114 protein-coding genes, 3 tRNA genes, 1 other RNA gene and 3 pseudogenes (1 of these 121 only partly in view) are annotated in these 115,343 nt (G+C 37.9%); 33 read left to right on the plus strand and 88 right to left on the minus strand.

Going from position 1 to position 115,343, the window contains the following annotated elements:
- Window positions 1–60: 60 nt before the first annotated feature.
- From HMPREF2963_RS02470 to HMPREF2963_RS02495, 6 genes are all read right to left on the minus strand, one after another.
- Complete coding sequence (locus tag HMPREF2963_RS02470; protein WP_070668433.1) at window positions 61–918, minus strand: helix-turn-helix domain-containing protein; 858 nt, start codon at window positions 916–918, stop codon at window positions 61–63.
- A gap of 657 nt (window positions 919–1,575) precedes the next feature.
- Window positions 1,576–1,947, minus strand: a complete 372-nt coding sequence (gene trxA, locus HMPREF2963_RS02475; RefSeq protein WP_304364684.1) for a thioredoxin — start codon at window positions 1,945–1,947, stop codon at window positions 1,576–1,578.
- Between the two features lie 138 nt (window positions 1,948–2,085).
- Window positions 2,086–3,504, minus strand: coding sequence for a C69 family dipeptidase (locus HMPREF2963_RS02480; RefSeq protein WP_070668436.1), 1,419 nt, complete (start codon window positions 3,502–3,504; stop codon window positions 2,086–2,088).
- Window positions 3,505–3,571: 67 nt separating this feature from the next.
- Complete coding sequence (locus tag HMPREF2963_RS02485; protein ID WP_070668438.1) at window positions 3,572–5,902, minus strand: endonuclease MutS2; 2,331 nt, start codon at window positions 5,900–5,902, stop codon at window positions 3,572–3,574.
- A gap of 59 nt (window positions 5,903–5,961) precedes the next feature.
- The gene (locus HMPREF2963_RS02490) at window positions 5,962–6,510 is read right to left on the minus strand and encodes a CvpA family protein (RefSeq protein ID WP_037596546.1); all 549 of its coding nucleotides are present in this window, start codon (window positions 6,508–6,510) and stop codon (window positions 5,962–5,964) included.
- Entirely contained in the window at window positions 6,507–6,812 is a 306-nt protein-coding gene (locus tag HMPREF2963_RS02495; protein ID WP_003070932.1) for a hypothetical protein, read from the minus strand. The genes HMPREF2963_RS02490 and HMPREF2963_RS02495 overlap by 4 nt, the downstream gene beginning before the upstream one ends.
- 85 nt (window positions 6,813–6,897) lie before the next feature.
- On the opposite strand from HMPREF2963_RS02495, the gene rnhC reads away from it, so the two are divergent.
- The 3 genes from rnhC (at window position 6,898) to HMPREF2963_RS02510 (ending at window position 10,989) form a co-directional block, all read left to right on the plus strand.
- On the plus strand, window positions 6,898–7,788 hold the full coding sequence (gene rnhC, locus HMPREF2963_RS02500; protein WP_070668440.1) for a ribonuclease HIII: 891 nt from the start codon (window positions 6,898–6,900) through the stop codon (window positions 7,786–7,788).
- Window positions 7,789–7,791: 3 nt separating this feature from the next.
- Window positions 7,792–8,406: a signal peptidase I gene (gene lepB / locus HMPREF2963_RS02505; RefSeq protein ID WP_049492195.1), complete on the plus strand. Its 615-nt coding sequence runs from the start codon at window positions 7,792–7,794 to the stop codon at window positions 8,404–8,406.
- Between the two features lie 228 nt (window positions 8,407–8,634).
- The gene (locus tag HMPREF2963_RS02510; protein WP_070668443.1) at window positions 8,635–10,989 is read left to right on the plus strand and encodes an SF1B family DNA helicase RecD2; all 2,355 of its coding nucleotides are present in this window, start codon (window positions 8,635–8,637) and stop codon (window positions 10,987–10,989) included.
- A gap of 281 nt (window positions 10,990–11,270) precedes the next feature.
- Here HMPREF2963_RS02510 and dinB read toward each other — a convergent pair whose 3' ends face one another.
- Window positions 11,271–12,338, minus strand: coding sequence for a DNA polymerase IV (gene dinB, locus HMPREF2963_RS02515; RefSeq protein WP_070668446.1), 1,068 nt, complete (start codon window positions 12,336–12,338; stop codon window positions 11,271–11,273).
- A gap of 235 nt (window positions 12,339–12,573) precedes the next feature.
- Between dinB and pflB the strand changes: the two genes are divergently transcribed.
- From pflB to HMPREF2963_RS02540, 5 genes are all read left to right on the plus strand, one after another.
- Window positions 12,574–14,889 carry a formate C-acetyltransferase gene (gene pflB, locus HMPREF2963_RS02520; protein ID WP_070668448.1) on the plus strand — a complete coding sequence of 772 codons (2,316 nt, stop codon included), beginning with the start codon at window positions 12,574–12,576 and terminating at the stop codon, window positions 14,887–14,889.
- 100 nt (window positions 14,890–14,989) lie between these two features.
- Window positions 14,990–15,766, plus strand: a complete 777-nt coding sequence (locus tag HMPREF2963_RS02525) for a threonine/serine exporter family protein (RefSeq protein ID WP_003027066.1) — start codon at window positions 14,990–14,992, stop codon at window positions 15,764–15,766.
- Window positions 15,767–15,769: 3 nt separating this feature from the next.
- On the plus strand, window positions 15,770–16,219 hold the full coding sequence (locus HMPREF2963_RS02530; RefSeq protein ID WP_148132055.1) for a threonine/serine exporter family protein: 450 nt from the start codon (window positions 15,770–15,772) through the stop codon (window positions 16,217–16,219).
- A gap of 133 nt (window positions 16,220–16,352) precedes the next feature.
- Window positions 16,353–17,525: a hydroxymethylglutaryl-CoA synthase gene (locus HMPREF2963_RS02535; protein ID WP_048800289.1), complete on the plus strand. Its 1,173-nt coding sequence runs from the start codon at window positions 16,353–16,355 to the stop codon at window positions 17,523–17,525.
- A gap of 1 nt (window position 17,526) precedes the next feature.
- Window positions 17,527–18,807, plus strand: coding sequence for a hydroxymethylglutaryl-CoA reductase, degradative (locus HMPREF2963_RS02540; protein ID WP_070668450.1), 1,281 nt, complete (start codon window positions 17,527–17,529; stop codon window positions 18,805–18,807).
- 28 nt (window positions 18,808–18,835) lie between these two features.
- On the opposite strand, the gene fni is transcribed toward HMPREF2963_RS02540, so the two are convergent.
- The 8 genes from fni to gla all read right to left on the minus strand — a co-directional run bounded on the left by fni (window position 18,836) and on the right by gla (window position 27,019).
- Window positions 18,836–19,852: a type 2 isopentenyl-diphosphate Delta-isomerase gene (gene fni, locus HMPREF2963_RS02545; protein WP_049476317.1), complete on the minus strand. Its 1,017-nt coding sequence runs from the start codon at window positions 19,850–19,852 to the stop codon at window positions 18,836–18,838.
- Window positions 19,849–20,847 (minus strand): phosphomevalonate kinase, encoded by a 999-nt coding sequence (locus HMPREF2963_RS02550; protein WP_048800292.1) that lies wholly within the window; start codon window positions 20,845–20,847, stop codon window positions 19,849–19,851. Before HMPREF2963_RS02550 ends, fni begins: the two co-directional genes overlap by 4 nt.
- The gene (mvaD, locus tag HMPREF2963_RS02555; protein ID WP_070668452.1) at window positions 20,840–21,784 is read right to left on the minus strand and encodes a diphosphomevalonate decarboxylase; all 945 of its coding nucleotides are present in this window, start codon (window positions 21,782–21,784) and stop codon (window positions 20,840–20,842) included. Before mvaD ends, HMPREF2963_RS02550 begins: the two co-directional genes overlap by 8 nt.
- On the minus strand, window positions 21,766–22,644 hold the full coding sequence (gene mvk, locus HMPREF2963_RS02560; protein ID WP_049476314.1) for a mevalonate kinase: 879 nt from the start codon (window positions 22,642–22,644) through the stop codon (window positions 21,766–21,768). The genes mvaD and mvk overlap by 19 nt, the downstream gene beginning before the upstream one ends.
- A gap of 165 nt (window positions 22,645–22,809) precedes the next feature.
- Window positions 22,810–23,745: a serine hydrolase domain-containing protein gene (locus HMPREF2963_RS02565; RefSeq protein WP_006270629.1), complete on the minus strand. Its 936-nt coding sequence runs from the start codon at window positions 23,743–23,745 to the stop codon at window positions 22,810–22,812.
- Window positions 23,742–24,482, minus strand: a complete 741-nt coding sequence (locus tag HMPREF2963_RS02570) for a CppA N-terminal domain-containing protein (protein ID WP_006270626.1) — start codon at window positions 24,480–24,482, stop codon at window positions 23,742–23,744. The genes HMPREF2963_RS02565 and HMPREF2963_RS02570 overlap by 4 nt, the downstream gene beginning before the upstream one ends.
- An 81-nt stretch (window positions 24,483–24,563) precedes the next feature.
- Window positions 24,564–25,829 (minus strand): hypothetical protein, encoded by a 1,266-nt coding sequence (locus HMPREF2963_RS02575; RefSeq protein ID WP_070668455.1) that lies wholly within the window; start codon window positions 25,827–25,829, stop codon window positions 24,564–24,566.
- A 338-nt stretch (window positions 25,830–26,167) separates the two neighbouring features.
- Window positions 26,168–27,019: an aquaglyceroporin Gla gene (gene gla, locus HMPREF2963_RS02580; protein WP_006269234.1), complete on the minus strand. Its 852-nt coding sequence runs from the start codon at window positions 27,017–27,019 to the stop codon at window positions 26,168–26,170.
- A gap of 109 nt (window positions 27,020–27,128) precedes the next feature.
- Here gla and HMPREF2963_RS02585 point away from each other — a divergent pair, with 109 nt between their 5' ends.
- Window positions 27,129–29,408 (plus strand): Xaa-Pro dipeptidyl-peptidase, encoded by a 2,280-nt coding sequence (locus HMPREF2963_RS02585; protein WP_070668457.1) that lies wholly within the window; start codon window positions 27,129–27,131, stop codon window positions 29,406–29,408.
- A 264-nt stretch (window positions 29,409–29,672) separates the two neighbouring features.
- Here HMPREF2963_RS02585 and HMPREF2963_RS02590 read toward each other — a convergent pair whose 3' ends face one another.
- From HMPREF2963_RS02590 to HMPREF2963_RS09205, 4 genes are all read right to left on the minus strand, one after another.
- Complete coding sequence (locus tag HMPREF2963_RS02590; protein WP_070668460.1) at window positions 29,673–30,707, minus strand: hypothetical protein; 1,035 nt, start codon at window positions 30,705–30,707, stop codon at window positions 29,673–29,675.
- Window positions 30,708–30,722: 15 nt separating this feature from the next.
- The gene (locus HMPREF2963_RS02595) at window positions 30,723–31,892 is read right to left on the minus strand and encodes a helix-turn-helix domain-containing protein (protein WP_261786476.1); all 1,170 of its coding nucleotides are present in this window, start codon (window positions 31,890–31,892) and stop codon (window positions 30,723–30,725) included.
- Between the two features lie 24 nt (window positions 31,893–31,916).
- A complete protein-coding gene (locus HMPREF2963_RS02600; protein WP_070668466.1) occupies window positions 31,917–32,630 on the minus strand; it encodes a DUF5986 family protein in 714 nt (237 codons plus the stop codon).
- An 85-nt stretch (window positions 32,631–32,715) separates the two neighbouring features.
- Entirely contained in the window at window positions 32,716–32,883 is a 168-nt protein-coding gene (locus HMPREF2963_RS09205; RefSeq protein WP_148132056.1) for a YlcI/YnfO family protein, read from the minus strand.
- A gap of 126 nt (window positions 32,884–33,009) precedes the next feature.
- Here HMPREF2963_RS09205 and HMPREF2963_RS09510 point away from each other — a divergent pair, with 126 nt between their 5' ends.
- From HMPREF2963_RS09510 to HMPREF2963_RS02610, 3 genes are all read left to right on the plus strand, one after another.
- Window positions 33,010–33,177, plus strand: a complete 168-nt coding sequence (locus HMPREF2963_RS09510) for a hypothetical protein (RefSeq protein ID WP_261786477.1) — start codon at window positions 33,010–33,012, stop codon at window positions 33,175–33,177.
- Window positions 33,178–33,347: 170 nt separating this feature from the next.
- Window positions 33,348–33,986 carry a hypothetical protein gene (locus HMPREF2963_RS02605; protein ID WP_261786478.1) on the plus strand — a complete coding sequence of 213 codons (639 nt, stop codon included), beginning with the start codon at window positions 33,348–33,350 and terminating at the stop codon, window positions 33,984–33,986.
- A 41-nt stretch (window positions 33,987–34,027) separates the two neighbouring features.
- Window positions 34,028–34,423 carry a hypothetical protein gene (locus HMPREF2963_RS02610; RefSeq protein ID WP_070668469.1) on the plus strand — a complete coding sequence of 132 codons (396 nt, stop codon included), beginning with the start codon at window positions 34,028–34,030 and terminating at the stop codon, window positions 34,421–34,423.
- Between the two features lie 23 nt (window positions 34,424–34,446).
- Here HMPREF2963_RS02610 and HMPREF2963_RS02615 read toward each other — a convergent pair whose 3' ends face one another.
- On the minus strand, window positions 34,447–35,871 hold the full coding sequence (locus HMPREF2963_RS02615; protein ID WP_070668472.1) for a hypothetical protein: 1,425 nt from the start codon (window positions 35,869–35,871) through the stop codon (window positions 34,447–34,449).
- A 242-nt stretch (window positions 35,872–36,113) separates the two neighbouring features.
- Between HMPREF2963_RS02615 and HMPREF2963_RS02620 the strand changes: the two genes are divergently transcribed.
- The 6 genes from HMPREF2963_RS02620 (at window position 36,114) to HMPREF2963_RS02645 (ending at window position 40,631) form a co-directional block, all read left to right on the plus strand.
- A complete protein-coding gene (locus HMPREF2963_RS02620; RefSeq protein WP_070668476.1) occupies window positions 36,114–36,623 on the plus strand; it encodes a coiled-coil domain-containing protein in 510 nt (169 codons plus the stop codon).
- Between the two features lie 444 nt (window positions 36,624–37,067).
- Complete coding sequence (locus tag HMPREF2963_RS02625; protein WP_261786479.1) at window positions 37,068–37,397, plus strand: hypothetical protein; 330 nt, start codon at window positions 37,068–37,070, stop codon at window positions 37,395–37,397.
- A 144-nt stretch (window positions 37,398–37,541) separates the two neighbouring features.
- Window positions 37,542–38,777 (plus strand): replication initiation factor domain-containing protein, encoded by a 1,236-nt coding sequence (locus HMPREF2963_RS02630; RefSeq protein WP_070668479.1) that lies wholly within the window; start codon window positions 37,542–37,544, stop codon window positions 38,775–38,777.
- A gap of 78 nt (window positions 38,778–38,855) precedes the next feature.
- The gene (locus HMPREF2963_RS02635) at window positions 38,856–39,116 is read left to right on the plus strand and encodes a DUF3173 family protein (RefSeq protein ID WP_070668728.1); all 261 of its coding nucleotides are present in this window, start codon (window positions 38,856–38,858) and stop codon (window positions 39,114–39,116) included.
- Window positions 39,103–40,254 carry a site-specific integrase gene (locus HMPREF2963_RS02640; RefSeq protein WP_070668482.1) on the plus strand — a complete coding sequence of 384 codons (1,152 nt, stop codon included), beginning with the start codon at window positions 39,103–39,105 and terminating at the stop codon, window positions 40,252–40,254. The genes HMPREF2963_RS02635 and HMPREF2963_RS02640 overlap by 14 nt, the downstream gene beginning before the upstream one ends.
- 77 nt (window positions 40,255–40,331) lie before the next feature.
- On the plus strand, window positions 40,332–40,631 hold the full coding sequence (locus HMPREF2963_RS02645; protein WP_037596509.1) for a YbaB/EbfC family nucleoid-associated protein: 300 nt from the start codon (window positions 40,332–40,334) through the stop codon (window positions 40,629–40,631).
- 51 nt (window positions 40,632–40,682) lie between these two features.
- Here HMPREF2963_RS02645 and HMPREF2963_RS02650 read toward each other — a convergent pair whose 3' ends face one another.
- From HMPREF2963_RS02650 to HMPREF2963_RS02660, 3 genes are read right to left on the minus strand one after another with little or no spacing between them, the layout of a single operon-like run.
- Complete coding sequence (locus HMPREF2963_RS02650) at window positions 40,683–42,437, minus strand: glycerophosphoryl diester phosphodiesterase membrane domain-containing protein (protein ID WP_070668485.1); 1,755 nt, start codon at window positions 42,435–42,437, stop codon at window positions 40,683–40,685.
- Entirely contained in the window at window positions 42,434–43,252 is an 819-nt protein-coding gene (locus tag HMPREF2963_RS02655) for a hypothetical protein (protein ID WP_070668731.1), read from the minus strand. The genes HMPREF2963_RS02650 and HMPREF2963_RS02655 overlap by 4 nt, the downstream gene beginning before the upstream one ends.
- A gap of 48 nt (window positions 43,253–43,300) precedes the next feature.
- Window positions 43,301–43,795, minus strand: coding sequence for a DUF536 domain-containing protein (locus HMPREF2963_RS02660; RefSeq protein ID WP_003029403.1), 495 nt, complete (start codon window positions 43,793–43,795; stop codon window positions 43,301–43,303).
- Between the two features lie 156 nt (window positions 43,796–43,951).
- On the opposite strand from HMPREF2963_RS02660, the gene HMPREF2963_RS02665 reads away from it, so the two are divergent.
- Complete coding sequence (locus tag HMPREF2963_RS02665) at window positions 43,952–45,127, plus strand: aminoacetone oxidase (protein WP_070668489.1); 1,176 nt, start codon at window positions 43,952–43,954, stop codon at window positions 45,125–45,127.
- A 150-nt stretch (window positions 45,128–45,277) separates the two neighbouring features.
- Here the strand turns inward: HMPREF2963_RS02665 and HMPREF2963_RS02670 are convergent, their stop codons facing one another.
- The 9 genes from HMPREF2963_RS02670 to tsaB form a co-directional block, all read right to left on the minus strand.
- Complete coding sequence (locus HMPREF2963_RS02670) at window positions 45,278–46,018, minus strand: MerR family transcriptional regulator (RefSeq protein ID WP_006269961.1); 741 nt, start codon at window positions 46,016–46,018, stop codon at window positions 45,278–45,280.
- A 95-nt stretch (window positions 46,019–46,113) separates the two neighbouring features.
- Window positions 46,114–46,785 carry a CPBP family intramembrane glutamic endopeptidase gene (locus tag HMPREF2963_RS02675; protein ID WP_070668492.1) on the minus strand — a complete coding sequence of 224 codons (672 nt, stop codon included), beginning with the start codon at window positions 46,783–46,785 and terminating at the stop codon, window positions 46,114–46,116.
- Window positions 46,786–47,220: 435 nt separating this feature from the next.
- A complete protein-coding gene (locus tag HMPREF2963_RS02680; RefSeq protein WP_070668733.1) occupies window positions 47,221–48,447 on the minus strand; it encodes an MFS transporter in 1,227 nt (408 codons plus the stop codon).
- Between the two features lie 373 nt (window positions 48,448–48,820).
- A complete protein-coding gene (locus HMPREF2963_RS02685) occupies window positions 48,821–49,732 on the minus strand; it encodes a helix-turn-helix domain-containing protein (RefSeq protein ID WP_070668495.1) in 912 nt (303 codons plus the stop codon).
- Window positions 49,733–49,749: 17 nt separating this feature from the next.
- On the minus strand, window positions 49,750–50,076 hold the full coding sequence (locus HMPREF2963_RS02690) for an AzlD domain-containing protein (protein ID WP_070668497.1): 327 nt from the start codon (window positions 50,074–50,076) through the stop codon (window positions 49,750–49,752).
- Window positions 50,066–50,761, minus strand: a complete 696-nt coding sequence (locus HMPREF2963_RS02695; protein WP_070668500.1) for an AzlC family ABC transporter permease — start codon at window positions 50,759–50,761, stop codon at window positions 50,066–50,068. The genes HMPREF2963_RS02690 and HMPREF2963_RS02695 overlap by 11 nt, the downstream gene beginning before the upstream one ends.
- Before the next feature lie 2 nt (window positions 50,762–50,763).
- On the minus strand, window positions 50,764–51,777 hold the full coding sequence (gene tsaD / locus HMPREF2963_RS02700; RefSeq protein ID WP_006269960.1) for a tRNA (adenosine(37)-N6)-threonylcarbamoyltransferase complex transferase subunit TsaD: 1,014 nt from the start codon (window positions 51,775–51,777) through the stop codon (window positions 50,764–50,766).
- Window positions 51,767–52,210, minus strand: a complete 444-nt coding sequence (gene rimI, locus HMPREF2963_RS02705) for a ribosomal protein S18-alanine N-acetyltransferase (protein ID WP_003070965.1) — start codon at window positions 52,208–52,210, stop codon at window positions 51,767–51,769. The genes tsaD and rimI overlap by 11 nt, the downstream gene beginning before the upstream one ends.
- The gene (gene tsaB / locus HMPREF2963_RS02710; protein ID WP_037596492.1) at window positions 52,207–52,890 is read right to left on the minus strand and encodes a tRNA (adenosine(37)-N6)-threonylcarbamoyltransferase complex dimerization subunit type 1 TsaB; all 684 of its coding nucleotides are present in this window, start codon (window positions 52,888–52,890) and stop codon (window positions 52,207–52,209) included. The genes rimI and tsaB overlap by 4 nt, the downstream gene beginning before the upstream one ends.
- A 277-nt stretch (window positions 52,891–53,167) precedes the next feature.
- On the opposite strand from tsaB, the gene HMPREF2963_RS02715 reads away from it, so the two are divergent.
- Both HMPREF2963_RS02715 and rnjA read left to right on the plus strand, forming a co-directional pair.
- Window positions 53,168–53,398, plus strand: coding sequence for a DNA-dependent RNA polymerase subunit epsilon (locus tag HMPREF2963_RS02715; RefSeq protein ID WP_003070969.1), 231 nt, complete (start codon window positions 53,168–53,170; stop codon window positions 53,396–53,398).
- A 3-nt stretch (window positions 53,399–53,401) separates the two neighbouring features.
- The gene (rnjA, locus tag HMPREF2963_RS02720) at window positions 53,402–55,087 is read left to right on the plus strand and encodes a ribonuclease J1 (protein ID WP_070668503.1); all 1,686 of its coding nucleotides are present in this window, start codon (window positions 53,402–53,404) and stop codon (window positions 55,085–55,087) included.
- A 153-nt stretch (window positions 55,088–55,240) separates the two neighbouring features.
- Here the strand turns inward: rnjA and gap are convergent, their stop codons facing one another.
- The 11 genes from gap to rsgA form a co-directional block, all read right to left on the minus strand.
- The gene (gap, locus tag HMPREF2963_RS02725) at window positions 55,241–56,248 is read right to left on the minus strand and encodes a type I glyceraldehyde-3-phosphate dehydrogenase (protein WP_003074699.1); all 1,008 of its coding nucleotides are present in this window, start codon (window positions 56,246–56,248) and stop codon (window positions 55,241–55,243) included.
- Window positions 56,249–56,607: 359 nt separating this feature from the next.
- A complete protein-coding gene (fusA, locus tag HMPREF2963_RS02730; RefSeq protein WP_003070974.1) occupies window positions 56,608–58,689 on the minus strand; it encodes an elongation factor G in 2,082 nt (693 codons plus the stop codon).
- A gap of 148 nt (window positions 58,690–58,837) precedes the next feature.
- Window positions 58,838–59,308, minus strand: a complete 471-nt coding sequence (rpsG, locus tag HMPREF2963_RS02735; RefSeq protein ID WP_003026449.1) for a 30S ribosomal protein S7 — start codon at window positions 59,306–59,308, stop codon at window positions 58,838–58,840.
- 19 nt (window positions 59,309–59,327) lie between these two features.
- Window positions 59,328–59,741: a 30S ribosomal protein S12 gene (gene rpsL / locus HMPREF2963_RS02740; protein ID WP_003026451.1), complete on the minus strand. Its 414-nt coding sequence runs from the start codon at window positions 59,739–59,741 to the stop codon at window positions 59,328–59,330.
- Window positions 59,742–59,939: 198 nt separating this feature from the next.
- Window positions 59,940–60,506, minus strand: coding sequence for a hypothetical protein (locus HMPREF2963_RS02745; RefSeq protein ID WP_039677465.1), 567 nt, complete (start codon window positions 60,504–60,506; stop codon window positions 59,940–59,942).
- A 13-nt stretch (window positions 60,507–60,519) separates the two neighbouring features.
- Entirely contained in the window at window positions 60,520–61,338 is an 819-nt protein-coding gene (gene purR / locus HMPREF2963_RS02750) for a pur operon repressor (protein WP_020997566.1), read from the minus strand.
- 92 nt (window positions 61,339–61,430) lie between these two features.
- Window positions 61,431–62,375: a 3'-5' exoribonuclease YhaM family protein gene (locus HMPREF2963_RS02755; RefSeq protein ID WP_037596486.1), complete on the minus strand. Its 945-nt coding sequence runs from the start codon at window positions 62,373–62,375 to the stop codon at window positions 61,431–61,433.
- A complete protein-coding gene (locus HMPREF2963_RS02760; RefSeq protein WP_070668506.1) occupies window positions 62,365–63,621 on the minus strand; it encodes a DNA recombination protein RmuC in 1,257 nt (418 codons plus the stop codon). The genes HMPREF2963_RS02755 and HMPREF2963_RS02760 overlap by 11 nt, the downstream gene beginning before the upstream one ends.
- 1 nt (window position 63,622) lies before the next feature.
- The gene (locus tag HMPREF2963_RS02765; protein ID WP_058670062.1) at window positions 63,623–64,255 is read right to left on the minus strand and encodes a thiamine diphosphokinase; all 633 of its coding nucleotides are present in this window, start codon (window positions 64,253–64,255) and stop codon (window positions 63,623–63,625) included.
- Window positions 64,248–64,907, minus strand: coding sequence for a ribulose-phosphate 3-epimerase (gene rpe, locus HMPREF2963_RS02770; protein WP_003070987.1), 660 nt, complete (start codon window positions 64,905–64,907; stop codon window positions 64,248–64,250). Before rpe ends, HMPREF2963_RS02765 begins: the two co-directional genes overlap by 8 nt.
- A 12-nt stretch (window positions 64,908–64,919) precedes the next feature.
- Window positions 64,920–65,798, minus strand: a complete 879-nt coding sequence (gene rsgA / locus HMPREF2963_RS02775; RefSeq protein ID WP_070668509.1) for a ribosome small subunit-dependent GTPase A — start codon at window positions 65,796–65,798, stop codon at window positions 64,920–64,922.
- Between the two features lie 111 nt (window positions 65,799–65,909).
- Here rsgA and HMPREF2963_RS02780 point away from each other — a divergent pair.
- Both HMPREF2963_RS02780 and HMPREF2963_RS02785 read left to right on the plus strand, forming a co-directional pair.
- A tRNA-Leu gene (locus HMPREF2963_RS02780) sits at window positions 65,910–65,992 on the plus strand.
- A gap of 127 nt (window positions 65,993–66,119) precedes the next feature.
- Window positions 66,120–66,208 (plus strand) — tRNA-Ser (locus HMPREF2963_RS02785).
- A 64-nt stretch (window positions 66,209–66,272) separates the two neighbouring features.
- Here HMPREF2963_RS02785 and rsmA read toward each other — a convergent pair.
- The 9 genes from rsmA to HMPREF2963_RS02830 all read right to left on the minus strand — a co-directional run bounded on the left by rsmA (window position 66,273) and on the right by HMPREF2963_RS02830 (window position 73,647).
- On the minus strand, window positions 66,273–67,148 hold the full coding sequence (gene rsmA / locus HMPREF2963_RS02790) for a 16S rRNA (adenine(1518)-N(6)/adenine(1519)-N(6))-dimethyltransferase RsmA (RefSeq protein ID WP_070668512.1): 876 nt from the start codon (window positions 67,146–67,148) through the stop codon (window positions 66,273–66,275).
- 18 nt (window positions 67,149–67,166) lie between these two features.
- Entirely contained in the window at window positions 67,167–67,883 is a 717-nt protein-coding gene (locus HMPREF2963_RS02795; RefSeq protein WP_070668515.1) for a dimethyladenosine transferase, read from the minus strand.
- Window positions 67,873–68,451, minus strand: a complete 579-nt coding sequence (gene rnmV, locus HMPREF2963_RS02800; RefSeq protein WP_070668518.1) for a ribonuclease M5 — start codon at window positions 68,449–68,451, stop codon at window positions 67,873–67,875. The genes HMPREF2963_RS02795 and rnmV overlap by 11 nt, the downstream gene beginning before the upstream one ends.
- A complete protein-coding gene (locus HMPREF2963_RS02805) occupies window positions 68,451–69,227 on the minus strand; it encodes a TatD family hydrolase (RefSeq protein ID WP_070668520.1) in 777 nt (258 codons plus the stop codon). The genes rnmV and HMPREF2963_RS02805 overlap by 1 nt, the downstream gene beginning before the upstream one ends.
- A gap of 134 nt (window positions 69,228–69,361) precedes the next feature.
- On the minus strand, window positions 69,362–70,501 hold the full coding sequence (locus HMPREF2963_RS02810) for a tyrosine-type recombinase/integrase (protein WP_070668522.1): 1,140 nt from the start codon (window positions 70,499–70,501) through the stop codon (window positions 69,362–69,364).
- Window positions 70,502–70,568: 67 nt separating this feature from the next.
- Window positions 70,569–70,778: a hypothetical protein gene (locus tag HMPREF2963_RS02815; RefSeq protein ID WP_003032236.1), complete on the minus strand. Its 210-nt coding sequence runs from the start codon at window positions 70,776–70,778 to the stop codon at window positions 70,569–70,571.
- A gap of 50 nt (window positions 70,779–70,828) precedes the next feature.
- A complete protein-coding gene (locus tag HMPREF2963_RS02820) occupies window positions 70,829–72,202 on the minus strand; it encodes a Rep family protein (protein ID WP_070668525.1) in 1,374 nt (457 codons plus the stop codon).
- A 564-nt stretch (window positions 72,203–72,766) separates the two neighbouring features.
- Entirely contained in the window at window positions 72,767–73,309 is a 543-nt protein-coding gene (locus HMPREF2963_RS02825; RefSeq protein WP_070668528.1) for a hypothetical protein, read from the minus strand.
- Window positions 73,309–73,647, minus strand: coding sequence for a hypothetical protein (locus HMPREF2963_RS02830; protein WP_070668531.1), 339 nt, complete (start codon window positions 73,645–73,647; stop codon window positions 73,309–73,311). The genes HMPREF2963_RS02825 and HMPREF2963_RS02830 overlap by 1 nt, the downstream gene beginning before the upstream one ends.
- 234 nt (window positions 73,648–73,881) lie before the next feature.
- Here HMPREF2963_RS02830 and HMPREF2963_RS02835 point away from each other — a divergent pair, with 234 nt between their 5' ends.
- Window positions 73,882–75,309 (plus strand): hypothetical protein, encoded by a 1,428-nt coding sequence (locus HMPREF2963_RS02835; protein ID WP_070668534.1) that lies wholly within the window; start codon window positions 73,882–73,884, stop codon window positions 75,307–75,309.
- A gap of 544 nt (window positions 75,310–75,853) precedes the next feature.
- Here the strand turns inward: HMPREF2963_RS02835 and HMPREF2963_RS02845 are convergent.
- Window positions 75,854–76,792 carry a hypothetical protein gene (locus tag HMPREF2963_RS02845; RefSeq protein WP_070668540.1) on the minus strand — a complete coding sequence of 313 codons (939 nt, stop codon included), beginning with the start codon at window positions 76,790–76,792 and terminating at the stop codon, window positions 75,854–75,856.
- Window positions 76,793–76,937: 145 nt separating this feature from the next.
- Here HMPREF2963_RS02845 and HMPREF2963_RS02850 point away from each other — a divergent pair, with 145 nt between their 5' ends.
- Window positions 76,938–77,270, plus strand: coding sequence for a helix-turn-helix domain-containing protein (locus HMPREF2963_RS02850; protein ID WP_070668543.1), 333 nt, complete (start codon window positions 76,938–76,940; stop codon window positions 77,268–77,270).
- A 37-nt stretch (window positions 77,271–77,307) separates the two neighbouring features.
- Here the strand turns inward: HMPREF2963_RS02850 and HMPREF2963_RS02855 are convergent, their stop codons facing one another.
- From HMPREF2963_RS02855 to HMPREF2963_RS02940, 19 genes and pseudogenes are all read right to left on the minus strand, one after another.
- On the minus strand, window positions 77,308–78,495 hold the full coding sequence (locus HMPREF2963_RS02855; protein WP_070668546.1) for a hypothetical protein: 1,188 nt from the start codon (window positions 78,493–78,495) through the stop codon (window positions 77,308–77,310).
- Window positions 78,488–78,865, minus strand: coding sequence for a hypothetical protein (locus HMPREF2963_RS02860; protein ID WP_083312520.1), 378 nt, complete (start codon window positions 78,863–78,865; stop codon window positions 78,488–78,490). The genes HMPREF2963_RS02855 and HMPREF2963_RS02860 overlap by 8 nt, the downstream gene beginning before the upstream one ends.
- A 369-nt stretch (window positions 78,866–79,234) precedes the next feature.
- A complete protein-coding gene (rpmH, locus tag HMPREF2963_RS02865; protein ID WP_003026476.1) occupies window positions 79,235–79,369 on the minus strand; it encodes a 50S ribosomal protein L34 in 135 nt (44 codons plus the stop codon).
- A gap of 143 nt (window positions 79,370–79,512) precedes the next feature.
- Window positions 79,513–80,147, minus strand: a pseudogene (locus tag HMPREF2963_RS02870) (HI_0552 family protein).
- An 85-nt stretch (window positions 80,148–80,232) separates the two neighbouring features.
- Window positions 80,233–81,276: an RNA-binding cell elongation regulator Jag/EloR gene (gene jag, locus HMPREF2963_RS02875; protein ID WP_006269429.1), complete on the minus strand. Its 1,044-nt coding sequence runs from the start codon at window positions 81,274–81,276 to the stop codon at window positions 80,233–80,235.
- 12 nt (window positions 81,277–81,288) lie between these two features.
- Window positions 81,289–82,104: a YidC/Oxa1 family membrane protein insertase gene (locus HMPREF2963_RS02880; protein WP_037596440.1), complete on the minus strand. Its 816-nt coding sequence runs from the start codon at window positions 82,102–82,104 to the stop codon at window positions 81,289–81,291.
- Window positions 82,088–82,447 carry a ribonuclease P protein component gene (rnpA, locus tag HMPREF2963_RS02885; RefSeq protein WP_003071021.1) on the minus strand — a complete coding sequence of 120 codons (360 nt, stop codon included), beginning with the start codon at window positions 82,445–82,447 and terminating at the stop codon, window positions 82,088–82,090. Before rnpA ends, HMPREF2963_RS02880 begins: the two co-directional genes overlap by 17 nt.
- A 264-nt stretch (window positions 82,448–82,711) precedes the next feature.
- The gene (gene glpK / locus HMPREF2963_RS02890) at window positions 82,712–84,223 is read right to left on the minus strand and encodes a glycerol kinase GlpK (protein ID WP_070668551.1); all 1,512 of its coding nucleotides are present in this window, start codon (window positions 84,221–84,223) and stop codon (window positions 82,712–82,714) included.
- Between the two features lie 306 nt (window positions 84,224–84,529).
- Window positions 84,530–85,879: a glucose-6-phosphate isomerase gene (locus tag HMPREF2963_RS02895; protein WP_037597504.1), complete on the minus strand. Its 1,350-nt coding sequence runs from the start codon at window positions 85,877–85,879 to the stop codon at window positions 84,530–84,532.
- A gap of 89 nt (window positions 85,880–85,968) precedes the next feature.
- Window positions 85,969–86,730: a ferredoxin reductase domain-containing protein gene (locus tag HMPREF2963_RS02900; protein ID WP_070668554.1), complete on the minus strand. Its 762-nt coding sequence runs from the start codon at window positions 86,728–86,730 to the stop codon at window positions 85,969–85,971.
- Between the two features lie 24 nt (window positions 86,731–86,754).
- Window positions 86,755–87,102, minus strand: a complete 348-nt coding sequence (locus HMPREF2963_RS02905; RefSeq protein WP_070668558.1) for a hypothetical protein — start codon at window positions 87,100–87,102, stop codon at window positions 86,755–86,757.
- Between the two features lie 126 nt (window positions 87,103–87,228).
- Window positions 87,229–87,795: a TetR/AcrR family transcriptional regulator gene (locus HMPREF2963_RS02910; RefSeq protein WP_006269728.1), complete on the minus strand. Its 567-nt coding sequence runs from the start codon at window positions 87,793–87,795 to the stop codon at window positions 87,229–87,231.
- A gap of 284 nt (window positions 87,796–88,079) precedes the next feature.
- An RNA gene (gene ffs / locus HMPREF2963_RS02915) (signal recognition particle sRNA small type) lies at window positions 88,080–88,166 on the minus strand.
- A gap of 2 nt (window positions 88,167–88,168) precedes the next feature.
- A pseudogene (locus HMPREF2963_RS02920) lies at window positions 88,169–88,793 on the minus strand (hypothetical protein).
- Window positions 88,742–89,212, minus strand: coding sequence for a tRNA adenosine(34) deaminase TadA (gene tadA / locus HMPREF2963_RS02925; protein ID WP_006269700.1), 471 nt, complete (start codon window positions 89,210–89,212; stop codon window positions 88,742–88,744). Before tadA ends, HMPREF2963_RS02920 begins: the two are co-directional and overlap by 52 nt.
- Window positions 89,209–89,529 carry a restriction endonuclease gene (locus HMPREF2963_RS09515; protein ID WP_315968411.1) on the minus strand — a complete coding sequence of 107 codons (321 nt, stop codon included), beginning with the start codon at window positions 89,527–89,529 and terminating at the stop codon, window positions 89,209–89,211. The genes tadA and HMPREF2963_RS09515 overlap by 4 nt, the downstream gene beginning before the upstream one ends.
- Window positions 89,493–89,957: a hypothetical protein gene (locus HMPREF2963_RS09520; RefSeq protein WP_261786480.1), complete on the minus strand. Its 465-nt coding sequence runs from the start codon at window positions 89,955–89,957 to the stop codon at window positions 89,493–89,495. Before HMPREF2963_RS09520 ends, HMPREF2963_RS09515 begins: the two co-directional genes overlap by 37 nt.
- A gap of 10 nt (window positions 89,958–89,967) precedes the next feature.
- Entirely contained in the window at window positions 89,968–90,126 is a 159-nt protein-coding gene (locus HMPREF2963_RS09525; RefSeq protein WP_261786481.1) for a hypothetical protein, read from the minus strand.
- Between the two features lie 251 nt (window positions 90,127–90,377).
- Window positions 90,378–91,670 carry an adenylosuccinate synthase gene (locus HMPREF2963_RS02940; protein ID WP_070668561.1) on the minus strand — a complete coding sequence of 431 codons (1,293 nt, stop codon included), beginning with the start codon at window positions 91,668–91,670 and terminating at the stop codon, window positions 90,378–90,380.
- A 289-nt stretch (window positions 91,671–91,959) separates the two neighbouring features.
- On the opposite strand from HMPREF2963_RS02940, the gene gshAB reads away from it, so the two are divergent.
- Window positions 91,960–94,212, plus strand: a complete 2,253-nt coding sequence (gene gshAB / locus HMPREF2963_RS02945; RefSeq protein WP_006269713.1) for a bifunctional glutamate--cysteine ligase GshA/glutathione synthetase GshB — start codon at window positions 91,960–91,962, stop codon at window positions 94,210–94,212.
- Window positions 94,213–94,300: 88 nt separating this feature from the next.
- Here the strand turns inward: gshAB and HMPREF2963_RS02950 are convergent, their stop codons facing one another.
- On the minus strand, window positions 94,301–94,858 hold the full coding sequence (locus HMPREF2963_RS02950) for a GNAT family N-acetyltransferase (protein WP_006269719.1): 558 nt from the start codon (window positions 94,856–94,858) through the stop codon (window positions 94,301–94,303).
- Window positions 94,859–95,014: 156 nt separating this feature from the next.
- Window positions 95,015–95,290 (minus strand): annotated as a pseudogene (locus HMPREF2963_RS02955) (alcohol dehydrogenase); the annotation flags it as partial.
- A 262-nt stretch (window positions 95,291–95,552) separates the two neighbouring features.
- Between HMPREF2963_RS02955 and HMPREF2963_RS02960 the strand changes: the two are divergent.
- The 4 genes from HMPREF2963_RS02960 to dusB all read left to right on the plus strand — a co-directional run bounded on the left by HMPREF2963_RS02960 (window position 95,553) and on the right by dusB (window position 99,700).
- Entirely contained in the window at window positions 95,553–96,371 is an 819-nt protein-coding gene (locus HMPREF2963_RS02960; RefSeq protein ID WP_006269727.1) for a hypothetical protein, read from the plus strand.
- An 18-nt stretch (window positions 96,372–96,389) separates the two neighbouring features.
- Entirely contained in the window at window positions 96,390–97,661 is a 1,272-nt protein-coding gene (locus HMPREF2963_RS02965; protein ID WP_049493814.1) for a toxic anion resistance protein, read from the plus strand.
- 208 nt (window positions 97,662–97,869) lie between these two features.
- The gene (gene hslO, locus HMPREF2963_RS02970; protein ID WP_070668564.1) at window positions 97,870–98,742 is read left to right on the plus strand and encodes an Hsp33 family molecular chaperone HslO; all 873 of its coding nucleotides are present in this window, start codon (window positions 97,870–97,872) and stop codon (window positions 98,740–98,742) included.
- Window positions 98,729–99,700 (plus strand): tRNA dihydrouridine synthase DusB, encoded by a 972-nt coding sequence (gene dusB, locus HMPREF2963_RS02975; protein WP_070668567.1) that lies wholly within the window; start codon window positions 98,729–98,731, stop codon window positions 99,698–99,700. Before hslO ends, dusB begins: the two co-directional genes overlap by 14 nt.
- 70 nt (window positions 99,701–99,770) lie before the next feature.
- On the opposite strand, the gene HMPREF2963_RS02980 is transcribed toward dusB, so the two are convergent.
- Genes HMPREF2963_RS02980 through HMPREF2963_RS02990 form a run of 3 tightly spaced genes read right to left on the minus strand, consistent with a single transcriptional unit; the run spans window position 99,771 to window position 103,152 of the window.
- Complete coding sequence (locus tag HMPREF2963_RS02980) at window positions 99,771–100,211, minus strand: GNAT family N-acetyltransferase (RefSeq protein WP_049493818.1); 441 nt, start codon at window positions 100,209–100,211, stop codon at window positions 99,771–99,773.
- A 46-nt stretch (window positions 100,212–100,257) separates the two neighbouring features.
- Window positions 100,258–102,687 carry an ATP-dependent Clp protease ATP-binding subunit gene (locus HMPREF2963_RS02985; RefSeq protein WP_070668570.1) on the minus strand — a complete coding sequence of 810 codons (2,430 nt, stop codon included), beginning with the start codon at window positions 102,685–102,687 and terminating at the stop codon, window positions 100,258–100,260.
- 3 nt (window positions 102,688–102,690) lie between these two features.
- Window positions 102,691–103,152, minus strand: a complete 462-nt coding sequence (locus HMPREF2963_RS02990) for a CtsR family transcriptional regulator (protein ID WP_006269722.1) — start codon at window positions 103,150–103,152, stop codon at window positions 102,691–102,693.
- Window positions 103,153–103,412: 260 nt separating this feature from the next.
- Between HMPREF2963_RS02990 and HMPREF2963_RS02995 the strand changes: the two genes are divergently transcribed.
- A complete protein-coding gene (locus HMPREF2963_RS02995) occupies window positions 103,413–103,763 on the plus strand; it encodes a hypothetical protein (RefSeq protein ID WP_003071086.1) in 351 nt (116 codons plus the stop codon).
- A gap of 76 nt (window positions 103,764–103,839) precedes the next feature.
- On the opposite strand, the gene tsf is transcribed toward HMPREF2963_RS02995, so the two are convergent.
- Together tsf and rpsB are read right to left on the minus strand one after the other, a co-directional pair.
- Entirely contained in the window at window positions 103,840–104,883 is a 1,044-nt protein-coding gene (tsf, locus tag HMPREF2963_RS03000) for a translation elongation factor Ts (RefSeq protein ID WP_070668573.1), read from the minus strand.
- Between the two features lie 82 nt (window positions 104,884–104,965).
- Window positions 104,966–105,748 carry a 30S ribosomal protein S2 gene (gene rpsB, locus HMPREF2963_RS03005; RefSeq protein WP_003071092.1) on the minus strand — a complete coding sequence of 261 codons (783 nt, stop codon included), beginning with the start codon at window positions 105,746–105,748 and terminating at the stop codon, window positions 104,966–104,968.
- Between the two features lie 297 nt (window positions 105,749–106,045).
- On the opposite strand from rpsB, the gene HMPREF2963_RS03010 reads away from it, so the two are divergent.
- Window positions 106,046–106,116, plus strand: a tRNA-Cys gene (locus tag HMPREF2963_RS03010).
- A 274-nt stretch (window positions 106,117–106,390) separates the two neighbouring features.
- On the opposite strand, the gene HMPREF2963_RS03015 is transcribed toward HMPREF2963_RS03010, so the two are convergent.
- From HMPREF2963_RS03015 to pbp2a, 5 genes are all read right to left on the minus strand, one after another.
- Window positions 106,391–107,176 carry a hypothetical protein gene (locus HMPREF2963_RS03015; protein ID WP_070668576.1) on the minus strand — a complete coding sequence of 262 codons (786 nt, stop codon included), beginning with the start codon at window positions 107,174–107,176 and terminating at the stop codon, window positions 106,391–106,393.
- A 207-nt stretch (window positions 107,177–107,383) separates the two neighbouring features.
- Complete coding sequence (gene nusG / locus HMPREF2963_RS03020; RefSeq protein WP_003071098.1) at window positions 107,384–107,920, minus strand: transcription termination/antitermination protein NusG; 537 nt, start codon at window positions 107,918–107,920, stop codon at window positions 107,384–107,386.
- A 144-nt stretch (window positions 107,921–108,064) separates the two neighbouring features.
- Entirely contained in the window at window positions 108,065–108,241 is a 177-nt protein-coding gene (secE, locus tag HMPREF2963_RS03025) for a preprotein translocase subunit SecE (RefSeq protein ID WP_003071100.1), read from the minus strand.
- A gap of 9 nt (window positions 108,242–108,250) precedes the next feature.
- Window positions 108,251–108,403: a 50S ribosomal protein L33 gene (gene rpmG, locus HMPREF2963_RS09000; RefSeq protein WP_020997544.1), complete on the minus strand. Its 153-nt coding sequence runs from the start codon at window positions 108,401–108,403 to the stop codon at window positions 108,251–108,253.
- Between the two features lie 49 nt (window positions 108,404–108,452).
- Window positions 108,453–110,672, minus strand: coding sequence for a penicillin-binding protein PBP2A (gene pbp2a, locus HMPREF2963_RS03030; protein ID WP_070668578.1), 2,220 nt, complete (start codon window positions 110,670–110,672; stop codon window positions 108,453–108,455).
- Window positions 110,673–110,809: 137 nt separating this feature from the next.
- On the opposite strand from pbp2a, the gene HMPREF2963_RS03035 reads away from it, so the two are divergent.
- Window positions 110,810–111,679 carry an RluA family pseudouridine synthase gene (locus HMPREF2963_RS03035; RefSeq protein WP_070668582.1) on the plus strand — a complete coding sequence of 290 codons (870 nt, stop codon included), beginning with the start codon at window positions 110,810–110,812 and terminating at the stop codon, window positions 111,677–111,679.
- Between the two features lie 40 nt (window positions 111,680–111,719).
- Here the strand turns inward: HMPREF2963_RS03035 and HMPREF2963_RS03040 are convergent, their stop codons facing one another.
- The 4 genes from HMPREF2963_RS03040 to HMPREF2963_RS03055 all read right to left on the minus strand — a co-directional run.
- Complete coding sequence (locus HMPREF2963_RS03040) at window positions 111,720–111,929, minus strand: heavy-metal-associated domain-containing protein (RefSeq protein ID WP_006269262.1); 210 nt, start codon at window positions 111,927–111,929, stop codon at window positions 111,720–111,722.
- 14 nt (window positions 111,930–111,943) lie between these two features.
- Window positions 111,944–114,196: a heavy metal translocating P-type ATPase gene (locus HMPREF2963_RS03045; protein WP_070668585.1), complete on the minus strand. Its 2,253-nt coding sequence runs from the start codon at window positions 114,194–114,196 to the stop codon at window positions 111,944–111,946.
- A 3-nt stretch (window positions 114,197–114,199) separates the two neighbouring features.
- The gene (locus HMPREF2963_RS03050) at window positions 114,200–114,667 is read right to left on the minus strand and encodes a CopY/TcrY family copper transport repressor (RefSeq protein WP_049476222.1); all 468 of its coding nucleotides are present in this window, start codon (window positions 114,665–114,667) and stop codon (window positions 114,200–114,202) included.
- A gap of 179 nt (window positions 114,668–114,846) precedes the next feature.
- Window positions 114,847–115,343 carry the 3' portion of a zinc ABC transporter substrate-binding protein AdcA gene (locus tag HMPREF2963_RS03055; RefSeq protein ID WP_070668588.1) on the minus strand. It continues 1,006 nt past the right edge of the window, so only the last 497 of its 1,503 coding nucleotides appear in the window; its start codon lies beyond the right edge, outside the window; the stop codon is at window positions 114,847–114,849.

Here is a 115,343-nt window from a genome sequence, read left to right on the forward strand (position 1 = left end):
ATCATCTCATTTAGTATAACATGAATGGGAAATTATAGGAAATTTTCTGAAAAAGAATGATTAAAAATCCGAACGATGGAAATGACGAACTTCTTCTGTAAGGATACGATGAAATTCTAATTCCCCTGTTAATTCTAATAACTGTAGCCCTTGAGTAATTAACTGTTCGTCATGCCTACAGATACCCAACCGAACCTGCGAGAAGCCCAACTGATCATAACGTTTCAACTTCCTAGCCAACTCAAATGCACGATTTGTAATACGACAACAATCATTAAAATAATTATTCCACAAATACATACCTGCCAGGTTTGTTAAAAGCGAAAAGCTATGGTTTTCCATATCTTTGTAATGTTTATATTTATCTAAACTATATAAAATTTTATCTGTTATATTTTTAAGTGATTCCATCGGGAAATAAAATAGTATTGTTGAAAGAATCCTTAACTCACTTTCATACCATGTATCTCGTCCTTCAATTTCTTTCCATAAAATTTCTGCTAATTGTTGTACATGCTCATTTTTATTCCCCTGTCTTATTTCAATAATGATTTTTAAAATCATTTGAATGTTTTCTATAGCTAAATCATCGTTAGTAACAGTATCTAGATATTCTTCACACATTTCACCTAATTTTTTTAATTTCTTAGTATTATAAAATGATAAATAATTCGTTACATCATGAATAATTCTTTGTCTCAAATTGCTGTAATTTATCTCATAAAGATAATTAAACTCTTCAAACGTCATATCAATCTTCCGCAGTAAATGATCCATCGTCTGATAACTAGTCATACTTTGACCACTTTCAAATTTAGAAAGATTTGATCGTGACATCCAATCTCCACAAACTTCTTTTTGGGTAAATCCCTTAGATGTACGAATTTGTTTATATACTTTACCAATATCTTGATACATAGCTTTACCTCTTTGAAATATTTTAGGTGAAAAAATAAGACATTTTGAAAACGTTGTCTATTTTTATTGTATCATAATAGGCGAAAGGAGGGAATAACCATAAAACATAAAATCATAAAAACTTTATTTCGCTTATCTCTGCTTGTAATAATTCTTTCAATTATACCTGAAGGATGGTGGGGATTTTGATTTTATAAACAACAAGGGGGTGATTACCATACTTTAGGTGGTCTGCTTTTAATTATTTACGATGACAACACAACCATATCTAAATATTATCAAAATACTATTACTACTTTTTTACTTCTAATTTTAGGAAAGGATAACTATGAAACCAAGAGATGCTGTCCCAAATAATGGACGAATCAATTTTTAATATTTGATTTATGAAAAGAAATAAATACTTTAAAGAATTGTTTATGTATAACATTCTGGCTTTGATCATTATATTCGTATTAACTAGATTTTTAAAAATTCCATTTAGATGGTGGATTACTATTGCAACTACTTCTTCTGCATACATTGTTTATCGTTGGCTAGATAAAGAGAATCATTAATATCTCTGCCTTAGCAGAGAGGTAGAGGGGCAAATGCCCCTCTATTTTTATCACAAAAAGACAGCCTTACAAATTGTAAGGCTGTCTTTTGATAGGATCATTAGCTCAATTCCGCTACAATAGCTTTCAACTGATCTTTTGAATGAACGCCAACCAGTTTTTTCACTACTTGCCCATCTTTTTTAAAGAGAAGTGTTGGAATAGACATAATCCCAAATTCAGCTGGTGTGGCTGGATTTGCATCCACATCCATTTTGAAAATCTTCAATTCATCTTCATGCACTTCTTCGGCTAATTTCTCTAAAATCGGTGTTTGCATGCGGCAAGGACCACACCATGCTGCCCAAAAGTCAATGAGGACAAGTCCATCTTTTGTTTTTTCTGCAAAATTTGCATCTGTAATTGCTGTTACCATATTGTTCTCCTCTGACGATGACCGATGCCATCGCTCTATTTCATTTCTTGACAACATTCTACACTAAAAAGAGAAATTTGCAAAATATTTGCTACGGAGCAGATTAGCATTCAATAATTCCAGAAATAGTCTTTTATAAATCAGCAAGTTCTTAAGATTAACATCTATTGTGACAGAATGTGTTACGGAGCAGAGTTAGTCACTCAAAGAAAAATGATTCGTCATCAAGTTGCTAGCGTCTAAGAGGATTTTATCTAGAAGTTGGTCAGTTGCTTCTTGTACTTTATCACTTATCGCCTGGTTTTCTGCTTCAAAGTCAACTGGATCGCCATTTGCCAAAGATCGGTCAACTCGACCAATCATTTCATGCCCCAGAGCCATGGTTGTTTCTTGGTAATCATCTAAATCTCCCAGATGACTAGAAAAATGAGCATCAGCCAAAGCAGCAATTAAGCGATTGATCCAGTAGAAGGAATCCGTCGAAACCTTGTCCGTCGTGTTGGCAAAGTAGGCTGGTGTTGTAGAGACTTGGGTAAAGAAAGGCACCGCCGTATTGTAAGGCATAGAACCATAGGACAACCATTGAATGCCCGTCGTTTCCTGCGGTTTATTGGGTCTCAACTGCAAGATCGACGTTTGACTTGTACGGTTGATCCCAATCGTGCGGAAGGTCCGCTGACTGTGAGATGTACCTTCTAAGTCATAAGGATCATAAGGAGAGTCTTGGTAATGACCGCTGAGAACATACTTGATATCTTCAATCGTGATTTTACGGTATGGTTTTTGGCACCAAGGAAGGAAAAAGGAGCGTGGGTCTTGCTCAATTTCCGGATTGAGAAAACGCTGAATATCCCAAGCCCGCGGTGTATTGTAATGGCGATCCTTGTCCTTCTGGCTACCAAAAGCATAGCGCGGATTGAAGCCCTCATTCGAGTAATTAAGATTGAGATGATTTTCCTCGATAAAACTTTTAAGATTTGGATGGCAGAGGAAATGCTCTGGGTTATCAAATTCAAAATAATCAAGGCCTAGCTGGTTTGGATTGGTCACATAGGCATCGTCAGGCACGCGTCGTGCCATCCAGTGATGTCCGCCGATTGTCTCCAACCACCAGATTTCGTCCACATCAGAAAAGGCAATCCCGTTTGACTCATAAGTGCCGTATTCTTCAAGAATCTTTCCCAAGCGCAGCACGCCCTCACGCGCCGTTTTGATATAAGGCAACACCAAGGTCAGCATGTCTTCTTCTCCGATACCAGTCGCTACCAAAGGATCGGCCCCCAATACTCGACTATTCGTGGTAATCGTCTCTGTCTCGCTCATGGCTACATTGTAAACATTGATGCCTGCTTCGCCCCAAATCCCGTCCTTAGGAATGGCGTCAGGTACTGCTGTATAGCGGACTGGATTGTCCGGTAAATCTATCTCAAAGGTTGACAGCACAGATTTGTAATGCCGCGGCTGATCTTCTGGGCTAACAACAATAAATTTCTTGGGCGTAAACACACCATTTTGTGAATCTTCTGTACGTGCAACGATAGTTGAACCATCATAACTCGCTTTTTTCCCAACTAAAATCGTCGTACAAGAATCTTGCATACCTTTTTGTCTCATAAATGTTTCCTCTCTTCATTCTTTCTTTTTTATCCTGAACAGTTTTGCTTTGTTCACCAACTCTGCATTACTTAAACACCACAATCGTTGCTCCGCTGCCTCCGGCATTTTGCGGTGCATAGCCAAAACTCTTGACATGCTTGTTACGGCGGAGATATTTGGTGACGCCTTCGCGAATGACGCCTGTCCCAATTCCGTGGATAATGTCCACCTGTGCCATATTGTTGAGCAGGGCTTGGTCGATAAAGGTGTCCAGCTCTTGCATGGCTTCTTCATAACGTTTTCCTCGCAAATCCAGTCGGGCTCTTGGTCCGCTTGTGGTTGTTCGTTTCACCACATTGACCTGCTTGCGCTTAGGTTGTTCTTTTTCAGATTTGAGCAGATTAAACTCTGCTTCCTCCAAGGTCATTTTGATGAGCCCAACTTGTGCTTCCCAGCGGCCGTCCTTGAGCTGATTGACAAGTGTCCCTCTCTGACCGTAGCTAATCACCAGAATATCGTCTCCCACCTTTGGTTTCCGTGCTTTTTTAGCTTGTTTCAACACTTTATTCTGTGACAAGTCCACCGTTTCCGGAGCTAATTTTTTCAGCTGGCTTTTGGCTTCGATAATCTCATGCGGTTTAAGACTAGACTTATCATGGAGATTTTTGAGAATGCTCTCACTCTCTGACAAAGCCAGATCAACAATTTCCTGAGCTTCCAACCGTGCCTTATTGAGCTCGGTTTCTTTCTCTCGGTTAAACTCATTGTAAAGTTTTTTAAGTGCTCGGTTAAATTTGAGATTTTCCTGCTCAACCTCACGGATATTGTCTAAGCGCTTGCGGCTTTCCAGCGTTTGCTCCTCCAGTCGCTCAATGATTCGATTAACATCGCTGTCCGTATCGGTCAATTCTTGAGCATCCTTGACCACTCTATCAGATAGACCTAAACGCCTTGCGATCTCAAAGGCATTGGAGCAGCCCGGCACTCCCTGCATAAAGCGATAAGTTGGTCTTAGACTTGCCGTATCAAACTCCATGCTAGCATTTTGTACGCCAGCCATTTCAATCCCATAAGCCTTAAGCTCTGGGTAATGAGTCGTTGCCATTGTCTTAACCTGCCGCAGCCGCAAGTCCTCAAGGATGGCCATTGCAAGAGCTGCTCCTTCCTGCGGATCGGTTCCAGCTCCCAGCTCGTCCAAAAGCACCAAAGAATTTTCGTCTGACTGCTCTAAAATGGTAACAATATTGGTCATGTGGCTAGAGAAAGTCGATAAGCTCTGCTCAATAGACTGCTCATCTCCGATGTCGGCAAAAATTTGGTCAAAAATCCCCACTCGACTACCATTATCCGCCAAAATAGGCAGACCAGACTGCGCCATGAGCTGAGCCAAGCCCAAGGTCTTCAGCATAATTGTCTTCCCACCTGTATTAGGACCAGTAATGACGATTTCCGTTAAATCCGACGCAAAGTACAAATCATTAGCCACTGCATTTTCTATCAAGGGATGAGTAACATGGAGCAGTCTAATATCCTTACTATCAGACAACATCGGCACCACCGCGCCTCTCTCCTGCATAAAACACACTTTTGCCCGAACTAGATCCAAATGCCCAATAATCCAAGCGTTATTAGCAATTTCAGCAATATGAGGACGTATTCGATCGGACAACTCTTGCAAGATACGTAGAATCTCATGACGCTCGTCTGCCTGCGCATTGGTGATTTCTTCATTGAGGTTGACTACCGCCCTCGGCTCGATATATACTGTATTTCCACTAGCAGAAATATCATGTACCACGCCTGAAATCCGATTACGAAATGTATTCTTAACTGGCAAAACATTGCGACCATTTCGACTGGCTACTACTTGATCTACCAACATATCGCCCTTCGTTTTGAGAATATCTTGCAAAATATCTCTCACTTGAACTTCATTTTCTTGAATTTTCCGGCGAATGCGAGCTAAATTGTCACTCGCAAAGCTTTCGACAAATCCACCCTCATTGATGGCTTGCAGCAATCCTTGCAGGTTAGGAAAAGCCAGTAATTTTTCAAAAAGACGGTTCAAGCGTTGCAAATCAACATTTTCCAACTCATCATAGAAATCAGTCAATTCTTGCGTGACAGTTAAAACCCGCTTCAGAGCGAGAAATTCTTCAATGTTTAAGTCGCCTTCCAGCTCCAAACGCTTGGCCAGTCCAGTAATATCTTGAGTCGCAGCCAAGCTGAAATGCGGACGCTGCACAAAAATCTGCTGCATGTCCGTCATTTCTAAAAATGCTGTCTCCAACCGTTCCTGTTTATTAGATGGAAAAAGCTGTCCTAGCTCTAAACGGCCTTGTTCTGTCAGCAGATAGGGTTCAAAGAGTGCCTTGATTTTCCCAAATTCTAATGTTTCTAAAATTTTTCTATTCATATGCTTATCTTTCCCGATGAAAAAGAAACTCAGCTAGCACCACCAACTGAGTCTTTGTATTATCCAATGATTTTGGTCACCCAGAGTTGTTTTAACACTCCTGAAGTAATCGGTGTGTGACTAATAATAAAACGAGCTATACTACTTGTATTGAGATGATTTTGAACAACTGGCAAGGGAATCGTCGCCAAAACGGTTAGGAACATTTGAATCCCAAACAAGGTAACACAAAGAGCTAAAACACCACTAGCAACATTGTACCAACGCTCGTTAGCTTTTTTATTTGGAACCAAGTGGATAAAAATTCCAATAAAACGAGCTACACTATACACAATCGTATAAATGACGAGATAAGCCAGACCAGCATAAAATACCTTGTCCAACTGGAACAATTGGCTACTTGGGAAAAAATACGTAAATGTCCCTTCCTGGGCACTCGCATAAGGTACTAAAAGATTAATTTGTTTACCTAAAGATTGGTATAGTAGCCCTGCGATAATAGCTGAAACGATCGCCGAAATAGTATAATAAGTTTGTAGTACAATTCCGCGCGAGTAGCCAATGTAAAAACTCCAAGCTAAAATCAGCAAAATCACTAACGAAATCATACAGTTTCCTCTTGCTCACTAACTTTTTGCTTGTTGGCTTCTAGCACTTTCTTACGAAGTTCTTCCAGCTCTTGCTCCTTGTCATCAAACTCAATTTCACGTGACAATTGTGTCGCTAAGCTATTGACTGCCAGTAAAATAGCTAGTGTTTCATCATCAGCCATCGGCATCTTTTCTTTAATTGCGTGATATTTTTCTGTCGCAACCTTTTCGACCTCTTCCATGAATAAATTATCGTGTTCTGTTGTTAAGGTTACGCTTTTCTTTCCGAAAATAAATTTGTATCGATTTAAGTTTGCCATAAAATCACCTCAAAATATTATACCAAAAGGAAGCCATTTTGTCAGTTTTTAAAGAAATTTATCACTTTTATGGTACAATAACAATATGGAAAGTATTACCTTACAACCCAGTGAGAAACAAATTCAAAATTTTGTTGCCCAATACCAGGAACAGCTTGTTGCTAGTAAAAATCCTTATATTCGTTACCTTTTTAAGCTTGATAAGGCAACTGCCTCCATCTACACTTCAGGAAAAATCCTCTTCCAAGGAGAAAAAGCAGAGCAGGCAGCACAATTTTTTGGCTATCAGTCTTCCAGAGAAGAAACGACAGTTCCTCAGCAAAATTGTCCTCTTATCGGGACAGATGAAGTCGGCAACGGTTCTTATTTCGGCGGACTTGCTGTTGTAGCATCTTTTGTCACACCAGGACAGCATAATTTTCTACGAAAGCTGGGAGTTGATGACTCTAAAAGCCTGACAGACCAGAAAATCAGGCAAATCGTTCCTTTGTTAAAGGAAAAGATTCAGCACCAAGCTCTGTTACTGTCTCCAAAAAAATACAACCAAGTCATTGCTGCTGGCTATAATGCAGTCTCTGTCAAGGTTGCTCTCCACAATCAAGCTATTTATCTGTTACTACAAACAGGAGTACAGCCCCAAAAAATCGTTATTGATGCTTTCACCAGCGACAAAAATTATCAAAAATATCTCCAGCGAGAAAGCAATCATTTTCCAAACCCTATTACGTTAGAAGAAAAAGCCGAAGGCAAATACCTAGCGGTAGCAGTCAGTTCTATGATCGCACGCGACTTATTTTTAGAAAATCTTGAAAATTTAAGTCAAGAGCTCGGCTACGAATTACCTAGCGGAGCAGGAGTAAAGTCCGATAAAATCGCAAGTCAGCTTCTTCAAACCTACGGTATGAAGAGTTTGGAAGCAAGCGCAAAACTACATTTTAAAAATACTGAAAAAGCCAAAAAACTTCTAGAAAGGTAAGTTATGCAAGCAAAATCAACTACTTTTTCAAAATTTATGAAAGAATGGGGATTTTTTATCCTCTTTATGGCGATCCTATTCTTATCACGCGCCTTTTTTTGGGTTCCTGTCAAGGTAGATGGTCATTCAATGGATCCGACTTTAGCTAACGGAGAATATTTATTTGTGGTCAAACACCTCCCTGTGAATCGCTTTGATATTGTCGTTGCAAGCGAAAAAGACGAAGATGGAAAAACCAAGCAAATTGTCAAGCGTGTTATCGGTCTTCCCGGAGACACTATCCGTTATGAAAATGACCAACTTTATATAAATGGTAAAAAGACTAATGAACCCTACCTTAAAAACTATATAGCAAGATTCAAAGAAGATAAATTGCAGTCAACCTATTCTTATAATAGTTATTTCCAATCTTTAGCAGATAAAGCCAAGTCCTTTACGCAAGATGCCAATGGCAACACAAACTTCACCATTGAAGTTCCAAAAGGTGAGTACCTACTTCTAGGAGATGATCGTCTCGTTTCAAAAGATAGCCGTCAGGTAGGAACGTTTAAAGCTAGTCAACTTCAAGGTGAAGCAAAATTCCGCTTCTGGCCTTTGAATAGAATCGGCACTTTCTAGTCAAGGAATTTTACTTTGATTATTTGAGTCTGGAACATCCGTTTCCAGGCTTTTACCATATCTTTTTGATGACAAATCATAACGGTTGGTTAATCATTCTAGCTCCTTGTCAGGCAAGAAAGGTGGATAAGCTAGTTGCTTATATGAAGGCGGGACGACAAAAGTAACTTCTTACGAAATACTGACTTTTGTCCCATTCCCATTCTTTTAGTATTAAACAGGAAAATTATGGAATTTTACTTTTCAGGTACCATCGAACGTATTATCTTTGAAAATCCCAGCAGTTTTTTCCGGATTCTGTTGCTAAATATTGACGACACCGATGCGGATTTTGATGATTTTGAGATTATTGTCACCGGCACTATGGCAGATATTATAGAGGGGGAAGACTATACTTTCTGGGGAAATCTCGTGCAACACCCTAAATATGGTGAACAGCTCAAACTAATACGCTATGAGCGTGCTAAACCAACCAGCAAAGGCTTGGTCAAATATTTTTCAAGCGACCATTTTAAAGGAATCGGTGTAAAAACAGCACAAAAAATTGTGGATCTCTATGGCGATAACACGATTGATAAGGTCTTGGCAGAACCTGAAAAATTACATGATATTGTAGGCCTTTCTGCTAAAAATCGCGAAGCCTTTATTATGAAACTAAGACAGAACTACGGTACCGAGCGAGTCCTTGCAAAGCTATCTGAGTACGGCATTTCAAATAAACTTGCCTTTCAGATTCAAGATTTTTACAAAGAAGAGACTCTCGAAATTGTCGAACACTATCCTTATCAATTAGTGGAAGATATTCAAGGAATAGGATTTAAAATTGCCGACCAACTGGCGCAAAGCTTAGGAATTGAAAGTACTGCTCCAGAGCGCTTCCGTGCAGGATTACTCCACACACTTCTAACCCAGTCCATGGAAAAAGGCGACACCTATCTTGAAGCAAAAGAGCTTCTGGAACATACGATTGAACTTCTGGAAAGCTCCCGACAGATCGAACTAGCTCCAAATTCTGTTGCAGATGAGCTAGCTCATTTGATTGAAGAAGATAAAGTCCAAAATGTCGATACGAAGATTTTTGAAAACAGTCTCTTTTTTGCTGAAGAAGGAATCTGCAACAATCTCTTACGCATTCTGGAGAAGGAAAATCAAAATAAATATGAACCGGAAAAAATCGAAGCTGCTCTTACTCACATTGAGGAAGAATTTGCTATTTCCTATGATGCTATCCAGAAACAAGCCATTTGCAATGCTATCCAGCATAAAATTTTCATCTTAACAGGTGGTCCTGGAACTGGAAAAACGACCGTTATCAATGGAATTATTGCTGTCTACGCGCTGCTACATGGTCTGGATTTACACAAATCTCAAGATTTACCTATCCTTTTAGCCGCTCCAACTGGGCGCGCTGCTAGACGCATGAATGAATTAACAGGACTGCCAAGCGCGACAATTCATCGGCATTTAGGCATGACAGGAGACGATGACACCAGTCATTTAGACGATTATTTGGACGCAGATTTTATTATTGTGGACGAATTTTCAATGGTAGATACTTGGTTAGCCAATCAACTACTCAGCAATATCTCTTCCAATAGCAAGTTACTCATTGTCGGAGATGCCGACCAGCTACCCTCTGTCAGTCCTGGACAAGTGTTAGCAGATTTGCTGAAAATTCCCCTCCTTCCACAGACCAAATTAGAAAAAATTTATCGGCAAGGCGAAGATTCCTCGATTGTTACCTTAGCTAGTCAGATTCAAAAAGGTGTTTTACCGCCCGACTTTACTGAAAAAAAAGCAGATCGTTCTTATTTTGAAGCTCGTAGCGAGCATATCCCACAGATGATTGAGCGCATTGTAGAAGCTGCTATCCGCAGTGGTATTCCAGCTCAAGGTGTGCAGGTGCTTGCGCCTATGTACCGTGGACAAGCCGGCATTGACCACATCAATAAACTCATGCAAGATCTGATTAATCCTGCCGAAAAAGAACAACTCATCTTTGAAGCAACTGATGGTCAATATCGACAAGGCGATCGGGTTATTCATCTAGTCAACGATGCTGAAAGCAATGTGTTTAATGGTGATTTAGGCTATATCACCGATTTGCTACCAGCAAAATATACAGACTCTAAGCAGGACGAACTGACTATCAATTTCGACGGCAATGAGATTGTTTATCAACGCAGTGAATGGTACAAGATTCGTCTGGCATACGCTATGAGTATCCACAAATCTCAGGGCAGTGAATTTCCAGTCGTCATTTTACCGATTACGTCCAGCAGCCACCGCATGCTGCAACGCAATCTTATCTATACTGCTATCACCCGCGCCAAGAGAAAATTGATTCTTCTTGGGGAAAAGTCTGCCTTTGCTTTTGCTGTCCAAAATACTGGGACAACACGTAAAACCTATCTGAAAGAGCGCTTTGAAGACTTTCTCAATGTAGAAAAAGTTATACACACTTCTGTGGATAATTTGGAAACAACTGTGGAAAACTATGTCTTGACTGAGGAAAATTTCTTGAAAATCAATCCCATGATTGGAATAACGGATGAAGATATTCAGAACATTTTTGGAGAATGATATAAAATAGGAGCGAGGCAGAACTAAAACTTGAAAATTTTTAATTCCTAACCTCACCCCCATAGAATTGCTCAACAACCCGAAAACTGTTGAGTTGGTGAATGACAAAAACGAAGCGTTCATCAAAAATCCTCTTCCGATCTAAAAAAGTGAATGAAGAAGGACTTCCTTCGCAAATCCTAACTTCAACTCCAAAGCATCACTTTGAGCCATTAGCTACTACACTCTTGATTTATTGCATCATATCTTTTGAGGCTGAAGACTTTCGTTTCAGCCTCATTTTACATTCCAAATCCAGTTACTGTCACACCCAAAAGGCGTACACCTCTTGCTTGCTCATCTAAGCTATCATAAATCTCATGTGCAATGCGCTCAATCTGCTCTGCATCTTGCGTCCTGGTCACTAAACTTTGCCTCTTTGTCAACGTCGAAAAATCTGCATAACGAATCTTCAGGACAATCGTCTTTCCAGACTTTTCATGTTTTTTTAAACTACGAGCAACCTTTTGCGATAAAAGTGTCAATTCCTTTTTTATGTCGTCTTCGTCATATAGTAATTTTCCGTAAGTCCTTTCCTTACCAATAGACTTACGAATACGATTGACTTTCACTGGTGAATTGCTGATGCCTCTTGCCTTGCGATAAAGGTCAAAACCAAACCGCCCAAACAAATCAATTAAGGTCATCTCAGAAATTTTCAACAAATCTTCCCCCGTATAAACACCCATATCATGCAGCTTTGCTACTGTCTTTTTCCCAACACCGTAAAATTTGGCAACATCCATTTGAGACAGAAAAGATTCTGCTTCTCCCGGCAAAACCACGGTCAGCCCGTGAGGCTTTTCATAGTCACTAGCCATTTTTGCCAAAAATTTGTTATAGGAAACACCCGCAGAACTTGTTAAATGAAGCTCTGTCCATATATCGTGCTGGATTAACTTGGCTATCTTGACAGCAGATTTCATTCTCAGCTTATTTTTGGTCACATCTAGATAGGCTTCATCAATACTAATGGGCTCAATCACATCTGTATATCGCCTGAAAATTTCTCGAATTTGCTGGCTTACTGCCTGATATTTTTCATAATTTCCCGAAATGAAAATCGCTTGCGGACAACGTTCGTACGCTTCTTTGGAACTCATTGCTGAATGCACGCCGAACTTTCTCGCTTCATAATTACAAGTCGAGACAACGCCTCGTCCACCTGTCAAACGGGGATCAGCTCCAATGATGACTGGTTTACCTTTTAGTGCTGGATTATCTCTTTCTTCTATAGCGGCAAAAAAGGCATCCATATCAATGTGAATAATTTTCCGAGACGTATCATTGATTAGAGGAAAGATTAACATCAACACAACTCCTTTCTTGCTTCTGTTCTTTCATTATACAATTTTTATATAATATTTGAAAATAGCTTGTGCTTTTTCAAATATATAATACAATTATTTCTTGTTTTTAAATCTGTATTATAAAAGAAAGTGCTTTTATAACCGGATTCTATTTGTGGAAACGATTACTATATGATATACTTACTTTATAAATGTAACAGTTCTCTGTTGCTAGAAAGATACAAGAGGAAAAAACATGGTTGTTAAAACTGTTGTCGAAGCACAGGATATTTTTGACAAAGCCTGGGAAGGCTTCAAAGGGGAAGATTGGCGCGAAAAAGCTAGCGTATCTCGTTTTGTACAAGCAAACTACACTCCTTATGACGGAGATGAAAGTTTCTTAGCTGGTCCAACTGAACGCTCTCTTCACATTAAAAAAATTATCGAAGATACAAAAGCACACTATGAAGAAACGCGTTTCCCAATGGATACACGTGCTACTTCAATCGCTGACATCCCAGCTGGATATATTGACAAAGATAATGAATTGATTTATGGTATCCAAAATGATGAATTGTTTAAATTGAATTTCATGCCCAAAGGTGGTATCCGTATGGCGGAAACTGCTTTGAAGGAACATGGCTATGAACCAGATCCTAAAATGCATGAAATTTTTACAAAATATGTAACAACTGTAAATGACGGTATTTTCCGTGCTTACACAACAAATATCCGCCGTGCACGCCATGCGCATACTGTTACAGGTTTGCCAGATGCTTACTCACGCGGACGTATCATTGGTGTTTACGCACGTCTTGCTCTTTACGGTGCAGATTACTTGATGGCAGAAAAAGTTGAAGATTGGAATGCTTTAACTGAAATTGACGAAGAAACAATCCGTCTCCGCGAAGAAATCAACCTTCAATACCAATCATTGAAAGAAGTTGTTCGCCTGGGTGACCTTTACGGAGTAGATGTTCGCCGTCCTGCCTTTGACGTTAAAGAAGCTATCCAATGGACTAACATCGCCTTCATGGCTGTCTGCCGTGTCGTAAATGGTGCTGCTACTTCTCTTGGACGTGTGCCTATCGTTCTTGACATTTATGCAGAACGTGACTTGGCTCGTGGTACTTACACTGAATCAGAAATCCAAGAATTTGTTGATGATTTCGTCTTGAAACTTCGTACTGTAAAATTTGCTCGTACAAAAGCATACGATCAACTCTACTCAGGTGACCCAACCTTCATCACAACGTCTATGGCGGGTATGGGAAATGATGGTCGTCACCGTGTGACAAAAATGGACTACCGTTTCTTGAATACACTTGACAATATTGGTAACTCACCAGAGCCAAACTTAACAGTTCTTTGGACAGATAAATTACCATATGCATTCCGTCATTACTGCATGCACATGAGCCACAAGCACTCTTCTATTCAATACGAAGGTGTAACAACAATGGCGAAAGATGGCTATGGTGAAATGAGTTGTATTTCATGCTGTGTGTCTCCACTCGACCCAGAAAATGAAGAACAACGCCATAACATCCAATACTTTGGTGCTCGTGTAAACGTATTAAAAGCTCTTCTTACAGGTCTTAACGGTGGTTACGATGATGTTCACAAAGATTACAAAGTATTTGACATCGAACCTATTCGTGATGAAGTCCTTGACTTTGATACTGTTAAGGCAAACTTTGAAAAATCGCTCGATTGGTTGACAGATACTTACGTAGATGCATTGAATATCATTCACTACATGACAGATAAGTACAACTACGAAGCTGTTCAAATGGCCTTCTTGCCAACCCACCAACGTGCTAATATGGGATTTGGTATCTGTGGATTTGCCAATACAGTTGATACATTGTCAGCTATTAAGTATGCGACGGTCAAACCAATCCGTGACGAAAATGGTTATATCTACGACTACGAAACTACTGGCGAATACCCACGTTGGGGCGAAGACGATCCTCGCTCAAACGAATTGGCTGAATGGTTGATTGAAGCTTACACTACTCGTCTGCGCAGCCACAAACTCTACAAGAACGCAGAAGCTACTGTATCCCTTCTTACAATCACTTCGAACGTTGCCTACTCTAAACAAACTGGTAACTCACCGGTCCACAAAGGGGTATACCTCAACGAAGATGGTTCAGTGAACTTATCTAAATTGGAATTCTTCTCACCAGGTGCAAACCCATCTAACAAAGCTCGTGGTGGTTGGTTGCAAAACCTCAACTCACTAGCCAGCCTTGACTTTGGCTATGCAGCAGATGGTATCTCTCTCACTACACAAGTTTCACCTCGTGCTCTTGGTAAGACTCGTGAAGAACAAGTGGATAACTTGGTCACAATTCTTGACGGTTACTTTGAAAATGGAGGACAACACGTCAACTTGAACGTTATGGATCTTAAAGATGTCTATGATAAGATTATGAATGGTGAAGATGTTATCGTTCGTATCTCAGGTTACTGTGTCAATACCAAATACCTTACTAAAGAACAAAAAACTGAATTGACTCAACGTGTCTTCCACGAAGTGCTTTCAATGGATGACGCCCTTAGCTAATTCAATTCTATTCTCAAAAACCAGTTGGAAATTCCAGCTGGTTTTCTTCTTTTTTATGCTATAATAGAGATATTGTTAGTTAAAAGAAAAGGGTGTAAAAATGGTGGAGAAAAGAGATGTAGAAAGGGAAGACAAATTTAATCTAACTGTTGATGTCCTGATGTTAGCAGGTACGCTTCTGCTTCAAAGTGGTTCTGAAATTTATCGGGTTGAAGATACCATGATTCGGATTGCTCATTCTCAAGGAATTATGGATTGTAATGCACTCGCAATGCCAGTTGCCATTTTCTTTTCAATTGAAAACACCAATATTTCGCGTATGAAACGGATTACTCACTCAAATTATAATATTGAAAAAGTATGTGATGTCAACCAAGTATCACGCGAGCTTGTTAGTGGAGATATTACTCTTGAAGAAGCGTTTGAGAAATTAGCTCAGCTAAAAAAGAAAAAAGCGCCTTATACAAATAAACAGCTAACGCTTGCTGCTACTATTAGTGCCCCTTTTTTCTCTATAATGTTTGGTGGCAATCTCTATGATGCGCTTGGCGCTGCTCTTGCGACCTTCTTTGGCTTTGCCTTTTCTCTTTCGGTCAATAAATACGTGCGCATTCCTTTTGTCACAGCTTTTGCCGGAGCTTTTATTTTTGGTCTGCTGGCACAGATCTGGGCGCGCTATTCTGGCTTTCCTTCCAGTGCTGACTTAATCATCGCTGGTGCTGTCATGCCTTTTGTTCCCGGTATTGCTCTAACCAATGCTGTACGGGATTTGATGACCAATCATCTCAACTCTGGTATGAGCAAAATTTTTGAAACGCTGTTAATTACTCTAGCACTCGGAGCTGGCACTTCCGTAGCTCTCGTCCTAATGAAATAAAAGGTGAATCCATTGACTGTCTTACTACAAGCTGCAGCAAGTTTTCTTGCAATTGTAATGTTCTTAATCGTTTTAAATGTTCAAAAAAGCATGCTCATTCCAGGGGGAGCTCTTGGAATGTTTATCTGGCTATTATATTATGTACTAAAAGGTCCGACAAATGTCATCATTGCTACGTTCATCGCAGCTATTATTGGGTCTTGCATTAGTCAAGTGTTGAGTATTCTCTACAAAACGCCCGCAGTCGTTTTTATCTTAGCCATTTTGGCTCCTTTGGTTCCAGGTTACCTTTCCTATCGTACAACCGCTTTTTTCGTTACCGGAAATTATAGCCACGCTATGGTAAATGCCACACTAGTGGTAATTCTGGCCTTAGTGATTTCGATCGGAATGGCAAGTGGCACAGTAGTGCTCAGACTATACCATTATCTAAAAAAGCATCGCTCCTCATAATTCGACATAACTCCTGAAAATGTCCCAAGTCTTTCTTTTCGCAAGATGGCTTTTTTCTCAGTTTCCACTTGAATTATGATAAAATGGAATAGAATAAGTTTGATATCAAACCGAAAAATATATAGAGGTAATGATGAACATTGGAATTGATAAAATTGGCTTTGCAACAGCCAATTATGTATTAAAGTTAGCCGATTTAGCAGAGGCACGTAATATTGCGCCAGAAAAATTAAGTAAGGGACTTCTGGTAAAGGAATTCAGTGTCGCTCCTGTTACAGAAGATATTGTAACGATGGGAGCAAGCGCTGCAGCAGCCATTTTGACAGAAGAAGATAAAAATGAGATTGACATGGTTATCGTAGCCAGCGAATCTGGAATTGACCAAAGCAAGGCTTCCGCTGTTTTTGTTCATGGTCTACTCAGAATTCAGCCATTCGCACGCAGCTTTGAAATGAAAGAGGCTTGCTATAGCGCTACTGCTGCACTAGATTATGCGAAGCTGCATGTCGAAAAGCGTCCTAGTTCAAAAGTATTGGTCATTGCAAGTGACATTGCCAAGTACGGTATTGAAACACCGGGAGAGCCAACACAAGGGGCTGGAGCAGTAGCTATGCTCATCACAAATAACCCACGGATTCTCATTTTTAATGAAGATAATGTTGCTCAGACGCGAGATATTATGGACTTTTGGCGACCAAATTATTCTACAACGCCGTTTGTCAATGGTCTATATTCTACTCAGCAATATTTGGATAGTTTAGAAACGACTTGGATAGAATATCAAAAACGCAACCAAGTGTCCTTAAAAGATTTTGCAGCAGTTTGCTTCCATCTGCCTTATCCCAAACTAGCCTTAAAAGGGCTGAAAAAGATTATGGATAAGAGTTTGCCAATTGAGCAGCAAGAGCAACTACAAGCGAATTTCGAGCAATCCATTCTTTACAGTCAAAAAGTGGGTAACATCTACACAGGCTCTCTCTTTTTAGGTCTCCTTTCTCTACTTGAAAATAGCTCAACACTTAAAACAGGTGACCGGATTGCACTTTTTAGCTATGGGAGCGGGGCTGTGTCAGAAATCTTTAGTGGTCAGCTCGTAGCAGGCTTTAAGCAGCAACTGCAAACCAATCATATGGAAATACTCAACAATCGCACGCTGTTAAGCATTCCAGATTATGAGAAACTATTTTTTGAAGAAGCAAATCTGGATAAAAACGGATCTGCTAGCTTTACAAACTATGAAAACCAAGACTTTGCTTTAGCAGAAATTGTTGAGCACCAACGTAGATACATCAAGGTGGAAAAATAACATGAAGTTAAGTTGGACAGGTTTTTCTAAAAAATCGCTACAAGAACGATTAAAGTTCCTGCAAGATTATCACTTGCTAACCGAAAACAATCAAGCAAACCTTGAATATAATCACACACTTCCTCTTTCAACGGCTGATCAAATGAGCGAAAATGTCATCGGAACCTTTGCCCTTCCTTACGCTTTCGTTCCCGATGTCATGGTAGACGGACAAGTTTATCAAGTTCCTTTTGTAACAGAAGAACCTTCTGTCGTTGCGGCTGCCAGCTTTGCAGCAAAAATGATTAAACGTTCTGGAGGCTTCAAAACAACCATTCACAATCGCCAAATGATTGGACAAGTTGCCCTTTATCATGTGCCAGATATTAAAAATGCCATAAACAACATTCAGGAAAAGAAGCAAAAGTTACTAGAATTGGCAAATCAAGCCCATCCATCAATTGTCAAACGTGGAGGTGGAGCACGCCATTTGCATGCGGAATACCTAAATGGTGAAGCTGAATTTCTAATCGTCTACCTAACAGTTGACACCCAAGAAGCTATGGGAGCCAATATCCTCAATACCATGCTAGAAGCATTAAAATCACCATTAGAAGAGTTATCTGGTGGTAAAAGTTTGATGGCAATTTTATCAAATTATGCGACGGAAGCCTTAGTAACTGCCACCTGTGAAATTGATATCCGTTTTCTCGACCGAAATAAGTCAGAAGCCCTTGATATTGCTAAGAAAATAGTGTTAGCAAGCCAATTTGCCAAGCAAGATCCTTATCGCGCCAGCACCCACAACAAAGGAATCTTCAATGGGATTGACGCCGTCGTACTGGCAACAGGAAATGACTGGCGGGCAATTGAAGCGGGCGCACATGCCTATGCTAGCAGAAATGGAACTTATCAAGGATTGACGACTTGGTCCATCAAGGAAGCTTCTCAAACACTCTACGGAGAGATTACTCTTCCACTTCCCATCGCTACAAAAGGCGGTTCCATCGGACTCAATCCTACAGTAGAAGTTAGCTTTGACTTGCTAAACCAACCAACCGCCAAAGAGTTAGCCAGTATCATTGCGTCTATTGGTTTAGCACAAAACTTTGCGGCTTTGAAAGCACTGGTCAGTACCGGCATTCAGCAGGGTCACATGAAACTGCAAGCTAAATCTCTCGCTCTTTTAGCCGGAGCTCAAGACACAGAAATCTCTCCTTTGGTTTCTCAACTCATTTCCGAGAAAAATTTTAGTCTCAAAAGAGCACAAGAAATTTTAGAAGACTTTCGTCAAAAACCATAAGCAAAAAAGAATCCGATAAGTGAACAACTCATCGGGTTTCTTTTTTCATTTGATTTTGTGCTTCTCGCAAACGTCCATACAAAAGATAAGGTACTTGCCTTAACTCCGTCAAATTTTGACAAGCAAGTGCACACATAATCAAGCGTATATCTTCCTTCCAACTATTGATAATAGAAATGACTTCGGTTACTGAATACCTCTCGATTAATTCTAACATCGTGCGCGAAAGCCCAACAGCTTTAGCGCCTAAAACAAATGCCTTAACCATATCAAGCGGCTGACGTACTCCGCCGCTAACAAGAAGGTCCATTTTATCCATCATCGACCGAGCATTCAATAAGGCTTGGAGAGTAGACTGCCCCCAATCATTGAGATAATCTCGATTGCCGCCACGCCTGTTTTCAATATAGGCGAAGCTCGTTCCGCCACGTCCAGAAAGGTCTACTGTTCGGATACCCAAGTCATAAGCCGTTTGAATCGTCGCTAAGTCCATACCAAAACCAACTTCTTTTAGTACGATTGGGACTGTGCTTTTTTCAGCATAGTCTTTTAAATGTGCTCGCCAAGTTTTAAAGGAGCGTTCTCCTTCAGGCATTAGTAATTCTTGCATGAGGTTCACATGCACTTGTAAAAATAGAGGGTGAAGATTTGTGATAGCTTGCTGTCCCAGTGAATAGGGCTTATCCAGTCCAATATTGGTGGCAAGGAGTAGATCTGGCTTATCTTTTTTAACGGCATAAGAATCATCCGCTGGATTATTCAAAGCAGCACTGTAAGATCCTGTGACAAACAGAATACCGCACGCTTCCGCTACTTGAGCTAAGCGTTGATTGATGTCTTTCCCCTTCTCGCTTCCACCTGTCATAGCATTGATGTAAAACGGAAACTCCCAGTCTCTACCTGCAAAATGCGTTGTTACATCAATCTCGTCCAAATCATACTTAGGAAGCGAGCAATGAATGAGCTCCATGTCATCAAAACTATTATAAGGCGACTCGTACTTGAGTGCGTACTTTATGTGTTCATCTTTACGATTTCGGCTCATCTATCCCACCTCTCCTTATATAAAACCTCGATTCCTGCCGCTTGCCAACGCTCCACTAAGATTTGACTGGCTTCGGAATCAAAAGACAAGGCTATGCCACAATCACCACCGCCAGCACCGCTGCTTTTTGCCATACAGTCCAATCCTTGACTAGACCTTTTTAAAGCTCTCAATTTTTCATTATAAATAGCAGGGCTAAGTTGCAGCAGGAGGCAACTAACTTTTTCTAGACTTTGCTTCACAATTTCTTTCTCACCAACAAGCAACGCTTTCTCCAGTCGAAGGACTTCTTCTTGCGTTTGTGTTAAAAAGCTTGATGAGATTTTTGCTTTGACTTGATTGATGAGAACGCTAGAAATAGCTGGTTCTCTCGTCCAGCCCACGAGGAAATCACATGGAAGCTGTGGATGGATTGTCCGGATAATGTATCCCCAATCTTGTGTCACTATCTTTTCTAAAGGAAGCTCATTGATCTGCTCTGCTATTTTTTTTCGATTAAAAGATTGGTAATAAATCAAGTCCTCATAGGCGATACAAGCTACATCCCCCATTGAACCATTATCTCCCCGTTTAAGGAGGACATAGGCTGCCAACTTAAAGGTTTCATCCGCAGATAATGGCACATCAAACAAAGATGCTATCGCCCTTATCGTCACAACCACTACGCTACCACTAGACCCCAAACCGATTTTTTTCCCATCTCGTTCCATTTTTCCAGTAATGGTTAAAGAAAACGGGCTTAATGAAATAGATTGACTTTGTAAAAACTCATCCATGACAGCAACTGTCTCTTGAATGAGACTGTAATCATCATCAGGTGTCAGATCCACAGCATGGTCAAACATATCTGAAAATAGGCGATACTGTTCAGCAAAATGAATTTTCCCAGTCATGTAGATAGGAATATGTTTCAAAATCGCTCCTTGCCCTGCCGTCAAGACAGAATATTCTCCTGCTAAATATAATTTCCCACATGTTCTTACTGTCTTAGTCATCTGGTAATTCCTTCGTTTTAGAAACAATGAGATGATATTTTTCAGCAAATATTGGTACTAAATGTTCCAAATCTTCTTCTAAGCACAAAACTTTTACATTTGGCCCTGCATCCATGGTGAAATAGCAACGCTCTCCCTCACTTCGTAATTGCTTAACAAAATCCATCGCTTCATAAGTTTTCTCGGTCAAATAAGAAAAAGGGGGGCTTGCAGTCTGAGTGGTAGCATGCATGGCAAGTGCATTTTTTTCTGTTAGTTCTCCAATTTTAGAAAAATGATTGTTAGAAAGATAAATCAGCATAGCTTTGTAATCTTCTTCTGACTGTCTCACCCAATCATCAAATATTGTTGAAGTTTCTGCACACCGTTTCATACCTTCACGACTCGAAATAGGCTTTTTCTGATCATATAAGACCAACATAATCATGGCTAATTTCAAATCCGTCTTTACTGGATAAATTTCACCGCTATCTTTGTCCCAAGCCGAAATTGGACCATAAAAGCTCCGCGAAGACGAGCCAGAAGCTAATTTTGCTTTTTGTGCCAGTTGTTTTGTGGACAAGTATAGTCCAAAAAATTCATTGCATGCCTTAACGAGGGCAGATAAACCGCTTGAACTAGAAGATAACCCTGCTGCTGTCGGCATATTATTTTTTGTATCAATTCGCACAAACCCAGATCCTGCAGGACGGAAACGATCTATAATTTCACTCATTTTTTTGTGTTCAGTTTGATCTTGCAAAATACCATTGATGTAAAATTCATCTGACTGGGCACTGACCGGCAAACTTGATAAGCTCGTTTCTGTGTACATATTTTCCAAGGTCAAAGAAATGCTGCTCGTCGCAGGAATCATCTTAGCAGTATCTTTCTTACCCCAATATTTGATAATGGCAATATTGGCATAAGACCGCACGTTTACAGACTTTCGATCCATGTATGCACCGCTCCTTTCTCTCTCAATAACTGGGATAGCCAACTAGCTTTTTCTTTGTTAGCCACTAGAGCAATGATGCAACCGCCAAGACCACCACCGCTCATTTTCGCACCAAGTGCTCCATTTGCTTGCGCCATAGAAACCAGTTTATCTGCTTCTGAGCAACTAACACCTAAACTTTTTAGGCTTAGATGAGCTTCTGACATAGCCATACCAATTGCTTCTAAATCTTTAATTTTCAACGCCGCTTCAACTTCATTCGTCAATTTACCAAGCTGATGCAAATGTGGCAAAGCCCTTCTTCCAATACTTTCCACCTTTTGAATCGCTTCGCGTGTATGCCCATAAATCCCTGTATCTGCTATCACAAGATAAGCTCCAAGATTCGTCTCGAACTCTGAAAAACCAACATTTTTGATAAATTTAATAGCACGATCGCTCAAGCAAGTCTTCGCATCCAATCCACTCGGATTCATGTGGGCAATCATCTCCGCTCGATTCGCTAAAATCTCAAGAGTTTCTTTATCTAAATCTTGTTCATAATAGTCAAAGACAGCTCGAATCGCAGCAATGCTCACTGCCGCAGAAGAACCCATTCCCCGCTTTTCAGGTACCATTGATTCAATCTCGCACCGAATATCAGCCTCTTGTATCCCTAAAAATTCTAAAGAAGCAAAAACCGCCATAGAGAGGGTATCTTCCTCGTATAAAACCCATGTATGATTTGACGGTAGAATACGACAAGTCACTTCGATATTATTTAAAGGCAAGGCTAACGCAGGGTAACCATATACAACAGCATGTTCCCCTATCAAAATAATTTTACTGTGTGCCCGACCGACACCTACTTTTTTCGTCATAGTCTCTCTCTATATCACATACTTCATCTATTATTTTAATATAATTCAGAGAAAAAAGCGATCGTTATTTTTCAATTCCTTTTATATTACAAACTAATTTATTTCAACCCTTAAAACAGCGAAAAAGAGCAGGAAACCCAGCTCTTACTCCTACTGTCTTTATTTTTACAGTTCTTGTTTTATAAAATCCATGAGTTTATTGCGTTCTAAAATCCACTGCTCACGTTCATCCTTCTCATACGTCCGATTGGAAAGAAAAATAACTGCTTTCTGCTGCGCACGATTAAGCATAATAAACGTTCCTGTATAACCTGTGTGTTGCAACCATTCTCCATCTAAATCCCAAGCAAGACTGCGCTTTTTCCCAACTTCTCTTGAAAAATTTTGCGTCAAGATTGCTGCGAAATCATCCTGCAAATAATGTTCCAAAAATATTTCTAAATCTTGAACAGTAGAAAACAGACCCGCACTCCCTGCATGTCTGCCCAATACACGCGCTTTTGGGTCATGTACAATTCCTGCTTTTACACCACGAACAGTCGGAACTGCCTGTGCGACAGGTCCAAAGACTGTTTTTTTCATATTCCATGGTTGAAAAATCTTCTGCTTAAATATGTCAGTCAAAGATTGACCAAAGATTTCTTCCAACATAAACCCTAACAACAAGAAATTCACATCTGTATAACGAAAACTCTTGTCGTCTAGTACTGTCAAATGATTCAAGGCATCCGTTAATTCTGTGGCATTGAGTTTATTACGATTGGGAATAAAAGGATCGACCCCTGATGTGTGAGTGGCTAGCTGCCTCACCGTGACAGAATCATCCTGAAAAGCTGGGTAGTAATTCGTCAAAGGCTGATTAAGATCAACAGCTTGCTGATCCACCAAGAAAGCAAGTATCGTTCCGACACCCACAACCTTACTGACGCTTGCCAAGTCATACAATAATCCCGCCCGACTTTTCTCACCCTGTTCAGGATTGCTCTCACCAAAATAGTATTCTTGCCACTTTCCATGAGCATATAAAGCTAAGCTAGCTCCAGGATAGATTTGCTGCAATATCTGCTGTTCGACTTTTGAGAGAATCTTATTCAAACTCATACTGCTTCAATCCAAACTTCAATCTGGCTGTCATCTTTTGTTAAGAAAAATTTACCCGATTTAGGTATAAAATTTTCTCTTCCTTGAAATAAGGTTTGCAAAGCTGCTACGTCGAACTGTTCAACGGTAAATTTAAACATTGCCAAGTCCCAAGTTTGACTGCTCTCTGTCACCAAATCTGGCCCATCTGCTTGTGAGAATGCTAGAATAGACTGATTTTCTAGCCATTCCCGATAAAAAGTGACTGCCTTTTCCTCATCTAGAACGTTAATCTGAATTTGCTCTATGGTAAATTGACTAAGTCCAATAAAATCCTCTAGCGGCTCAAATGCTGGGACTATCAGCATTCTATCCAAAGTCGTCCAGTCTTCCTCACTATGCAATAAAAACTTATCTCCTTCTGGAGAGCTTGCTTCAAAGGCATAACCATTTTTCCCTTGATACAGCGTATCAATCTTATTGCCACGCGCTAAAAGTGCTTCAATTTCTCGTGGATTGGCTACTTTGATAATAATTTTAGCTAATTTCTTTGTTCCTACAACTTTGCGAGTCCGCATACTGGGTGACTCTTCTAGCTGTAATTTTTCAACCTTTGTTTGATCTCCAAGACTGACAAAAGCTCCTTCTTCTAACAGATCTTTCATCCCTAAAGTTTGACAATAAAAGGCAAGATTGTTTTTCCGATTATTGATTTTTAATACTGGTATCGTATTTACAATTTTATTTGTTGAATGCATAACTTCCTCCAAGCCTTTCTATTTTAAATAATTTTTGTATATTTTACAAATATTTATGTTCAAATAGAAAAAATTGTACTATTACTGATAAATATTTTGCGCCACTACCAAATCATTTGCTGACTCAAATTCATATTGCAGATAAGATTGATAAGTTCCTGGCGCAATAATCCCACGCATATCTAAAATAGCTGTTCCAGCCTGTCCAATAATACTGTCTGCAAGTAAGCAGCAATTAGTAGACAGGATAAAATAGGTTTTAAACTGACTCGTTTTAAACTTATATAATTGAGCTCCTAATCCATGCTTCAATTTATAAGCATATGTATGGTCATTATTTTTTAACTCAGCCGATGGATTCCACACTGCCAGTAGTTCATCAATTTCAGCCAAGCGTTTCTCCACAGCACGTTTTTGTGCATCTGTTAAAGACAAACCATAGCCAAACAAGGTTTTCTTGCTTTCTTGCTTACACAGTTCAATATAAGCATCTTTATCCACTTTAAACAAAACACCATCTCCGATCGTGCCAAATAAACGCTCTGAAAAGACATCATAACTGCCATAAGAAATAACTTTTCCTTGATAACAAATATCAACATGCCCAATCATCCCAAAAAGATTTTGATCCGATGTATGAACGAGCACTTCTAAGTCAACCGACTTTTGATCATTTTGAATACGGCTGTAAACTTTTTGGTGACCTCGTTTTTCACCCTGCAACAAATGATTGAAGCGATTCAATTGCTCTGCTGGGAAAAAGGCGGCAATAATGACAGGCAGATTAATCCGAATACGACGCCAAAGCTGTTTTTGTTCCAAATCTGTATTGAAAAAAGCACCATCACGAACATTGGAAAAGCCTAACAATATCAGGTAAATACCAACGATCAAAAATTGTAAACGCCCATCTGTACTGGGTGAAAAAATGGTTGTTAAACCAATTCCTCCATAAAGTACGGTATCAAAAAAATAGCGAAAACCACCTTTTAATTTATTTTGACGATAAAGAAGATAAGTAATGCTATAGACAGCTGCCGTACACAGTTGATAGCATCCTAATATGATAATGACAATATTGACCGGCAAATTACTGGCACGATTAAGAAAACCAACAACCAGTCCTACAAGAACATGAAAAAAAGCAGAGCTTAGACTAATACGATTCTTCTTGACTAAAAAACGAAAGAAGAGGTTGCTAACTCCGACAAATATAAAGTAGATACCTAATAAATCTAGAGCGAATTTTGTAACATCAACACCATTTGCGATAATAATGACTCCAAAAAGAATCGCCAAAATGCCGAATAACAGTGTCCGTCTGCCACTTAATCTATCTAATTCCATCTCATCTCTCCCAAATAAAAGATGGGAGCAGGACAAAATCGGTATTTCGCAAAAAACGATTTTGCCTTCTCACTCCCGCATAATGACTAACTTTGTTGTCATTTTTCATACAGCAAGAATTTAGAACTACCAGTCAACCACTGCGTTTCGTTGTAAAAATAATATATATTGTAAGAGGCTGAAACATTTTGGTCTCAAACTCATTACATTTGTTATCTCTAACCTGCCAGTATAACATTTTCACTCAGTAAGCGTCTAGTCACTTTCCCATTTTTAGCTCAATCTGTCGCTTGCCCATCAAAAAACGGCTCGCAAGAACCGTTCTTCATTTTTACGGATTATCCATAAATCAACTTGTAAAGTGCCACAGCAACAATACCGGCAAGAATCGGAGATACGACTGGTACCCAAGCATACCACCATTTTGAATCTCCTTTATGTTCACCAAGAACTGATTTCGGAAGAAGGAAGTGAAGAATACGTGGACCTAAGTCACGTGCAGGGTTCAGACCTGGACCTGTAGGACCACCGAGTGATGTTACCAATGCCATCACAAGAAAACCAAGCGCTAAATGAGCCACAGCGAGACCAGCATTGATGTGGGATCCAATGGCAACTTTTCCTTGAAGTTGTGTTGCATCAACTCCTCGAGTTGCAGCGTATTTGATAACTTCTGCACCAAAATAATTTTTGGTCATCGCCATTGCCGCAAAGAACAGCACAAACGATCCAATAAATTCATTGATAAAACCATTTATCATAGAAGCAGCATGTGATTGCTTGCTTCCATCATCTGTATTCACAATGGTTGAGAACGAACCCAAAATAGCATTTGGATTGGTTGTTTGTAAGTAATAAGGGCGGTGACTTGCTACTACTAGTGCTTGACCAAACATTGCTCCTAATAACTGTGCAATAATGTAAGGTGCGACTTGCACCCAAGGGAAGTAACCGCTAATCGCAAGTCCTAGTGTGAAAGCAGGATTGATATGGTTTCCTGATACATTTCCAAACATAAGAGCAGGAATCATAACCCCCATACCGTAACCAACTGCAATGACTAACCAGCCACTTTGATGACCTTTCGTCCCCTTTAACTCAACATTGGCAACAGCTCCGTTCCCCAGGATAATGAGAATTGCCGTTCCAAGAAATTCTGTAATATATTTCACAATCCATGTGACGTCCATTTTTGTTCTCCTCTTTCATTAAAAAATTTTAGACAAATCCTATTTTATCAGTTACAATGGATAATGTAAAGGTTATTTTTTGACAAAATGTAAAAAAAGGAGTAAAAATATGCGTTACAACCAGTATAGTTATACACCAGAAACAAGCGAAAAAATCCTAGCTGAAATGGAAAGCATTGGATTTTCTTTCCGCCAAGAGTATTCTGATAAAGAAAATTTAGAGACTTTTGTACGTAAAACTTTTTTTAATTATAAAAATACAGACTATGCCTTAAAATCTTTGGTTGCCAATTCAAAAACAGACTTACTCAGCTTTTTTACGTCCAATCAGGAATTGACAGCAAAAATTTTTTATACGATTGCTTTTCAATTGCTAGAATTTGTGCCATTTGTTGACTTTGACGATGTAGAAAAGTTCCGAAAAAACGTAAATTTCCCCATTATCTATGGAAACCTACTTGAAAATCTCTATCAGTTGCTCAATACGCGCACCAAAAATGGTAATCTTTTGATTGACAAACTCATCAGCGACGGCTTGATCCCCGAAGACAACACCTATCACTATTTCAACGGAAAGAGTTTAGCTACTTTTACTAGTCACAATGCTATCCGTGAAGTTGCCTATGTAGAATCGCGCGTGGATACTGATAAGGATAGTCTACCTGATTTGATTAAGGTCAGTATCATTCGTCCTCGTTTTGACGGACAAATTCCTGCGGTTATGACTGCTAGTCCCTATCATCAAGGAACGAATGATAAGGCTAGCGACAAAGCTCTGTATAACATGAATGTGGACTTGATTAAAAAAGAAACTGGAAAAATTACTGTTCATGACCCAGAACTGCACTTGGTTGAACCTCAAGGACAAGCTACATTAGTTGAGCAAACGGAAGAAACACTTGGGCATATCGGTACTTATACACTCAATGACTACCTTCTTCCTCGTGGTTTTGCTAATTTATATGTATCAGGTGTGGGAACAAAGGACTCTGACGGTCTCATGACGAGCGGAGATTATTATCAAATCGAGGCTTATAAAAATGTTATTGATTGGTTAAATGGTCGCTGTCGTGCTTTCACAGACCATACCAGACAACGAGAAATCAAAGCCACTTGGTCCAATGGAAAGGTTGCTACAACAGGAATCTCTTACCTCGGAACTCTGTCAAATGGGCTGGCTACAACTGGCGTAGATGGTCTTGAGGTCATTATTGCTGAAGCTGGCATTTCTTCTTGGTACAATTATTATCGTGAAAATGGTTTGGTGACAAGTCCTGGGGGCTATCCTGGTGAAGATTTTGACTCTTTGACTGAATTAACTTACTCACGCAACCTCTTAGCTGGTGAAAATCTCCGCCACAATGCAGCATACCAATCTCGTCTAACAGAATTAAAGGCAAATTTAGATCGCGAAACGGGTGATTATAATCAATTTTGGCATGACAGGAACTATCTGATTCACGCGCACAAAGTCAAAGCTGAAGTTGTCTTTACGCATGGCTCTCAAGATTGGAATGTCAAGCCGCTGAATGTCTACAATATGTTCCACGCGCTACCAGAACACATCAAAAAGCACCTCTTCTTCCACAATGGCGCCCATATCTATATGAATAACTGGCAATCCATTGACTTTCGTGAGTCCATGAATGCGCTTCTTAGCAAAAAATTGCTAGGATACGATTCTCAGTTTGAATTGCCAACTGTCATCTGGCAGGATAATCGTCAAGCACAAAGTTGGCTGTCTTTGGAAACATTTGGCGACCAAGAGCACTACACTCATTTCAATCTGGGTGAAAGCACTCAAGAAATCAAAAATCAATATACTCAAGAAGATTACGACCGCTTTAGCAAGACCTATCAAACCTTCAAAAATGAATTATTTGATGGAAAAGCCAATCAAGTAACAGTTGATATGCTACTAGAAAAGGATTTGTTCTTAAACGGTCCTGTCAAACTCAACCTTCGACTCAAATCAAGCATTGACAAAGGCTTGATTTCTGCACAACTATTAGATATTAGTTCAGCTAAGCGTCTTCTTCCTCTACCTGCTGTTCTTGCACCAAAAGCTATGGATAACGGTCGCTTTTATATGTTGGAACATTTGATGGAATTACCCTTCAAAGAAACACCACATCGCGTCATTACTAAAGGTTTCCTAAATCTTCAAAATCGCACTGATTTGCTAACAGTCAAAGAAGTCACACCAGATCAATGGATGGAAATTTCTTTTGAACTTCAACCCACTATCTATAAAATAGCAGCAGGTGATACACTCCGTCTTGTCCTTTATACTACTGACTTTGAACACACTATTCGTGATAATGCCGACTATCACTTAACAATTGATTTAGAAAAATCTAGCCTAGATATACCAGATATGGTAAAATAAAATCATAACTATTGAATATTAAGGAGAACCCAAATAATGATGAATATGCAAGACTTGCTCTATGATTTTTTAAGTCTTGTAATCGTCAGAAATGTTGATTTAAAGCCTTTCTAGACTAACTAAACTGAACTAAAAACACTTAAATTTATATCAATAAGACAAAAAATAGACAATAGCAGTATCTTCTATGTAATCTAAAAAACGTCTCACTACCCAGTGAGGCGTTTTCTACTATAAGTTATTACAACTCTAACTATGTATCTATCATCTTGAATATTCATTAAAGACATTAATTAGGTTAAAATTTTGATAATCGTTAAAATCAAATACTTCTGTGCTAGATATAAAATTTTGCAGTTGAGAAAGTTCTCCCGTTGATTCTAAATGTTTATAAAGTTTCGGTGATAACATGGTATTAGTCGACCATTTTATTGGTAAATTTTGAATCAGCCAGCAATATCCAGATAGATTCTCTATCGTAATGCCTTTTAGACTTTCAATTAATATATTTGCTTCATCAGCCTTATGAGCCACAATAAAAAACAAATTAGGCTTGTCTTTATATTGTGGTAAAACTCCCAGTGTTATTGGATAATTAGAATCACAATAATTCCTTGTTCCTAGTGTTACAAAATCAATAGATATTCCATCCAAAGGGAGAACTTTAATAAAAAAATCGTTACAGTATTCACCTATTTCTCCCTCATCGCAAATATACTGCTCATAAATTTCTTTAGATGCTTTAAATTTAGGTAACTCATCATCAATTTGTAGGAACGAATTAATTTCTGTAGGAATACCTTTAACTTGAGAAACTAAGTCAGAAATTACAGGGTTATCTAACATTTTTGAGATTTTATCGTCTTTAGAAAGTATGAGTCCTGTATTGAGCCACAAGTGATAAATTAAACTTCTATACGAATACAAAAATACATAATGATTTATAGAGGTTGCTTCAACATCCACTTCTATGCTTCTAAATAACTTTGCATCATGAGATTGACCTTTATCTCCACAAAATCCCTCAAAGATTCCCGATTTCCCTATAGACATTTTTTCGAAAAAGGTTTCTTCTCCTTGACTTATCCCTCTAGCAACATTCTGTGGTGTCCAAGCATATACAAAATTACTTTCTGCTAAACTGTTTTCTAATAACCCCCGTTGGATAACATGAGAGTCAATTGGTTTGTGTTCACAATTTTTATAAAAACATTTGTCATTTTTGAGATTTTCTTTCAACCTTTGAAATTCTAAATTATATAAGACATTTCTCCGTACTTCCTTATTATAGCCGTTCATCTTACATTCTCCACATTATTTTTTCCCTCTAAAAAATCGTTCTTTGTTTAAACTAATAATATTTGGATACTTGTCATTCAGTTCGTCAAGATAGCCTTCTTCTAGGTTGCATAATTTCTCAATTAAAAAATTTGGTAACAGTTTGTTATATATTCTATAGATGTCTGCTGAGATATCCATTACAATTCTATTTTCAACTAACAGTTCTACAGATTGTTTTAAGGTGAGGGGGTTGCTAATCAATTTTGTTGAATCTAGAGGCTCATGTTTTCTCCAACCTCTATAACTAAGTTTTTTATATAAACTTGTATACTCGTTAGAGTCTATGATATTCAACGACTTAGAACGCATTACCATCATGCTAATCGAAACTTGCCAAATTCTCTTTAGATACCTATAATACTCAATTTCATTTTCATGGCCAATAATCGACTGCTTAAACGAATTCATTGGTAATAGAAACTCAGCTGCAAACTCGTTTGCCTCATCTTCCATTTGCTTATATTCTATTGCTCCCATATCTTGGGGTGTCTTAGAATTTTCATGCATTAACCAATGTCCCAATTCGTGAGCTAGACTAAATTGCTGGCGATAGAATGAATAATCTGTTCCTTCTAACATAACAACATAGTACTCATTATTATTTACTTTAACAGCTGAACCAAAGGCATCAACTTTATCACTTTGGGTATCTATTCTAGAAATAACAAAACCTTTTTCTTCCATCAACAAAGATAAGTTGTCAATTGGCTTATCACCCAGTTGCCACTGTTTTCTAATATAGTTTGCGTACTCTCGTGGAGTCAAGTCTAAACCAGAAAGTTCCCAGTCTAGATGGGGAAAATCAATAAATTTTTCAAGATAATCTCTTATCAAAGCTACATAATTTTTATTTATTTCTGCTGGTAACTTTTCTGTTTGAGTTGCTGTGTAACGACTTCTAAAAAAAGTTCCTGTAGAGGTTAAACTAAAATTATCATTTCCAAAAAAGAAATCTCTCGGAAATTTTAGTTCCCTTGCCAAAATCTCTAATGATTCCTCACTAGGTGTTGCACGTCCTTTCTCATATTTAGAAACCATTTGTTTTGAAACATTTAAAAACTCTGCAATTTGAGTAATACTTTTTTTATTAAAAAGTCTTGCTTCCTTTAAACGTTCCCCGTTAAAACTAATTTGAAGCATCATTTACTCCTGTTTTACATAGAAATATCATAAGTTACTATTCTCTTCTTCGTTTTGTTCGGAAAGACTAACCTGTTTTTGTGAATCCGATGGTTTTTGTATGGCAGATTTTAGTGTTACAAGTAGTTTTTCTGGAGCATTTTCACGACCATCTTCTTCAAGTTTTGTAAAATCAAATTCGGTGATATTTACTACATCAACAAATTCACAAAAAGCATTTACCTGATTAACACTCACTTCTTTAGTTTTCTTATCAAATGTAACGACCCTAATCTCATCAATAAAATTATAATAGTCCCCCAATAATTTCTTCGCTTGCTCTATTTGTGATGCACTTAACTCGTCATCATCTAGGTCGTTAAATAATTCAATTGATAATTTTCCTTCTTCTTTCCCGTTTAAATGAGAATTTTTCGAACGTGCTATACAAGTAAGATAGTGATGTTTTTCGTATTTATTAATGACATCTTCGAACCTTTGCTTCATCATAAAAATATATAGAATCCCTTCAAGAATTACTCCTCTCGCAGTCCAAAGAGCTCCCATATCCATAGCAGGCGATATTAATTTATTTGATTTTGCAGTATTCGCAATATCACGATAAATAAAATCCCAATTTAAAATATGACGACTATTTTTAGTTTTGAACTCATTATCAGAAAATATTTTTTCAATATCTCTCTTTCGGCTTGCTGAAAATACTTGAGCAAATTTATAGATTTGTTGTGGCAAATTATCCATAGTGTACCTCTCTAAAATTTATAATCCTATTTTAGGATTTTTTGTAGCAAAAGTCAACCAAAAGAGTATTTTAGACAATAAAATTCTACTCATCCATATCTCTCAGCGCATACTCACATGCTTGAATGACAAAACTTGAAAAAGTTACATCCTTATTTTGTATCGCCTTCTCAATTTCTTCAATCAGTGGGAGTGGGAAGCGGATTGTTTTATTTTCAGTTTCTTTTCGATTTGATTTTAATTGGAATGCCATGCTAATTCTCCTATCATTTTTGTCTTTAGGATATAGCATTATGTATCCAAATAATGCATTGCGTTTTGCATTTCAATTTTAGAGTTTGTACGATATAATTTAAGAAATGCTACAAAGGAGATTACTATGGATAGTGTTAGTTCATTACGCCGTTACTTGAACTTAAAAAATACTCTAATTCCCTCTATACAAAAGCAAATTAGCGATATAAAAGGAAAGCTTTTTAGAGAAAATGCTGAGTTAATTAGCATTAAAGATGAGAAAGTTTTTTACAAGATTTTAAGTGGCAGATAAGGACTAGAGGTTTTACAATTTTTAACCTAATGTATTTTCCATCACTTTTAACTTTGTTTATCTACCTGATAATAGCAACACTTATAACTACTGGGATAACAATTATTTGGGTTATAGTTGAAACTTTTATTAGAAGTTTGCTTCTATCTCAAAATTATGACTTTGAGGATATGCTTATCGCTAAGGCAGTCAAAATTATCGAAGATATCATTTATAATCCTCCTACTATTCCTTTCTCAGTCATTATTATTTTTCTTGTAATTTGGTTAGCCTACAGTATTAGACAAATATCAAAAAACAAGTCATATTATGAAAATGTTGTTATCCCTGAAAATCGTAAAAAGAACGCTTTGCTTCCGACTAAACGCAGAAAGCAACAAAAAGTGGTTGATGATTTAACGGTTGCCTTAAACAGTAGCCAAGCTAATTTGAATAGTTACTCTAATGAGATAAGGAAAATTCAAAACACTTTACCTATTCCACAAAATTATTTTGGAAATGATGAAGCTTTATTGTTTTTATTAAACAAATTAGAGTATGGACAAGCTAAAACAATACCCGAAGCACTTAATCTATGGGAAAGAGAGCTTCAAACTCGAAGAGCTGAAAAAGCAGCCAAAGATATGATACGAGAAACCCGTGAAGCAGAACAACGTCTAGCTAGACAACGCCACGAACAGTATTTACAAGAACAACAGAATAAGAAACAAACTATTGAAGCACTAAATAAAATTGCTGAGGAGCGTAAGCGCGAAAATGACCGCAATGAGCTTTATGATAATATTGCCAGAAGAAACGGCTGGTTATAAAACTTGTTCAAATCACCACTATATAATATTAGGAGAATAAAATGAAATTAAAGCAATTTACACTTATTATCACTTTGTTATTTTCAATAGTCCTTGTTGCCTGTGGCTCTAAGTCGGGCAACTCATCAAATTCTACCCTCTCAGGAACATATTCATATAAGGGCGAAAGTTTTTATGATGACAGCAAAGATGAAAAATTAACATTATACTATGAATTAAAGGTGAATGATAAGAAATCAACCTATGATGTGGTCGCTATGGATGAAGACGACCAAGTTGTTCAACATTTCTACTCAGAAACTGTGACTGTAGACGATAAAAAGCAGATTATCAAAGATTACAAAGGACATGAATTCAAGTATAAAGCAACTGAAAAGACGGTAACTCTTCCAGATTTAAATGGAAAAACTGGAGATACAGTAACATTGACGAAATAATAAAAAGAGTCGAATGACTCTTTTTAGGTATTTAATTCAGCAACATATGAATACTTTTTATAACAATCTCTGTATTTATTTATCAATTCGTGACAACGATATTTTATCGAAGTGTCATAGTAGTACCTTAGCGCCTTTTCTAAAACATGATACTCCTGTTCTATCCAGTCTACACTATCTAATGAAGTTTCATACTTACCTTGCTTCAATACTGCCAATAATTCTTTTTTCACAGACTTAGCTTCTTGTAACTCCTTATTCAGTAAAAGTTCATTTGTAAGTATAGAAAATATTCTGTTTTGTCTCAATGTCCCTCGTTCAGATAACAGTGAATTAATTACAATAGAGGAGACACCAAGTTGAGTAAACAATTTATAAAATGACTGAAAATCGTGCCCATTCCTTGATTTACTTGAGCTTATCATTAATATTATGATAATGCAGTTTTTTATTGCTTGTTTCAACTCACCTATACTGATATAGGATTCCATGTTTTTGTAATTATATTGTACAAGAAGATTATCAATATAAAAATTAAAGTCATCTGCTAAAGTATCGTAACTAAGAAGATTATCAAAAATACTCTCATATAAGTTTATTCGACATTCTATTCTTTCCATTGACTGCAAATATTTTCCCACTTCTGCTTCCCAAAGTAAATTATTTACAAGATAGTTTCTCTCTATCAATCTATTCTTTTTCTTAGACCATGATTTTCTTATCAGTTGTTCATTTTTTAGAAGTTGAATAGTATTTTTCTGATTAGAAGAAGCAATTAAACTGAGCTTCCAAATTATATCTACTCCTGCTGTAGCATATAAAAATGCTCCTTTCTCTGTTCGAACTATAAAACTAGAAAGTTTATCCTTATTTCTACTAACCAAATTCTTTATACTTTTTCCCGTGATATGCTTTTTAGGAATCTTAATATCTTCATGTCTTCTTCCTATCGGAGGAAGTGAGCCGTTATTAATCTCGTAAACAACTTCATCTAAGTTAAAATAGTAAAATTTAGTAGATAATTTTAAACTAACCAAAAATAGTAGGTACTCTAAGTATATTTTATAAATATGGGGTTCTAAAATATTACGTTCAATAAATATTTTCTTATCAAGATATGCATTATATAATTCATCATAGATACTCAGTACAACATGTTCTAAATGAAGGTCGTACTGAGTATCTTTTTGAATGCCTATTAACACATACTCCAGTTCTACTAAATATTTAGTTTTTTTGATATGTCTTTCCATAATATCATAACTGGATTTCTCTATCGTATCAGCAATGTTTACTTGATAATTTTCAACATATTTATTGAATAAAAGCTTACGTTTAATATATAAATTATCAATGTTTAAAACATGTTGGTGTTTGTCTTGTTTAAAATATTGACGTGAAAATCGTGTAGGGAATTCTTTTAGTTCATTTTTAAAGTTTAAATACATTTTATTCTCCTTCTATTAGTTGCAAAATATCAGGTTTCAAATCTAAAACAAGCGATAAAACCTATTATATCAGCATCCTTAGCCATCCCTTCTCCACCTTATTTTTTGGGATTATACAACTATGCTTAGATTTGCTAAACTGTTACCGTAATTGAAATGAAGCTTCAACAATTACATTTTAACATGAAATGAATGTCAAAAACAGGGCATGCTTTTTACGAAAGAAATACGGAGGAATTTAAATGCTTATGTACCCAATGTGGGATAGCATCCCAAAAGAGTTGCAAAAAAAGATTGTACTATTTGATATTGATGAAACGAAAAAAAATAGATTCGGAATTGAAATCAAGCTGGATGATGATTATCAAATCGTTGGTTATTCAGAAGACAATCATGCACCAATTTTTGTCGGCATTGTTGTCGGTGAACACAAGAATACTTTACGCGTTGCAAGCACAGACAAAAAACTTGGCTCTTTTTTGAGGGATTATGTCTCAAAGAAAGATAAGCTGATAAAAGATATTGCATCTCTTGAGTCTGAGTTTGAACAAAAAGTTGATTTGAAAGAACGTGAGATTGATACTTTAGATGTTGAAATTGACGAACTAAACAATCAACTTAAAGAACTACAACAAACATACAAAAAACGTAAAAAATTAGTTGATACTGAACTTCGAAAAAATTTTTATACCTGGGTTGACAGCAACTGGTTTCTTAGAATCTTGTATTCGCTTTATGAAAACTTATCATAAGTTGAATACACTTTAGACTTAATCGACTAATTATATAAAATTGAAAAAAGATGACATGAACTAATGCGCAATTTAAAGAAAGCATAGATTGTGAAGCGAATGAATCTGCTTTGCAGATAGCGTTATGCATCGAGTCTGAACGATTGCGTGAAGACGCAGAAAATAACGCGTCAGAATGAGTGCAATAAGCTATGCTTTCTAGAACTCGCATTATCACTCAGTGACAATTTCAATTTTATAATTATGATTAAACAAAGTACTCAACTCATGGCGTTTTCTTAGCGTACAAGATTTTAAAACTTGCTAAAATACAGCTAAAATTTTAACTGTTCAGCAACTAATTTTATAACTTTGTATTTAGGTGTTTCTTTTGATTTTTATCGTCAATGAACATCTAAACACTATCCACAGCTGAAAAACCACTTATAATCTCATCAAGAGAAAATGTCTTTTCAGTTTAGCCAATTAAAAAATAACGAAGAAAGAATGGGGATTAATAATATGACTCAATTAGAAATTATCACAGTACTAGGTATCAGTAATAAAGAAGATAAAAAAGAAGGTTGGTTATCCTGTGTCAAAACCAATGTGCCAGCTTGGAAAACTTTGCTCTTACCTTTCAATAAGGAAATTTTTAGCTCTACCTTTACTCAATTGGGGATTTACGAAATAGCACTCAATGACCAATCAGGATTCGGTGAACGTCCAAAGTTTGAAATTTCTGAAGCTAGACTAATCGTATCGTTTGACGAAATACTTAAAGCTTACAAATAAGTTATTACTTCTAACCAGTACAACCACGGGTTGGACGATAGGTTGTACTGGTTAGAACTCCACCTGTGGTAGGCAACCACCGCTCATCTGGGTAATGTAATAACCCAGATTCCATAATAAATATTGTTACAGGAGAATAAACCAATGAAAAACGATACTATCCAAAATATAGATTTTAATAACAAACATCTTCATATCAATGTAGATGAACTAACTATAGTGATTCAACCCAATCCAGATACAATCGGTGAATGCCCAGACCATTGGAGTCAAATCGCTAACGAACTTTCTGAAATTATTGCAGAAAAACTTTCCCTTCCTTCACTGTTTGGAACAATGACCAAAGAACAAATTTCGCCACAAGGATACACCACTTCATACAGTTTTGAAAATATGCCCTATTTTTTAAGAATTGCTTTTCATGAAGGCTATTTTAAAATGGGAATCATTATTAAATTCTCTGCTTCTGCCCTAAGCTTGTATCAACAAGCCTATGAAAATTCTTATAAAGAACCTCTAGGAGTTTATGAGATACTTGATAAACTAAACGAACCCTATTGGAACATGCATCTAAGTAGAATTGACTTTTGTGCAGACTACTTCAACTTTCCTTTATCTGTCAGTGATATTTACAATAATATAAAAGGCAAGAAGTTCGAGATTATCAATTACAAAGGGAATCGTAACCATACAAAGATGTCAGCACTCGAAATAGATATGGAAGCTAAAACAGTAACTATTGGGTCACGTAAAAAAGGTTCAAATAGCTTTCTAAAAATTTATGACAAACTCACTGAACAATTAGAAAATAACGGTAGGTATGCTCAGGTCGCTCAGCAATTTCAATCTTGGGTTCGATTTGAAGTTACCTTTAGAGGACAATACGCAAAGAAACTGACTAAACTAATTCTTTCACTCCCTTCACGTGATATGCTTCAACAATTTATCGCCAACAAAATCTTAGAGAAGTACTGTTTAATTGATACGGAGACCAGACAACTAACAGAGTATAGTGAAGCATTAATTAAGTTTTCTACTGTGGCTCCTCCTTTAGTAACGACCAGCCCTAGAAATAATCAATTAATGCAAAGTATACACTATACATTAAAAGGCAGTGGCTTCTTTCCTATGTTAGAAAAGGTCAAGCAAATATGGGGCATCTCCGAAGTGGTAAAGCTTCTAAACAGATTGCTATTTGAATATGAACACAATTATAAACCCAATGAAGATGTTGAGATTTGGTTAAAGAAAAATGCTCCTGAACTACAAGTTCTGGAATTTGAAACTTACCTTGATAGTGTCATTGAAATTTTTTATTTAAAAAACGCTCCTTCTTCTCCAGAATCCGCCAAGAAACCGAAAAGAAAGAACGCTGAATAATCGTGAAGATAAGGCAAGCTTATCCCTTGCCTATTATCTCACATATTTTATTGGAAAGAAAGTATGAGAGGTATAAAAATGATTAGAATTGTAAATAAAGATGATATCATTAAGTTAACCGGATATTCTGATTCACAAGCCAAAAAACTTATCCGAGAAGCTAAACAAAGATTAGTCTCAGATGGCTTTTCTTGGTACATCAATAAACGTGTAGGCAGAGTTCCACTTAAAACAGTTGAAGATATTCTCGGTTTTGAGATATTCCCTAAAAATGGTATAATGTCTAATGTACAGGAAGATACTGCTCTTGAAAAGGGAGTTTCAAATGGCAGTAACTAGACAAAAAAATAAGAAATGGAAGGTGGATATCAGCGACGGATACGATGCTATAACTGGCGAGCAAAAACGTCACAGAAAAATAGATTTTAAAACACGTAAGGAAGCTGAGCGATATGAGGCAGACTATCGCATCAATAAGTTACATCAAGTTAGTTGCAAAGAGAAAATTTCTGTTTCTTATCTCTACTCACTCGTTAAGGAAGAAGATGAACTTCGAGGCAATAAACGAGGGACTATAGATAGTCAGGAATCTTACTATCGAGTATACATGTCCAAATACTTCAAAAATGCAGACATGCGTGCTGTTTCCGTTACGGACATCAAAGAATACAGAAATTGGCTCAAAAACCAACCTAGTGTAAAGGGTGGGACACTAACCAACTCTCACGTTAATCAACAAATGATTTTCGTTCACAAGATGTTTGATGTAGCAATACTAAATCGACTTCGTCAAGATAATCCTTGCAACGGATTGAGAAGACTTCCGCAACAGCATAAAGAAATGGCGTACTATACCCCTGAACAGTTTAAACAATTTGATTCACTTTTTGAAGAGCATGAATACCCTTTTCAACTCTTGTATCGTATACTAATGTTTACTGGTATGCGTATTGGCGAAGCGTTAGCCTTAACTTGGGAACAAGTCAATCTTGACGAAAACTATATTAATGTTAAATACTCTGCTTATTATCGCAAGGGTCAAGTTCATATTGGCACAGTTAAAACAACACAATCTAATCGGCGGATTTATATCCATCGTGCCTTCGTGGAAGAATTAAAACGGTGGAAAAATCAACAATACGAGTTGTTAAAAGACTTTGTAAGCAATCCTAATGGTTTGCAAATTTATCAAATAACACCCGAAGTGTTGACTGGTCCGAATGTCTCCAATTTCAGGGTAGTCTTCAAAAAAAGACTTCCAGCTAATTTCAAATTAATACGCAACCATGATTTCAGACATTCTCATGCTGCATTTCTAGTTTCCCAAGGCTTACGAAATGGAGAGGGTAAAGACTATATTTTCTTTACTTTGATGAAACGATTAGGTCATTCCTCAATTAATACTACAATAAATGTGTACTCGCATTTATTTCCAACTCAACAAAAAGAAATCGCCTCTGCCTTTGAAAATTTTTAACAATAAGGCAAAATAAGGCAACGAAAATTTACAAACAAGGGTTAAACCCTTGATATGAAAGGAATCTTAAAAATCTTATGATGAACATGCAATCAATGATGAAACAAGCACAAAAGCTACAAAAACAAATGGAAAAAGGACAGGCAGAACTGGCTGCGACAGAATTTATTGGCAAATCTGCCCAAGATCTCGTAGTCGCAACCCTTACAGGTGATAAAAAAATCGTCAAAATTGACTTTCAAGAAGCCGTTGTAGATCCAGAAGATTTAGAAACTTTATCTGATATGACAACCCAAGCCATCAATGCAGCTCTTGATGAGATTGATAATGCAACAAAGAAAAAATTAGGTGCATTCGCAGGGAAGTTACCATTTTAAAATACACTAAAAAACCAACCCCTCCTAGTTCATTACTAAGAGGGGCTTGTCTTATGTAAAATTAAAAAAGTCAAAAGCTTGATTGATTAGCAAGTCGGTGTATTTAGGATTATTTTGCAATTCTTTAATAGCTGTTTGTACTAACTGCACATCATCAGTGATAATGCCATCTACACCTAAACGCAACGATTTTGAAATAGCATTTTCATCATTGACCGTCCAATCATACAGTTTCTTGTCCGTTTGCCACAGCTTGAAAATAAAATTATCATCAAGTGTGGAGTACTCCATTGTATAGCCACTTGCCTTAGTGCGTGGGAAAATGGTATTGTAAGGAAGAATGAAAAAAGTTGGAATGCTGGTATCATATTCAACTACTTTATTGATGACTTTATAATCCAGTGAATGCATTTGGTGGCCATATTGTTTAATGGTGTTCCCATATTTATTCAGAAAGCGATCCATCATATCAGGTGAATCTTTCTTACTGGTTTTTATTTCAATCAGCAAGCGTTGACCCAATTCATTAGCACGTTTTAAATAAGCATCAAAACTCGAAATCTTTGTACGATAGCCATTTTCAGTAACATCCAAAGCTGTTAATTCTGTCAACGTCAAATCTTGTGGCTTCGCGTTAACTCCAGTCAAGGCAGATAAATTCGCATCATGCATCATGACAAATTGTCCATCCTTTGTTTCTTGAACGTCCATTTCAATATAGTCTGGCTTTAATAAGGCTGTCTTCTCTAACGATTGAATCGTATTTTGGACACCGTTTGCCTGTGAAACACCACGATGCGAAATCACAGCAGGATTGTTGCTCAACGGAATCTGAAGATAGCTATAACCCTCAGCTGCAAATGCTAAAAAAGCAATCGACATAACAACCCAACGATAGAGTCGATCTAACTTCCTGCGTGCACTGTGACAAAGTCTTTTCTCTGTCAAAAAAGCTACAAATTTAACTAAAAAATAGGTCAACATCAAATAGTGAGTCGTTTTCATCAGCACATAATTGACAACTCCGGTTATAAGCGCAGTTTGATTGGACTGACCGTCCGTATAAGTTTGAAGGCACAATAATGGAATCGTTATAGCGAAAAAGAGTAGAAAACTCTTGGTAACAATCCAAAATAAGTGCCAAGAATAGAACAGCAAACGCTTATGTGTTTTTTCCAAACTAAATCGAACCGCTTCTCTGACAGAGACATTTTCAATCAGAATTTTTGGCAACGCAAACATCAAACGGACAGCAATCAACAGCATCAGCAATACTAGTAAAGCAAGTCCAATTCCAGCTAAAAAGTAAGTATCTCGTAAATAAGACACGATAAAATTCGGAATTAAAATTTTATTTAAATAATAAATTTTCAAGATTTTCCGAATGAACGGAAAAAGCAAACCAATGTACAATAAAATAAATGCAACTTTGCTGGGACGAACTTGTTTTAAAAGTGAAAAACCATCAGAGACTGTTTTTTTAGTGAATGCAAAAAGTGTATTTCCCTGCTGAGTCAGCAAATTATGAGCACCTAAAAAGAGCAAACCAACCTGAAAATAAGCGACTAGCAGATTCACTAGAAATAATACAATAAATGCTAGAGTTAGCAGCAGATTGCTGGATAGTACCGCTAAGACATTATTGTACGATAAAAATTGATAACCTGTCAGCCTTAGCAAAGAATCTGCAGCCCAGGAATTAAAAGGTAACCAGAGATACTCCATTGCCATAAAAATGATAAAAAATAAAAATAAAATTTTATCAAGGTTGTAATACAGCTTATGAAAGTCTAAACGTTGTTTCATCGTTCTCCTTTAACTATCTCATCAGTAGAAGCATAGAGAGGATTTGCTATGCGAATCAAATCTCCATAACTTTTCTTTAATGTTTCAAAAGCAGTTCTAACCTCTATAGGAATTTCTACGTGCGAAATATAGCCTCTTCCCCTTGGTCCATAGCCCGATTCATCATCTGACAAACGATGAATTTCTCCCATCAACAGACTGATATAATGCTCTATTTCCCACATACCGTAAATAGACTGTTTAAATTCAAGCTTCTGATTCTTTACGGTTACATCAGCCTGATAAGTAGCAAAATTGATGATACATGTATCTGGAGAAAGATAGTTCCTGATTCCCGCTTCCATACGCGCCTGCATTGTCGCATCTTGACTAAGAATGATAGAATGAAAATCAATCTTCTCTCTTTTCAGCAAATCCAACAAATAAGTGATGTTGTTCCCACAATTAGTCGAGTGAGATTCCAAGTAATCAGCCGTTAAATTATACCTTTCTTTCAAATAAGCATTAAAAATTTCTGCCTCCGAAAAAGTTTGGGTTTCTATTTTCGGATATTCCTTTGCGACCACTTGCCGAAGAGTCTCCGTCGTATGTCCTGCCCCACCGACAATAATATAAGTCTTTGCTATCCCCTCTAACATAGCCTGCGCCAAAACGTCTCCACCTGCCAAAATACTTCCGCCAAACAGAACCATGACATCAACTTGTTTCAAGTGATATTTCTTTTTCAACGCTAACTGTGTTAATTCTGGCAAATCGCGTTTTCCACAAAAAGAGCCAAGGATATTGATATTGTTTGCTAGTTCTTCTTTTACCATACTTTTCATTCTATAAAAAAATCCCAGTTTCTTCAACCGAGATTCTCATTATCTTCCAAATAATCTTGCAAAGAAGCCTTTTTGTTCTTGTGCTTGTACTTTTTCCTTAGCTTCGTCTAATTCTAATAGCAACGTTTCACGTTCATTCATGGCCTTTGCAGTCAGTTGTTGCTGTTGATCTAATTGCTTATCCTTTTCAGCGATTTGAACATCTTTCACACGCAACTGCTCATCTTTTTTAGCCAATTGAACATCTTTTGCTTTTAGCTGATCATACAAGCGCACGATTTCAGCATTTTTCTCATCTACTAAAATTTCCATGAGTTCACGCTGTTTCACGTCCTCGCTGACTGGTTCATCTTCAAAAATCGTCTTTTTGTAGATTTCCTCCAGTTTTATCAAACCGCTACGCGTTACAACAGTGACCCCTTTTTCATTTTTGTCAGTATCTTCGGGTGCAAGAGTTTTAACTCGATTATTCATTGCCTGACGGCTAATTCCTAAAATTTCGGCTAACTCGCTGACTGTTTTTTCAATTGCCATAATTTCCTCTGAAACATTTCTAGATATAGATACCTAAATCTTATCATATCAAGGCTTAACTGTCAAATTTGCTCTGGATTTTAGGGAATTTCGCCGCATTTATGATACAATGAAATTTAAAGATTCCTTACAGATTTATCTACAGAAAGAGATACTATGAAACACTTTGATACAATCGTTATCGGAGGTGGTCCGGCCGGTATGATGGCTGCCATTTCCAGTTCTTTCTATGGACAGAAAACCCTGCTCCTTGAAAAAAACAAAAAATTAGGTAAAAAACTAGCTGGAACAGGTGGCGGTCGCTGCAATGTGACTAATAACGGTAACTTGGATGACCTCATGGCTGGCATTCCTGGCAATAGTCGCTTCCTCTTCAGCGTTTTCTCTCAATTTGACAATTATGATATCATCAACTTTTTTACAGAGAATGGTGTCAAACTCAAGGTCGAAGACCACGGTCGTGTTTTTCCAGCTACAGACAAGTCTCGGACGATTATTGAAGCCTTAGAACAAAAAATGAAAGAGCTAGGTGCTACAATTAAAACACAGACAGAAGTGGTTTCCGTAAAGAAAAATGAAGATTGCTTTATCATCAAATCAAGTAAATGCATGTGGAGCTGCGACCGCTTAATTGTCACAACAGGTGGCAAGTCCTATCCTTCAACTGGCTCTACCGGCTTTGGCTATGAGATTGCTCGCCATTTCAAACATACGATTACCGAGCTAGAAGCTGCTGAAAGCCCGCTTTTGACTGACTTCCCACACAAGGATTTACAAGGAATTTCCCTTCAAGACGTCACTCTCAGCTACGATAAACATGTCATCACTCACGACTTGCTCTTTACCCACTTTGGCCTATCCGGTCCGGCAGCTCTGCGCTTGTCTAGCTTTGTCAAAGGCGGCGAAACCATCTATCTAGATCTTCTGCCACAGATGAGTAAACAGGATTTGGCAGACTTTTTAGAAGAAAATCGGGAAAAATCCTTGAAGAATGCCTTGAAAGCCTCACTCCCTGAACGCTTGGCTGAATTTTTTGTTCAAGGCTTTCCTGAAAAAGTCAAACAGCTAACGGATAAAGAACGTAATCAACTCATCCGGTCCATCAAGGCTCTCAAAATCTCCGTGACTGGTAAAATGTCCCTTGCTAAGTCCTTTGTCACAAAAGGCGGAGTCAGTCTCAAAGAAATCAATCCAAAAACCTTAGAAAGTAAGCTCGTACCTGGTCTACATTTTGCTGGTGAAGTGTTAGATATCAATGCTCATACTGGCGGTTTTAACATCACCGTAGCTCTTTGTACCGGCTGGGTGGCAGGGAGGGTGCATTATGAGTGATTGCTCATATTTTACTATTCAGCGCAAACAAAAGGAATCATAAAATGAATCGACTCGAAAATGTAGAATTTGTCAACGCTGTTCTTGGTGAGTTTCCAGATTGGATAGACTTGAAGTAGAACAAAATAGGCTAGGAAATTCCTAGCCTATTTATTCCGCATTGGTTCGAACATAAGCCGCAATCACTTCTGCAGCGTACTGAGCTGTACCTGAACCAAATTTATCAATATTCTCTTTAAACTCAAGATTTGCCACATAGCCTTTTCCGATAGAAGCAAAAACTTCCAACGAGCAATCAAAACCATAAGTTCGGATAGCCTGTAAAAGATTAGCTGCTTGCACTTGATTTTCTGCTGCATCTACTTTCAAACCTACTTGTAGATTTTCTGCCAAATTTCGGAATACTTGATTAAAGGCTTCCGTTGCTTGCTCCTCTTGACCTGCTTGTCTGCTTGCCGCTTCATCTATAACAGCTTGCCCATATTTTTCGACAGCTTGGTCGCGATAGTTTTGATGATCTTGATAGGTAAATCCAACAAATTTTTCTTGTGTTGTCATTTTTCTTTCTCCTTTTTGCGCTTGAATTGTCTTTTGTAAGGTAGAAATCAAGGTATCTAAATGTTTCCTTTCCTGCTGCAAAAACTGCAATTGTTTGTTCAAGTGAGGCAATAATTCCTGCTCTTGCTGACTTAGCAGCTCTGCTATTTCCTTTAAAGAAAATCCAAGATATTTGTAAAATAAAATAATTTGCAACCGCTCCAAATCTGACTCACTATAAACGCGATACCCGTTTTCAGACTTTTGCGGAATCAACAGTCCAATTTTATCGTAGTGATGCAACGTTTTAACAGAAATACCAGAAAGCTGCGCAGCTTCTTTGATTTGATACATGATTTCCTCCTTACAATGATGATTATACACCCTGACCTAAGGTCATAGTCAACACATTTTTAAAATATTTATCAAAAAAAGATAGCTGGGAGAAACTATCTTTGTGAAAGAGTATATAAGAGAGCAAGAAAGCTATTCCAGGCAACATGAGTCGCCATGCTATAGTAGATCCCATTTGTTTTCCTAAAGACCCAACCTAAAATGAGCCCGGGAACAAAATATAAAATAAAATCTGTCGTTGACCAGCCAAACTGCACGATATGACCCATACTAAATAGACTAGCAGAAACGATTAAATCCAAATGGAAGCTTTGAAATTTCTTTAAAGCTGTCATGACAACACCTCGATAAATCAATTCTTCCCAAATGGGGGCCAGAATACCCAGAATAATCCACATCCCCCAAAATAAAGCAGCACCTCTTATTGATTGCAAAACTTCATTGATGGCATTTTGATTTTGTCCATGCGGAAGGATCGGTGTTGCCAATGCATTCCACAGCAAATTCATAACGAAACCTGCTACACTATAACCTAGATAAGACCATTTGAATTGCGGTTTAACGATAATCAATTTTTCTTTATGTTTATAAATGACAAAAGTCAATAAAGCCACATGGCAAGCTGTAGCAATTGCTAGCCAAAAATAATACCAAGCATCTGATAAACTTCTAACGAAGTCTAAATGAAACAGAAGCCCTAAACCAGAATAATAAGATAGGCAAATACAGCCTATGCATACATAATATCCTATTGTCTTCTTCCACATAGAGCATCCTCCCTCTATCTTTTATAACATCACATTATGGTCTTTTCTTTGAAAAAGCAGGTGCTAGCTGACCAACCCAGCCCCAAGCACCGTTACCACCAGAATTTCCCTATCCCATATAGATGCCGGGAGTTCCATAAGGGGCACCCGGACCACCGCCAGGAGTGATTTTTGCTAGATTTCCGCCCGTTATTTGTGCTAAATTTTGTTCTTCTAACAATTGAAAGGTTGTATTTAATTTTGTATCTCCTTTATTCTATCAAATCTCCATCAAAAAAATTCATCAAAATCCTGAATGGTAGTTATTTTGTCCTGAATGGTATTTTTACCAAAAAAATTCTACTTTAGTAATTGATTGCAAATCATTTCTAAAGCAGAATGTTTATTTGATAGATGAAAGTCACAGATTGTCTAAATGATGCCTCACTTTAATTTCTATTCAGCAATATTCTTTATTGAATAAACTAAAAACATTCCTAAAAATAATAGAACTCCTAATGATACAGCAACATATACTATCCCCAGACTACTTGCTATCCCAACAAGTACTATAGATAAAATTCCTGGTAAAACAATACTGAGCATACTAATCCCAGACTGTACAGCACCCATTGATTGCTCCGGTACTAATCTAAAAACAGATTGTTGAAGACGAGGGCTTAGTATCCCAATTGAAAATGTATTGCCAAAAGCAGCAAGTAAGACAACTAGAAAATTATTGTTCAAAAATCCGACTAAAATCACGAATTCCATCACTTGGCTAAGATAAACACTTGTTTTTGTTGACATTTTTTTCATCACATTGCCACTTAGGAAATTACCGCACACTATACCAATCAATTCAACTGTTGTTAAGATAGCTATGGATTGACCAGTTTCTAAGTCAGCGAAAGGATACTTTATTAACAAAAGCGTCGTCACAGGAATCGTTACATTTATGACAGCTTGGTTGATGGATAAAATCCCAATCAGTCTAATAATATTTCCAAGACTTCCTAAAATCTTTAAAGAATCCAGCAAATGTTTCCAAAAATTTTTGCTATCTAAAGCCTGCGTAATTTCAATCTGTTCTTCAAAACGAACAAGATTTGTTCTAATCAATAAGATACCAAAAAACGCAAATAAAAAAGTTAAGGCGTTCATACCAGCAAACATCCCAATATTGATAAAACCAATCAAGGCGCCTCCGCTTAGATTACCAAAGACACGAACTAAATTTGCTGTCGCTTGCTTAAAACCTAACGCAGATGTCATATCATTGTTAATAATTTTTACATAAATAGGCGTTATCATAGCACTTGAAAAATAACCAATCGTATCCGATACAAAATTGATGAGGCAAATAAGAAAAACAGAAACAAGTGAAAATTTTGTCCCGACCAGTATCAATGCTACAGTTGCGTACAGGACAAACTTAACAAACATCAAAACAGAGTACTTTCCAATCCGATTCTTTTGAAAATCCGCTACAACTCCTGTGAATATCTGCATAATTTGCGGCAATGTTTCAGATGTTGTAATCATAAGAATCGCAAGAGGTGCAAAAGCATAAGAAGATACATAATTGATAAACGCTAAGTAAAAAACTGTATCACCAAATGTAGAAATCCATTCATTTATTGAAAGTTGCCTAAAGTTTCGATTTGAAAGAAAAATATTCAATTTCATCCCTCCAAGTGTATTTCAAACGGGAATTTATTCCCCAATAATGTCCAATAAATTCCTAATGTCCCAATTCCAAAGTCAAAAACATCTCGACGATTATCCTCACTTTGAAAAACTAATAAATGATGTTTATCTCGATAAGAACGTGTTATGAATATTCTTTTGATTTTTTCTTGCAACTCTTTATTATCATTTAATGGTTTATCTGTTAGTATACCATTAAATTTCTCCAGTTCTTTAAAATCGCATATTTGACATTTTTATCCTGTAGACTTTCTAATTTGCGATTCTTGCAATTTTCTGAATTTTTAGAGTATACTACTTTTTAAAAAGGAGATCCCAAATGAGCAAACGCAAATTTATCGCCATTCTATTCACTATTATCATGGATATTATTATTTTCTGTCCTGTTATCTTCTGTTTTTAATAATTTTTCATATTGCTGTAATTTCAAAGTTAATAATGCTATTAACTGCGGATTATCCAGTACTTTCAGAGATTGAATGAAATCTTCAATCTCTTTTTGATTTTCTCCTCCTGTCTGAAGATAGATATTGATTTTTCTTAAAAATTGCAAAAGTAATTTTTCAAAGACATCGTAGGGTGTCAGCAACTTTTCTAGCTCACTTTCAAAAATGCTGATGTATTGATAGAGTTCACGTTCCATCATTTCTGAAATGACATTTAAGAAACAACTTTTCATGTAAATTTGATTATAGACTAACTCTTTAAATTCCTTAGATTTCTCCATCAAACTTGTTGAAAGAAAAATTAAATCTTGATTCTCCAAAAAGGGCATAGCATTACAGAAAAGATAGAGCTCAAACCAAGTCCATGAATCAATGGCAAAAAGATAAGCTGTTATAAATTGCTTATCTTCTTCTTTTAAAATATAACTAGAATCCAAGGAGTGCAAGGCATTTTGAATCACAATTTTATTCAGACGGATATATTGTTGAGAGGATACTTTTTCTTGAACTTTGTGAAGCAGATCCTCCAAGCCGTCTTTATCCTGATGAACAAATAAATCAACAACTTGATGTCCCAATTGAACATGTTGAGATTCTTGATAACTATTGAGTTTATATGCAAACTCTGCAAATGTCATATTGATTCCTTCAATGGCAAGAAATAATTTATCTGCCGACAGCATAGATTGCCCTAACTCAAACTTAGAAAGCTGTGAGGCTGTCAGTCCTTCACACGCAACTTCATTTTGCTTCACACCTCTTGCTATCCGTAATTCTCTATAAAATTCACCTAGTTCCATTTTATCAATCATAAAGGTTCTCCATCACATCATAAAAACATAAATCGCAGACCAGCTACCAATATCACACCAAAAATCACGGTCACCACTAAGTTACGATAGCGAAAAGCAATATAAATTGTTGGAAAAACAGCTATTAAATCTAGCCATTTGAAGGTCGGCAGCTGCCCTATCTTCCCATTTACAATGCTGGATAAAATCAAGGCAAAAATAATAGAAATTGGTAAATACTGTAAAAACCGTTCTACAATCTTAGGCAAACCACGATATTTCACCAATATAAATGGAGTAATCCGTGATAACCATGTCACCAGGGCTGAGAAAAGAATAGCGACAAAAATATAATTATTTATTATCTAGCATTACCCCCACAGCACAGCCTAATAAGGTCGACATTAAAACAGCTAAAGACGAAGACACAAGCATACTTAACGCATAAAATGATAAAGCTACTACAGCCAAAATTACGATTAGTTTTTGAAGTTTTGTTTTATGTAACATCACTAAAAATTGGGAAGAAAAAATGCCAATAAACATGGCAACTAGGGCAAAGTCTAATCCAAACACTTCTGGATTTGGCAAAAGACTTCCTAATGTCGTTCCGAACACCGTTCCTATCATCCAAGCAAGGTAGCTTGTTATATTATTTCCATACATCCATTGAAGCGAAATATCCTTTGTATGAACGTGCTCACTTAGTAAAACGCCGTATGTTTCATCTGTCAAAAGGATTCCGATACCGATATTTTGCCATAGACTTGCATGTCGAAAAAAAGTAGATGTATGAAGTCCCAGCAAAAATAGACGCAAATTGATTAAAAAGACTGTCAGAAGAATAGCTGTCACCGGTGCATGGATAGCGAGAAGCGCTAGCATAGCAAACTGAGCACTTCCTGCATAGACAAGAATACTCATCAGTGCCATTTCAAGAGGAGTGACATAAGAAGCACCAATAATGCCACAGGCTAAGCCAATACTAATATAACCCAGAGCTGTTGGCACAGCTGCCTTAACACCAGCCTTAAAATTTTTTCCTATCATTCTTATTCTTCCATTGTCTCAAACGCCAGACTTGGCTTGGCATTCAGATTTAATGTTGCAAGATTGGCGTTGTTCCACTCACTGACACTGGCATAAGCAATCATTCCTGCATTGTCCCCACAGAGACGCAAAGGCGGTATGATAACTTTAATATCTGTTATTTCAGCTGCTAAACGTTCACGTAAGCCTTGATTAGCTGCAACACCACCCGCAACCACCAAGGTCTTGACAGGATATTTATCCAAAGCCTTCTTTGTCTTTGCCATGAGAATATCTAAAACAGCAGCTTGAAAACTAGCTGCCAGATCTTCCTTGGAAAGAAACTCACCTTTTTGCTTGGCATTATGATGTAGATTAATAAAGGCTGATTTGAGACCAGAAAATGAAAATTCTAGATTGTCTTCCTTGATCATAGCCCGCGGAAAATCATAAATATCCCGTCCTTTATGGGCCAATTCATCTATCTCACGCCCTGCTGGATAAGTCAAACCCATCACACGACCAACTTTATCATAGGCTTCTCCGACCGCGTCATCACGTGTTTCCCCTACAATCTGATAATCACCGGCTTCGCTAACATAAACCAACTCTGTATGCCCTCCGCTGACTAGTAGTGCTAAAAGAGGATATTCTAAGTTCTCGACATTCTGAGCAGCCATTAGATGTCCCGCCATGTGATTGACAGGAATAAGTGGTAAATGATGTGCCCAAGCAAAGGACTTGGCAGCCGCTAATCCAACCAAAAGAGCCCCCACCAAACCAGGTCCATAGGTCACAGCTACGGCTGTCACATCTTGCTCGATAATGCCTGCTTCTGCCAAGGCTTCCTCAATGCAAGCCGTGATAGTTTCCACATGGTGGCGACTGGCCACTTCCGGTACCACGCCGCCGAAACGCTTATGACTCTCAATCTGGCTGGCAATGACATTGCTCAAAAGCTCAGTCTCATTCTTTAGAACCGCCACGCTGGTCTCATCGCAAGACGTTTCAAAAGCTAAAATATATCTATCTTCCATAGTTCTCCCTTTTCATGACGATCGCGTCTTCCACTGGCGCATGGTAATAGGCCTTCCGCCGCGCAATTTCTTCAAATCTTTCTTTTTTGTAGAATAGCAGAGCTGGCTTGTTGGACTCCCTCACTTCGAGGAAAATCTCTTTGTTAATGGGCAGATGTTCAAACAAAGCGGTCGCGATTTTCTTACCTTGATAAGCCTTCTTAACCGCAATTTGCAAAACTTCCGCTTCAAAATCTGACTCCTGAAAAGCCAGAAAACCAATTAAATTTTGACCCTCTAGAGCTAAAATATAGCTCGACAAAGGATGTTGTAAATCTTTCTCTATTTGTTCCACACTCCACGGACTGACTGCATACACGTCTTTCAATACCTGATAAATCCGCTCTGTCAAATCAACGGTCTGCTTTTTTTCATCTTTTTTAATCTCAATCATAAGCGTTTGATGTAAGAATCTTTCGTTTCTTCATGGTTTTTCAACCAATTTTCCTCCGCTTCCACTCGCTTGAGGTAGTTTGGCACAAAGTCATGAACAGAGCGAGCTGGTAATTGCAGACCGATTTTAGCAAGGAGTGCAGCGTTTGGCAGAGTTGTTTTGATAAAAGCTTCTGGCAAAACTGCTTGAATCTGCTCCGCAAAATTTTCCACTTCTCCTACAAAGGTTACTTGAGAATCAGGCTTGGCTTTTTCTAAGACCTCTTCAAAAGATAAATGAGCTTCTGGCTGAACGATCCTACCATTTTTATAAAAACCAGCATAAACATTGTTGCGTCTAGCATCCATGAGAGGAATAACCAAGCCATCAATACTTTCTGGTACCAGAATCCGTAAGCTAGAAACTCCAACCAAGCCAATCTTAAGGGTATGAGCCAGAGTTTTAGCTGTTGCTACAGCAATCCGCAAACCCGTATAACTACCCGGACCTTCTGCAACCACAATGCGTTCTAAGTCCGTTGGTTTTAAATCCAAACTTTCCATGAGAAAATCAATTGCTGGCATCAATGTAATGCTATGATTTTTTTTAATATTTATTGTCATCTCAGCAAGCAACTGTTCATCCTCTAAAATCGCAATTGCCAATGCTTTACTAGAGCTATCAAAAGCTAAAATTTTCATTTTTATATTTCCTTCGTGATAATCTAGTTTCTATTATACTACAAAAAATACGGATTTCCTCAATATGATTTCCAAAAAAATAAGACCTTGTGAAAATCATTTTCCTAGATTTTCCAACTTCTTTCTTTTACTAAATCAGCTTTTTATGATATAATGATTATAATTGTAACGTATCAAAATCAATTTATTACCCGGAAAATTAAATAGATGAAGACCGCCCTTGAAAATAAGGTGGCTATTTTCTGGTAGATTGATTATGAATGAGAAAGGAAATTAAATGATTTACAAAGTTTTTTATCAAGAAACAAAAGAGCGCAATCCACGACGCGAAAATACACAATCGCTTTACTTGGATATTGACGCTAAGGATGAATTAGAAGGACGCATTAAAGCGCGTAAACTCGTTGAAGAAAAAACGCCTTACAATGTCGAATTTATCACACGCTTGTCTGATAAACATTTAGAATATGAAAAAGAATCAGGCAACTTTACAATTACGGAGCTCTAAACCATGTCTTATACTTTAAAACCCGAAGAAGTCGGTGTATTTGCCATTGGTGGCTTAGGAGAAATTGGAAAAAATACCTACGGAATTGAATACAAAGATGAAATTATCATCGTTGACGCTGGTATCAAATTTCCTGAAGATGACCTTTTAGGGATTGATTATGTTATTCCTGATTATTCCTATATCGTAGAAAACGTTGACCGTATCAAAGGTGTTCTGATTACTCATGGACATGAAGACCATATCGGTGGGATTCCTTTCCTACTCAAACAAGCCAATATTCCGATTTATGCAGGACCACTCGCTCTAGCACTTATCCGCGGGAAACTAGAAGAACACGGGCTTTTACGTGATGCTAAGCTCTATGAGATCAATCAAAACACTGAACTTCAATTTAAACATTTAAAAGCAACTTTCTTCCGCACAACCCACTCTATTCCAGAGCCGTTAGGAATTGTCATTCACACACCTCAAGGGAAAGTTGTATGTACAGGTGACTTCAAGTTTGACCTTACACCCGTTGGAGAACCAGCGGATTTGCATCGAATGGCAGCTCTTGGCGAGGATGGGGTTCTAGTTCTTCTTTCTGACTCAACCAATGCAGAAATTCCGACTTTTACAAATTCGGAAAAAGTGGTCGGTCAGTCCATTATGAAAATCATTGAAAACATCCATGGACGGATTATTTTTGCTTCCTTTGCTTCCAATATTTTCCGCCTACAACAGGCTACTGATGCGGCTGTCAAAACAGGACGGAAAATTGCAGTCTTTGGTCGTTCAATGGAGAAAGCCATCGCCAATGGAATTGAACTTGGCTACATCAAGGCGCCTAAAGGTACTTTCATCGAGCCAAATGAGATTAAAGACTATCCTGCCGGCGAAATACTTATCATGTGTACAGGAAGCCAAGGAGAGCCAATGGCGGCTCTTTCACGCATCGCCAATGGAACACATCGTCAAGTACAGCTTCAACCAGGTGATACAGTGATTTTCTCCTCTAGTCCTATCCCAGGAAATACTACTAGTGTCAATAAGCTTATCAACACCATTTCAGAAGCTGGTGTTGATGTTATCCACGGTAAAATCAACAATATTCATACTTCCGGACACGGTGGACAGCAAGAACAAAAACTTATGCTTCGTTTGATAAAACCGAAGTATTTCATGCCAGTCCATGGTGAATACCGTATGCAAAAAGTGCATGCGGGACTTGCAATGGATACTGGAGTGCCTAAAGACAATATCTTTATCATGAGTAATGGAGACGTTTTAGCCTTAACTGCTAATTCTGCTCGCATTGTCGGAAGTTTCAATGCACAAGATATTTATGTCGATGGCAATCGTATCGGAGAAATTGGTGCTGCAGTCCTCCGTGACAGACGTGACCTTTCCGAAGATGGCGTCGTCCTTGCAGTCGCTACCGTTGACTTTAAATCGAAAATGATCTTAGCCGGTCCTGACATTCTCAGTCGCGGTTTCATCTATATGCGGGAATCAGGTGAACTGATCCGTCATAGCCAACGTATTCTTTTCAATGCGATACGTATCGCATTGAAAAATAAAGATGCCAGCATCCAGTCTGTCAATGGAGCTATTGTAAATGCTCTTCGACCATTTTTATATGAAAATACAGAGCGTGAGCCTATCATTATTCCAATGATTTTAACACCAGATGAAGATACTTTATAACAGAATTCTTACATAGATATAAAAAGAACTTAAATCTATTTAGATTCAAGTTCTTTTTTTCGTGGAGCAAATCATAATCGGAGTAATTATATATGGTTTTTAAATAACAACAAAAAAGAGAGGGCAAGCCTCTCTTCTCTATATACTAATGAATTATTTAGCGATTTTTGCAAAGTATTCAAGAGTACGTACAAGTTGTGCAGTGTATGACATTTCGTTATCATACCAAGATACAACTTTCACCAATTGTTTTCCATCAACGTCAAGAACTTTAGTTTGAGTTGCATCGAACAATGAACCGTAAGCCATACCTACGATATCTGAAGATACGATTGGATCTTCTGTGTAACCGTATGATTCGTTAGCTGCTGCTTTCATAGCTGCATTTACTTCATCAACAGTAACATTCTTTTCAAGAACAGCAACCAATTCAGTAACTGATCCAGTTGGAGTTGGAACACGTTGAGCTGAACCATCAAGTTTACCGTTCAATTCTGGAATAACAAGACCGATAGCTTTAGCAGCACCAGTTGAGTTAGGAACGATGTTTGCAGCACCAGCACGAGCACGGCGAAGATCACCTTTACGATGTGGACCGTCAAGGATCATTTGGTCACCAGTGTAAGCGTGGATAGTAGTCATCAAACCTTCAACGACACCGAAATTGTCTTGAAGTGCTTTAGCCATTGGAGCCAAACAGTTTGTAGTACATGAAGCACCAGAGATAACTGTTTCAGTACCATCAAGAACATCGTGGTTAGTGTTAAATACGACTGTTTTAACATCGCTTCCACCAGGGGCAGTGATAACAACTTTCTTAGCTCCACCTTTAAGATGTTTTTCAGCTGCATCTTTCTTAGCAAAGAAACCAGTTGCTTCCAAAACAATTTCTACACCATCAGTAGCCCAATCGATTTGTTCTGGGTCACGTTCAGCAGAAACCTTAACGAATTTACCGTTAACTTCGAATCCACCTTCTTTAACTTCCACAGTACCATCGAAACGACCTTGAGTTGTGTCATATTTCAACAAGTGTGCAAGCATTACTGGATCTGTAAGGTCGTTGATGCGAGTAACTTCAACACCTTCTACGTTTTGGATACGACGGAATGCAAGACGACCAATACGACCGAAACCGTTAATACCAACTTTAACTACCATTCGTGATTTCCTCCTTATGAAAATCAAAAAAATTTTTATGTGAAAAGAGTAACTTGAGTCGCTACAAATCACCTTTCAACATATCTATTATATACTTTCTCTCTTAAAATTGCAACTGATTTCATTGTTATTAACAAGTATTATGAGTTCTTTCACTAATTTTCATTTCGACTTTCATTGATTTGAAAAAGCAAGATAATATCTTCTGAAAACAGAAGAACACAACTTACAAAATAGACAAGAATTTATAAATTCAGATTCATTAGATTGATTATTTTTTCTTTTGATTGACAGAGAGATTATTTTCCAAAAAAAGAAAAGGCACTCGCAAATGCGAGTGCCCAGGTTTAATTCAAAGCTTAAGCTTCCCCTTTGTTTTTCTTAATGATTTCTTCTTGTACTGATTTTGGTACATCTTCGTAGTGGTCAAAGACCATCATGAAAGTACCGCGTCCTTGAGATGCTGAACGAAGAACCGTTGCATAACCGAACATTTCAGCAAGTGGTACATAAGCACGAACGATTTGGCTGTTACCATGAGCTTCCATACCATCAACACGTCCACGACGAGCTGTTACATGTCCCATAACGTCACCAAGGTTTTCTTCTGGAACAGTAATGGTAACAAGCATCATTGGTTCAAGAATAGTTGGTTGTGCAGTCTTAGCAGCTTCTTTCAACGCAAGTGAAGCTGCAACCTTGAAGGCTGTTTCAGATGAGTCAACATCGTGGTATGAACCATCATACAGTTTTGCCTTCACGTCAACGATTGGATAACCTGCAAGTACACCGTTTGCCATTGACTCAACCAAACCTTTTTCTACGGCTGGGATAAACTCACGTGGAACCACTCCACCAACGATAGCATTTTCAAACTCGAAGCCTTTTCCTTCTTCATTTGGAGTAAATTCAATCCAAACATCACCGAATTGACCTTTACCACCTGATTGACGTTTGAAGAATCCACGCGCTGATGTTTGGGCACGGAAGGTTTCACGGTAAGATACTTGAGGAGCACCTACATTTGCTTCCACTTTGAATTCACGACGCATACGGTCTACGAGGACATCCAAGTGAAGCTCACCCATACCAGAGATAACTGTTTCACCAGTTTCAACGTTTGTTTCAACACGAAATGTTGGATCTTCTTCAGCCAATTTTTGAAGAGCAATACCCATCTTGTCTTGGTCAGCTTTAGATTTTGGTTCCACCATCAATTGGATAACTGGCTCTGGGACTTCGATCGATTCAAGGATAATTTTTGCTTTTTCATCAGTCAATGAGTCACCAGTCGTGGTATCTTTCAAACCAACAGCTGCAGCGATATCACCTGCGTAAACAGTTTCGATTTCGTTACGGTGGTTTGCGTGCATTTGCAGGATACGTCCGATACGTTCGCGTTTACCTTTAGAAGTATTCAATACGTATGAACCGCTGTTCAAGACACCTGAGTAAACACGGAAGAATGTCAAACGACCTACAAATGGGTCCGTCATAATCTTGAAAGCAAGTGCTGCAAATGGTTCTTCATCAGAAGCTGGACGAGTTTCTTCTTCGTCTGTATCTGGGTTTACACCTTTAATAGCTGGAATATCAAGTGGGCTCGGAAGGTAGTCAATAACTGCATCAAGCATCATTTGAACACCTTTGTTCTTGAAGGCAGAACCAGCAAGAACTGGGAAGAATTCAACATTGATCGTTGCTTTACGGATTGCAGCTTTCAATTCTGCCTCAGTAATTTCTTCACCTTCAAGGTATTTCATCATCAAATCTTCATCAGTTTCAGCAACTGCTTCGACCAATTTTTCACGCCATTCTTGAGCTTGTTCAAGGTAATCTGCTGGAATATCTTCTTCAAGAATATCTGTTCCAAGGTCATTTGTATAGATTTCAGCTTTCATGCGAACCAAGTCAATGATTCCACGGAAGTCGTCCTCTGCACCAATTGGTAATTGAATTGGGTGAGCATTTGCTTGAAGACGATCGTGAAGAGTGCTTACTGAATAAAGGAAGTCAGCACCAATTTTATCCATTTTGTTAGCAAATACGATACGTGGAACACCATATTCAGTTGCTTGACGCCAAACTGTTTCCGTTTGAGGTTCAACACCTGATTGTGAATCAAGAACAGTTACAGCACCGTCCAATACACGAAGTGAACGTTGTACTTCGATAGTGAAGTCCACGTGCCCTGGTGTGTCGATAATATTGACACGGTAATCTTTCCATTGCGCTGTTGTTGCAGCAGATGTGATGGTGATACCACGTTCTTGTTCTTGTTCCATCCAGTCCATTTGTGAAGCACCTTCGTGTGTTTCACCAATTTTATGGATTTTACCGGTATAGTAAAGAATACGTTCAGTCGTTGTTGTTTTACCAGCATCGACGTGAGCCATGATACCGATGTTACGAGTTTTTTCAAGTGAAAATTCGCGAGCCATTTGGTTATTTCTCCTATTATTTTATTTACAGTTTATTATAACATATTTTAAGAAAAGCGAGTAGGCAAATCCTACCCGCTTGTTGATTACTCATGCTAATTAGTAAGAGTACTGAGCTTTTTGCAAGTCTCTAAAAAGAGTAGCAATCTTACCAACGGAAGTGAGCAAAAGCACGGTTAGCTTCAGCCATACGGTGAGTATCTTCACGTTTTTTAACAGCTGCACCAGTATTGTTTGCCGCATCCATAATTTCTTTCGCAAGACGATCTTGCATAGTGTGTTCTCCACGTGAACGTGAAATAGTTACCAACCAACGAAGCCCAAGAGTTGTACGACGTTCTGGACGAACTTCAACTGGGACTTGATAGTTAGACCCACCAACACGGCGAGCACGTACTTCAAGTACAGGCATGATGTTTTCCATAGCTGTTTCAAATACTTCAAGTGCATCGTTTCCAGTAGCTTCTTTGATTTGCTCAAAAGCGCCATATACAATTGAAGCGGCTGTACCACGTTTCCCATCAAGCATAACGCGGTTGATAAGACGTGTCACTAATTTTGAATTGTAGAGCGGATCTGGCAATACTTCGCGCTTAGGCGCACGGTTTTTACGACTCATTTATCTTTATCCCCTTTCCTTATGCTTTTGGTTTTTTGGTACCGTATTTAGAACGGCCTTGCTTACGATCAGTTACACCTGCTGTATCAAGTGCACCACGAACGATGTGATAACGTACCCCTGGAAGGTCTTTTACACGTCCACCACGAAGAAGCACAACACTGTGTTCTTGCAAGTTATGTCCGATACCTGGGATATAAGCGGTTACTTCAATAAGATTGCTCAATCGTACACGAGCAAATTTACGAAGAGCCGAATTCGGTTTTTTAGGTGTCATAGTACCAACACGAGTTGCTACACCACGTTTTTGTGGTGAGTTTTCACGAGTAGGCACACGTTTCAGACTATTATAACCAACGTTTAAAGCTGGTGATTTAGATTTTTCTACTTTTGATTTACGCGGTTTGCGAACCAATTGGTTAATTGTAGGCATCTACATTTCTCCTGTATTTTTAATTTTGGTGATGATACACTTGGTGACAGCTATCATCTGCGTGTACTTTTGCAACATTTGTCAGCACGTCTCTGTACACTTTTGAGAGACCAAAAGTAAAAAGTACCGTCTATTAGTATAACACGACGACACTTTCTTTGTCAATATATTTTTATAGTTTTCTTGCTAAGTTCCCATCTATTGCCCCGCAGTATTTGTGGCTGGGACACCTGCTCCGTTAGTCGTTGGAGTTTGAGCTGAATTGGTCTCAGCCTGTCCTGTGGTAGCTGAAGTTGCAGGAGCTTGATAGGTTTGTTGATAAGTTTGTCCTGCATCTGTTTGAGGCGTCACAGCGTTTTGATTTGCTGTAGCAGCTGCTTCATTGGCTTCACGCGCAGCAATCGCGTCACTAACTGCCTTAATCCGTTGTTGAAGTTGAGCTTTTTGAGCTTCGTCTTTCAACTTGTCCACTTTTTCTTGAGCAGGCGTTACATTAGCCGTCGTCTGCTCTGTCTCCAATTTTTTAACAGCATCTTCTGCCTCTTGTGCAATTTTGGCTTGCTCTTTTTTCTCTTTTTCTGCTTTCGATTCTGAAGATTTTGATGTTGAAATGGTTCGCCTTACAGTCGGAGCAGCTGCACGCGTCGCATCATCTTGCTTTTTAACGAAAAATAATCCAGCAGCAAGAATGAGTACCAAAGCTATAACAATCGAAATCCTTAGCCACAAAGAGCTTTGATCCAATTTATCCAATATATTTTTCAAATTCTCACCTCATCTATTTGTCAAAAATATTGCCAACTTCTACACTGATTTTGTTAGACTTCACATCAATATTTGTTACTTTCAACAAAGATTTGTAATCTAAGTGCTCACGCTCTGTCTGTGCATTTTCCGCAAAAACTGCTACACCAGCCAATTCCGAATCAAATTCTCGTAAAAGGCTAATCATGCCGTTGACTGTCCCACCACCTTTTAAGAAATCATCTACGATTAAAACACGGCTTCCAGCTTTTAGGCTGCGTTTCGACAAGAACATCTTTTCAATACGATCCCCACTTGAACCCGACACATAATTGACGCTAACCGTTGAACCCTCTGTAATTTTCAAATCGCGGCGCACGATGACAAATGGGACATTTAATACATTTGCCACTGCATTTGCCAAAGGTACTCCTTTTGTAGCAACGGTCATAACAGCATCAATTTTTTGTTTTCTAAATGTTTTGGCAATAATGCGTCCAATGTTATTTAAAATAGAAGGTGTACTCAACAAATCTGACAAATAAATGTAGCCACCAGGTAGAATCCGATTGCTTTCGGATAATTTCGTACAAAGTTCTTCCACCATTGCTCTAGCTTCTTTATCTGAGATAGAAGGAGTAAAAATAACACCTCCTCCTGCTCCTGTAATGGTTTCGATATATCCGATTTCCATTTCTTCAAAAGCACGTTTAATAATGACAATATCTTCGGAAATGGAGGATTTTGCGGACTCATACTTTTCAGCAAATGTATTGAGACTAGTTAGTTCATAAGGATGATTGATTAGGTAGTTAGAAATGACTACCATGCGTTCACTTCTTCTTAATTTCATTTTTTCACCAATTTTATTTTATTTTCTTCATTATATCATAATAAGACCAAAAAACGAACATTATTTTTGCAATAACATTCGTTTTTCGTTTTTTACTTATCAAAATTTGGTTTATAGAAGGAGCGGTTGTCCATAGCAAAGATTCGATTGGTCATTTCACCTTCACCAACTAAGGCTAAAGCTGAAGTCATCATCATCATTTCCGCATCTAAATTGTCAATCATGTGGATAATCTCTGCTTCCATGATTTTGGGACGAACAGGACTGCCGTATTCCAACAAACCGTGATGGCTTAGTAATACGTGACGGAGAATGATGACATCTTCTTTGGTATCTTCGATTTTTAATTCTACCAATACCTTTGTCATTTCTTCGTCAATCAAGGCAATATGCCCGATGAGATTGCCTCGAACAGTGTATTCTGTCTGTTCAGGACCCGTCAATTCCAGCACTTTTGCTAGATCATGCAACATAATCCCTGCAAACAAAAGACTTTTATTTAACTGCGGATAAATATCTCCGATGCTATCTGCCAACCGCACCATTGTAGCTGTATGAAAAGCAAGTCCTGCTTCAAAAGCATGATGATTCGTTTTAGCAGCAGGATAAGAATAAAATTCTTTATCGTATTTAGCATACAAGGCTCGCACCACACGCTGCCAAATTGGGTTTTCAATTTTGAAGATCATTTGTGACAGATATTCACGTAGTTCTTGGACATCAACTGGCGGCTTTTCTTTAAAATCAGCTGGATTGTTTGGCTCACCAACTTTTGGCAGACGTAGTGTAATTTGATTCACTTGCGGAGTATTGTTATATACTTCTCTGCGCCCTTGCATATGGATGACTTTTCCAGCAGTAAATTCTTCCACATTGTGCGGTTGTGCATCCCACAATTTCCCTTCAATCGTTCCAGTGTCATCTTGAAAGGTGAATGCCAAATAGTTTTTCCCTGCCCTTGTTTGACGAAGTTCAGCAGATTTGATGAGATAAAACCCTTCAAATAGCTCATCTTTTTTCATTTGGTTAATCTTCATATTCTTCCTCTTCATCTTGAAAATCTAATAGACCATCTAAGGCCGACTTATCCGAAATTTCAACATGACGCAAAGTCCTCTCGATAGCATTAGTTCTTCGCGTCAGCAATTCATCAATATTGCCAGATGCATGTTGCAAATGTTTTTGTGCCTTGAGCAAAATACCGCCAAATTTATTAAATTCTGATTTGACATTGCCCAGAACCTTGCTGATGTCATCTGCACTTCTTTGAATATTGAGCGTTTTAAAACCGACCGAAAGCGAATTAAGCAAAGCAGATAGCGTAGACGGCCCTGCCACCACAATCTGCTCATCCCGACGCAAATTGTCAAAGAATTCTGGATTGCGAACAATCTCTGAATAAAGCCCTTCCGTTGGCAAAAACATCACTCCAAAATTCGTGGTTGCAGGAGGTGCCAGATATTTTTTCTTAATGTCTTTAGCAAAACGTTTGACGCTAGTTAACAAAGACTTGCGGTAAAAATCAATTTCTTCTTTATCTCCTGATTCATAAGCATCCTCTAAACGATAATAGTCTGCCAGAGGAAACTTGGAATCAATTGGTAAATAGATGTAGTCTTTTTCCACTTGTCCCGGTAATTTAATTGCATACTCTACACGTTCACTAGAGCCTGGAACTGTTGCAAACTCACGCTCATACTGGCTCGGTGTCAGAATGTCTTCAATGATTTGACCAAGCTGCAATTCGCCTAAAATCCCGCGCGTTTTAGTATTGGAGAGCACCTTGTTTAGAGTGCCCACATCACGTGCCACATTTTGCATTTCTCCTAGACCGCGATTGACCGACTCCAACTGTTTAGAGACTGTTTCAAAAGAGGTTTGTAATCTCGCCTGCAACGTTTTCTCTAATTTTTCTTCCACCGTTTGGCGCATTTGTTCTAAACGGTGGTCATTTGACTCTTGAATTTGGCGCATTCGTTCATCTGTTTTATCACGATTTTTAGTTAGATTTTCGCTTATCTCTAAACGCATTTCCGTTAAATTCCGATGTAAATCCGTACGCACCTCGCCCAAACGATCTCCCAGAGCCAATTCCAGCTGTTGCTGTGATAGAAAACTTTGCTGCCTTTCTTGCTCAAAACGGTAATCCAACTGATCAGATAAGTGATCAGCTTGATCTTCCAGCAATTTCTGTACCTGATCTGCCTGCTGCTGATTCTTTTGCCATAAAAGAAAGGTCACAACAAGATTTCCCAGCAATAAGAGGATAATTATAAACTCCATACTAACTCCTGTCTTTGCTATAAATGACAATAACATAACCTGATTGGCACTCTAAAAAAACGGGCTCATCTATAAATTCGTTAGAAGCATACACTTTTTTGAAAAAATAATTGGATTCGTTTAAAGGATATTTGGCTCCTTCAATCGTTAACTGACTATTGCTCACAGACATAAAAGCTAGATAATCCATACCAACTACCGGCTTTATCTCGTGACGCCCTTGAGGACAATAGCTGAGCTCATTTTGCGCACTACAAAGCCGAATTCGTTGCATATAAGGCGTGATTTCTGGATCGCTCGGCAAGAAAATATTTGCCAAAGTATGATCCAAGCGCCCGCCAAAAGCACCAAAAATAGTCACTTGTGCCTGCGGATAACGTACAAAAACAGTCTTGACAGCTAGTTCTAAATCTGTGTCGTTTTTTTCAGGTTGTGCTTGAAGTACCTCCTTAGATTGAGAACAAACCAAAGCCAGCTCTTCCTCCGAAACAGAATCAAAGTCACCGACCGCTAAGTCTGGACAAATGCCTTGTTCAATGAGAAACAGGCTTCCTCTGTCCACTCCGATAAAAATGTCAAAATCCACTTGAAAACTATCTATCATCCCGCCAGCAAAAAGAGCAATTTTAGTCATGCAATGCTTCTTTCAATGTTTGAACCTGATGAGCTACATCTCCTTTGAAAACGTAACTGCCCGCTACAAAGACATTGGCACCGGCTTCTTTGGCAACGCGAATGGTTTCATCATCAATACCACCGTCTACTTCAATATCAAAGTCTAGTTGGTTCACTTCTCTCAAAACAACTAATTCCCGTACTTTATCCATTGTTTCTGGCAGAAAGGCTTGTCCACCGAAGCCTGGATTGACCGTCATAACCAAGACTTGATCGACTAAATTCAAAACATTTTTCACCACTTCAACAGGCGTCCCTGGATTGATAACGACACTTGCCTTGACACCTGCTGTCCGAATCTTTTGCAAAGCTCCGTGAATATGAGGGGTTGCTTCAGCGTGGATACTGATAATATCTGCACCCGCACGAGCAAATTCTTCAATATGATGTTCTGGATTAGATACCATAAGATGACAATCAAATACCAATCTACTGTGCGGTCGCATGCTCGCGACCACACCCGCACCAAAGCTGATATTGGGCACAAAATGACCATCCATAATATCAATATGAACATATTCTGCGCCAGTTGCTTCTAGCTTTTTTAGTTCCGATTCAAAATTAGCATAATCTGCACTTAAAATAGATGGTGCAATTTTATAAGGTTTCATTTGACTTCCTCCTCATTTAGGTTGCTTTTTAGCTACTTTTTTATAGGTTTCACGACGGTTTTCAATTTCACTCAGAAATTGCAAGTAATTCTCGAAACGAAAAGCTGCAATTTGTTCCTTTTCAACAGCAGGTTTTACCGCACAATTCGGTTCATGCGTATGCGTGCAGGTCCGGAATTTGCAGCCATGACTGACTTGTGCAATTTCAGGAAATGCTCGATTTAAATCCTCTGCATTGTCCACTTCATAATCCAGCGAAGAAAATCCCGGTGTGTCTGCAATTTTTCCCCCATTGAGATTGTAAAAACTAACCACTCTAGTTGTGTGGCGACCACGACCCAAACTTTCTGAAATTTTTCCGGTTTCCAACTGTAAATCTGGTACCATTTTATTGAGCAGAGTAGATTTGCCAACCCCAGTTTGTCCCATGAAAACAGTCGTCTTAGCTGTTAAAAACGGCAACAGTTCTGTTATTGTCTTGGCAGTATCATAGCCGATAGAGCGATAAATATCAAGGAAAACGTCTAACTCCTTATCGTTCGCCAACAAATCTAATTTACTGATATAGATAATCGAGTGGATAGCTTTCTGCTCCAAGAGGACTAAATAACGGTCCAAAAGATTAGGATTGAAATCTGGCTCTTTGGCACTCATTATTACAACAGCTTGATCTATATTGACAATAGGTGGTCGTACCAGACTGTTTTTTCGCTCTGCTATTTTTAAGATATAACCTTCAGAATCTTTCTCAGCAGAAAATTCGACCTCATCCCCCACATAGGGAGTTTGTCCTTTCTTGCGGAAATTTCCTCTAGCTCTAGTCTGATAAACCTTGCCTTCTGACTCTACATAATAGAAGCCGGCTAAGGCTTTCACAATTGTTCCTTTCAAATGGACTCCTTTAACGCTTAATAAGTTCATTATAACAAAAAAAGCAGTATTTTGCTTTTTAGTGCAAAAAAATGATGAAAAACGTTTCTAATATGGTATAATAGAAACCAAGCGGAAATGGCGGAACGGCAGACGCGCATGCTTCAGGCGCATGTGTCCATTCGGACGTGAGGGTTCAAATCCCTTTTTCCGCATTTTTATTTCGTTTGAGACTTCGTCAATTGTAGCGCACCTTACTCAAGTTATGCTACGCTTTGTCTTCTCGTTTGGAACGAAATAACATAGTTGGATACACCCCATTAAGTGCTTATTTTAAATTCTGGAAAGGTGGCCCAGCTTGGTACGGCACCGGACTCGAAATCCGGCAAATGGATTTTATTCATGCGCGGGTTCAAATCCCGTCCTTTCCTTATGAAGAACCTCACTAAGATGAACTTAGCGAGGTTCTTTGTTATGTGATACTTATTATTCAGTTTATCTGAATCCCTCATCATATAAGCTATCTGATAAGCGGGAAAATTCTTGCAAATCAAGTGCTTCTCCTCGAACATTTGGAGACAGATCAGCATTATTCAAAGCGATCTCCAGTCTTGTTTTAATTTCATCCGATTTGCCAAAACAACTAGTTAGATTATTCCAGAGGGTTTTCCGACGGTGAGTAAAACTAGCTTTTGAGACCTTGAAGAAGAAGGGTTCATCTTTGACCTCAACTGCCGGCTTGTCTCTACGAGTCATTTTCAGAATTGCCGAATCCACATTTGGGGCGGGAACAAAGACTGTCCGCGGTACGATAAAAGCGACTTTAGCTGTCATGTAATATTGCACAGCTATTGACAAACTACCATAAGACTTACTATTGGGCTGCGCCGAGATGCGATCAGCTACTTCTCGCTGCATCATCACAACAAATTCTGAAAAAGGAATCCGACTTTCTATCAGATGGATCAAAATCGGAGTCGTGATGTAATAAGGCAGATTAGCCACCACTTTGATAGGTAATTCTGGATTGGAAAATTCCTTAATTCGAGCCTGTAAGTCTGACTTAAGAATATCTTCATTGATAATCTTAACATTTTCAAATTCCTGCAGGGTATCTGCCAAAATCGGCATTAGACGCTCATCAATCTCAAAAGCCATGACTTCTGCTGCATTCTCCGCTAAAAACTCAGTCAGTGCCCCAATGCCCGGTCCGATTTCAATAACATTAACATGTTTATCAATCTCAGCCGTATCCACAATTTTTTGTAAAATGTTGGTATCTGTCAGGAAATTCTGACCGAATGATTTTTTAAAAGTAAAACCATGACGCTCAAGTACAGCTCGCGTCACGCTATAATCCGCAATTCTCATAGTTCTCATTTCTATCCATTAGCTAAATAAAATATATAAAATCCGCATAATTCCTAGCACAAGCAAAATCCAAAATGCTGGATGAATCCGGCGTTTGTTACCTTTTGAATCGGATTCAATCACATTATCTGCCTGCTTGCTTTCTTGATTTTGCCGTTTCTTCAACTCATCTTGGTAAGCAGCTGATTTTAGAATATTGTCTTCTGGCAACATGTCTGAAGCATAATCATCTGGAAACCCCATAGCTAACCCAAGCAAGTCCTTATCCGTTAGAGAGAAATCTAAATCTTCTGGTTGATTTTGCTGAATAGCACGGATATTTTTTAAAAGTTTATCAGAAACGATAGGCAATTCGTCCATAGAAACAATTTCTAAAACGTCAAATCCTAGCGTATCATCCTCTTTGACATTTGCAATAATATAGTGAACAAAATCATCATACAGTTGCAACACCTGTGGAGCATGTTGCTCTAAAAAAGACCGATTGTGGCGGGCATTTTGCTGGAATTTTTCAATGGAAAGAGTAACTCCCATATTCTGCTCTTGATAAAATTCTTCTGCTTTCTCTTTATCTTCTTTTTCAAGCTCTTCTACTTTTTTCCACAAATCAATAGCTGCTTGCAGATCTTCTTCATTCCAAAACAGTTGCCAGAAATAGGGAATACTATAAATTCCCTCCGCTAAAACACGTGTCTCATCTCCGTTTTTAAAATAAATATAACTTCTATTTGCCATGTCGCTTCCTTTCGTACTCTTTCATTACATTTTCAACATCTGTCAATCCAATCCCAAACAATTCTAGTCGTTTAAGCAACTGTTTTCCATTTGAATAGCCAATGCGGAGTTCTTCTCCTAAAAATTCACGACGTTTGCGGCTGTCATTGCCTGCCAGAAATCCTAAGCGAATCAAATCTGAACGTGTGATATCAAAATCAGTCTTTTTTTCAAAATGTTTAGTTACCTGAGAAAGAGCAGCTTTTAAATCTTCATAAGAAGCATGCTCGATACCCAATGACTTCCCTTTATTTTTAGACTTAGGAGCGGCTTCATCACGCCTTAAAAAAGCATGCTGAACACTAGGAATAGCAGTCATGATCATCCTACGAATCCGCTCACCATTGACATCTGGATCAGTAAAAACGATCACTCCATGCAGGTCATGAAGACGTTTGATACGCTTCATATCTTCTTGGCAAATTGCAGACCCTCTCGTTTCGTAAGTTTCGACGTCAAAATACCGTTTGAGATTGGCCGTATCATCTCGACCTTCTACAACTAGAACCTGAGAAATCTTTTCTTTCATCAATCTTCTTTCAAATTAAATATTCGCAGTGCATTTTTATACGTTACTTGTGCAACTTCTTCTGTTGTCAAGCCACGAAGCTCTGCAATCTTGTCTACAACATAGCGAGTATAAGCCGTTCGATTTTCACGACCGCGTTTGGGTACAGGGGCTAGATAAGGTGCATCTGTCTCAACTAAAATCTTATCTAAAGGCAACTTCTGCGCAGCTTCTTGCACATATACAGCCTTTTTAAACGTCACCACACCAGAAAAAGAAATCATCATACCAAGCTCAACAAAACGTTCAGCCATTTCTAAAGAGCCTGAATACGAGTGCATAATACCACCCTGTTCGCCAACACTAGCTTCCTTAATAACTTCATAAGTATCTTCCAGCGCATCACGCGTATGAACAACAAATGGCAAATCGTGGTCTTTCGACAGCTGAATCTGACGTTTGAAGACCTCAATCTGCACATCTTTCGGATCTTCCATCCAGTGATAATCCAGACCAATCTCACCGAGGGCAATAACTTTGGAATCGTGCAAATGACTGACAATCATGCTTTCAACTTCTTGCGTATAAGAGCCTGCGTCAGTTGGATGCCAACCAATCGTGCTGTATAGTTCGTCATATTGACGAGACAGCGCTAGCGACTTTTCAATGGTTTCTGTATCAAAACCCACAATATTCATCTTGGTAACACCTAACTCGCGTGCGAAAGCAATCTCTTCAGCTTCTTTTCCTGCAAAATTATCCACGTTAAGGTGTGTATGTGTATCAAAAATTTTCAAACTATATTTCCTCCTCATTCCTAAAAGTTCCCTAAACCTTGAAAATCAAGGATTTTATTTTTCTAAACTTCCTCATGTTTCCTTTATTTTCTAGTAACTTGGGTTAGTATTTGGTTAGTTTTATGGTTAGCATTTTACAGACGGATTTGATTAAGTTTTTCCTTCAATTCATCCTGTATATTTTCTGTTACGTGACTATAAATTCTCAAAGTAATAGACTCATCTCTATGGCCTACACGCTCCATAATCGCTTTGATAGGTACACCCAGCTCAGCCAATAAGCTGATGTGAGAATGCCTAAGCATGTGAATGTTATAAGCTCGTCCCTCACCTAAAACTATATCGCAAATATCTTTGATAAATTTATACAATAAAGGTTGTCTCATAATATTTCCTTGCTCTGTTACAAAGATAAAATCTTCATCAAGACAATTCCGTCGGAAGTAGTCAATAACTTCTAAACAACGTTCACTAAGAACTATCGTTCTAACAGAACCAACCGTCTTTGTTGTCTGTAAAACTCTCTCGTCATACTTATGAGCAACATAGTCGATGGTATGGTCAATCTTCAGAAGATGGTTTTCAAAGTCCACATCCTGATAACGAACCCCAATAAACTCAGCAAAGCGAAGACCTGTTAGAAAGATAAACTCCATTGCCAAAGCATAGCGCTTATCTTTGTGGTGACTTTCACAGTAAGACAAGACTAAACTCAACTCTTCTTTACTGATAAAGTGTTCCTTAGCCTTCTTTAGCTTTTCATAATCGGCTTTTTGCTTGGGAATCACTACACTTTTCACAGGAGACTCTGAGATATATCCAACCTTTTCAGCATAGCCGAAAATACCATTCAAATAAATCTTACGATTTTTCCGTGTTGAGTTTTGAATATCTAAACTCATGAGGTAGGCCTGGATTAATTGCGTAGTATAATCGGATAATCTCAAATCTCCCACTGCTTCCATGAAAAATCTCAAGCATTTCATCTCACTTTTAAAGCTAGACGGTTTAATTTCACCACCTCGAATAGTCTCCCATTCTGTCAAAAGCTGACCAAAAGACATCTCCTCGATTTTTTGCCTTTTCAATTCCTCTTTTGTAGGAGCAGTGAGAACCTTATCAATTTTCCTTGCTAAACGGCGTTTAGCCTCTGCTTGTGAAACTCGAGATTTTGATTTCAGAGTCACAGTGACCTGTTTCCACTTCTGTTCTCGCTCATCATAAAACTTCTCATAATAGCGATATTTGCCATTATCTAACTCTTTATAAAACATTTTTTCTCCTTTTACTTATCTTACTAAGCAAAGGAAAGCTATGTAGCATACCTTAATTATAACACAACTACATAGCTTCCTCATACTTCTTCTGTTTATATTGCAAAAACTGCTCGTATCCCTCAATGCTTATATATACTCTCTTATGAGATGGTTTTAAAATATAGCATTGAAATTGTTCTATCCGTCTCATTTCAGTTAAATCATTATTCAATGTCTTTAAGGGAACATCAAACAACTCTGAAATATTCTTTTTAGTTTTATATAAATTTTCCATAACACTCTCTTGTTTGATATAATGGAGATGATAAAAGACAATTTCTTTTATCACTTACTTGGCTTGTCAGTTGCTCCGCTAAAAGTGTCTGACAGGCTTTTTTCTTGCTCTAATTCCCACTTATTGTTTAGACTAACTTGGGCTAGCAAAAATTCTACTAATTCACCTTTATTCATGAAATTATTTTTTTCAAAATCATGGTTTAGAGTAACTATAGTCTCACGATTAGGAATCTTTCTTTTAACATTGCTAGTCTTTCTAGGGCTCGCTTGGAAAAACTGAATATTATCTCCTTCCTGACAATTTTGTAGGGTAATAAGTGAATCAAATCGCCGTATAAACTGAGATAAATCTTCTCGTTCATTGTCCTTACATTTATAGAAAAATTCTAGTGGATGTTTGGTACTTGTAACAATGATAATCCTCGCCGAAGGTAAGATATTCTTATACCGAGCAGAGCTAAAACTGATGTTATAATTATCAAGCAACTTTAGCCAATCACTAGCTGTTAAACTTTCTCCTCTAACATCATCAAGTAAAAGGATTTCTTCACCGTTTAGGTCATCCATGATATTTGTTCCAGCAGTAGTAGCTAAATCCCATTTTTGACCATTTCTCAATGCTAAACCCTGAATTTTTGACGCCAACTCTTTAGCAAATCTGGTCTTACCTAACCCTGACCTTCCATGAATAAATAGAACCGTTTTTTTGAACTCACCATTCTCTATTGCTTTCTTCGTCCTGTTCCCTTTTATCTCACCGAGCACAGTAAAAGCTTCATTTATCTTCGTTTTAAATGTCGTGTAAATCATGTGATACTTTTCATCCAACAGGATTTCTGATTTGCCGATTTTTTCTTGAATAATATCTAAAATAAGGTTATCAATTTCATATTCTGAAAGTTTAATATCTTTCTTTACTCTTCCTTTTTTCCAGCTACCGAATCTCTCCTTAAACACCTCCATATAGTTCTTCCCAGCAGCGCTAACGACCTCTTGAGGGGCATATTGATATTTGTTGCTTTCTTTACTGTGGATTAAATAAGAGAGTAAATTGTCGTAACCATATCTCCCACGTTTAGCTTTTTCAATATATTGTGGTTCAATTCCAATTACATCTGCCAACTTAGAGATAGACATTCCTTCTGAAAGTTTAAATAATAAGTGCCCGTGACTATCTATTGGTTTTGTATAAAACTGTTGTGTTTCAACATCATACAGTTCCTCTTCATCTTTATCATGAATAATTCCATATGCTTCAGTCACCGTGGTTATCTCACTAATACGTTTGACCATCTCATTAAGGAGGGGTGCAATATCTCCCCCTTTAGCTTCTGTAATAAAGCTAACATCCCAATCCTTCCAATATTGCTTAGAAAAATATTGAACAACCATAAAGCACTGGATTTTGGATTCTTTTGTCATTAATTTAACTCCTTTTTCTAATTATTACTTTAATTATTCAGGTTAGACTAGTTGACAAGCCCAGTCTAACCATGCGCGTTGAATAATTAAAATTAAAACTACAAGTATTGTTTTTGTTTTGAAAGATTAAAACTTCAAAAACTGAAAATCAATACAGTATCTTACAAAAACCATTTCAAATTTCCACTACTTCTACTCCAGATTGGTCGTACTCTAATTTCTATAAAAAAACTCAAGAGCTTACCTTTTCTCACTAACTTTTTGAATTATCATTACATATTTTGATGATAGCTATATCTCATATCTGTACCTTATCACAGCAGTCATAGATATTCTTACTCTGTCTACATTGTCTCACTGCATTCTGACGTGACATCTGCTCGCTTGTCTTCTCTGACTGCGTCTCACGAATGTCACTACTGTTCAAAGAACAGTTCATTTGCTCAACAATTTGACTTCGTAAAAATATCAAATCTGCTGTAGAAAGATAAAATACATCAACATCAAATAGACATCATGCAAAATATGAATTATTGCTACGTCAAAATCTCTAGCTTCAAAACGTCAAATCTGATTATGTTTTTTATAAAAATAATAGAGCTTACTAACAAACCAATTTTGATTAAGCCAGTTTTCAAATCTTTCAAGCTGAGTTTTAGTATGCTCGAACTGTTCAAGTGTTTTTTCAGCTTCTCTTTGAAGTTCGTCATAAGCTCTTTCAAATTCAATAACAATATCTTGTATCTCAAATAATTGATTATTTGAGCGCTCAAACTCTTCCTCTTTTTTATCAATCTCAGCTTTTAATTCTTCAATTTCTGTTAAGAGTTTATTTTTTTCATTTGACAATGGTTTTAATAATTTGAATACTCGATTTTCAACATTTGATACACGTACCGAACCCGTTTTCTCATCAGATTCAACCACTAATCCCAAATATATCGGTGCTTTATTGGCAGAGTAATCATATCCGATAACAGAATATTCAACATCTTTTGTAAGTTTTATTCCGAATTTAGCTTTCCTTTGCTCATCAAATGTAAAACCGACAATCTTACCTCGAACCTCTTCTTCTAAAACGTCATCAGTAAAAAATATTTGAGCCATTATTTACCTCTTTCCAAAACAATAAAATCTTCACATTTAAAATAGACATCATCTTTGATTCTCACTGCCGATAGACGTTCAAACTTTATTTCTATAATATCTTCGGGTAGGCTTTCATATCTCTTTGAAATCTTCACTTCAAAAGGTGGGAGCCCATTCCCCGGCTGGTAGAACCAATATTTAAATCCATCTATTTCCCACTTTTCTGTTTCCTTGTTTTGCTTAAACGACTCTTGAGGAAGAGACGGGAGCCAAAATACTGGCTTGTTCTTTTTAATCAACGTATTAGCAAATTCTTCGCTATGTTTATTTTGTTTTAATAATTTCGGTAGCTTCATTGCGCTCTCCTTATTTATTTAAGTACAACTTTTTTTCAAAGTTGTTCTGTGATATTCTATAATTATAGAAGTTGATATCTGAGCTCTTTATTGATATCTATCTTAATCATACTCGAAAATCATGACTTCTGCATTTGCGATTTTTTGCAAAAAAAGTCACTTTCAAATCTATAAGCAAGTTAGAAAAAATCAGTTATATCAACACTTTAAACGTTTTTAAAAAAAGGAGTTTTCATGATTACTAAAATTCAGAAGAAAATAATTAGTCTAGAATCACAAGAAATATATCTTCAATGCCAAACTTTTGAAGATTATCAGGATAAATCATCTAAATATTTTCAAAAAATTATACATAGTAATTATTTTGATAGTTCTAATAAATTTCTTCAACTCTCTTTGTCTGAATTAATAGTAGATAAAAATCCAAACGCTAGTTTGATAAAAAAGTTTTTAAAACAGTACTTGAATTCAAATATCTCTCTAACCAGGCTGTTAAAAGTTTACTATGCAATTTCAGAAGTATACAACCTGCACAAAGAAATCATTGACAAACACTCACAAATACAAACTACTTTCGACAATAATATAATAAAGATTATTAAAATTTCACAAAAATATCTTAAGAAAAACTCAATACATTTTGAAGATAAGAAAATTTTCGAGCACGAAAACGATATGCACTTGTTCGCAGAAATACTACAATTAGAAATTGTCAGAAATTGGTTCAAAGCTGACTTACTGTACTCTATGAAAGAAGTACAGCTACTTCTTAAAAATGGTTCTCTAGCTTCTACCAACCTAAAGAACTATTCCCCTTTAAATGAAATCAAAATTAACACTTTAAACAAACTAAAAAATAAGATACTATCTGAAAAATCTGACATGATGGAAGAGGCGGTTAGGTTTCAACATGAATATTATATTTCTGGAAAATTTTTGAAAGAAATAATTGCTAGTAGTCGTAACATAAAAAGGCAAGTAATAAAAGAAAACTATGGACAATCTAAAAAAACAGACATTGATTATTGGAAGTCAAGAGAAAACAGACACAAGGATAGCTTAAAAAATTTACTCTACTCTCTGTCACCTCAAGAGGAAAAGGCATGGGATAAAGAAATATCTGAAAATATTAAAAAGATTTACAGACCTTTATATATGGGTCATGTTTATCTAAACATATTTGCTAGCAAAACTTTCTCTGAACTGCAAAACTCTGATTTCGACTATAAGTATCTGCAAGAGATAACTGCCATCTCCTTTGAAGATATTTCCAAAATAGAAAGTGATATTGAAGTTTATTTAAAAATTGTAACTCTCAACTTTAAAGCGTTCATCAAAATAAAACAGTCGTTAAATGTAAACTTCTTTAACGAATTGAAAATACATACAAAAAACTTTCAAACACCTGAACTCAAAAAAATTTTATACAGGCATTTTAATGTTCCACTTGAAAGTAAGATAAAATATGGTACTGATTCGGAGAATAAAAGCATTGACATCCCAGAAATACAACGTTATTATCAAATAATGTCAAGAATGAAAAGAGACATCTTAAGCGAATTAGAACAGTTAGAGTACGATTCTACTAAGATAATCTCTAATTTATTTACATTATCTGATAAAAAAATAAAGCACTATTCTGATACATTCATTATAATTTAAAAGAACACATCGCCCGATGTGTCCTTTGGTTTCTCTATAAGAGTGGAAAAGACTAAAAACTACGCTATTTCCACTCTTATAGAGAAAAATATGTTAGCTATTTAACTTTTTTCAACTTAATCGTTCCAAATGTATGTGTTATATCTTCCAACAAAATCGTATTAGCTGACACCTTAAACGTGGTCTCGTTCCCACTATTATCTTCAATAGTGCCTTTCTTTAAGTCAATTGTCACACGTTGACCATAGATACTTTTTCTACGACTACCATTTTCAGTTACAAAATGAATATCAATTGTCCCTTGATTTCTTTCTTTTATCTGTAAAACATATCGTAAAGTAAGTTCTTCTTCGTTATCCTCATATGAATCATCTGTATAGCCTTTTTTTCATACACATAAGCACCAATCAAATCCTCATAATTGACTTCTGATTTCATTTTAGAAGTCGAAGCACATGCACCCAGACTAAACAGTATCACCCCTATAAATAATAATTTTATAAAATTCTTTCTCTTATCCAACTCTTACTTCTTTATAATTTTATTACCAAAAATGGCGCTCCCATCTTTCGGCTCGTTCATTCTGCTTCCTGAGTTCTTCTGTATTTTTCTCCATTTCCTTCATAGTCTCTGCATGTTGTCGTTCTCTACGCTCACTTGCACGTCGAGTTTCCTCAGCTGCTTTTCTCTGAGCTATTTCAATACGAATCGTTTGTTCTTCCCTCTCCAATAAATTTAATGCTTCTCCTAACGTCCGAGCCTGTCCATATTCAAACTTCTGTAAAATAAATCTGAGAAAAGCATCATCTTGAAAATATCTATCTGGTATATTAATAGAATTTCGTAAACTATGAAGTTGAGATTTATAGCGTTTTAATCTGTCTTCAGCATTTTGAAGCTTTAAATTAACTTGGTTCAGTTCCTCTTGCACCTTTTGCCTTTCAGCAGGTTTTTGTGCATTATCAAACATATTTTGAGGTATGACTACATCTTCATAATATTTTCGATTACGCTTAACCTGTGCGAAACTATAAATAACCCATAAAACAATTAGTATTAAAATAATTGGCATAGACCACATAGGAATTGGAATCAAAAGTTGCGATGGGTCTGCTATTATACCATCTAAAAATTCTATGGGTTTATAAATCATAGAATGTTCAAATTCAAAATTCTGCCTATCTAAGAGAGCTTCTACAATCAATATTACAAATGCAGAAACAAATAACACAATTGTCAAAATGATAGAAAAAATAAAAAAGACTATGTAGGATGTTAAAGAAAAAAGATTAAAAATTGTAAAGCCTCGTGTCCTTATTGCCCACTCAAAATCTTCAATATTAGTGCTAGCATTTTTTATTTTCTTTAAAGATTTTACTTTCTTTGGGATACTTCTTTTCAATGTATAAATTTCAGTTTCAGTTGAAGGTATCAGACGATTCTTTAAATTTAAATATTGCCTAACTGCGGATTCAATATCCATCTTTATACTCCTATTGTATCGTTTTTTATCTATTTTAACATAAAAATGTATATTTAGCTATACATTTGTTGGTTTTTAGATAGCCGATTGTACTTAATATTCACTAAAAAGGGTAGTAAAATAGCATAAAAGAGGAATTAGATGGATGGAAGCCAATCAACTACAAAAATATATCTCAAATAGAATAAGAGAATGTCGCAAAGAAAAAAATCTGAGTCAAGAGCAACTCTCTACCCAAGCAGGACTAGGTATTAAAGCGATACAAAATATAGAAAATCTAAAATATGATTTCAAAATACAAACACTCGAAAAGGTACTCACAGCCCTACATATGAGCGTTGAGGAGTTTTTTGATTTCCCTTTTTCGGACAACTATGTCCCCATAACTACATTAGTGGAAAATATATCCGATTTATCAGATACTAAAAAATCTAAAATCATTTCTTCCTTCAACGAGATTGTTAAAAATATAGATTAAAAGAGGAACTCACTACGAATTCCTCTTTTAATATTCACTAAGCACTTTGCTGAAATTCAACTATTTCATATTTTGTATCAATTATATTTTCATCTTCATCTAAATATGTACGCTTTATCCACTGTCCCTGAATAATACTTGAAATTGATACCGTTCTATTCAATTTTTTAATATCATTGAAAATTGCTTTAGAAAATTTTGCTTTGATACTTCCCGAAATCGTCCTAACTGTTATATGATTTCGTGCATTACTAGCACTTTCTACAGTGCCTTCAAAATTAAATGTTTCTACAATCTCTGTTGAATTGGTAAGTTTATTTGTTAAAGATTGTAAACTATTAATGAAATTATCTGTCTGTTCATTAACAGTAATCTCAGAAAGTTTATTATGATTATTTTCAATGCTTACTGAAATGTCATTAGCTTTTATAAGACTATAATACTCTCCAAGTTCTTTTACAATTTTGGCATCCTCAAATATTAAGTCTTCATAGACTTCATTAACATCTTTGCTATTTAAAGAGTCAATAAAAACAATAAAATCATCAAAGTAAATCTGAGCATCATTTTCAAAGAAACTAACTTCTGGAGACTTAACTAATTCAAAATTTATATTAAACGAACCAGGCGTAAATGGCTTTAAAACCATATTTTCATTTGTAAATATATTACTCTCATTCAAATGTAATTTTAAAGAATCCATAAATGTATTTAATAAATTTATCGTCTTGATAACTATATTGGCTGAAGCCGAGTGAGAGTTATATCTATCTACTAATTTTACAGTTAATTCTTTATTATCAAATAAATCTGAAAAAATAGAAGTATATTCTCGACATAGAGTTTCAAAATCTCTATTAGTGATGAAGTCTTGCTGAAATTTAGAATCATTCTCAGGAAAATAATCTGTCGCTCTAATATTATTCTCAATTTCAAACACAGAAATATTATTAAAGTCATATTGATTATTCTCATTCTTATATAGCACAAAGAAGTCTTCTTGATTATAAAAGTTTTCCAGAAGGCTCCGAGTCGAAATATCAGAAAAAATCAAATTTATATCTTTAATTGATAATGCTTTTACAAAATAAGTTTCAAAATCAAGATAATAAAAGAAATAGTACTTCCCATTAATTTTTTTAGTAATAAAAGAAAGCGGAAAATCATAGTAATCAAATATATAAAGATATTCTATTGATTCAATATCAAAAATAACGTTACTCATTTTCTACACCTCCTTCTTTCTGTAAAAAATTAACTCCTTGATATTCCCATAAATTTAAATGGTCACCAGACAACACTGAAACTCCATGCTCAGATGAAACTGACACTAAAACAGCAATCTTATTTTTTAATCTAGGAAACCGTTTTTGCATTCTGTCAATCGAATCTAAATTAGTAAAAAACGATAATGCTTTCGCTTCACATAATTTTGGGGATGGGAAGGGCAAGCCTAAATCTACATGTGTTTTAAAATCGTTTAATGTCGGAGGATTTGTAGCACATAGTCTGTAAAAATCTCCTTCAATAGGAGCCGCACTAGATGGTGGACAAGATTTCGGATAATCATTGCCGTATTTCAGCTCAGTAGACAATATTAAACCTCCTAAAATTAACTATCTATAGTTTACTTTATATGAATAAACTTTTCAAGTAACCAGTAAAATTTTTATCAGTATTAGAAATTAATAAAAGAGGAGACTTGCTCCTCTTTTCACTGCTACTTTTGCTTTCCTTTGGTTAGTTTCTTGGTTAATTTGTACTTAGTGATTTCTATAATCTTTTGAAATGAACTTCTCTATCCTTTAGTGTGTGTATCAAAAATATTCATCAGTTCAATCCTCTTTATATCATTTTCTATTATATCAAAATCTCGCGGTAAATGCAGTTTGTCTCGTTGTTATCCAACAAAAAAACCAGCGGTCTCGAGTTTCCGTTGGTTCTTCATCTTGTATTCGTTTGGATTATGCAGCCAAAACTTTGCGTCCTTTACGACGACGGCTAGCAAGCACGCGACGACCGTTTTTAGTTGCCATACGATGACGGAAACCGTGTTTGCGCGCACGACGGATTTTACTTGGTTGATAAGTACGTTTCACTTTGAATACCTCCTCTTAGATTCTTGTATTCGTTTAGCCGGCTATGTGATCAGTTACTAAACATACTTAACTATTCTATATGATTCTTCAACATTTGTCAATAGCCCCTTACAAGTAAACGCCTTCTTCATCATTACTATCTCTTAAAGCAATCGAGTTGCCTCATAGAAAGGAATAAGTGTTGTCATAGCAGTTTGGAGTTCATTCAGCACTTCCCCTATTGAAGTGGCTTGAGCTAAATCCACATCGTATTTCACTAAGACTTTACGAATTTGCCCTGCTTTTACTTGTCGAGTCAAATATTGCCGATTTTCTTCTGTTCCAACAAATCGTTGACTGACACCATTTATTTGAGCCAAATAATAAACTGGATCTGTGATTGATACCTGCAGCACTCGATTTTGCTTTGTCAGACTGGTCTCATCTTTCTTACGCTCAATAAAACTAACTTCTAGCGACACTCCAAATTCCTTCGGATTCCCATATAATCGCAAGGCAAACATGGGTTCTGTGATATTGCCATAACCACGCAAGTAGTTCCAAAAATGGGATCGCAAAATTTGAGCTTGATTCATCCAGTTGCTGCTGCACTCCAGAGTTAATTTTGGATAAAATGCTTGAAATTGCTTTACCAAATCGACAAATTCCTTGCGGGCAGCCTGCCCCCCTTCTGTTTAAAATCAAGCATCGTCCCTCTCAATTCTCCCGCTTTATCAGGAGAAATATATTTATTTCCTTGCAACACTAAGTAAGCTTCAATAGCTGGAAAAATAGACATGCAAGCTCCTTTCTTCTCAATCTCAAGCACATCAAATAGTGGACTAAATGGAAAGAAAAGACTGAAAAGAAATTCTTCTCAGTCCTTAATTATATTCACTATCAATATCCACTACAACATAACGGTTTGGTTCGTCACCCTCTGAATAGCTGGTAAGCCCATCCATTTTAGAAATAATTCGGTGAATAATTTTCCGCTCATTGTTAGACATAGGATCAGTCTTTTGACTATGTTGGTATTCCAACACACGATCAGCTAGCTTCTGAGCGTAGCTTTGTAGAACTTCTGCTCGATGTTCTACATAATCATTGACATTGATAGAAATGTAAAAACTCTTAGAGTAACGATTATAAAGATAATTCTGTGCCAATAATTGAAGAGCTTTCAGCACTTTTCCGTGATAGCCGATAATGCGACCAGGCTCATTAGTATCAATTTGCATATTGATTGTCCGACGATTATGAGCACTTGCAAGGCTAGCTTCTACGTCCATTTCATCCACGATGTTTTGCACATAACCCGTCACACTCGCAACAACTTCTTCAACATCATAATTTTCTTCAACTTGAATGCCCAAATCTTCAAAATCAGCCGGCTCTTCAGCTATCGGTTGACTTTCCGAGCGCTTTTCTATAGCCTGATCAAAAGAAATAATCTTATCGGTTGTCTTTTCTTCTTGAGCGACCGATTTTTGAAAATTTACGATATCACTATCTTTCAACAAGTCAATCGTTCCTGTCTCTTCAAGAATCGTGCTGGCTTCTTTTTCATGCTTCAAGATTTCAGCTTTGACATCATCTGAAATTTCTTTGCCTTCTTCTTCAACTTTTTTAATAGCTGCAACAACGTGGCCTAAGTCAACAGTTGCTTCACTGACGCTCTTGACAGGTTCATTTTGAGCATTGATTTCTTCTGGAACACCTTTGACAGCCTTTTGATTCGCCTTTACTACTGTCGTTTCGTTGATGGGTTCTACGTCAACTTGGGCTAATTTCTTGCCAAATAATCCCAAAAATCCTTTTTTCTCACGAGAAATCACTTTGATATGTGCTTTCATCCTTGGAATCTCTAACTCACGCAAGCCATTTTGAATAGCTTCTTCAACACTCGCTCCTGTAAATAATACCATACAAGCGCCTCCTTACTTTTTCTTTTTTTGTGCTTTACGATAGGCACGTTTTTTCTTTTCTTCACGTTCACGCTCGGCAGTCGCCTTTGCTTCTCTTTCTGCAATGATTTTATATGGATTGCTCAGTAAAAGCGTTTGGAACACTTGATAAGCATACGATGTACTCCAGTATAATGCAACCCCACTCGCTACGTTGACCGCAAAGAAAAAGACAAAGATTGGCATGATAAACATCATTCCTGTCATCAAACCATTACGTTCTGCCATTCCTTTATTGCTCAACCAAGTGCTCAAAAAGGTGAACGCAGCTGCTAAAACTGGCAAAATATAATAAGGGTCTGTCGCCCCAAGATTCATCCATAGGAAATGCCCAACTTTAAGAAACTCAACACGGATCAAAGCATGGTATAACGCAATCAGCACAGGCATTTGAATGAGCAAGGGCCAAAATGATGCCGAAGGCTTCACTCCTAATTCTTTATATAGTTTTTGCGTTTCTTGAGCCAGACGATTACGGCTTTCCATATCACGCCCTGGATACTTCGCCTGCAATTCTTTCACCAATGGCTGTGCTTCCTGCATTTTGCGCGAAGCATTGATCTGCAATTGGAAAACTGGCAGAAGAACAGTCCGGATAATTAAAGTGAAGAGGATAATCCCAATCCCCGTACTTCCATTAAAGGAAAGAAACCGAATCGTTACAGCGAAGAAATACACAAATCTTTCCCATAAATCTGGCGAACTCGCTGTAACCTCACTCGTTCCACATGCTGTTAGAATGAGCAAAGCCAGAGCTAAAAGCACCACCAACTTACTTTTCTTTTTCACAACTCAAACCTTCCTGATAAATTTTTGCTATTTTTAGTACATGAAGTAAATTTTGTTCCAATTCTGGATAAGTCAGAATTTCTACACCTTTCCGTGCAATGACGACAAAATCAAGCGTTGCTAACTTTAGTTTATGAGTTATCAAAACGTGTCGAATACGACGTTTAATCTTGTTGCGCATGACCGCGTTTCCTAGTTTTTTACTGACAGATATTCCTACTCGAAAGTGTTTTTGTTTCTTTTCTAATTTATAAATGACGAATTTTCTATTGGCAAAACTTTGCCCAACTTTGAAAATCGCATTAAAATCTTTCTCGCTCTTGACGCGATAGCTTTTCTTCAAAACTCAACTCCATCTACCAAAATTATATCTATTATACCATAATTTTCAAAAAAACCAATAAGAGCAGGTATATTCACCATTTTACTAATTTTCCAAGCTAAATGAGAATGAATTTTGTGAGCTGTTCTGCTTAAAATTTTATGCGAAAGCTATTTAAAATGGTAAACACGAAAAAGCGACTAAGATCTATTCCTAATCGCTTCTCTACGCCTGATACTCAATGATTGCACGTATTTATAAATTTGGGCAACACCATATTTTCAATTATTTATTAGATTCTTTTGCAAAAAATTGTGTGGCTGCAACTGCTGCTTTCCAGCCTTTGTACAATTTTTGGCGCTCTAGTTCTGACATAGTTGGACAGAATATTTCCCCAACCGCATTTAATGTTTTTAGCTCCTCCATGTCTTTCCAATAGCCAACCGCAAGTCCTGCTAGAAAAGCTGCTCCAAGAGCCGTTGTTTCCAAATTTGCCGCACGCGCTAACTCAATTCCCAGAATATCTGCTTGAAACTGCATGAGGAAATCATTCATGGCAGCACCACCATCTACCTTCAGGACTTGGATAGCTGTATCTGTGTCCATTTGCATCGTATCAATGATATCGCGCACTTGATAAGCAATGGATTGCAGAGTTGCTTTGATAAAATCTTCTTTACTCGTTCCACGTGTCAATCCAAAAATAGAACCTCTTGCTTCTGGATCCCAATAAGGCGCTCCAAGGCCTGTAAAAGCTGGAACAACATACACTTCATTTTCATTGGTGGAATTTTTTGCATATTTCTCAGATTCAGGTGAGCTAGCAATCATACGAAGGCCGTCACGAAGCCACTGAATAGCACTACCCGCAATAAAAATCGAACCTTCCAAAGCATAAGTCACTTTGCCATTTATCCCATAACCAATGGTTGTCAAAAGATTATTTTTTGATAAATTGCATTCCTGACCAGTATTCATAATGATGAAAGATCCAGTCCCATAAGTATTCTTCACCATTCCCGGTTCAAATGCTAATTGCCCAAAGAGAGCAGCTTGCTGATCGCCTGCCATTCCTGCAATCGGCACTTCTCCACCATAAAAATGATAAGGTGCTGTTTTGCCATACATTTCTGAGTTCGAGCGAACTTCTGGTAGCATAGCCTTAGGAATGTTGAGCAAGGATAAAATCTCGTCGTCCCACTTCAAATCCTTGATGTTGTATAACATGGTCCGCGCTGCATTGGAATAATCAGTCACATGAGCTGCACCATCCGTTAATTTCCAGACCAACCATGTATCAATCGTTCCAAAGAGCAATTCTCCTCGCTCTGCACGTTCCTGTGCTCCTTCCACATGATCTAAAATCCAGCGCACCTTGGTCGCAGAGAAATAAGCATCTATAATCAAACCTGTTTTTCCATGAAAGAAGTCTACATATCCATCTTGTTTGAGCTTTTCTGCTAAAGAAGCTGTTTGCCGAGACTGCCAAACAATCGCATTGTAAATGGGTAATCCGCTTTTTTTATCCCACACAACCGTTGTCTCCCGTTGATTGGTAATCCCAATCGCTTCAATCTGATTTGGCTTAATGCCACTTTCGATAAAGGCACCTGCAATGACCGACTGCACAGAATTCCAAATCTCATTTGCATTGTGCTCAACCCAGCCTGCTTGTGGAAAAATCTGAGTAAACTCTTTTTGACTCGTGGCAACTTGTTCGCCCTTTTTATTAAAAATAATCGCCCGCGAACTGGTTGTCCCTTGGTCAATCGCCATGATATAAGTTTCTTGTGACATAAAACGCCTCCATTGTATGTTCTATTTTTATTATACACAATAAAGCGTTTTCTTTCTATCTTTTTCTTCTGTTTTTGTGAAAATTTCACTTGAATCCGAGTTCAGACATATAAAAAGGAAGTGGGACAGAACTCAAAATTAAAAATTTTAAGTTCGTAGTCCCACCCCCGCAAAGATGATTAGGAACTCTTGCGAGCTTGAACAGCGAAAAAAGAGTCCAATCAGCTACTGCGTCATTTGTTTATCACGAAACTCTTTCAGAAGTTGGAAACTTTTGTCCCAGCCTCTCTGTCACTCATTTACAAATTACAAACGAGCGTTTAATTCTTTGCTCAATTCTTCAAATCCTGGTTTTCCAAGAAGAGCAAACATATTTTTCTTATAAGCTTCTACGCCCGGTTGGTCAAATGGGTTAATCGCATTCAAATAACCAGAAATCGCAATAGCAAGTTCAAAGAAATAAATGGTGTAACCAAGAGTAAAAGCATCTTGCTCAGGAAGCGTTACATACATATTTGGCACATCACCATCTGTATGAGCCAGAAGCACACCATCTGTCGCTTTCTTGTTAACGAAGTCAACGTCTTTTCCTTGCAGGTAGCCAAGTCCATCTAAGTCTTCTGCCAATTCAGGAATCGTCACGTTCTTGCGTGGTTTGTCCACACGTACAACTGTTTCAAACATAATACGCGCACCTTCTTGGATAAATTGTCCAAGAGAGTGAAGATCTGTCGAGAAGTTGGCAGATGTTGGATAAATACCTTTTTGGTCTTTCCCTTCTGACTCGCCAGCTAATTGTTTCCACCATTCTGAGAAGTATTGAAGTGATGGCTCGTAGTTAACCAAAATTTCAGTTGCATAACCTTTGCGGTAAAGGATGTTACGAAGAGCTGCGTATTGATAAGCTTCGTTTTCTGCAATCTTGTCTGAAGTGTAATCCTTACGAGCAGCATTGGCACCTTCCATAAGGGCTTTAATGTCAGCGCCTGATGCAGCGATTGGAAGCAATCCAACTGCTGTCAATACTGAGAAGCGTCCACCGATGTCATCTGGAACGACAAATGTTTCCCAACCGTTAGCATCTGCTTCAACCTTAACAGCACCTTTTTGGCGGTCAGTTGTCGCATAGATACGTTTGTTAGCTTCTTCTTGACCGTATTTATTAATCAAGAGTTCTTTGAAGACACGGAATGCGATGGCAGGTTCTGTCGTTGTCCCTGATTTAGAAATCACATTGACTGAGAAATCTTTATCCGAAACGTATTCCACCAAGTCTGCAAGATAAGTAGATGAGATAGAATTTCCTGCATATAGAATTTGAGGAGCTTTGCGTTCTTCCTTGGTTTGCAAGTTCGCAAAATGATTGTTCAAGAAATCAATCGCTGCTTTTGCTCCAAGGTATGAACCACCAATCCCAATCACCACCAAAACATCGCTGTTTGATTTGATTTGTTCTGCTGCTTTCAAAATACGAGCAAATTCTTCTTTATCATAGTTTTCTGGAAGGTCAAGCCAACCACGGAAGTCACTTCCTGCACCAGTTCCTTTGCGCAATAGTTCATCTGCTGCAGAAACTTGCGTTTGCATATAGTCCACTTCATGTGGTGCAACAAATTTTCCAAGAACGTTTGAGTAATTAAATTGAATATGTGTCATTATAGTCCTCCAATTTTTCTTCCCTACTATGATACCGCTTTACCACTTTTTTATCAAGCAATTTTCTTGACTAAAACGTTTCCAATTTGTTATTTTAATCCCCTAAAAGAATCTAACTTAATCTGTTTGCTATCAATCCCCTTGTCTTCAAGAAATTTTTTCATCGCTTCTGTATCACCAGGACGACCAGCCAAGAGATAAATTGCTTTGTTGCCATACTGTTCTGCTGCTTGCTTCAGTCTTTTTTTACTTTGAGAAAGGTTGGCACTTTTGCTATAATCCAAGTTACTATATTTTTGAGCTATTTGAGACAATTTTTTATCAAAAACCAAGACACCTTTGTCCAAGTGGCTGAGAACAATGGAACGTTTACCAGCCCACTCTTTGACAATAGGCTTCATGGCTGCAATACCGACATCAGATGCAAAGCAAACAAGGGGTTCCTTGTCGTTTGCAACTGATAAATTAGAGGTTAACCAACTCATCTCAACTTTACTACCTGCTGGCAAGCTGGTTAAGGTTTTCTTATAAAGACTGCCGTTATTGTGCGTCAGAATAAGTATCTCATTGTCATCAGGATTGGAGGCGATGGTCAGCCAGCGACTCTTTTGTCCGCTCTCTTTAATATTAGGTAAGGCAATCTTAGCATAAGAACCGGCCTTCCAAGTCATATTTTTAGATTTTGTCAGATGAATGAGGTGAATATCGTCGCTAGGATTTTCAATACATTTAACCGATAAAGATTGACTGTCCCCAAAATAGACAATCGCACCCCAAATAATGAGACATCCAAGAAGGCCCACAGCAAGGATTGATACAGTAATCATTAACATTTTAGAATGTCCTTTCATGATTTCTCCTTAAAACTTTGATTTTTATTTCCAAAATTTAAATGATATCCATAGTGCTAGCGCAATAGTCACAAGGAAGCTTATTGACATCACAATAAAATCCATATTAGGCAGACTGTAAATGTAAGCCATAACAGCTACTGCCGCCAACCAAATTCCTACAATTTGATAGATAAATGATAATCGAGGCACCATACAGAGACCTATTGCAAGCAAAATCAGACCACCAGTCGCAAATGACATAAAATCAGGTTTTGCTAGATTAACAGACACTTTGGTAGTTCCCCAAATAATCACTAAAATACCGATTACTGCTAGGCTAAGACCACTAATGGTTAATCCGTTCATTTGTTTTCCTCCGTTCGTATTCATGCTTTTCCTCCTTTTATTTTAAAATTTGAGTGACTACGTAATAATCAATTCAGAAAAAAATCTTGAATGAACAAATAATTATATTCATTCATTTTTGTTTAAAAAATAAAGAATCGCAATCCTTTATTAAAAAAGTCCTTTGACAAAGTAAGTCGCCAAGGTTTCAATGGTTTGACTGATATGAGGGAAATCCTCTTCAGTGATATGGGTATCCATATAGTAGAAAAGCTGATAAACCTGCAGCACTTCTTGGATTTTTTCTTGAGAATAGCCTTCTGCCAGCATACGATTGGTAAAGGTTTCCACTAAAAACTGATGAAATGGATTCGCGTCCTTGCCTTTTTCCGAAGAATAATAGCTATGCAGCTCATCAGAAATAGCCGGGTTATACCATTCTGCCAGAATTTTACTGGACGAAACGAGATTTCGCGACTGACTAAAAATCTGCCCGACGAGTTCGACCGCATCTCCTTGCCAATCAATATCGTCTCTCATTGCTTGACGCACACGGTTATTTTCATCAATATAAACATCCAGAAAAATGGCTTCCTTGGAGTCATAATAGTTGTAAAAAGAACCAACCGCCATGCCAGCTTGCTTGGCAATCTCAGAAATTCCTGTTGCCTTATAACCTTTTCTTGAAAAAATGACATAGGCAGCAGATTTTAATCTTTGTTTTTTGTCTTGCGACATAATGAACTCCTTCCTAAGTAGCGTACAATGGCAGGATGTGAATGAATATAAAATATAATTCATTCACATTATAGAGCACTATCAGTTTTTTGTCAATAGTGTCCTTAAAAAGAAACTTTAGAAAGATTCTAATTATTTGTTGACTCCAATCCTCAGTAATCACAGTCACATACTTGACTTATAGGCAATGGGCTATGTAAATAGCTAAAATATTAATAAGTTTGTTCCTGCTTAAACTACATCATTTGACTATACTAAACTTCGTTCTCTAATCCCATTCTTCAAAATAAAAAGAGCACACAATTCACACTCGCTTAGGGCTGCTGGATTCCTCCTCTGACCCGCTTCACGCAGAATTGTTGCTCCATAAACATTATAACATAAAATATCTGAACTGCAAAGTTAGAATTTTTTCTTTTTTTAGAAAAGAGATGGCTAACAGACAAACTACTAATCCTATCAAAGCCAGCTGAATAATTGTCAAACCAGCCTGTCCGCTGTCTACGGACCAAATGATTTTTAAAAAAGCTGTTACAACCAAAATAAGCCCCACCATTTTCCAACTATGCAACCAGGTGGCACGAATCAGCAAAATAAAAAAACTGAGTACAAGAAAAGCAAAGAATAAATTTTCCCCCGTCAAACCAGCCTGTAAAAACTCCCGTTCATAAGTTAAAAATTCTTTAACCAAGAGAAGCGTTGTCCGAGGAACAGGAAACCAAATCATACTGGTAAATAGAGCTAGAATACTGACAAATAACCAAGTATTTGTCGCCGATAAGAAAAAATAAAATTGGAAGGAGTAAAATAGGATGGGTGTGCCAGCTTAACTGGTTTTGGTGGCATTTAAAAGCCCAAGCTTGAAAATCCAAATTCAGCACTAACAAGCTGATAAAAAAGGCTACCAGTCCAAGTAAGAAAGCTGAAATAAGCCATTGCTTTTGTTTTATCTTTTTTTTCTTCTTTGTCTGAAAAATTCCTGCATGATTGCCGCACATTCGACCTCCAAAATCCCAGTTTCAAGTTCAACTCGGTGATTAAGACGTTCATCCGTTAGAATGTCATAAAGACTGCCTGCTGCGCCGAATTTTGGATTCTTTGCACCATAGATAACCTGTGGAATGCGAGCCAGACCAATAGCACCACTGCACATCACACAAGGTTCAATAGTAACAAAAAGGGTCGTATCCAGCAGACGCCAGCTATGCTCATGCTGATTGGCCTCCTCAATCGCCATCACTTCCGCATGCATAATCGCTCGCTGCAATTCCTCACGTGCATTATGTCCACGACCGATAATCTTCCCGTCCTTGACAATAACACAACCAATCGGAATTTCATCATTAGCAAGCGCAATCTCTGCTTCTTTCAAAGCCTCCCGCATGAAAAACTCTTTTTCTTCAACTGTGTAGTTCATCTTTTAACCGTATAATCCTCTGTATGATAAAAATCTCCTAATTCATAAGTCGTGACTTCTCTGACATGAAGTTTATATTTGGCAACTAGATCCGCAATATCCTCGCCATTGATTAAAGTAATGACTCTAGTCCCTTGACGAACTGCTTCAATAGCACTTCTTGAAAAATCAGAAGTTGTAATAAAAATACCATATTCTGCATTGTATTTATCCATTGCACCACGGAATTTATCAATCTCCGGAGAAGGAACATTGTTTTCCCAACGCTTTGCTTGGATAGCTACACGATTGGTTCTGAAGTCATCTGTACTAGTAATAAGCCAAAACCATCTAAACCACCATCATTAGTATAACTAACTCCAATTTTTTCATCTAGTTTGACACCCATCTCCTTGACTAGACCACGAGCAAAAGTTTCAAATTTTTGTGGTGACATAGATTTTAAAGCTCTTGTCAACTCAACTCTCCAATTTTCTTTTGAGTCATCTAGTGAATGTTTTAATTCCTTTTCAAAGGATAACTTGAAGAATTGTTTTGACTTCTTCTCATTTTTCCAAAATTGAATGGCTTTCTGTTGAATATCGCTAGCAAAATGCTCATCCAGTTTCACTTTTCTACCTAATTCTGTCAATCCAAAAGTCGATTGCTTTGATTTAGAAAGATAGCCCGTGGTAAGTAAACTTTTGGCTGAAAAATTAAAAGTGTAATCACTAGGTTTATAAATTTTTTCACTTTTTTGAGACACTTTTTCTTCCTCAAAAAAATTTCTCATCTATCGTATTTTCTCCCTTTTTAATAGCATCTAGCAACTCTCGTTTGGTTGCATAGCCACCTAGCTTTTTTAAATTCCTGATAATTTCACTTATCATTATTTTTTCCTGTTCTTTATTAGACAAATCTGTAAAGTTCATCATTTATCTCCTTTGTTCTCCATTTATTATATCATGTTATAAACCCGAAAATATAAAAAAAGCCACCTTTCGATGGCTTTCAGGAGATTATTATGAAAAAGTTTAGGATTTCTATCAAATAAAGTTAGGAGGTCTTCATCTGATGATTTTAGTATAACCCAGCCAGCTTAAAATTAACTTAAGAGAGAATCATTCTTTAAACTTTTTTATTACGTCAATAAAAAGCGAGCCGAAACCCGCTTTGTCTACTTCTATTACAAACTTGACCAAACACTTTCCAGGATGTTTGTCTGTTCACGACCAGGACCGACAGAGAAAGTAGAAATACGAACACCGACCAATTCACTGACACGGCGGACATAGTTGCGAGCATTCTCTGGCAACTCTTCTAAACTGCGAACACCTGTAATATCTTCTGACCACCCCGGCAATTCTTCATAGATTGGCTTGCACCGTTTGAGCTGATCCAAACTAGCTGGATAATGATCAATGCGCTCACCATCTAAATCATAAGCGACACAGATTTTAACCGTATCAAGTCCCGTCAAAACATCAATCGAATTGAGAGAAAGATTGGTAATTCCAGATACACGGCGGCTATGGCGCATCACAACTGAGTCAAACCAACCAACACGGCGAGGACGTCCTGTTGTAGTTCCATATTCATGGCCAACTTCACGAATGTGGCTGCCTACTTCATCAAACAATTCTGTTGGAAATGGTCCATCACCAACACGACTGGTGTAAGCTTTACAAACTCCGACAACTTTGTCGATTTTACTTGGTCCTACTCCCGAACCAATCGTCACACCACCTGCAACAGGATTGGAAGAGGTAACAAATGGATAAGTACCTTGATCGATATCTAGCATCACTCCCTGCGCCCCCTCAAAAAGGACACGTTTGCCTTGATCAAGAGCATCGTTCAAGATAACAGAAGTATCTGTCACGTATTGTTTAATTTGCTGACCATATGCATAGTATTCCTCAAACATATCGTCAAATCTGATAGCTGCGCTGTCATAGAGTTTTTCAAAAAGACGATTCTTCTCAGCCAAATTCCTTTGCAAACGCTCTCTGAAAATATCCTTATCCAAAAGATCAGCAATTCGAATTCCCACACGAGCAGCTTTGTCCATGTAAGCTGGTCCAATTCCCTTAATAGTCGTCCCGATTTTGTTATCACCTTTTGCTTCTTCTTGTAAGCGATCTAATTCAATATGATAAGGTAGGATAACATGAGCACGATCTGAAATCCGAAGATTATCCGTCGTAACACCTTCTTCGTGCAAATAAGTCAATTCATGTACCAAAGATTTTGGATTAACCACCATTCCATTCCCGATAACAGAAATTTTATCTGGGAAGAAAATACCTGAAGGAATCAAGTGCAATTTATACTTTTTACCGCCAATTACAATGGTATGACCCGCATTATCTCCGCCTTGATAACGGGCAATGACTTCGGCATTGGCTGAAAGGAAATCTGTAATCTTTCCTTTCCCTTCATCTCCCCACTGGGTCCCTACAACAACAACTGATGTCATAATCTTGTCTGAGCTAAGTGCTCGTCCTTTCTTGTCTACATGGCAGGAGTCTCACCTGCAATTATATCTTATACTTTATTATAAGAAAAATTCCTTCTTTTTTCAAGATAAGACCGCCATTGTTATTTGTAAATGACGAAGTTTGAACATCCCGCCTTTGTAAAATCTGTATCTTATCTAAAATTATGATCATTTTCTTTTAAAAAAGTTCGGAAAACGTAGTAGAAATTTGTCTTCTAAGCATTTTTATAATAGACTAAAAGTATTAGAAAACAAACAGGGATTTACCATGAACATCAATCATTTGTTAGAAAAAATAGCAGTAGATGCTCCTATTCTACAAGCCACTTTCGGATTGGAAAGAGAGGGCTTGCGTGTCAATCAAAACGGGAAATTAGCACAAACTTCTCATCCAAAAGCATTTGGCAGTCGCAATTTTCATCCAACGATTCAGACAGATTTTAGCGAGCAGCAGTTAGAACTCATCACTCCAATTGCTCCTTCTACAAAAGAAGCAAGGCGTTTTCTTGCTGCAATTACTGATGTGGCTGGACGAACCATTCCCAAAAACGAAGTGATTTGGCCACTCTCTATGCCCCCCAAATTATCGCCAGCAGAAATTCAAATCGCTCATTTAGAAAATGATTTTGAGCGCTATTATCGAGAGGGGTTGGCGAAAAAATATGGAAAAACACTACAAGCTATCTCAGGCATTCACTACAACATGGAGTTGGGACCAGACTTGATCCAAGCTCTTTTCAAGGTCAGTGATTACAAGAATATTCGTCTGTTTAAAAATGACCTCTATCTCAAATTGGCTCGAAACTTTTTACGTTTTCGCTGGTTTCTGACTTATTTATACGGGGCAGCACCAATTGCTGAGGAAGGATTCTTGACCAGGGAGATTTCTCAGCCTGTTCGCTCTATCCGCAATAGTGATCTTGGTTATGTCAATGATCAAAAGATTCATATCTCTTATGCCTCACTAGAATCTTATGTGAGCGATATAGAGAAATACGTAGCACAAGGTGATTTAATTGCTGAGAAAGAATGCTACATGCCTGTTCGTTTCCGTGGGCAAAAAGAAAATCGACTTTACTTAGAAAAAGGAATCACCTATTTAGAATTCCGCTGCTTTGACCTTGATCCTTTTGAGGTGCTGGGAATCAGTCAGGAGACAATGGACACGGTTCATCTCTTTTTGCTTGCCTTGCTCTGGCTCGATGATATAGCAGAACCTGATGAACTTCTAAATCAAGCCCATGCTCTAAATGAGCAAATCGCTCTTAGCCACCCTCTGGCTCCGCTACCAGTTGAAGCTGATACCGACTTACTTCTTGAATCCATGCAAGCTGTTATTCATCATTTTGAACTAAGTCCCTACTATCAAAACTTGCTTCAACATGCAAGAAATGCAGTAGCTGATCCCAACCTGACCCTTGCCGCTCAGCTCTTGCCTTATCTTCGAAACCAGTCCTTAGAAGCCTTTGGTTTAGAAAAAGCCAAGGAATACCACAACTACGCTTGGCATGCACATTATGCGCTGAAAGGCTATGAAAATATGGAACTCTCCACTCAAATGCTCCTCTTTGATGCTATTCAAAAAGGAGTGCAAGTAGAAATCTTAGACGAAAGTGACCAGTTTTTAAAGCTTCAACATAAAGATCATATCGAGTATGTCAAAAATGGCAATATGACTTCTAAAGATAACTACATTGTCCCTTTAGCCATGGCAAATAAGACGGTAACCAAGAAAATTTTATCTGCTGCTGGTTTTCCTGTTCCTGCTGGAGCCGAATTTTCCACTCTAGAAGAAGGTATAGCTTACTATTCTTTGATCAAGGACAAATCGATTGTCATCAAGCCTAAATCCACTAACTTCGGTTTAGGAATTTCTATTTTTCAAGAACCTACCAATCTAGATAGTTACCAAAAAGCATTGGAAATTGCCTTTTCAGAAGACAGCTCTGTTCTTGTTGAGGAATTTATCGCAGGAACCGAGTACCGCTTTTTCGTCCTAGATGGCAAATGTGAGGCGGTGCTCCTACGTTTGCCGGCAAACGTTAGAGGAGACGGTCAGCACACTATTCGAGAGTTGGTCGCTACGAAAAATACCAATCCCCTGCGCGGTCGAGATCACCGCTCTCCTTTGGAAAGAATCAAACTAGGAGAGATCGAGCTACTCATGCTAGAACAGCAAGGTTATAAAGCAGACGATATCTTACCAAAAGGAGGTCAAGTTTTTCTCCGTCGCAATTCTAATATTTCTACTGGCGGAGATTCAATAGATATGACTGAAGCTATGCATCCTTCCTACAAGAAACTAGCAGCAGAAATGGCAACTGCTATAGGAGCTTGGGTCTGCGGTGTAGATCTCATTATCCCAGATAGCACATTGCCAGCCAGCAAAAAAGAGCCCAACTGTACTTGCATTGAGCTTAATTTTAACCCATCCATGTATATGCACACCTATTGTACAGAAGGACCCGGTCAAAGCATTACGCCTAACATTTTAGCGAAACTTTTCCCAGAAATCTATTAATCTTTATACCACAAAAAACGAGCAAAACAGCTCGTTTTTATATATAACTTTCGGATAAAAATAGAACGGTTTGATAATGCTTCGCAGCTTACTCCCAGTCTCTTCCATGACCATGTTTGATTTCAAATTCAAAATAGCCATCTTCTTGAATCTTTTTGAAAATGTCCCGATAGGCTTCCTCATCAAAAAACGCTCCTTTATAAAGGATTTCAAAACTCAACCCATCGTATTCTAAATAGGCGTGCGAAGAGCAAAAACCGTTTCGCTTGTAGAAATCCATTCGAGCTTTTCGTTGTTCTAGATTATCACAAGGCTCATCCAGACGTTCTACTTCTAAAACCATGGTTCTTTGATAAAAATCCACCAACTTATCAATAATCTTCCCGCCATAACCATGACTACGCAAATGAGGCATAATCGCAAAAAAGCTGATATAAAAGGCTCTTTCATTGTAAACTGAAAAGGCAAAACCGACAAATTCATTGCCATCATAAAAGGCAAAAAAATGAGAATATTCCCCATCTCCATAGCGTAGCAACTCGGATAGCGGTGCACGCTCCTCCTCAGGAAAGGCTTCTGTATTGAGTTGTTCTACTTTTTCTAAATCCGGAAATTCGGCTGTAATAATTTGACTAGTTAAGGACATCGCTTTCCTCTTTCTAACCCATTTTTCTTTTATTTTACCAAAAATTAAGATATTTGAGAACTTTGGGGCAAAAATGCAAACGATAAAAAAGTGATCGAGACAATGTCGTCGACCGCTCATTAAATTGAGATTGAATTGCAAAAATAGGAACCGCTCTTACTCCATCACAATCATAGCTTTAATCGTTTTTCTGTCAGCCATGTCTTTGTAGGCTTGGTCAATCTCGTCCAATTTGTAAGATTGAGTGAACACTTTTCCAGGATTGATTTGACCGTCTAGAACTGCTTTTAGCAAGACTTCTTTGTCATAAGTGGTGCAAGAAGCTGGTCCGCCAGCCATTGCCAAGTTAACCATCCAATAGTCACCAATATTGATGTCTCCTGTATGAGGTACGCCGACTCGTCCGACAATAGCACCTGGACGCGCAACTTCCTATACTTCCATTCTCCCCAGCTTCACAAATACTGCTGCCTTCATCTTATTTCCCCTTTCTCTATTAAAAAGATGAAACAGTTATATTTTCGTTATATACCTTAGAGTCAACTCGAAGTCAAGAATTTTTTGAAAAATCTTGCTAGCCTCTGCTTATACTCAACTAAACTTTTTATTAAACATATCATTCAGTACCGTCTTTTATACATTTTTATGCTAAAATAGACTTAGAAATTTCAGAAGAAACAGGATTAGATAATTTATGCCCAGAAGAAATTATAACAATGTACGTTCTAGAAGATGGATCGGTATACTACTTATTCTTATCGCAGTTGGTATTATTATACAGTACCTCATTCCAATCCTTCTTTCCATCGGCATAGGCTACGGAATTTACTACTATGCAACTCATAAACCGAAAAAAATCACAGAGCCCAGCGCCAGTCAGCAAATTGAAGATTTGAAACAGGAAATCAGAGCTGCAGATAGTCGAATCAAACAGCTGGACAATTATCTGAAAGAAAAATCTTATGCAAATTACCAACAATTAGCTGATCAGCTCTTGCCTCAATTGAGTTATATTCAAGGCCGAGCTGACACCTTAAAAAAATATATCTCGCCTGAAATTTACCAGCGAATTCAACGGAAAGTGCAAAATGTAACAACCGATATCCATGAGCAACTACACAATCTTCGCGCTCAAACTTCCGAAAGTTTAAAATCAAACTTGGAGGAATTAGCACCTGAATTACTTGAAACTATTCACAATATTCAAATCGACCACGAAGCGATTCTCAAGAAAATTTCTCAGTCAGAAAGCAACAACAAGGAAGAATTAACTGCGATCCATCAGTCTCAAATGGAGCATTATGAGGATATTTTGGAAGGCTACCTAAAAATCAAGACTTCACCGAAAGATTTTTATAATGCAGAAGAACGACTTTCTAGCGCCAAAGCAGCTATTGAGCAGTTTGATTTAGACTTGGATGAAACACTCCGTCAACTCAATGAAGCAGATCTACGAGATTTTGATATCAGCTTGAGGATTTTAAGTAAAAAAGAACCCAATACCGAACTATAACCATCAAAAGGAGACCTTATGAGCCAAGAATTTAACTTTGACATCGACAAAATCGCTAATAATGCCATTTCTAAAACAGACAGAACTACTGAAATCATCGAATCAACCGAAACACAAGCAAACGGACAGATGAACTTTTTGGAGAAATTAACTCCTGAACAACAAGATGCGATCATAGCAAAAGCCCCTCAGCTGGTAGATAACTTTATTTCCGATCAAAATACTCTTTTAGATTTTGGGCAGGCTGCAGTCGAAGAAGTTAATAATACTGTTAATCGCATTTTAGCCGAACAAAAGAAACTTCAAATCCCACAAGTAGATGAATTGTTAAAAAACACCAACAAAGAGTTAAATGGTTTTGTTGCTAAATATAAGGATACTCAAATTGCAGAACTAGATAAAAAGCCAAATTTTTTAGAAAAACTCTTTAAACAAAGTAAGAACACCTTGCAAGAGTTCTATTTTGATTCACAAAATATTGAACAAAAAATGGATAGTATGGCTGCCACTGTCGTCAAGCAAGAAGATCTGCTCGCACGCAATATCGTTTCTGCCGAAATGTTAATTGAAGACAACACCAAATCCATTGAAAATCTAGTCGGTGTCATTTCCTTTATCGAAGCCACTCAAAAAGAAGCTGGTGCGCGTGCCTCGACTCTTCAAAATGAGGTGGCACAATTAGATACTGCCACTCTCGATTACCAAACCAAATCACAAGAATTGGCTCGCTTAACTGAGGTTGTTAATACATTAGAACAACAACATACAGAATACATCAGCCGTCTATATGTCGCTTGGGCCACTACCCCGCAAATGCGTAATCTCGTAAAAGTATCTTCTGATATGCGCCAAAAACTTGGCATGCTCCGTCGCAATACCATTCCGACTATGAAGCTCTCTATCGCTCAACTAGGAATCCTGCAGCAATCAATGAAATCTGGTCAAGTAGCAGACGCTATTTCTAATGCCAACAATGCAGCGCTGCAAATGCTAGCTGAAACCAGCAAAGAAGTCATTCCACAAATGGAGAGGATTTCCCAAAATCCAACAATCGCTGTCGAATCCGTCACCAAATTAGCTGAAAGCTTAGTCGCTCAAAACCAAGGAATCATCTCTGCCATTGATAAAGGACGGGAAAAACGCGCTCTCCTTGAAGCAACTGTAATCAAATCCGCTGAAACCATTAATGACTCTGTTAAACTACGCGACCAAAAAATTATCCAAGCTTTGCTAGATCAGGGAAAAGAAATCCAAAAAGAAGTGGATGAACCGACTACAAGTGAGAAATAACGGGCTGAAACATGGAAGTAAGACAAAAATAAACTCTTGTGGTATGCTGTTTCATCCAAACAAAGTAACAGTATATAGCACTAACTCTTTGCCATGTAAATAATGACCAACCTCGTCAATTATGTGGGGCAGGACAACAAAATCACTTTCTTACGAAATACTGATTTTTGTCCCGCTCCCTTTTCTTTTTTATGTTACAATAAAAGGTATGGATAAGATTATTAAAACTATTTCAGAAAACGGAGCTTTCCGAGCTTATGTACTAGATAGTACCGAAACTGTTCGAACAGCTCAGGAAAAACACCAGACCCTTGCTAGCTCAACCGTAGCGTTAGGTCGCACACTCATTGCCAGTCAAATCCTTGCCGCAAACGAAAAAGGAGATACAAAAATCACCGTTAAAGTACTAGGGACAAGCTCTCTCGGTGCGATTATCACCGTCGCAGATACAAAAGGTACTGTCAAAGGCTATGTGCAAAATTCCGGTGTGGACATTAAAAAAACTGCAACAGGTGAAGTGTTGGTTGGACCATTCGTTGGAAATGGCGAATTTCTCGTTATTACGGATTATGGAACTGGAAATCCTTATCATTCTATGACTCCACTCGTTTCTGGTGAGATTGGAGAAGACCTTGCATTCTATCTAACAGAAAGTCAACAGACTCCTTCAGCCGTTGGCTTAAACGTTCTACTAGATACCAACGACAAGGTCAAGGTTGCTGGCGGATTTCTCTTGCAAGTTCTCCCTGGTGCCAAAGAAGAAGAAATCACCCGCTTTGAAAAACGAATCCAAGAAATGCCTGCTATCTCAACACTTTTGGAATCTGAAAACCATATTGAAGCCTTGCTTTCAGCTATCTATGGCAACGATCCCTACAAACGCTTGTCAGAAGAAGAGCTCCGCTTCCAATGTGATTGCAGCAAAGAACGGTTTTTAAATGCCCTCTCAAGTCTACCTAAGTCAGATCTTGGAGAAATGCGAGATGAAGACCACGGTGCTGAAATCACTTGCCAATTCTGCCAAAGTACATATCATTTTGACGAAAAAGACTTGGAGGAACTCATTCGTGACAAATCTTAATACCACTTTTTTGATTGGTGATGTAAAAATTCCCAACCGGACTGTTCTTGCTCCCATGGCAGGCGTCACCAATTCAGCTTTTCGGACGATTGCAAAAGAGCTGGGTGCAGGTCTTGTCGTCATGGAAATGGTCTCAGACAAAGGCATTCAATACAATAACAAAAAGACACTCCATATGTTGCATATTGACGAAGAAGAACATCCCGTTTCCATTCAGTTGTTTGGGAGTGACGAAGATAGTTTGGCGCGCGCTGCCGAATTTATCCAAGAAAATACCCAAACAGATATTGTGGATATTAATATGGGCTGTCCCGTCAATAAAATTGTCAAAAACGAAGCTGGAGCAAAATGGCTCAAAGATCCAGAAAAAATCTATTCCATTATCAATAAAGTTCGTTCTGTTCTAGATATTCCGTTAACCGTGAAAATGCGTACTGGTTGGGCAGATGCCTCACTAGCTGTGGAAAATGCTCTTGCAGCTGAAGCTGCTGGTGTGGCGGCTCTTGCTATGCACGGTCGTACACGCGAACAAATGTACACTGGGCACGCTGATCTTGAAACCCTCCACAATGTTGCGCAAGCCTTAACCAAGATTCCTTTTATTGCCAATGGCGATATTCGTACTGTTCAAGATGCTCAACAGCGTATAGAAGAAGTGGGGGCAGATGCAGTCATGATCGGGCGTGCTGCTATGGGCAATCCGTATCTCTTTCATCAAATTAACCACTATTTTGAAACAGGAGAAATCCTGCCTGATCTCAGCTTTGAGGATAAAATGCAAGTCGCTTACGATCATTTGAAACGTCTAATTGACCTCAAGGGCGAGCATATCGCTGTTCGAGAATTTCGTGGCTTAGCACCTCATTACCTCCGCGGAACAGCTGGTGCTGCCAAACTCCGCAGCGCTATTTCCCAAGCCAACAGTCTTGCAGAAATTGAAGAATTGCTACAAGTTTAAACATTAAAAAAACACCAATCATCTGGGAAATTATTCCTAAATGGTTGATGTTTTTTATTAGTCATTTCTACTAGGTATCCAGCCGAACCATTTCAGTCCTTGGTTGATTGCGGTAAATGAGATCTTCTCGAACAGAGAATCCTAATTTCTCCCAAAACTTGTTTCCTTCTGCATTCCTTTTAAAGACAACCAAGGCAACCTTATGAATTTTCAACTCATCTAAGACAGTTAAAACTGTTTCAACCAACTGTCGAGCAATCCCTCTCCTACGGTAATTCGGATGAACAGCTGTATGATAGATATACGCCCTTCGACCATCAAAGCCAACTAAAATCGCTCCAATAATTATTTGATTTTCTACTGCTACCAGACAAGTTTGAGGGTTCCTTTTTAGAAACTGTGCAATCCCCTCCTTAGAATCATCCAAATGATTTAAGCCCATACCTGCACATGACAGCCATAATTGGTAAACTTGGTCGTAATCTGCTTCTACCATTTCACGAATATCCATATTAAAATACCTTATCTATTCCCTGATGAATGCTTCGAATAAAAACTCAGAGCACTTCAAACTTCAATTTTCCAGCCTTGACACCGACTTTCAAGCTTTGTCCCGTTTTTAGCTCACCTACTAAAAGTAATTCTGATAAATGGTCTTCCACCCGAGTTTGTAGAATTCGACGCAATGGACGAGCTCCCATTTCAGGATCATAGCCCTCTTGAGCTAGAAGCTTCAAAGCACTCGGCTGGAATTTGAGTTTAATTCCTTTTTCTGCAAGACTAGAAATGAGCGGTTGCACCATAATTTTCACCACTTCCTGCATGTCTTCGCTAGTCAAACTGTGAAAAACAACCTTTTCATCAATTCGGTTAATAAATTCTGGACGATAAGCTTTCTTTAGCTCTTCCATCATTCGTTTTTCCATATTTTCATGATCAAAACGAACATCTCTTGCTCCAAAACCAACCGTCTTGTCGTCCCGCAAACTTGTCGCACCAAGATTGCTGGTCATAATGATAATGGTATTGGAAAAATCCACCTTACGCCCCTTGCTGTCTGTCAGCACCCCGTCATCTAAGACTTGGAGAAGCACATTGAAAATATCAGGATGAGCTTTTTCTACCTCATCAAAGAGGAGCACAGAGTACGGACGATTGCGAACTTTTTCAGTCAATTCGCCCCCTTCTTCATAACCAACATAACCTGGAGGCGCTCCATTGAGGCGACTGGCAGCAAATTTTTCCATGTATTCACTCATATCAAAACGAATCAGTGCTGTTTCGTCATCAAAGAGAACTTCTGCCAAAGCCTTAGCTAGCTCAGTTTTTCCGACCCCGGTTGGCCCTAAGAACATAAAGGAGCCAATTGGACGCTTGCTAGTGCGGATACCGGATTGATTGCGCCGAATCGCTCGACTAATAGCAGAAATTGCTTCATTTTGCCCAATGACCCGCTTGTGCAGTTCCTTTTCTAAATTGAGGTATTTCTTCGCATCTGTTTGCGTCAACTTTTGCACGGGAATACCTGATAAACTGCTGAGCGTTGCCAAAACATCCTCGTCTTTCACCCTTAATTTATAGACAATCGGCTGACTCTCTTTCTCCAACAACGTACTAACTTTGTTCCAATTGCCTGCCATTAAAGCCTCGTCTGCTGCACTTAATTCTGCTTTTACGTGATTTTGCGGACCTTTATTTTGTACTGTTGCAGCGGCTTCATCTAGCAAATCAATGGCCGAATCCGGTAGATGTTTGCTTGTTAGATAACGATGAGCATACTTAACAGCCGTCTCAATGGCCGAATCCGTAATCACGACCTTGTGGTGATCTTCATAAGTTTTCTTTAGCCCTTGTAAAATCGCAATACTATCAGCTACTGTTGGCTCTTCAATAGCAACCTTAGCAAAGCGCCGTGAAAGAGCTGCGTCCTTTTCAATATATTTCTGGTACTCTTCTTGTGTCGTTGCGCCGACCGTTCTGAGTGTCCCTCTGGCCAAAGCTGGCTTGAGAATGTTCGCTGCATCTAATGTCGAGTCAATCCCGCTACCCGACCCCATAATAGTATGAAGCTCATCAATGAAAAGAATGACATGTCCATCTGCTTCAATATCATTGATAATATTGTTCATCCGTTCCTCAAAATCACCACGAAAACGAGTTCCAGCCACCACATTCATTAAATCTAGCTCTAAAACTCTCATCTTTGCAAGCTCATTTGGAACTTGACCAGCTGCCACACGTTGCGCCAAACCAAGGGCTAATGCTGTCTTCCCAACTCCTGCATCTCCTACCAAAACTGGATTATTTTTCGTCTTGCGACTTAAAATCTGAAGCATGCGAGAAATCTCTTTATCCCGCCCAATGACCGGTTCTAAAAGGCCCATATGAGCCATTTCAGTTAGATCACGAGTATAATCTTCTAGTCCGCCACTGGTTGCAGGAGGCATTCCCATCATATTAGCCATCGTTTGTCTTGTTGCTGCAGCATTTTTATTTAGGTGACGAATCGCCTTTAAATCCTCTTTATTCCAGCTTGCCTTATGCTCTAAATTTTTCCGAAGATCTGTCATGCGTAGAGCACCTTCTTTATCTTCGTAACTAAAACCAATAAATTCAAGAATACGCGCTGCCAAACTTCCTCGGTCAAATAACATAGCTAGCAACACATGCTCTGTCCCAAGGTTCTTGGCATGAACCGCCTCTGCAATTTGTTCAGCAGTCAAAAATAACACTTTCATGCGATAAGAAAACGGCCAAATAGTAAAAGCTCCCTCTTGTTGATAGACTTTCCCCGTGATATGAAAAGCCGCCTTTTCAAAATCATCAATTTCAAGTGGATAATCATTTAAAACTGAACCAGCAACACTATAAGGATTATTTGCCATAGCAATCAACAGCTGCCAAGACTCTAAATAATCCGTTTCAAAATGACTTGCTAATAGCTGTGCTGATTCAATACTTTCTGTCAAAGCTTTTGAATGTTTCATATATTAGTTTTTCCCTTTTCTATCAACTTGCTGTAAAATTTTCTTTAACATCCGCGCACGAATCTGTGCAGCATTTGTCCCCAATACCCTGTCTGTTGTCGTTGCTAAAAGAAGATTCCCTTCTCGTTCTGTCATGATCTGTTCATCAAATAACAGCTGAATAATATCTGTAAAGACCTGATGGCTAATCTGCTCACCAACGCTATGCAACAAATCACAAAGCAACTCATGGTGATTGGAAAATTCAATTCGACCAATCCGAATATAGCCTCCTCCACCACGCTTACTTTCAACAACATAGCCACGACTCTCCGTAAAGCGCGTCTTTATTACATAATTTATCTGGCTAGGAACAACCTGAAAAACATCTGCAATCTCACTTCGCTTCAGCTCCGCAATCCCTGCCTGTGCCAAAAGAGCTTTAATATATTCTTCAATATTATCTGATGTATTTTTATTACTCATGACAACTCCTTTCTTTTTGGTCTCAGTCTATAAACAACTACCCACAACTGACATTGACTATCTTTGACTAATATTATACCGAAATTCTTCTCTTTTTAAAAGAAAAAGAGTTAAATGAAAAACTGAAAAGTCTGATTATTCAAGCAAGTGAAAAAGCTTATCTATCAGCAACAATTCAAGTGTAAACGCTTGCCTTTTAATTTTAAAGCGTTATAATATAGATGAAAATTTGACGATATCAATAAAAGGAGGCCAAATGAATGAAAATGGATTGGTTCAAATATACACGTCATATACTGGTTTGGTTGTTTTCAACTTTATTCTTTTTTACAATTATTTCTGCTGACTATGTAGATGTTCAAGTCGCCACATTAGTCGCCTGTTTATTTGCCCCGTTTTTATTTGAACCGTCTTCAATAAAACCTAAAACAAAATGGACAATTGATTTAGCCATCGTTGTTACCAGTGTTTTTGCTATTCTTTTTACACAAACTTATCGAATTGCTTTCACCTACTCTGAAATTACTTATTTACTTATCTCCTTAGTTGTTTTAATCTTTGTAGACTTAGTCATTTCACACAAAGGATTCACGAAACGAATTGTAAAATAGTAACCGCAGCTAAAAAAGGTTAGAGAACTTCATCTGTTCTCTAACCTTTTGTTTGCCATTTACATAATTGATTAACTTAGTTTTGTCCAAGTGCAGCAGCCATTGTAGCAGCTACTTCTGATTCAAAATCATTGGCAGCTTTTTCAATACCGTCACCTACTTCAAAACGTGTAAAGCTAGCGATTGTAGCCCCTTGACTTTCAAGGAATGCTTCAACAGTTTTGCTGTCATCCATAATATAAATTTGGGCTAAGAGTGTATATTGTTGGTCAACTTTTGTGTTATCTAACATAAAGCGATCCATCTTACCAGGGATGATTTTGTCCCAGATTTTTTCTGGCTTACCTTCAGCCGCAAGACCTGCTTTAATATCTTCTTCAGCTTGTGCAATCACTTCATCTGTCAATTGAAGTTTAGAACCAAATTTGTAGTGTGGAAGTGCTGGTTTACCAACCATTGCACGGCTTTCATTGTCTTGGTCAATTTTATGGTTCATTTGAGCCAATTCATCATGGATAAATTCTTCGCTCAATTCTTTGTATGAAAGAACGGAAGGTTTCATAGCAGCAACATGCATTGCTACATGTTTTGCAAGATCTTCGTCACTACCTGAAAGAACAGTAATAACTCCGATACGTCCACCATTGTGTTGGTATGCACCAAATACTTGATCACCTGCTTTTTCAACAACTGCAAAACGACGGAATGAAATTTTTTCTCCAATTGTAGCAGTTGCACTAACATAAGCAGCTTCAAGCGTTTCTCCTGAAGGCATTATCAAAGCAAGTGCTTCTTCATTATTCGCTGGTTTGCCTTCTGCAATCACTTTAGCCGTTTCGTTTACCAATTCAACAAATTGAGCATTTTTTGCTACAAAATCTGTTTCTGAATTCACTTCAACGATAGCAGCGATATTGCCATTCACATAAACACCAGTCAATCCTTCAGCAGCAACACGATCTGCTTTTTTAGCAGCTTTTGCCATACCTTTTTCACGAAGCAATTCGATTGCTTTTTCGATATCGCCATCTACTTCTACAAGTGCTTTTTTAGCATCCATGACACCAGCACCAGATTTTTCACGCAATTCTTTTACAAGCTTAGCTGTAATTTCTGCCATTTTGATCCTCCAATTAAGATATTACGATTTGATTGAATAAAAAGGGGAGGGCTAGGCCCCGCCCCATAGGTTCGTTACTTGATTATTCGTTTGAGCCTTCAACAACTTCAACGATTTCTTCAATAGAATCAGCTTGTGTATCAGTTGCAGCTAATTCTGCTTCTACTGATTCAACGTTATCTTCACCTTGACGCCCCTCGATAATCGCATCAGCCATTTTCGCAGTGATTAATTTAACAGCGCGGATAGCATCATCATTTGCTGGAATAATCACATCAATGTCATCTGGATCTGTATTCGTGTCGACCATCGCAACCACTGGAATACCAAGCTTCTTAGCTTCTTTTACAGCGATTTGTTCTTTATGTGGATCAACAACGTACATTACGTCTGGGATGCGAGGCATTTCTTCGATACCACCCAAGAATTTTTCAAGACGAGCGCGTTGTTTATTAAGAAGAGCGACTTCTTTCTTAGGAAGCACGTCAAAAATTCCGTCTTCTTCCATGCGTTTGATTTCTTTCAAACGAGCAACACGTTTTTGGATCGTTTCCCAGTTAGTGAGAGTTCCACCCAACCAACGGTGGTTGATGTAGTATTGACCTGCACGTTCTGCTTCATCTTTTACAGCATCAGCAGCTTGCTTTTTCGTACCAACAAACAAGATAACCGCATCGTTAGCAGCAGCATCGCGCATAAAGTCGTATGCTTGATCTGCAAATTTTACAGTTTGCTGAAGGTCAATTACGTGGATACCGTTACGTTCTGTAAAGATGTATTTCGCCATCTTAGGGTTCCAGCGACGAGTTTGGTGACCAAAGTGCACACCAGCCTCAAGAAGTTGTTTCATTGAAATTACTGCCATGAGTAAGATCTCCTTTTTGTTTTTTTCCTCTTTCAGATTTCAACTTGCAAAATCACCCGTAGGCAACAATTTCACAATTCATCTGAAATGAGTATTTGCCGATTACACGACATCTACTATCATATCAAAAGTTCTTCTATTTTACAAGAGGTATTCTTCTTTTTTATAGTCTTCTCAATCTCCATCCGTTTATTCTATAGTTTAATCTTAGATGATGAAGCGCTACAATTTTACCGATAGAAACAAATCTACACTCTTGACGAAAATGATTTTTTACGATAAAATAGTAAAAGTTGTGGCGGTATAGCCAAGTGGTAAGGCACGGCTCTGCAAAAGCTTGATCGTCGGTTCAAATCCGTCTACCGCCTTTCAATACCTGACCTGTCAGGAATCAACCGAACAAAAAGCCTGATTTCACAGGCTTTTTGTTTTACTTTGAAACTAATCTGGGAATAAATTTGAGGCTATCTATTTGGTAACACTTTATTTTGTTTATACATAAAAAGCGGACATCGCTGACCGCTTCTATTTTATTCACGTAATTCTGTACGGATTGCTTACTGTAATAGCTGACTACAGTTCATTTTATTCCCTTTTTCTATCTCTACAAAGCAACTTATATGTAAAAATTATACTCTCAATCTACAATACCCATTCTAATAAAGTTGCAAGGTCATATTTGTATGCACTCATTCTATCATAGATTTGTTTTTGCCATTCTTTATCAAGAGTTCCATCACTATTGACAAAAAAGTTAGCATCCATGTAACGAATAATCATAAATTCAGAAGTCTTTTGATCAAAACCGTTTCCACGACTGAAATCTATTCCCTTCCCTGTATTTTTAGTAACAATCGCTTCAAATAAAGGTAAAGTAATTTCATTACAAGGAACCTTCATATCAGGCATATCCCAAAATGTCTTTTTATCACTTTTGTACAGTGCAAGATTTGAAATCGTACCATTTGTTACACATTGTACTCTACGAATATCTTCAATACTAATTTTATGCTTTGAGCCATAAATGATACCACTGGCAATACGGATTTCTTTTTCTTTCATGCTAAAAGCCAATGTTATATCAAGAACCCTTAGGTTATTTGGGAAATCTTTTGTAAGTTTACTTGCTGCAAAAGCCAGTAGGATTGCTTTCGTTTCTAAAATGTTATGGCCATTATTGTAAATGGTGGTATCTGTATCAAATTCAGCCATATTCTTTCCATTCTTATCTCGAAAAATGAGATTATAACTTGAATTAGAGTTACAATAACGAAGTGACAAGATAGTAGAAACTTTATCAAATGAAATATTCAGATTTTTCTTTTCACTTTTTGCATCTAGATAAGAAAAACCATCATTTCTAACAATGACCGTACTTCCATTTTTACGGTTCAATTTGACTTCTTGATTTTCAAAAATAGTCTTCATAACTTCTCCTTAAAGATGATTTTTTTGTTCTATCAATCCTTATTATAACATTTTCAAAGAATTCTGTATTCGTTTTCAACAACTAGAAATCTATCATTATCAAGAGCATAAGCTCTTAGCGAGAATATCAAAACTTGCAAGTAAGCTAAAATAGCATATAAAAAGAGCTGGAAATTTTTCCCAACCCTTTTTATGTTTTTCAAGGAATTATAGCTCTGCAATTTGATTCAGATTTACTTCTGCAACCGTGTCATTGCCAAACATAGAGATAATCATTTTAACTTTGTTGTTGTCAATTTCGGTGATTTTACCTGTATAATCTGCAAAAGCTCCATCAATGATACGCACAGTATCGCCAACTTTCACATGAATATCGAATTCTTGAACGGTTTGTCCCATTGAAATCAAAATTTGGCGGATTTCTTCTTCCAAAAGCGGAGTTGGTTTAGAGCGATTTCCGTGTGAACCGACAAAACCGGTTACGTTTGGTGTGTTCCGTACGACAAACCACGCTTCATCTGTCATCACCATTTCTACCAAGACATAACCTGGAAAACGATTTTCTTCAACTTCTTTCGTTTTTCCATTTTTCTCTACTTGTACCGTTTGTGTTGGGATTTCCACGCGCAAAATGTTTTCCAACATATTGTAGGTTTGCGCACGTTGCAAAAGATTTTCTTTTACTTTATTTTCATAACCCGAGTAGGTTTGCAGAACAAACCAGCCTTTATCAAAACTGTCCATGAGTTCTTCCTTTCCTAAATAAAAAAGCCTGTGGGCTTCGGTTTCTTTCTAGCCCTATTATACCATAAAAATAGCCAATGCAACCTTTTAACTGCTATTTTTTACAATAAAAACCTACTTGACAAATAGCAAGCAGGTTAAAAATTAAAAGATATTTAACAATCGTACTAAACCTCTTGTAACAAAGAGATCGAAAAGATAAATAATAACAACAAAGAAAGCGGTGTATTCCATGACTGAGATAAAATCTATCCAGCTTTGCTTTCTAGTTGGCCAAGTTGTATCTTTTAACACTTGAAATGTATCTCTGATGAATTTCACAACTTTCTCCTATCTAGTTTCTTTATGAATCGTATATTTACTGCAATGTTTACAATACTTATTTACTTCCAGACGTTTTGGTTTTGGCGTACTACTCAATTTAATTGAATAGTTTCTCGATCCACAAACCGTGCACGCCAGACTTGCTCTTTTTAGTGCCATAACGCCTCCATTCTATTTATTATATCAGGAAAGCCCGTTTTTGACAAGTCTATTGGAACCAACTCTTGACTGTATCCCAAAGATTTTTCGCTTTTTCAGGAATTTTAGCATCATCAATTGCTTTTTTAGCTTGGTCAACCAAGTTCTTAGCTTTATCCTGCACATCTTTCAAGACATCTGAACGATTGTCACTTTGATTCGTAGTGTTATTTGTACCACTCGTATCAACCGGTGCAATACCATTTTTTGCATAGGCATTTTCATCACCGAACTTCGTACCCTTTGTATACGGTAAGATACTATTTGCCACACTTCGGAAAATAGCTGAAGCTTCATTGGCACTTGTGCCTGTCAGATAATGATTTTCATCTGTCTTTGGAAAACCTAACCACTGACTGATAACCACATCCGGCGTGTAACCAATAACCCATTGGTCTCCTGATAAATCTGGATTAAAGTTAGTTTCTGTCGTTCCCGTCTTTCCAGCCATAGTATAGCCATAAGGTGCTGCATACACACCAGTACCATTGGTAAATGTTCCCAGCATCATACTCGTCATTTTTTCTGTTGTTGAGCGGTTGAGTACTCGAGTCGAGGTGGATTTATGAGTTTTAACGACTTGCCCACTAGCATTTTCAATTTTGGTAATCAAATGCGCATCATTCATAACCCCATTATTTGCAAAAGTAGAATAAGCTTGTGCCATTTGCAGTGGATTAGTTGTTACGCCACTACCAAGAGCTACCCCAAGGGTCTGATTCACTTTATCCATATTCAGGCCAAATTTTTTACCATATTCAAAAACCTTTTTCAGCCCCAATTCATTGGCAGCCGCAACTGCGGGAATATTTAAGGATTGTGCTAAAGCCTGATACATTGGTACAGTCGGACTGGTTTGAATCCCAGCATAGTTATTCACGGTATAATTTCCATACGTTGTTGTACTATTATCCAATTCTTTATTGATAGACCAACCTGCATCAACTGCGGGACTGTAAACTGCTAATGGCTTAATAGTGGAGCCAGGACTTCTTGCGGATTGTGTAGCATAATTAAAACTTCTGAAATTGGCACTCGTACTATTGATTTGCCCAACAAGCGCACGAACTCCTCCCGTTTTAGGGTCTAGTGCTACGCTGCCAGATTGGGCCCTCGTACCATCTGCTGCTTGTGGAAATAAATCTTTACGATCATAGATAACTTGCATGCTAGCTTGGTAATTTTGATCTAGCTCTGTGTAAATGCGATAGCCGTTATTGACAATATCAGCTTCTGTCAAGCCATAATCACGTACTGCTTCATTGATAACCGCATCAAAGTAAGACGGATAACGATAATCTGCCGATTTTCCTGTATAAGCATCTACCAATTGACTACCTAAACCATTTGCTGCTGCTTGGTTTGCAGTATTTTGATTGATATAACCTGCTGCTACCATATTTTGTAAAACGGTATTGCGTCGATTCGTTGCGTTTTTTATAGAAGCAAGCGGATTATATAGTTCCGGTCCTTTGAGCATTCCTGCTAAAGTAGCAGATTGGTCGAGGGTCAACTGACTGGCAGATACGCCGAAGTACTTTTTAGAGGCATCTTCTACACCCCAAACACCATTTCCAAAATAAGAATTATTGAGGTACATAGTGAGAATCTGCTTTTTACTATATTTTTTAGTTAATTCTAAAGCTAGGAAAAACTCTTTTGCCTTCCGCTCAATGGTCTGATCCTGAGATAAGTAAGCATTTTTAGCTAATTGTTGTGTAATGGTAGAACCACCACCAGAACGCCCAGCCGTTAAAATTGCTAGAATAAAACGACCGTAGTTAATACCACTATTTTTATAAAAGGAACGGTCTTCTGTCGCAATGACGGCATGTTGTAAGTTCGGACTAATTTTGGACAATTCTACGTAAGTTCCCTTTTGCCCTGACAAGCTGCCCGCTTTTTTTCCGTCCTTATCATAAATTGATGTCGTTGCTTTCAACGCATTCTGTAAATCATTCACATTAGTGGATTTGGCAACATAAAAGAGATAGCCCCCTGTCACCAAACCAAAACCAAGTCCCAGAATCAAAACAATCTTCGTCAGGTGATAGCGACGCCAAAATCGACGAAATGGATGCTGAGAAATTGGCTTTTTTCGGCTTTTCCCAGAACGACTCAAATGTGATTCGCTTTCTTCCACCTCTGTCACCTCTTGATGGTTGCGCTCAGGACTGTCCTTTTTAAAATGATTTACTACTATTTCAAATAATTCACTCAATTTTTTCATATCCCTATTCTATCACCTTCTCCATATCCAGACAAGAAAGGACCTCTTATCAAGCGTTTCGTTTAGAAAACTTTAAGAAATTGTTCAAGAGTTAGCTGACTATTTGCAATCATCTACTATTTTGTTACAATAAAATCATGCATTTTACAATTACGATTCCACAAGGTCTGCCAGAGATGACAGTCAAAGAACTGCTGGAAGAACAGTTTCTGATTCCACGGAAGATTCGCCATTTTTTGCGTATCAAAAAACATGTCTTCGTCAATCAAAAACAGATTACCTGGCAGAGCATTGTCCACCCACATGATAAAATTACATTGATTTTTGACGAAGAAGATTATCCGGAAAAGTCTATTTTAATGGGCAAGGCTGATCTTGTGGAAGAATTATATCAAGATGAACACATCATCATTGTCAATAAACCTGAAGGTATGAAAACACATGCCAATGAACCGACAGAGCTGGCGCTTTTAAATCATGTCTCTGCTTATGTTGGAAGTACGTGCTATGTCGTTCATCGCTTGGACAAGGAAACTAGTGGGGCTGTCCTTTTTGCTAAAAATCCATTTATCCTGCCAATCTTAAATCGATTGCTAGAAAACAAAGAAATTTCTCGCGAATATTGGGCTTTGGTACAAGGAACTTTCCAAAAAAAACATCAAATCTATACGGATAAAATCGGGCGCAATCGTCATGATCGCAGAAAACGTCTGGTGGATCACAAGAACGGTCAATACGCTGAAACACAGGTCACCAAGCTCAAAGAGATTGGAAACAATACCCTCATCAAGTGCCAGCTTAAAACTGGACGAACTCATCAAATTCGGGTACATCTAGCTCATCACGGATATCCTATCATTGGTGATCCACTGTACAATTCGCAAAATACAGAGCGTCTCATGCTCCATGCTCATCGCTTAACGTTCACACATCCTTTTACACTTGAAAAACTAAGTATTGAAGCCTTTTCCGAAAGTTTTGAAGAGGGATTAAAGAAAGAAAACTAAAAACGGACAGGCGTCAGTATATTTGCCTGTCCGTTTTTAATTATGCAACATCAACAACTTTATAAATTGTTTTAGCAAGTGCTGCTTGGTAGTCTTCTGCGCTGTAAATGTGATCCGTGGTTACAGTAGCAACCTTTGTGTCTAAATCAATTTGAACATCCGATACACCTTCCATTTTCAGAAAGTGCTCAGTGACGTGTTTTACGCAATTTTGACAAGATATATTTTCTAAAGTGATGATTTGTTTCATGATGAATTCTCCTTTTATGATTTTATTTTAAAACGCCGCAAACGTAGCGCATTGGTGACGACAGAAACCGAGCTAAAGCTCATGGCAAGACCAGCTAACATAGGATTAAGCAGCGGACCGCCAAATACATGCAAGAGTCCCATTGAGACCGGTATTCCTAGAGTATTGTAGGCAAAGGCCCAGAAAAGATTTTCTTTGATATTTTTAATCGTGGCTTGACTAAGTCGAATGGCTGTCACCACGTCTAAAAGGTCGCTATGCATCAAGACAATGTCGGCTGAATCAATAGCCACATCGGTTCCAGAACCAATGGCAATCCCAACTTCGGCCTGTACAAGAGCAGGTGCATCATTAATCCCGTCACCCACCATAGCAACTTTCTTTCCTTGAGTTTGCAAAGTTCTTACGACATCTGCTTTGCCGTCTGGAAATACTTCTGCAATCACTTGATCGACACCAGCTTCTCTTGCAATGGCTTGAGCTGTTTCCTCACGATCCCCTGTCAACATCACCACTTCTAAGCCCATTTTTTGCAATTTTGCAATAGCTTCACGACTATTTTTTTTGATTTGGTCAGCGACTGCTACCAGCCCAACCAATTGCCTATCCAAAGCGACAAACATAGCTGTCTTTCCTTGATGTGATAAGAAAATCAAATCAGAAATATGTTCTCCAAGCTCAATTTGGTATTGTCTCATCAGACTTTCATTCCCAATCAACACTTCTTGCGCTTCTACTTGGGCTATAATTCCTTTACCTGAAATCGCTTGAAAATCTGTTACCGGCGCCAAAGATAAGTCTTCTGCTTGAGCTGCTTGCAAAACGGCAATTGCTAGCGGATGCTCTGAATGTTGCTCACTACTTGCTACCAAACTAAGTAAAGCCTCTCGCGAAATAGTGCTAAAAGTCAGTACATCAGTCAAACTGGGCTTTCCTTCTGTAATCGTACCTGTTTTATCTAGAACAATAACATCTACCAAATGAGCCGCTTCAAGAGCTTCCCCAGACTTAATCAAGACACCATTTTCAGCTCCTTTTCCCGTACCTACCATAATAGCCGTCGGAGTAGCTAAGCCAAGCGCACAAGGACAAGCAATGACCAACACCGCAATAAAGATAGAAAGTGAGAATTGCAAACTCTCTCCCGCCAGAAAGTACCACAACAGAGCTGCTAAAACTGCCAAGCCTAAGACAAGTGGCACAAAGTAAAGCGAGATTTTATCTGCCATAGCCGCAATAGGCGCTTTTGACCCTTGCGCTTCCTCTACCAAATGAACAATCTGAGCTAAAGTCGTGTCTGAACTGACTTTGGTTGCTTTATAATCAATAGAACCCGTTTGATTTATAGTGGCACTCGTAATCACATCTCCGGCATTTTTTTCAACAGGAACACTTTCACCTGTCATCATAGACTCATCTACATAGGTTTGTCCAGATATAACCACACCGTCAACCGGCATGCGTTCTCCCGGCTTAATTCGCACAATGTCTCCCACCTTGATGTCTTCCGTATCAATTGTTACGACTTCGCCATAACGGATCACAGTTGCCTGATTGGGTACTAAGCTCATCAAACTTTGAATCGCTTGTGAGGTTCGTCCTTTGGCATTGTCTTCCAGATATTTCCCCAGTAAAACAAGAGTGATAATCACACCAACTGATTCAAAATACAATTGGTGTACAAAAGTATGATGCCCAAATAACACTTGAACGACCGAGTACAAACTATAAAGAAAGGCTGCACTCGTTCCTACAGCAATCAAACTATCCATATTCGGATGCCGTTTCGCCAAATTCCGAAAGCCACGCACATAAAAGCCCCAGCCTACCCAAATAGCCGGTAAAGTAAGGAAAAGCTGCGCCGATACAAAAGCAATGGGATGCACCGTGTGATCCAAAAAGGAAGGAAACGGCAAACCAATCATGCTCCCCATTGAAATATAAAGAAGTGGCACAGTTGCTCCTACCGCAAACCAAATCCGGCGTGCCATATGACGTACATTTTCTTTCTTTTCTGCGACCTGTTTTGCATAATCAGACTGCTTTTGTTCTCCTTTTTCTGCCGCTTGGTAGCCAGCTTCTTTCACAGCCTCTAAGACTTGCTCACTTGCAAATCCTTCTTTTGGAAAAACTGTCAATTTTTCCGTTGCCAAGTTCACAGTAGCTTCTTTTACTGTTGGAAGTTCTTTGACTACCATTTCAATAGTCATCGCGCAGGCTGCACAAGTCATTCCAGACAATTTATACTCTTTTTTATCATTTTCCATTTCTTACTCCGCCATTTTGGATTTATTCGTTTCATCTTGACAATGCACGCCGCAAGTACATTGACCCAGCGGACAATTGCATTCAACCTTTTTAGGAGCTTGGATCTGCTTTTCTTTTACAATATCTAGGATTCGAGACAAATCCGTTTGACTAAATTGATTACTTTCTAGTATAGAAACCACTAAATCGCCATACTTGGTGTTACACATATTGTCAAGCAAGGTACGCCAACTATTTTCCAAGTGCTCATCTTCTAAAATCAATGCATCATAGTAAAATTTCCCCTCAATCTTTTCCATTGAAATAAACTCTTTGGTTTTCAGGCGATTCAGCAAGGTTTTAACAGTAGCTGGCTTCCAATCAAAATCAGCTTCTAAACGTTCCACCACTTCGGTACTCCGGCTATGAGGATACGCCCAGAGCACGCGCATAACTTGCCATTCTGCCCTACTGATATTTTGTTGTTCCATTTTCTCATCTCTCTTATGATTACAATTGTAATTTTTGATTCTTTTATAGTTTACATCTGTAATCAGAAATTGTCAAGCAAAAAATCGAGAAGATTGCTCAACTCGATTTTCATTATTTTGCATAAAAACAATCCTAAGTTTGACTAATTTCTGAACGTTTTTACGCTCTTACATCTTCATCAATGCGCCAGCATTTCTTGGGCAATTTCTTGTCCGCTCAGCTTAGTTGGGTAGTAAGTCGGCCAATTTTCTAATTCGTTGAAAAGTGCTTCTTGGCTTTCACCACCATAGAAGATATGGAAGTGTGCTGCTTTCGTTGGTGCAATATTATGGTCGCTGAATTGCACATATTTATATTTTCCAGCATCTTTATCCGTTGTTTCAAACATGAAACGCACACCACGATTGCCTTTAGAATAAGTCAATGTATGCTTACCAACGTATTTGTAAGTAAATTTTTTCTTTTGTCCGTTGACTACAAATTCCATAGTCTTATCTGTGATATTGATATGAGACACATCTGTCTTGTAGCCTTTTTCGTAATAAGCCTTGTACTCAGCAGCTGTCATCTTACCGCTTAATTTTGCTTTGTAATCAAAGACTTGGTCTAAAGTTCCATCTTGCAAATATGGATAAACGGATTGCCATTGACCTGCATAGTCAGACAACGTACGGT

This window comes from Streptococcus sp. HMSC067A03 (assembly GCF_001814295.1).
Classification (GTDB): Bacteria; Bacillota; Bacilli; order Lactobacillales; family Streptococcaceae; genus Streptococcus; species Streptococcus constellatus.

Bases quoted from the DNA above. Each gene is read 5' to 3' on its own strand.
- HMPREF2963_RS02510 (WP_070668443.1), top strand. From the start codon at position 8,635: ATGGAATTTTACTTTTCAGGTACCATCGAACGTATTATCTTTGAAAAT.
- HMPREF2963_RS02540 (WP_070668450.1), top strand. From the start codon at position 17,527: ATGAAGTTAAGTTGGACAGGTTTTTCTAAAAAATCGCTACAAGAACGA.
- tsaD (WP_006269960.1), bottom strand. From the start codon at position 51,777: ATGGAAGATAGATATATTTTAGCTTTTGAAACGTCTTGCGATGAGACC.
- HMPREF2963_RS02640 (WP_070668482.1), top strand. From the start codon at position 39,103: ATGGCAGTAACTAGACAAAAAAATAAGAAATGGAAGGTGGATATCAGC.
- rpsG (WP_003026449.1), bottom strand. From the start codon at position 59,308: ATGAGTCGTAAAAACCGTGCGCCTAAGCGCGAAGTATTGCCAGATCCG.
- HMPREF2963_RS02845 (WP_070668540.1), bottom strand. From the start codon at position 76,792: ATGGATATTGAATCCGCAGTTAGGCAATATTTAAATTTAAAGAATCGT.
- mvaD (WP_070668452.1), bottom strand. From the start codon at position 21,784: ATGGATCGAAAGTCTGTAAACGTGCGGTCTTATGCCAATATTGCCATT.
- HMPREF2963_RS02525 (WP_003027066.1), top strand. From the start codon at position 14,990: ATGGTGGAGAAAAGAGATGTAGAAAGGGAAGACAAATTTAATCTAACT.
- tsf (WP_070668573.1), bottom strand. From the start codon at position 104,883: ATGGCAGAAATTACAGCTAAGCTTGTAAAAGAATTGCGTGAAAAATCT.
- HMPREF2963_RS02590 (WP_070668460.1), bottom strand. From the start codon at position 30,707: ATGAACGGCTATAATAAGGAAGTACGGAGAAATGTCTTATATAATTTA.
- HMPREF2963_RS02470 (WP_070668433.1), bottom strand. From the start codon at position 918: ATGTATCAAGATATTGGTAAAGTATATAAACAAATTCGTACATCTAAG.
- jag (WP_006269429.1), bottom strand. From the start codon at position 81,276: ATGGTATTATTTACAGGAGCGAGTGTTGAAGAAGCTATTCAAAATGGC.
- HMPREF2963_RS02980 (WP_049493818.1), bottom strand. From the start codon at position 100,211: ATGGATATTCGTGAAATGGTAGAAGCAGATTACGACCAAGTTTACCAA.
- HMPREF2963_RS02495 (WP_003070932.1), bottom strand. From the start codon at position 6,812: ATGGCAAACTTAAATCGATACAAATTTATTTTCGGAAAGAAAAGCGTA.
- HMPREF2963_RS02965 (WP_049493814.1), top strand. From the start codon at position 96,390: ATGAGCCAAGAATTTAACTTTGACATCGACAAAATCGCTAATAATGCC.
- glpK (WP_070668551.1), bottom strand. From the start codon at position 84,223: ATGTCACAAGAAACTTATATCATGGCGATTGACCAAGGGACAACCAGT.
- rsmA (WP_070668512.1), bottom strand. From the start codon at position 67,148: ATGAGAATTGCGGATTATAGCGTGACGCGAGCTGTACTTGAGCGTCAT.
- HMPREF2963_RS02910 (WP_006269728.1), bottom strand. From the start codon at position 87,795: ATGTCGCAAGACAAAAAACAAAGATTAAAATCTGCTGCCTATGTCATT.
- rpe (WP_003070987.1), bottom strand. From the start codon at position 64,907: ATGAAACCTTATAAAATTGCACCATCTATTTTAAGTGCAGATTATGCT.
- mvk (WP_049476314.1), bottom strand. From the start codon at position 22,644: ATGACGAAAAAAGTAGGTGTCGGTCGGGCACACAGTAAAATTATTTTG.
- rnjA (WP_070668503.1), top strand. From the start codon at position 53,402: ATGTCTTATACTTTAAAACCCGAAGAAGTCGGTGTATTTGCCATTGGT.
- HMPREF2963_RS02990 (WP_006269722.1), bottom strand. From the start codon at position 103,152: ATGAGTAATAAAAATACATCAGATAATATTGAAGAATATATTAAAGCT.
- rpsL (WP_003026451.1), bottom strand. From the start codon at position 59,741: ATGCCTACAATTAACCAATTGGTTCGCAAACCGCGTAAATCAAAAGTA.
- fusA (WP_003070974.1), bottom strand. From the start codon at position 58,689: ATGGCTCGCGAATTTTCACTTGAAAAAACTCGTAACATCGGTATCATG.
- HMPREF2963_RS02960 (WP_006269727.1), top strand. From the start codon at position 95,553: ATGCCCAGAAGAAATTATAACAATGTACGTTCTAGAAGATGGATCGGT.
- rpsB (WP_003071092.1), bottom strand. From the start codon at position 105,748: ATGGCAGTAATTTCAATGAAACAACTTCTTGAGGCTGGTGTGCACTTT.
- HMPREF2963_RS02940 (WP_070668561.1), bottom strand. From the start codon at position 91,670: ATGACATCAGTTGTTGTTGTAGGGACCCAGTGGGGAGATGAAGGGAAA.
- HMPREF2963_RS02665 (WP_070668489.1), top strand. From the start codon at position 43,952: ATGAAACACTTTGATACAATCGTTATCGGAGGTGGTCCGGCCGGTATG.
- HMPREF2963_RS02645 (WP_037596509.1), top strand. From the start codon at position 40,332: ATGATGAACATGCAATCAATGATGAAACAAGCACAAAAGCTACAAAAA.
- HMPREF2963_RS02535 (WP_048800289.1), top strand. From the start codon at position 16,353: ATGAACATTGGAATTGATAAAATTGGCTTTGCAACAGCCAATTATGTA.
- HMPREF2963_RS02635 (WP_070668728.1), top strand. From the start codon at position 38,856: ATGATTAGAATTGTAAATAAAGATGATATCATTAAGTTAACCGGATAT.
- HMPREF2963_RS02600 (WP_070668466.1), bottom strand. From the start codon at position 32,630: ATGGATAATTTGCCACAACAAATCTATAAATTTGCTCAAGTATTTTCA.
- tadA (WP_006269700.1), bottom strand. From the start codon at position 89,212: ATGAACTACACAGTTGAAGAAAAAGAGTTTTTCATGCGGGAGGCTTTG.
- HMPREF2963_RS02895 (WP_037597504.1), bottom strand. From the start codon at position 85,879: ATGACACATATTCAATTTAATTACTCAAACGTTCTTGGAAAATTTGTT.
- HMPREF2963_RS09525 (WP_261786481.1), bottom strand. From the start codon at position 90,126: ATGATGAACTTTACAGATTTGTCTAATAAAGAACAGGAAAAAATAATG.
- HMPREF2963_RS02900 (WP_070668554.1), bottom strand. From the start codon at position 86,730: ATGAAAGGACATTCTAAAATGTTAATGATTACTGTATCAATCCTTGCT.
- rimI (WP_003070965.1), bottom strand. From the start codon at position 52,210: ATGATTGAGATTAAAAAAGATGAAAAAAAGCAGACCGTTGATTTGACA.
- HMPREF2963_RS09510 (WP_261786477.1), top strand. From the start codon at position 33,010: ATGGATAGTGTTAGTTCATTACGCCGTTACTTGAACTTAAAAAATACT.
- HMPREF2963_RS02630 (WP_070668479.1), top strand. From the start codon at position 37,542: ATGAAAAACGATACTATCCAAAATATAGATTTTAATAACAAACATCTT.
- HMPREF2963_RS02755 (WP_037596486.1), bottom strand. From the start codon at position 62,375: ATGAAGATTAACCAAATGAAAAAAGATGAGCTATTTGAAGGGTTTTAT.
- pbp2a (WP_070668578.1), bottom strand. From the start codon at position 110,672: ATGAAAAAATTGAGTGAATTATTTGAAATAGTAGTAAATCATTTTAAA.
- rnmV (WP_070668518.1), bottom strand. From the start codon at position 68,451: ATGAAAGAAAAGATTTCTCAGGTTCTAGTTGTAGAAGGTCGAGATGAT.
- trxA (WP_304364684.1), bottom strand. From the start codon at position 1,947: ATGTTGTCAAGAAATGAAATAGAGCGATGGCATCGGTCATCGTCAGAG.
- HMPREF2963_RS02625 (WP_261786479.1), top strand. From the start codon at position 37,068: ATGTCTTTTCAGTTTAGCCAATTAAAAAATAACGAAGAAAGAATGGGG.
- gshAB (WP_006269713.1), top strand. From the start codon at position 91,960: ATGAACATCAATCATTTGTTAGAAAAAATAGCAGTAGATGCTCCTATT.
- HMPREF2963_RS02675 (WP_070668492.1), bottom strand. From the start codon at position 46,785: ATGTGGAAGAAGACAATAGGATATTATGTATGCATAGGCTGTATTTGC.
- HMPREF2963_RS02655 (WP_070668731.1), bottom strand. From the start codon at position 43,252: ATGGTAAAAGAAGAACTAGCAAACAATATCAATATCCTTGGCTCTTTT.
- HMPREF2963_RS02795 (WP_070668515.1), bottom strand. From the start codon at position 67,883: ATGGCAAATAGAAGTTATATTTATTTTAAAAACGGAGATGAGACACGT.
- gla (WP_006269234.1), bottom strand. From the start codon at position 27,019: ATGGACGTCACATGGATTGTGAAATATATTACAGAATTTCTTGGAACG.
- HMPREF2963_RS03035 (WP_070668582.1), top strand. From the start codon at position 110,810: ATGCATTTTACAATTACGATTCCACAAGGTCTGCCAGAGATGACAGTC.
- HMPREF2963_RS02695 (WP_070668500.1), bottom strand. From the start codon at position 50,761: ATGATAGGAAAAAATTTTAAGGCTGGTGTTAAGGCAGCTGTGCCAACA.
- pflB (WP_070668448.1), top strand. From the start codon at position 12,574: ATGGTTGTTAAAACTGTTGTCGAAGCACAGGATATTTTTGACAAAGCC.
- HMPREF2963_RS02685 (WP_070668495.1), bottom strand. From the start codon at position 49,732: ATGATTGATAAAATGGAACTAGGTGAATTTTATAGAGAATTACGGATA.
- rnhC (WP_070668440.1), top strand. From the start codon at position 6,898: ATGGAAAGTATTACCTTACAACCCAGTGAGAAACAAATTCAAAATTTT.
- HMPREF2963_RS02835 (WP_070668534.1), top strand. From the start codon at position 73,882: ATGATTACTAAAATTCAGAAGAAAATAATTAGTCTAGAATCACAAGAA.
- gap (WP_003074699.1), bottom strand. From the start codon at position 56,248: ATGGTAGTTAAAGTTGGTATTAACGGTTTCGGTCGTATTGGTCGTCTT.
- HMPREF2963_RS02490 (WP_037596546.1), bottom strand. From the start codon at position 6,510: ATGATTTCGTTAGTGATTTTGCTGATTTTAGCTTGGAGTTTTTACATT.
- HMPREF2963_RS02480 (WP_070668436.1), bottom strand. From the start codon at position 3,504: ATGAGACAAAAAGGTATGCAAGATTCTTGTACGACGATTTTAGTTGGG.
- HMPREF2963_RS09205 (WP_148132056.1), bottom strand. From the start codon at position 32,883: ATGGCATTCCAATTAAAATCAAATCGAAAAGAAACTGAAAATAAAACA.
- HMPREF2963_RS02605 (WP_261786478.1), top strand. From the start codon at position 33,348: ATGCTTATCGCTAAGGCAGTCAAAATTATCGAAGATATCATTTATAAT.
- dinB (WP_070668446.1), bottom strand. From the start codon at position 12,338: ATGTTAATCTTTCCTCTAATCAATGATACGTCTCGGAAAATTATTCAC.
- HMPREF2963_RS02825 (WP_070668528.1), bottom strand. From the start codon at position 73,309: ATGGCTCAAATATTTTTTACTGATGACGTTTTAGAAGAAGAGGTTCGA.
- lepB (WP_049492195.1), top strand. From the start codon at position 7,792: ATGCAAGCAAAATCAACTACTTTTTCAAAATTTATGAAAGAATGGGGA.
- HMPREF2963_RS03015 (WP_070668576.1), bottom strand. From the start codon at position 107,176: ATGAAGACTATTTTTGAAAATCAAGAAGTCAAATTGAACCGTAAAAAT.
- HMPREF2963_RS02820 (WP_070668525.1), bottom strand. From the start codon at position 72,202: ATGACAAAAGAATCCAAAATCCAGTGCTTTATGGTTGTTCAATATTTT.
- rpmG (WP_020997544.1), bottom strand. From the start codon at position 108,403: ATGGCACTAAAAAGAGCAAGTCTGGCGTGCACGGTTTGTGGATCGAGA.
- HMPREF2963_RS02950 (WP_006269719.1), bottom strand. From the start codon at position 94,858: ATGTCCTTAACTAGTCAAATTATTACAGCCGAATTTCCGGATTTAGAA.
- tsaB (WP_037596492.1), bottom strand. From the start codon at position 52,890: ATGAAAATTTTAGCTTTTGATAGCTCTAGTAAAGCATTGGCAATTGCG.
- HMPREF2963_RS02815 (WP_003032236.1), bottom strand. From the start codon at position 70,778: ATGGAAAATTTATATAAAACTAAAAAGAATATTTCAGAGTTGTTTGAT.
- HMPREF2963_RS02585 (WP_070668457.1), top strand. From the start codon at position 27,129: ATGCGTTACAACCAGTATAGTTATACACCAGAAACAAGCGAAAAAATC.
- HMPREF2963_RS02810 (WP_070668522.1), bottom strand. From the start codon at position 70,501: ATGTTTTATAAAGAGTTAGATAATGGCAAATATCGCTATTATGAGAAG.
- HMPREF2963_RS02995 (WP_003071086.1), top strand. From the start codon at position 103,413: ATGAAAATGGATTGGTTCAAATATACACGTCATATACTGGTTTGGTTG.
- HMPREF2963_RS02855 (WP_070668546.1), bottom strand. From the start codon at position 78,495: ATGAGTAACGTTATTTTTGATATTGAATCAATAGAATATCTTTATATA.
- HMPREF2963_RS02650 (WP_070668485.1), bottom strand. From the start codon at position 42,437: ATGAAACAACGTTTAGACTTTCATAAGCTGTATTACAACCTTGATAAA.
- HMPREF2963_RS02660 (WP_003029403.1), bottom strand. From the start codon at position 43,795: ATGGCAATTGAAAAAACAGTCAGCGAGTTAGCCGAAATTTTAGGAATT.
- HMPREF2963_RS02570 (WP_006270626.1), bottom strand. From the start codon at position 24,482: ATGCATTCAACAAATAAAATTGTAAATACGATACCAGTATTAAAAATC.
- HMPREF2963_RS02595 (WP_261786476.1), bottom strand. From the start codon at position 31,892: ATGATGCTTCAAATTAGTTTTAACGGGGAACGTTTAAAGGAAGCAAGA.
- HMPREF2963_RS02715 (WP_003070969.1), top strand. From the start codon at position 53,168: ATGATTTACAAAGTTTTTTATCAAGAAACAAAAGAGCGCAATCCACGA.
- HMPREF2963_RS02610 (WP_070668469.1), top strand. From the start codon at position 34,028: ATGAAATTAAAGCAATTTACACTTATTATCACTTTGTTATTTTCAATA.
- hslO (WP_070668564.1), top strand. From the start codon at position 97,870: ATGGATAAGATTATTAAAACTATTTCAGAAAACGGAGCTTTCCGAGCT.
- HMPREF2963_RS02485 (WP_070668438.1), bottom strand. From the start codon at position 5,902: ATGAATAGAAAAATTTTAGAAACATTAGAATTTGGGAAAATCAAGGCA.
- HMPREF2963_RS02830 (WP_070668531.1), bottom strand. From the start codon at position 73,647: ATGAAGCTACCGAAATTATTAAAACAAAATAAACATAGCGAAGAATTT.
- fni (WP_049476317.1), bottom strand. From the start codon at position 19,852: ATGAGCCGAAATCGTAAAGATGAACACATAAAGTACGCACTCAAGTAC.
- purR (WP_020997566.1), bottom strand. From the start codon at position 61,338: ATGAAATTAAGAAGAAGTGAACGCATGGTAGTCATTTCTAACTACCTA.
- HMPREF2963_RS02550 (WP_048800292.1), bottom strand. From the start codon at position 20,847: ATGACTAAGACAGTAAGAACATGTGGGAAATTATATTTAGCAGGAGAA.
- HMPREF2963_RS03045 (WP_070668585.1), bottom strand. From the start codon at position 114,196: ATGGAAAATGATAAAAAAGAGTATAAATTGTCTGGAATGACTTGTGCA.
- HMPREF2963_RS02765 (WP_058670062.1), bottom strand. From the start codon at position 64,255: ATGACTAAAATTGCTCTTTTTGCTGGCGGGATGATAGATAGTTTTCAA.
- HMPREF2963_RS02575 (WP_070668455.1), bottom strand. From the start codon at position 25,829: ATGGAATTAGATAGATTAAGTGGCAGACGGACACTGTTATTCGGCATT.
- HMPREF2963_RS02760 (WP_070668506.1), bottom strand. From the start codon at position 63,621: ATGGAGTTTATAATTATCCTCTTATTGCTGGGAAATCTTGTTGTGACC.
- HMPREF2963_RS02615 (WP_070668472.1), bottom strand. From the start codon at position 35,871: ATGTATTTAAACTTTAAAAATGAACTAAAAGAATTCCCTACACGATTT.
- HMPREF2963_RS03040 (WP_006269262.1), bottom strand. From the start codon at position 111,929: ATGAAACAAATCATCACTTTAGAAAATATATCTTGTCAAAATTGCGTA.
- HMPREF2963_RS03050 (WP_049476222.1), bottom strand. From the start codon at position 114,667: ATGGAACAACAAAATATCAGTAGGGCAGAATGGCAAGTTATGCGCGTG.
- HMPREF2963_RS02985 (WP_070668570.1), bottom strand. From the start codon at position 102,687: ATGAAACATTCAAAAGCTTTGACAGAAAGTATTGAATCAGCACAGCTA.
- HMPREF2963_RS02620 (WP_070668476.1), top strand. From the start codon at position 36,114: ATGCTTATGTACCCAATGTGGGATAGCATCCCAAAAGAGTTGCAAAAA.
- nusG (WP_003071098.1), bottom strand. From the start codon at position 107,920: ATGGACAGTTTTGATAAAGGCTGGTTTGTTCTGCAAACCTACTCGGGT.
- HMPREF2963_RS02565 (WP_006270629.1), bottom strand. From the start codon at position 23,745: ATGAGTTTGAATAAGATTCTCTCAAAAGTCGAACAGCAGATATTGCAG.
- HMPREF2963_RS02850 (WP_070668543.1), top strand. From the start codon at position 76,938: ATGGAAGCCAATCAACTACAAAAATATATCTCAAATAGAATAAGAGAA.
- HMPREF2963_RS02905 (WP_070668558.1), bottom strand. From the start codon at position 87,102: ATGAATACGAACGGAGGAAAACAAATGAACGGATTAACCATTAGTGGT.
- HMPREF2963_RS02670 (WP_006269961.1), bottom strand. From the start codon at position 46,018: ATGTATCAAATCAAAGAAGCTGCGCAGCTTTCTGGTATTTCTGTTAAA.